This window comes from Kitasatospora sp. NPDC048715 (assembly GCF_043198905.1).
Taxonomy (GTDB): domain Bacteria; phylum Actinomycetota; class Actinomycetes; order Streptomycetales; family Streptomycetaceae; genus Kitasatospora; species Kitasatospora lactacystinica.
The window spans coordinates 114,088-229,430 of sequence record NZ_JBICVH010000006.1 but is presented as its reverse complement, the minus strand read 5'-3'; the positions used below and the strand labels follow the sequence as shown (position 1 = coordinate 229,430).

Below are 115,343 nucleotides of genomic sequence, written 5' to 3'. Positions count from 1 at the left end.
TCCGGTGTGACGTATCCCGCGATCCGCTCCTCCGTCGCGGCCAGGAGCAGTTCGGCCAGCGCCGAGGCCAGCCGCTTGTACTGGCCGGTCTCGGCCTCGCCGACGGCCTGGTACTCCAGTACGGCCAGCACCAGCGCCGCCAGCGACGCCGCCGATTCGGCCTCCTCCGGCAGGAGCCGGTACGGGTCGAGCCGGTCCAGCGGGGTGGTCACGTCGGCCAGTGTGCTGTACCAGGACCGGTCGTTGGCCGGCCACGCGTCCTTGGCCAGGAGGTCGAGCAGTACTCGGACCAGCAGCAGCCTCGGAACGAGCGGCAGATCCGCCCGCGCCCGCCGGAGCCGTGCGGCCATCTTCCGTCGGCTGGCCCGGAGGGCTTCCTCGGCGTCCTCGATCGATTCGTCCGCTGGGGGCTGCTCCTCGGTCTCGACGTCGTCGCTCTCCAGGCCGGCTTCCTCCTCCGGGGTGAACACCTCGAACCAGGAGCGCCCGCCCGGGTCGGCCTCCGGCGCGTCCGGCTCGGGCGACGCGTCCAGGGGCCCGTCGGCGGCCTGCCGTCCGAGGGCGAAGAGGGTCAGCGGGAGTCCGAGCTCCGGTTCGCCCGAACCCGGGCCGGCGGAGACCGGTGCCCCCGAGCGGGTCGGGGAGCCGCCGCCGGTGGAGGGTTCGGACCGGGCGTCGAGCAGACTGTCGAGAAGTTCTTCCAGCAGCGCGTGGTGACGGAAGAGGTTCCCGGGCTGGGGCGGCGCGGGTTCGCGCTTCTCGGCCGCCGGCCGTTGGACGGTCTGCGCGACGTCCGTCACGGGGACGCGGTCCGGGCTGCCGAGGATGCCCACCCGGCTGCCCGGCTCGGCGTCCACCGGGAAGCGGTGCTCCGTGGCTCCGGCCGGCACAGTGCCAAGGGCTGTCCATTCCTCGGGTGGCCGGCTGTAGTGGGAGAGCCGCAGCTCGACACCCCGCTCGGCGGGCCGGGCCAGCCAGACGCGCAGGCCGCCCTGGTCGCGGACTGCGCCCAGGAGCCTGGGCAGGCGGGCGGGCGGTGCGTCGTCGGCTGCCCGCCGCGGCGGGGCGAGGTGCACGACGGCGTCCGGGGCGACCGGCTCTCCCGGGGGTGCGAGCGATCGGTCGGCCGGTGCGATCACGCCGATCTCGCAGTTGCCTCCGTCCGGCACCGCGCGCAGCAGGGCGGCGGCGGAGAGGTTCGGGCTGCCCGTGAGCGCCCAGCGCTGCCCGTCGACGGCCCACTCGATCAGCTTCCCGTGCCGGTACCGGCCGTCGAACGGGCTCTTGCGGGCCTCGCGCCGCAGCTCGCCTCCGTGCTGCCGCAGGAGCGCGCTCACCGCCGGTCCGTCCAGCTCGGTGCCGTGTTCCTGGTAGCAGACCGTCAGCCGGCGCGGCTTCAGGCGAGCGACGAGCCGAGCCAGTGCGGTGGCCCCGGGGTCGTGGAACGGAGCCGAGACGGTCAGTTCCGCCACCGGCCCCTCCGGCAGCTGCTCGATGATCGGCCGGTGCAGCGAGGAGACGAACCGGGCCTCCTGCTCGACCACCGGGGCGGCCGCGACGCGCTGGTCCAGCAGGTCGGCCGTGCGGTTCAGAGCGGTGGCGAGGGGCGGCATCATCGCGACCCGGCTGCACGGGAGTTCGCGCAGCCAGGCGGCCAGGTCTGAGAAGAGCGCGGGGGTGCCCTGGGCGGTCGAGCGCAGCACCGTCCACAGCTCGTGGTTGGTGCACCAGCCCGCCACAGTCGTGTTGCCCGAGCCGATCGCGACGGTGGCCCGCTCGGGCCCGGCCACGACGAAGAGCTTCGGGTGGAAGGCGGCCGGGGCGGCTGCGGGCCCGGCGAGGTAGTCGCGGCCGGGCAGGCGCGCCGAGCGCGGGTCGAGCACCAGGTGGTCGGCGTCCCCGAGGACCGTCACGCGGGCCCCGGCGGCCCTGGCCGGGCCGAGCGCGAACTTCTCCAGCAGCTGCAGGTCGACGGTGTAGCTGAGCAGCAGCAGCTCACTCGCCTGGCAGTCGCGATGGTCCTCCTCCTCGTGTATGAGCTCCAGCGGCGAGGCGATGGACGTGTCGGCGGTGGACGTGTCGTCAGGCACAGAGTTCCCGCCCGAGCTCGGTGACGCGCCAGCTCTTCGCGTCGACGGTCAGAACGCCGCAGCCGGCCAGCACGTAGGCCAGGCGGTTGAGGCGCAGGATCACCCGTGAAGTCCCCTCGGGGCCCCGGGTGAAGAGGAAGGAGTCGCGCTGCTGGAGCTTGGTGGGCAGCCTGAGCCGCCCGTCGGGCGCGGGCCGGGACTTGGCCAGCGCGACCCGGGCGGAGCGGCGCAGCAGGATGACGGCGAGTTCGCGGGCGCACTCGGCGAGCGGGAGGCTGCGGCGGTCCGTCAGGTAGGCGGCGAACCAGCGCGGGTGGAGCTCCTGGCCGTGCTCGTTCGGCGGTCCATTGTACGCCCGGGCGGTGTCCCCGGTGAGCTCCTCGGCCCAGCGCGCACCCTGGGCAAGCACCGCGAACTCCTCCTCCGGCCGGATCTCGCTCCCGGTGGAGCCGAAGCGGGCGGTGCCGGAGTTCGGTGTGGCACCGATTCCCGGGGTCGGCAGCGCATCCCAGAACTCGCCGACCGTGCCCGGCGGCATGGCCCGCGCGAACCGGTCGGCCCACTCCGCCTGGTGGACGCCCTCCGCGGCCTGCCCGACCAGCCAGGACCAGAGCCTGCGCCAGGCCGTCACCGAGTAGTTCCGCAGCGCCAGCCCGCGCCAGTCGGCCGCGCAGACGTACCCGGCCAGCTCGCCGCCCTCGCTCATCCGGGGATCGAGGGCCAGGAACTCACCCACTGCCTCCTCCACTGGACGCGCCGACGGGTGACCGTCCAGGACCCGCGTGAGCAGCCGGACGGTCTCCCGCCGCCGGGAGGCGACCTCGTCCGAGCCGTCCTCGGGCGCCCGGCACAGCAGCTCCGCCAGCCACCGCCCGTCCGGCTGCGCGCCGCCCCGGCAGACACAGAGCTGCTCCACGTAGGGCTCGACGTCGGCCATCCGCAGCTCCTCTCCCCGGGCCAGATCCAGCACCGGTTCGAGGCCTTCCCGGACGGGGCTGCGGTCCAGCCGCGGCCCGGGCGCGGGGCGGCCCGCGGAGCCACGGACGGCCGTCAGGATGCCGAGTTCACGCTCGGAGGTCTGGTACGGCGGCAGGAAGCCCCATTTGCTGCGGGTGTAGCCGCCTTCGGCGGGTCGGACGGCCGCCGCGAACTCCACCGCCGAGGCGGTGAAGAGCCCACGCAGCCGGCCCTCGCCATGAGCCTGCGGGAGGCCGTACAGGCCGTGGTCCTCCCCGTGAAGGTGGGAGGCGGCGGCGAGCACCACCTCGCAGCGGCGCAGCAGCTCCTGCGTTTCGGTGTTGCCCAGCGCTCGTTCCTCGGCCTCGGTGGCGACGAGGGCGTGCAGCGCGTAGTAGCGGGCGTGCGGGGTCACCGTGGTCACCCCGGGAACCAGGCGGGCGACTTGCCGCAGCACGTACCGCTCCACCGCCAGGGGGTACTTCCCGTCGATGAGCCGCAACCCGCTCACCGACCAGGCCGCGCCGACCCGATACGCCTGCTCCTGCACCGCCACCTCCCTGACACGGCAACCTTCGCCGCGTGTTGCTGTGTGATCCTATGTCCGGGCTGTCCGACGGTTAACGGCCGGGCCGGAGGACTGTGCTCCACTTCCCAACTGATGTGGCCTGCGCCCTGGCCTTCGCCCTTGCCACAGCGGCCAAGGGCCGGAATCCCGCGATGATCGCACTCTTCACGGCCAGCCTGCTCATGACGGCTTCTCGCGACAAGCACCGTTGCAGCGAGCGATGGCCCAGCGCCGACGGCGCGGGGTGACTTCCTTCGTCAGATGCTTCGGCTGCTGATTTGTGCGGCGACGAGTTCGCTCAGGGGGCGCAGAGACTCGGGAACCAGCCGCGGCAGCAACGGGATCGCCTGGGTCCAACAGCCGTCGGCGAGCAGCTCCTGGAGAAGGCCCTGGGCTGCCGCCCTGTCTGTGTCCGTGCGGCCGTGACGGCCTCCCCCAGCGTGAGCGAGCGTGAGGCAGAGCTGAGCAGTGCCGTCCCGGGGCTCCTCGACGGGCAGGACTGCGGGCGCCTCGGCCAGGACGTGGGCGGCAGCAGCCAGCGCAACGGCACGCGCCGTCGGTGTCGGTGCTGCATTCGCGATGCGCAGGGCATCGGCGGCACCGCCGTCCAGGGCGCTGAGCAGGGCGAGTTCGGCGTGGGGAGCCCGTTCGGGGCGTAGGGAGCGCAGCCATTCGTCCAGTTCACCTGCGGCGCGTCCCGGTGCGGGTGCATAGTCGAGTCGCCGCAGCAGGGCCAGGAGCACCGTCTCCTCCCGGTCCCAGGTCTGTCGAGGCCCGTTCACGAACTTCGAGGCGAGCCGGATCGCTTCGCTGAGCTCCGGATCCGGTCGCGTCGGATCGGGGACTGCGAGCAGCAGTTCTGCCAGCGCCGGAAGTTGGCCGACCGGGCGGCCGGCGCCGATGCGCCGTCGTACCAGCTGGATCGCTGGCCCGATCAGTTCAGCGGCCCGTTCCGGATCGTGCCGTGCCACGCCGACGGCGACGAGAACCAGCGCGCGTCGAGCCCGCCTGCCCCGCACCGAAGAGGAAGCCTTGGCGTCCGCCGACTCCTCCATCCGGGCCACCAACAGTGCCGCTTCCGCGTCCCCTGCATGGGCCAGGGCCTGTGCGACGACTCCTCGAACGGCGAAGTGCGGAGTGCGAGGGGTCAGCCGGGCGGCCTCGTGGGCGTACGCAACCGCCTCGGTCGAGCGACCGCCGAGAGAGCATCCCATGGACAGCGCGGCAAGATGACGAGCGCGGTCGCCCGGCTCCGTCGAGAAGCTGATCAGCTGTTCGGCCTGTCCGAACTCACCGGCCGTACCGAGCGCCCGGACCAATTCCTCGGTCGAGCGGGCGCTCAGAACGATCGGAGTGTCGGGGAGCGAGGAGCGGACAGCGGCCTCCACCTGCTCGCGCCCGAGCTCGACGTTGCCGTCGTGCACCAGCTGTTCCGCGTACTGGAGCCGGGTGACCGGACCGATGAGGGGTTCGTGGTTCCCGAGCGCCGGGTTTCGGCCCGGGAGGGTGGACGGCGGGGGTTCTTCGTTCGCTTGGGCACGAGGCCGTGCACTTCGGGTCGGGGGAGTCTGCGCGAGGTTCCGCTTGGTCTCCCGCTCATCCTTCAAAGCCTTCGCGCTCGCTTCCACCTTCGCCCGGTGGACCCGTCGTTCCTCCTTCTTCGCCGCGAGGTGGGCGGCGTGCTCTGCTGCCACCTGTTCGTCGACTGTTGAGAGAAAGGCCTCCGCCCGCTCCAGTTGGTCGTCGCCTAGAACGCCGGTGCGAACCCCCTGGCCAAGGGCGGTCACCAGCAGCTTGGCGTCCAGGTGAGGTGTGAGGCCGGTGCCGGCCGCGGTCTCGGCGCGGACCATACGGTCCATCGTGCCGGAGAACTCGCGTCCCCGGTGGGCCCGCTCGGCTGGAGAGTCCAGCCTGACCAGGGCAGTGTGCAGTCGGTCCCGCGCGGTCTTGAGCACGTCCCAGGCCTTCGACCGGCGGCCCATGGTCGCCAAGGCCTGGGCCGCGATTGCGAGAACGTCCACCACGATCAGCCCGTCGGACAGGTCGATGGCCTCACAGAGCTCTTCGATGCGGTTCAGGTTCGCGACGTTGCGTGAGCTGGAGGCGCGGGCGATGGTCGCCCAGATGTCCACAGCCATGGCCTGGGCCCGAGGGTTGGCCTCGCTCAGCTCCTCCGCGTGCTCTTCCAGGGCTTCCACGAAGCGTTCGCAGCCGCCTGCGGAGAGGAGGACCGATCCGTCGGCGAGCGCGTCCATGTCGGCCGCGTCGCTGAGCACCACGGCTCGGAACAGCGTCTTTGCCTCATCCCTCCTGCCGATCGTGTCCAACGCGCGCGCTGCCTCGGCCACTTCCGCACAGGCGTCCTCGAAGAAGCCACCGGCCCGCGGAGTGAACCGGCCCGCCCGGACCATGCAGTCGGCTGCCTCTCGCGCGATCGCCGTGGCATCGGGGTGCCAGGCGCGTGCCGCTTCGACGGCGACTTCGGCCAGCCGGGCGGCCCGCACCACGAGTTCCGGCTCCGAGCGGGCCACACTGCAGGCGCGGGCGACGTCCCCCAACCGTACGAGGAGCACCGGAGCCCGAGGCGGGACCGGTCCGACCCGGCGCTGCACGAGGTCCAGCGCCGCGGCCAGCCGGACGGCGGTCCCGGCCCCCTGCTGTTCAGGGTCCGATACCTCGACCGCCTCGAGCTCGGATTTGAGACGACGTAGTTGGTCGAGCATGACCTGAGGGCCCAGCGCGTCCTCCACCCGCAGCAATCGCAGCGGGTCGAGCAGGAACCGTCCGCGCTCACCGACCGTGTCCAGAATCTGCGGATACTCGGTCAGCAGATACGTCGGAGAGCCCTCGGGCCAGCCGGCCTCACGCCAGCGCTCCGCCCACGCGTGCAGCCGACGAGTGCAGCGCTCTACGGTGGCCTGGTCCCACTCCCGCCGGATGGCGTGCGGCATGTCGGGGTGGCTCAGCAGGTGGGCCCCGGCCGATTCCTCGTTCGAGACGATGCAGCGCTGCTCCCTGCTGTGCAGCAGGCCGGTCACGTCCTCGACGGAGGCCCCGGTCAGCTCCGCAAGGTCGGCCGCGCGCAAGCCGCTCCCGTCGTCCGTGATGGCGAGCAGGTCGGTGACGGCCCGGCCCAGGTCGGTTGTACGCAGCCGCTCCAGGTCCGCGAAGCCTGCCTGCTCGACATCCTCCGACCAGTCGCCGGCGGTGAGCGGGCGAAGGCACTCGCGCCAGCGCAGCGGATGCCCTTCGGGGACGTCGGCGGGCAGCGGCCAGCTCCGCCGACTGGAAACGATGACACGGACGTTCGCAGGGGGAATGGCCGGGAGAAGTGCGGCGATGCTCGACACCCCGGTTCCACCAGTTGCCCCAGCCGTAGGCCAGGCGCGGTCTTCGTCCAAGCCGTCGACCACAAGGAGGAGCTGCCGCTTCTGCTTTCGACTATGACTCGCGGCCTTGGTGAGCAGGCGCGTGAACTCCGCCTCGTCGGACTGTTTCCTCCGGGGCGCGGGCACCTGGAGCTGTCGGCGCAGGGCGGCGAGGAATCCGGTACGGGTGTTCCTCCCGTGCTCCTCGGACAGGACGCAGATCAGGAGGTCGACATCCTTCGGCGGCTGCCTCGCGTAGTCGGCGAGCAGCGCTGTCTTTCCCACGGGAAGCTGCGCGTGCCACCACAGATACGAGGCCGCCTGCGGACTCCGATCGCGGACGAAGGCGTCCATAGCGGCGCGCTCGCGCTTCCTGCCGCGCTTCTCCGAGTCGGCTCTCCACTCGTGCCGGCCCCTGGCAGTCTCCCCTTGGGCAGCACGGAGAGCCGCTTCCCACTCGTCGCGCGGCTGGAGGTGCGGGCCGGGACGGTCCTGCAGGTGCTCGATCAGGCTCCAGAACAAGTCTGTCGCGTGAGGAGCGGCCTCACCGCGGCACCAGCGTCGGAGGACCGACTCCTGCAACGCGCCGTCCGGGACGAGTTGCGCGGCGGCCCGCCTACTGATGCCGCGGGTCTCGATCAACTCCTGCAGCATCGCACCGAGGCGCCTACGTGCCGCCCCGGGCGCCGTACTACTGACCATTTCTGCTCCCGCGCTGGTGAATAAAGGGCCCCTGACCAGCGGAAACCCCGTCCGGACGTGGAGGCGCACCGGCACGCCGTCAGAAGCTCGGCCCATCGACCGCGGGCCACAGACGGCCCCCGACAGAAGGATCTCCCCATGAGCGTGCTTTCCATGCTGACCCAGGACGCAACCGCGGCCGCCGTGCTGGCCGCCGCAGCCGGCCTGCTGTACGGGGTCGTCCTCGCGATCGTGGCCCTCGCCTCGGTCCTGGCCCGGACCCCGGACCGCCGCCGTGATGCCCGGTCCACTCTGGTCATTCTCGCCAGGCGCCGCCAGACCAGGTGAGCGGGCGCCCGGAGCGCGCGGAGGGGCGCCCGCTGCCCACTGCGCGCGCCCGGCGCGGTGCCGAGTGCCATTTCCTCTGCATCTGTGGGGGCTGTCCGGTGCCCCGTCGTCCCGGACCGGGATGGCGGGGCAATCCGGTCGATCGAGCCACACGATCCGATCCCGGGTGTTAGCGTCGGGCTCTGCAAGGGAGTGACAACTCCCTTGCCAGAAAACGGCGATCATATGAAGTGATGGGCAGAGACTTGCCGCCAACGCACCCTTCGGCCCCGGTCGAGCAGTGCCTCAGCTGGGATCCGCGGCGAGAGCCGTGCATTCCCTCCGTGACGCCCGAAGGTGCCAGGGTTGCGCTCTCCTTGTGTGAACTCCTCGATCGAGCAGATTATTTGACGACGATCGACTGTCCGACGCCAGGCGAGACTGTTGCTGTCATCGAGTTCGTCATGGCCATCTGCTTCGCTTCCGGTGCGTGTCCGAACACGCCCGAGGAGTGGCGGGAGTGGATCCGTGACGAACGCAGCCTCCGCTCCGCGGCCGAGTGGCTGGTTGCTGAGCCGGACCAGCACTGGGACCTGTTCCACCCCGATACGCCTCTCGGTCAGAACTCCCTTCTGGCCTCCTCCTTCGAAGAGAGCGGCACGGGGACAGCACAGTTGGTCATCGAGCGGGCCGGTGACTACAACCAGTTCTTCGACCACCACCACCTCGAGGACGGCGAGCCGCTGCCGGCAGCGGACGCGTTCCGGGCCATGCTCGCCCAGCACGTGTACGGCACGTACGGCAGGGCGAGGATCACCGGCCGGATCCTCGGGCCTACCGTCACCAACTTGTCCACCGGGCGGTTGCAGGGACGGATCCGGGTCGTCCCCCTCGGCCGTACGTTCGGCGAGACCCTGCGGCTCAACCTCTATCCGCCAGAAGGAGAACCGGGCCGGCTCAACACCTCCTGGACCAGTGGTTCCGTCAACCGCCGGAACTTCGCCGTGCGGGCCCGCCCCCGAGTGCCGGAGAGCCCCGCCGACCTGCACAGCGCCCTCGGCCGCTCCGTCCTGCTGCGACCGAAGCGCGATGCGGACGGTGGGATCGTCGTCGACCGCGTGCTGATCGGAGCCGGCGAGGTCCTCGAACTCGAACCGGGAAAGCACATGCAGGACGCCGTGTTCAGCCGGACCAGCGGGGGAGAGCTCAAGCCCCTGTGGCCGTCGCCCACGCGTGCCCTCTGGCAGGAAGCACACGCCCTGTACAGCGCGGTGAAGGACGCGCAGCCCGGCCTGTACGCACGACTGCGCTCGCTGCCGCGCAAGCGGGACTCCCAGGGCGCGCCCTACCACCTGTGGGCTGTCGGCCTCGTCTCCAACAAGACGCTGCCGGTCTCCTGGACGGACGGCTACTTCCCCTACGCCCCGGCGATGGAGGCGCAGCTCTACCGCGCGTCCCGGCGGGGCTCACGCATCGCCGAGTACCTGGCGTGGAGTCTCAAACGGGCGGCGATCCTCGCCTCGGAGAAGGTCCACTCGGCAGCGCGGCCGGCCGACGAAGCCCGGCACATGTCCCGGTTCGACGCGCGGTGGATGTTCTGGCCCGAGGCTGCCAAGCCCTTCGATCAGCTGCTGGAGGCAGTGATCGACGAGGGGTACGACAACCCGGGAGACCCGGTCGCGGCCCTGCTCCTGGAGTACACGCGGACCCTCACCGACGTGGCCCGCACCCACCTCGTCTACCGCCTCGACACCCTCCCGCCCAACGAGCGGGGCTTCCAGGCCAGGGCCGCCGCCCTGAAGCGTTTCGAGGACGACATCAGCCATCCGACGAAGGCCCCGGCCGAACTCCGGGGGGAGACCGCCCATGACTGAGGACAGTCCCCGAGACGGGTACCCCGTCGAGGACGCTTTCCCGCACGACAGCACCGCACTGGTGGCCTGGCTCACCACCCTGGTGCGCAACCGCGAGTACGGCACTCTGGCCAACCTGCGCCGTGCCAGGGGCCGGACGAACGCGCACATCCGGGCCGGCTGGTACGGCGGTGAGAACCACCGCGACCTGTTCGAGCGGATGGCCTTCCTCTTCGCGCTCTACCACCAGGGCCGTTCGACGCCCGCCTACGGCTACGGAAGTCTCGGTGCGGCGGCGGCGCGCATCGGTGACAGCGTGGGGCGGGGACCGGGCGACCCGGGCGCGCAGCGGCTCGTGGACCGGGTGGTCGTCAGCCGGAGGGTGCCGTGGCGGCACCTGCAGCACACGATCGTCCGGCTGCGGTCCTGCGACCAGCTCCCACCGTCCTGGACGCAGCTCACCGATGACCTGATCCTCTGGAACGACCGCCAGGCGCGCATCGCCTACCGGTGGTCGGTCGACTTCCACGCTCCGGTCCACCGGGGCCGGACGGCCGACGGCACGCGGCAGAGCTGGTAGACCCGGCAGGACCGGCAGAACCGGCAGAACCAGTAGGCCGAGCACGACACGTACACGATCCCGACCGACCATAAGGACACGACCGCGTGACCGCAGACTCCCAAAGCCCGTTCCTCTCGCTCCACCTCCTGGAGACGCTCGTCGCCGTCCTCCCGGTCAGGGACGAGAACGGTCAGCCCAAGTCCCTCGTGTACGGCGGGTTCGAACGGCACATGATCACCAGCCAGGCCCGGCGGCGCGCGGAGCGGGTCTACGCCCGCAACCGCGCCAACGCCGGCATCGGCGCCCTCAAGGGCCGGAGCATGGGCACCCGGACAAGGGAGTGGGCACTGCTCACGGCGGCCGAACTGTCCTCCGAGCACGGCTGGGAGAAGGAGGAGGCCCTGATCACGGCCCGCGCCGTGATCGAGGCGAGCGGCCTGAAGTTCGGCGACCCGGCCAAGAAGACGGTGGCCAACCTGACCAAGGTGCTGATCTTCGCGCCCGCCGACGCGGGCACCAGGATCGCCCGGCACATCGCCGAGAGCGCCGACGAGCTCCGGCCGTGGCGCGACAGCTACCTCGCCGGCCAGCAGAAGACCGCGAAGAAACCCCGCCGCGGAGCGGCGAAGAACGGCGAGGAGCAGGAGAACGACGACGCGCAGGCAGCCACGGAGTCCGGCAGCACGAGCCTCCCCCCGCTCCCCAAGAGCACGCGCAACGCCGTCCTGCTCGCCATCGCGCCCCGTGACGCCGTGGACATCGCCCTCTACGGGCGCTTCCTCGCCGAAATCGCCGACTCGCCCAACGTCGACGGGGCGGTGCAGACCAGCCATGCCTTCACCGTGCACGCCGCGGAGCAGATCGAGGACTTCTACGCGGCGGCCGACGACGCGAAGCTCGACCGCAAGCGCAACGCCCTCAGCTTCCTCGACACGGCGGACGACGCGGGCGCGGGCATGACCGGTTACCAGTCGCTGATCTCCGGGACCTTCTACCGGCACGCCGTCCTGGACCGCCGACAGCTCCGCGCCAACCTCCGGCAGGCCGGAATGGACGCGGAGGAGGCAGAGGAAGCGGCGACCGCCGCCGAGGCGGAATTCGTCAACGCCTTCGTCGAGGCCGTCCCGGAGGCGAAGAAGAACTCCACCGCCTCCACCGGCTCGCTGCCGGCACTCGTGCTCGCCTTCGAGGGCGAGCGCCCGTACAACTACGCCGCCGCCTTCCAGAACCCGGTGGACGAGAACCCCGAGAGCAGCGGCGGCGAGGGCCCGGCCGGCCAGGCGGCCGTCCGCCGTCTGATGCGGCACCACCTCTTCGTCAGCAAGCGCCGCGACGACCTGCGGTCCGCGCGCGTCCTCACCTACGCCCCGGAGATCGAGGACCTCCTGGAGACGGTCGACCTCGCCGGGGCCGTGGATGTCGTGGACTCCATCCAGGACCTCACGCCGTGACCGACGCCCCTGCGACGACCGCTCCCACCGTGACGACCGGTTCCACCACGACCACTGATGCACCGCAGCACGTTCTGCTCATCAGGTTGGCCGGGCCGCTGCAGTCCTGGGGCATCAAAGGCCGGTTCGCACAGCGCGACACCCACACCCGGCCCACCAAGTCCGGAGTCATCGGCCTCTGTGCGGCAGCCCTCGGCCTCGACCGGGAGGATCCGCTCGACGAACTCGCGTCCGTACTCTTCGGCGTCCGCGCCGACCGCCCCGGAACGCCCATGCGGGACTACCACACCGTCGGGGGCGGAAAGTATCCCGTCCGCCCCCGCGACCTCGTGACCGACCACCGCCGGGCCGCGGCCGTCGAGGTGCTCGGGGAGCAGAGGGAGGGTACGACCGCATCCTTCGGCAGCCACGCGCTGGCATCCTGGTACGGCGCGCCGAAGCGGATCGCGGCGGACCCCGGATCCGGGGCGCTGGTCGCAGGTGACGTGAGCCGCCACGCCATGATCACCGAGCGTTGGTACCTGTCCGACGCGGCCTTCCTCGTCGGCCTCCAGCACTCCGACCGGGCACTGCTCGAACGCATCGCCCACGCACTGGAGCACCCGAAGCACCTGCTCTGGCTGGGCCGCAAATCCTGCCCACCCTCGGGCGACCTCTTCGTCGGCCTCGCCCCGGGCACCCTCTCGGAGGTCTTCGAAACCCGGGCGTTGCTCCCGGCAGCCGACGACGGGCAAGACCCGCCGAACGCCGCCCGGACCCGGTGGGCCTGGATCGAGAGCCCGCACCCGCTGCCGGGCGTCGGGCCGGTCCGCGACCAGCCCGAACGGTTCCTGGCGAGCGGCCCCGTCCACCGGCAGCGCTGGGAGTCCCGGCACCGCATCACCATCGCCCCGCACGCCACCGAATGGGACATCATCCCGTGAACACCCCCCGCACCACCGAGCCCGTCCCCGCCAGCGCGGCAGCCAGATTCGTCGCCACGCACACCCTGATCACCCTGGACGCCAGGCACCCCTTCACCGCCAAGTCGCTGATCGACGCCCAGGACATGCACCGGATCGTCATGAGCGGATTCCGCGGCTGGGTCGACGACGGAAGCCGGGACGCCCGCGCCCAGATGAAGGTGCTCTCCAGCTGGACCGTCGACCTGAGCACCGCCCGACTCTCCCTGGTCGTCCAGTCCGCCGTCCCCGGAGACTGGAGCGGCCTGCCCCGGGCGGCGCTGGTCGAACCGCCGCACAGCCTGGTGGTGGACCGAACCTTCCGCACCGGGGAGCGGCTCGACTTCCGCACGGTCGTCAACCCGGTCAGCAGCCGGCCGTCCGGGTCTCCCGCACCCGGACGCGGCAGTGGAAGGGGCGTGCGAGTGCCGCACACCCGCCCGGAACACGTGAAGGCCTGGTTCGCCCGCCGCCTCCAGCCGGCCGGCGAACCCGCGGTGGCCCCGGACGGCGTCGTCCGGCTCGGCGTCGACTCGGACATAGAACGACTCGCCCTCCGCATCCTGCCGAAGGTCTCCAGCCACGGCCCCCACCGGGGCCTGCTCATCAGCCGGGCCGAGATCCGCGGCACCCTGACCGTCACGGACCCACAAGCACTCACGGCCGCCCTCACCCACGGCTTCGGCCATGCCCGCGCCTACAGCTGCGGCCTGATCCTGGTCCGATGACTGCCTGGTGGTGCTCACCGTCCGGTCGGACCCGGCGCCGGAGCAACCAGTTGTCATGACGGCCGGTCGATCCGAGGGGCGACCGGCCGATCTCCATATGGCCAACTGAGGTCGACGCTGCTCACCATGGGCTCGAGAGCATCCGGATCGTCGAGCGCGAACGGACCAGGCCCAGGACATCTGCGAGCCGCTCAAGCGATGGAATCGCGTCACCCCCTGAGATCGTGGCTGAGGGGATTGTTCCATGGGCCGCCAGCATCTCCGCAGGACAGCATTCTGAAACGATCAGTTAATACTGCAACCGCATCTGGGGTCGCGCCGGTGCCTCCGAGTGCCGAATCCGTCCGATACCAGCCCCCGGGAGACCTCGTGCGGGCGACCCGGGCCGGCCTACCGTGGCGGGGTGAGCGACGAGACGAACGGGTGCACCGGGCGAGTCCTGGTCCTGGTGCTGCCCGAGGTGAACCTGCTGGACCTCGGTGGTCCTGTGCAGGTGTTCGACGCCGCGGCGCATTTCGGCGGCGGCTACCGGCTGGAGTACGTCGGCGAGGCAGACGGTCTGCGGTCCGCCCAGGGCCTGCGGCTGGCCGGTCTGGCACCGCTGCCGACGACCCGGCCGACGGCCGGCGATCTGGTGCTCGTACCGGGGCCCCGGTTGACCGGATCCGACCGGCTGGTCGAGCCCGCCGTGGTGCGCTGGGTCCGCGAGGCCCACGACGCGGGTGCCCGGGTGGCGTCGGTGTGCAGCGGTGCCGCCGTCCTGGGGGAAGCGGGACTGCTGGACGGCAGGGCGTGCACGACCCACTGGTCGCTCACCTCGGCGATGCGCGAGCGGTACCCGCGGGCCCGGGTCCGCGAGGCCGCGCTCTACGTGCACGACGGGCGGATCAGCACCAGTGCGGGGATCTCGTCGGGGATCGACCTCGCGCTGTCCCTGGTCGAGCGGGACCGCGGCCCGGAACTGGCCGCGCGGGTCGCCCGCGAACTGGTGCTGTACCTGCGGCGGGACGGGGACGCGACGCAGATCAGTCCGTTCCTGCTGCACCGCGACCACGTCCAGCCCGCGGTGCACCGGGTGCAGGACCACCTGGCCCAGCACCTGGACGCCGCCTTCACCCTGCGGGAACTCGCCGGCCTCGCCGGGCTGTCCCCGCGCGGTCTGACGCGGGCCTTCACCGCGGTCACCGGCATCACCCCGTTCGCCTACCAGCGGCAACTGCGGCTGGAGCGGGCCCGCTCCCTGCTGTCCGGTACCGATCTGACGGTGGAGGCGGTCGCGGCCCGCTGCGGCTTCCGCGACGCGCGGCAGCTGCGCCGGGTGGTCGCCGACGCCTTCGGAGCCCCTCCCTCGCGGCTGCGCGCACCGCTGCGGCCGACCGCCTGACGGACCCGGCCCCTGCGTGAGGGCCGTCGCCCTCCCTCCCCCGGCCTCTTCCGCTTTCGCGTTTCCACGGGTTTCCCCGTTTCCATGAAGTCGTTTCCACGAGGGCCGGCGGCACCACGCTGCCGATCGGTGCCCGGATTGTCGAGGTATGTGTTGTCCGAAGTGAGTTCCGAGGTGGGTTCTGGTTCCGAGGCGCGCAAGGGGCACCGGGCCCTGCGCCGTATCGGCTGGGTACTGCTGGCCACGGCGCTGTCTGCGGCGTCCTTCGCGGGGATCGCCTTCGCGGGGGTGAGCGCGTCGATGGCCGACAGCTTCGCCGCCGCCCCCCGCGGATCCGGTGCCAGGGCGTGGCCGGCCGCCCGGCCGGTGCCACCCGGCCGGATCACGGTGGCGGTCGCGGTCGGCAACGCGGGCTCGGTGGCCACCGACGTGCTCGCGCCCTACCAGGTGTTCGCCGAGTCGCGGGAGATGTTCGTCTACACGGTGGCCGCCGAACGCCGTGTCAGCCCGCTGTCCGGCGGCGCCCATTTGCTGCCCGACCACACGCTGGCCGAGGTGGCGGACGGCACCCTGCCGGAACCCGACGTGGTGGTCGTGCCCGCGGTGACCGACCCCACCGGCGCGGGCGAGGAGGGCCTGCGCCGGTGGATCGTCGAACGCCACCGCAAGGGCGCCCGGATCCTCGGGGTGTGCGCGGGCTCCGAGCTGCTGGCCGCCTCCGGCCTGCTCGACGGCCGCGACGCCACGTCGTTCTGGTCCAACATCGGCTCCCTGGAACGCAGTTATCCGAAGGTCGACTGGAAGCGCGGGCAGCGCTACGTCGAGGACGGGCGGGTGACCACCACCGCGGGCGTCACCTCCGGCACCGTGGGCGCCCTGCGGGTGGTCGAGGAGCTGGCCGGCGAGACGGAAGCGACCCGTATCGGCACCGGGCTGTCCTACCCCGGCTGGACTCCGGACGGACCGACCGCGATACCGGCCAACCACCTCACCCTCGGCGACCTGCCGTACGCCCTCAACGCCGCGTTCCCGTGGCTGCGACCCACCACGGCCATCGGCCTGGTCGACGGGGTCGAGGAGATCGACGCGGCCGCGGCCGTCGAAGGGTACGGCGGAGTCTCCTTCGCCACCCGGACGGTAGTGATCGGCGCCGGCGAAACCGTCACCACCCGCCACGGTCTGGTCCTCGTCACCCGGCCGGCGACGGGGGACGCCCACGGCGCGGACCGCTTCGTGGTGCCCGGCGTCAGGGACGCCTCCGGCCTCGGCACCGTGCTGAGCGGCTGGGCCCGCCGCAACGGGCTCACCGCCGAACTGCCCGGCGGGGGAAGGCGGTCCGGGGAGTTCGGCTTCGATCCCGTCCTGCGGGACCTCGCCGAGCACAGCGACCGCCGTACGGCGCTGGCCACCGCGAAGTTCTCCGAGTACCCCTCGGCCCATCTGGAACTGACGGGCGCGCCCTGGCCCTGGCGGTCCACCCTGCTGGCCGCGGCGACGGTCGTCCTGAGCGTGGGAGTGGGGCTAGCACCGACGGCGACACGCCGGGCGATGCGACGGCGACGCCTCCCACGGCGTCCGGCGGTGTAGTCCCCGGACGCCGTGAGCACGCTGGCGCGCAGCGGTGCTGCGGGAAAGGGGCGTGGTTCCGGTTCTCGTCGGGAGGCGCACTCCGCCGGGCGGTTCCGGGGTTGGTGGGCGTCCGGGGCCCGCCCGTGACACCTTGCCGATCACGGAAGCCCGGGCCTGCCTCGGGACGCTGGTGCGGCGTGCCTCCCACGCCCGCGAGCGCATCACCATCACCGACCATGGCCAGCCCGCCGCGGTCCTCATCAACCCCCAGGAGCTGGCCGACCTGGAGGACGCCCTCGCCCTGGCCCAGTACCGGGCCCGGCAGGCGGCCGGCACGGCCACGGCCATCCCGCACGAGCAGGTCCGCGCCCAGCTCGGCATGGGGCCCGCCGCTTGAGCTGCACGATCATCTGGGACGAGCCGGCCCATCAACGCGGCCGCCCGCTTCCTCAAGGACGACCCCGAAGGCCTGCGGCAGGTCATGGACGCCGTGGACCTGCTCGCCGACTCCCCCCGCCCGCCGGGCACCGCGGAGTACGGCTCGCCCGACCTGCGGCGGATGCACGTCGGCCTCTACCGCGTCATGTACGAGATCACCGAGGCCGCCGTCACCATCGTTGTGATCCACCTCGGCCGCACCGGCTGACCGACCGCGCGGGCCCAGGCCGGGCCCGTCGAATCCCCGACGGGCCCGGCCTTCGCCGTCGCGGAACGGTCGGCGGCGGATTGGAGAACCCTCCGTCCCGGACACCTCGTCGCCGAGGTGCGCGCCCTCCTGCAGGCCTGCGACCGCTCGGCAAGGCGAGCGCAGGGACGGTCCTGGAGTTCGGGGCCCAGGGGTAGCGGGCGTCACCGGTGACATCCAAGGGGGTGGCGTCACCAGTGACGCCACCCCCTTGGATGTCAGCCGGGTGTCGGTGGTTGGTGTGGGGAGCCCGGCTGGGGCTGGTCTGGTGCGCGGCTCAGGTGTTCAGGTGGGGCGCTGGTCGATGATGATGCGGAGTCGGGGCCGGTCGGGTTCGGGGGTTTCGGTGGTAGCGGTGACCGGCTGGGTTTTGCGGACCTCGTGGGCGATGGCGGTGTAATAGGCCAGGGCCAGGGCGCGGTCTTCGATACGGGCCAGGTCGCTGCCGGCGAGCCAGTAGGCGCTGTAGAGGGCCTTGATGACGGCCATGAGGCTGGGGCCGGGCAGCAGGACGACGACCATGTCGGTCTTCTCCTGGGTGATGCCGGCGGGGAACTGGAAGTGCGGGCTGGCGGCCGCGGCGCGGGAGCCGATGAACTGCCAGGCGTGGGGGTGGCAGACCAGTTCGGCGGAGCCCACGCACGCCGCGCTGGTCAGGGTGTGGAAGAGGTCGGCCTCCAGGCGGCTTGTGCCGATCAGGGTGTCCGGCGCAGGCGCCGTGGTGGAGGCCGGGCGGGCGGTGGTTGCCTCGGTAGCGGGCAGCAGGTCGCCGACGGCCGCGGTGAGTTCGGCGACCATACCGGCCTCGGACGTGGGGCCGACCGGCTCGTTGCTCGGCTCGTCGGCGATCTGGTCGGGCACGGTGGTCTCCTTCATGGGCAAGGTCGGCTGGACGGTGCGGTCGGTGAAGGTCGGCTGGACGGTGCGGTCGGTGGAGGCCGGCTGGCCGGCCGCAGTGACGGCCTGCCCGACGGTGGCGGTCGCGGCCGGCTCCTGGCCGTTCCAGGCACTGTCGCGTCCGGGCAACGGGCCAGGGCCGGCGGGAACGGCGGGTGTACTGCTCCCGTGGAAGAACGGCGGCGGATCCGGGTCCCGGCCGGGGTCGGCGGCCCGCTGCGCCGACCGCCCGGCGCGGGCGTCGTCCAGTTGCCGGCGCAGGTCCCGAATCTCCTGGCGGGCCTCGAGCAGCTCCTTGCGGTCGCGGCCCACAACGCGGCGCAGCTCGTCGCGGACGTCCTGCAGCTCCCCGGTGACGGCGGCTGTGAGCTCGGTGCGCAGTGCGGTGTGGTCGGCGCGCAGGGCCGCGTTGTCGGTGCGCAGCTCCTTGAGGCCTTCGCGCAGGATCTGCCCGACTTCGGTCCGTAGGAGCTCGACCTGCCGGGTGGTGCCCATCATCTGCCTCCCCGTTACCTTTTTCGTGACCCCGCAACGGGGTTCCCGGCCTCCGGTCCCGGCATGACTTGCCTCCCCAGTCGATCATGATCGAAAAGGTGGTGTCACCGGGCATCGGAGGCATCGGTAGACCGCTGATTAGGGGCACGAGCGCCGATCCCGTCCAGGGCAAGGCATGCTCTTCGTAACGTGGATGCCGGCACGCTGATGCCGCAGGTGAGGCCGGGGAGGGCGCGACATGGAGAGTGCACGTGATCGACACGGGTGACATCGATGTCTACCTGGGCATGGACGTGGGCAAGGGCGAGCACCATGCCACCGCCCTGACCCCGGCGGGCAAGCGGGTCTTCGACAAACGGTTGCCCAACACCGAGCCGAAGCTGCGTGAGGTGTTCAGCAAATTGCAGGCCAAGCACGGCACCGTGCTGGTGGTGGTCGACCAGCCCGCCTCGATCGGTGCCCTGCCGCTGGCGGTGGCCCGTGACACGGGCTGCCGTGTCGCCTACCTGCCGGGCCTGACGATGCGAAGGATCGCCGACCTCTACCCGGGCGAGGCCAAGACCGACGCCCGCGACGCCGCGATCATCACAGACGCCGCGCGAACGATGCCGCACACCCTGCGCGACCTGGCACCATCCGATGAGACCGTCGCCGAGCTGGAGATGATCGTCGGCTTCGACGACGACCTGGCTGGCGAGTCCACCAGGATCAAGAACCGGTTGCGCGGCCTGCTCACCCAGATCCACCCCTCGCTGGAGCGAGTCCTCGGTCCCAGACTGGACCATCCCGCCGTCCTGACGCTACTCGAACGCCAAGGCTCCCCAAAGCAGTTGAGGAAGGCCGGCAGGCGCCGGCTGGTGACCCTGCTGCGGCCCAAGGCTCCGCGGCTGGCCGAGCGTCTGGTCGAGGACATCTTCGAAGCCCTCGACGAGCAGAGCGTCACCGTTCCCGGCACAGAAGCCGCTTCACTGATCGTTCCCAGCCTCGCCGGCTCACTCAGCTCCGTGCTCGACCAGCGCAGACTCCTCGCCACCCGCATCGAGGAACTGCTGGAGGCCCACCCTCTTTCCCCGGTCCTGACCTCCATGCCCGGCATCGGGGTCAGGACCGCGGCCCGCATCCTTATCGACGTCGGCGACGCCACCAGCTTCCCCACCGCAGGCCACCTCGCCGCCTACGCCGGCCTGGCGCCGGTGACCAGGAGCTCCGGTTCCTCCATACGGGGCGAGCATGCCTCGCGCCGCGGCAACAAGCGGCTCAAACGCGCCTTTTACCTCGCCGCGTTCGCGTCGTTGTCCCAGCCCGAGTCACGCACCTACTACGACAAGAAGCGACGGCAGGGCAAGCACCACGTCGCCGCCCTCGTCTGCCTGGCGCGTAGACGCATCGACGTGCTCTTCGCCATGCTCCGAGACGGCACCTTCTACGAGCCCCAGGCCGCCATCGCCGCTTGACGAAAACCATAGGGGCACCTTTTCGATGTGGCACGGCGCTGACCGTGCCGGGTCAAGAGTGGCGGCCGGCCGACGGGGTGGTGGGTGCTCGGGCGAAGGTGACCCGATCCAAGGCATCACTGTCCGGAACCAGATCGTCACACTGTTCGACGGGTGTGACGGAGCGCCATGGTTTTGCGGGTGATCGTTCAGAACTCCCTGGTCAGCGCGGTGGCGGTGAACCGCAGTTTGCGAGGGCGGAGCACGAGACCTTGCGAGGGTCCGCCTCCCCGCACGCCGGGGAGGCGGGCCCTCTTTGCATGCCCCGGACCAAGGAGGGGCCGATGCCGGTGCAGGTCCGGGCGCAGATCAACCAGTCGGAGGCGACACGGCGCCCTACCGGGCATCTGGGCGGCCTCCCACACCCGAACCGGTCCCCGGCCAGCGCACCGTCCGCGTCAGCCGGACCGCGCGCCGGCGCCGTTCTACCCCTCGAAGCGGTGCAGCCGCTCAGCCGCCTCCCGTACGGCCTCGCTCGCCGACCCGGCCTCGCGGCGGGCCGCGCCGACGGCGGCCCCGGCCGTGCGCACCCGCTCGCCGGCCCGCGCGAGCGCACCCTGCGCGTTCGTCGCGCTCTCGCGCCCGGGCGAGCGCGGCCCCGGCCCGATCGGCCTCACCCTCAGCCCGCTCCCGGGCCGCCTCGGCGTCGTGCAGTTCCCGCTCGGCCTCGGCGGCCTCGACTTGGGGGCTGTGGCCGACACCGTCGAGGACGGCGGCGGCCATCCGCGGGTGGTGGTCGAGCAGGGCGAGCTGATCGCGCCAGCCGACCAGGGCGTCCTGACGGGCGGTGACCAGCAGATGGTGGCCGCGGTGCTGCGGAGCCCGGTGCTCGGGCCGGTGCGGCAGCAGGAAGTCGGCTTCGAGCTCGGCGGCGGCCGCCCGGTCGTGCGCCTCCCAGCCCGGCCGGACGCACCGCGCGAAGAGCTCCCGACTCGCCTCCGTGCGACGGGCCATGACGTACCGGAACAGCTCGCGACGGCGACCGGGGCCCCGCCGGTACCAGCAGCGCCGAGCCCAGCACCTGTTCCCACCCGGTGGTCGACGGTGCGGCCGTGGGTCAGGACGATCGGGGTGCCGTCATCGAAGGCGGTGTGGTGGGGGTCGGCCGACCGGCTCCCGATGCGCGGGCTTCGGGGGGCACCGGCCGCACCGGGGCTCCCGGAAGCTCCTGGACCGGCCGCGCCGAAGGCGGGCTACCGTCCCGCGCCCAGGGCCGCGACGAAGCGGCCCAGCCGGGAGGTGACCTGCCGTAGGGCGTCGATCGAGCCCACGGGGTCGTCGGGCAGTTCGAGGCCGTGGTCGGCGGCGGGCAGTTCGAGGACCTCGTGGCCGGTCGCGTCGGCGGTCGGGCGGCTCCACAGCCTGTCGGCGGCGCCGCCGACGAGCAGGGTCGGCGCCCCGGTGCGGTGGAGGGCGCGGACCACGTGGTCGACGGTCAGGACCGGGGTCAGCCAGGCCGCCGGGAGGCCCCGGTCGGCGGCGACGGAGGCGGCGAAGGAGCCGAGGGACTTGCCGACGACCAGGCGGCAGGCGCCGTGCTCGGCGTCGACGGCCCGGACCGCCTGCCGCTCGACCCAGGCGATCCGCTCCTCCGGCTCGAACTCGCGGAACCCGTCGGGAAGTTGCCACCACAGTTCCTGGACGGTCCAACCGTGCCGGAGGAGCACCGCGCGGGCGAAGTGGAGGAGGGGCCTGGCGGGTGTGTACCCGACTCCGGGAAGGACGAGCGCGACGCGGTCGGGGGCGCCCGCGAAGCGGGTGGGGGCGGCGAGCGCAGAGGGGTCCGGCATGGGCGCAGACTACGGGGTCAACCGGTGTGACGCGCTGTCAACCCCGACCATCGTCAGGGGCTCCGCTTGACTTTCGGGTCGGGTGGAAAGGGCTCTTCGGCTTCTACCGTCCGGACCATGACGTACACGGACAGGAATGCGGGGAAGACCGGCACGACGAGGGCCGCGGCCAGGCCCAGGCCCAGGCCCGTCCTCGCCGCGGCCATGCTCGGCGCGGGGGCCGGGGTGGTGGCGTGGCTGGCGCCGGAGCGCAGTGGCGGGGCGGGGCCGGCTCGGGCGTCGGCCGGGTGGTCGGCCGACGGCTACCGGCGGACGGTGGAGGCCGTCGGCGACGCCCCGCACGCGGTGGCCTCGCTGCCGGGGCCGGCCACCGAGATCGGGCTGCTGGTACTGGGGCTGCTGCTGGCGTTCTGCTGGTGGACGGCCCGAACCAGGCGGGCCACCGGGGCGGTCGCGGGGGTGGCGCTGGTCGGGCTCGGCACGGTGCTGGCCTACGGGGCGAGCGAAATGCTGAAGGTGCTGCTCGACGAGGAGCGGCCCTGCCGGGCGCTGGCCGGGTTGCCCGGCAGGGCGGTCGCCGACTGTCCGCCACCGGGGGACTGGTCGTTCCCCAGCAACCACGCCACCCTGGCGGTCGCGCTGGCGACGGGGCTGGTCCTGCTGCGCCCGCGCTGGGCGCTGCTGGTCATACCCGTCGGCGGTGCCACGGCCGCCCTGCGGGTGGCGGCCGGGGTGCACTACCCGCACGACGTGCTCGCCGGTGCCGCGCTCGGCGCCGCGGTCACGGCGGCCGCGGTCCTCGCCCTGCGGCCGGCGGCCACCACCGCGGTGACGGCCCTGACCGGGGTGCCGGTCCTCGGGCTGCTGTTGTCGGCACCGTCGACGCCATCGGTGCCCCCGGTGCCGTCGGCGCCGGACCGGGCCGCGGCACCGGGCACGGCGGGCTCAGTCCCGCGGGCCGCCCGCGCAGGTCGCGCCGAGGGTCAGCCCGGCCTCGTGGGCGAGGACGGCGGCGGCCGCCCGGTTGGCCACCCCCAGCCTCGCCAGGATGGAGCTCACATGGGCCTTCACGGTGCCTTCCACCACCCCCAGCCGACGGGCGATCCGACCGTTGGACAGCCCGGCGGCGATCAGCGTCAGCACGTCCCGTTCCCGGGTGGTCAGGGCGGCCACCTGTTCCCGGGCACCGGCACGCCGGTCGGCGGGGTGGCCGGCCCCGGTGGCGGCCAGGTGGGCGACCACCCGGGCGGCCACCTTGGGTGAGAGGTAGGCCGCTCCTGCCGCCACCGCGTGCACCCCGGCGAGCAGTTCCTCGGGCTCGCCGGACTTGATCAGGAATCCGTTCGCACCGCCGCTGAGCGCGCGCAGGATGTAGTCGTCCTCACCGAAGGTGGTCAGCATGAGCACTCCGGAGGCCAGGCCGTTCCGACGGATCTCGGCAGCTGCCGTGATGCCGTCCGTCCCGGGCATCCGGATGTCCAGCACGGCGACGTCAGGCCGGTGGCGTCGGACCAGTTCGACGGCCTCCCGGCCGTCCCCGGTCTCGGCGACGATCTCGATGCCCGGGTCGGTGGTGAGCACGGCGCGCAGTCCCGCGCGGATCATGGGCTCGTCGTCGGCGAGCAGCACCCGGATCGGTGCGGTGGTCATCGGCGGCTCCTGTCGGTCGCTCGGTACGGAGGTGGTGCGGGGAAGGACGTCGTGGGGGAGGTCAGGAGACGAGCACATCACGCGAGACCAGCCGGGAGTCCCGGAAGCAGATCCGGTAGGCGTCTCCGGCCCGGTCCACGAACAGCTGGGCGGTGATGGCGTAGTACGTGCACGAGACCCCCTCTCCCGTTGGCGCTGCCGGCGTCGACGGCCCGCTCGGCGGGCGGTACGGCAGCCGGTGGCCCGGCAGCAGCCGCTCGACCGAGGCCTGGTCCTGCCCCACCTGGAGGGAGGCGAAGACCCCCGGGTCCAGCACCGACAGGCTGACCACGTAGAGCGTCCATACTCGCAGCGCCACGGTGAGCAGCACGGCCGTCGTCAGCGGGACGAGCACCACGGCGGCCAGCGTCCGGCCCACCCTGCGCCGTGCCTGCCGCAGTTCGCGGACCGGTGACGGCGGAGCGGGGGGCAGCGGCGGGACGGGCCCGGCGGCATTGCGCGGCAGGTCGGCCACGATCTCGAACCCGCCGTCCGCGCGGGCCCCGTGGGCAAGGGTGCCGCCCGCGAGCCGGACCCGCTCGGCGAGCCCGACCAGGCCGTGCCCGCCGATGGGCGGCGCTGCGGGAACCGCTGCGGGAGCCGCTGCGGGAGCCGCGACAGGGGTTCCGGAGAACGCTCCGGTGGGCGTTGCGGTGGGCGTTGCGCCGAGCGGGGTTGACGCGGGTTGCGGCGACGCCGCTCGGCGGGCGGCGGGCGCGGGTGCGGGTGCGGGCGTGGGTCCGGGCACTGTCGCAGGCGCGGGGCCGTTGGCCACCCGTACGCGGACGCCGTCGTCCGAGTACGCCACCTCCACGGTGACGGACGCTCGCGGTGCGTGCTTGGCGGCGTTGGTCATGGCCTCCTGCACCACTCGGTACGCGGCGTGCTCGGTGGCGCGCGGGATCCCTTCCGTCTCCCCGCTGATCTCCGAGCGGACGTCCAGTCCGGCGGCGGCCGCCTCGGCGACGAGCTGCGGGATGTCCGAGTCGGCCGGCCCGTGGGCCGCGGAAGTGCCTCCCTCTCCCCCGTCTCCGTCGCGCAGGATGCCGATCACTTCGCCGAGTCGGTCGACGGCGGCGGCCGCACCCGCCCGGATCTCCTGGACGGCCTCCCGGTGGGGCGGGGCCAGGCCGGGGGCGAGCTTGAGGGCCCCGGCGCGCAGCGCGATCAGGCTGAGGTCGTGCCCGAGGGCGTCGTGCATGTCCTGGGCGATCCGGGCCCGTTCGCGCAACCTGGCCTGCTCCGCGACGAGTTGCCGCTCGCGCTCCAGCCGCTCGGCCCGCTCCCACCCGGCGCGCACGAGCTCCTGCGACTGCCGCCAGAACCGGCCCAGCAGCCACGGGCCCATCCCGGTGCTCACGGCGAGCGCGACGAACCGCAGGCCCAGAACGATCCAGGAGGGCACCGAGCCGACCACCAGCACCCCGGCCGCCACCAGGACGGCGAACACCACCGCCGCCGGCCGTACCCGCTCCATCCGCAGCCCGGCCAGGAAGGAGACCCCGATCGCGGGCAGCGCCCACCAGAGGCTCGTGACACCCAGCCCGATACACACCGCCGCCACCACGGGCAGCGCCGCCCCACTCATCCGCATGCCCACGACCCTACAAAAGCCGTTGCCGCAGCGGATCTGTCGAAAGTCATGCCCGAGTCGCCTCGGGCCCGACCTGGGTCGGCCTGGCCTCGGGCGACTTAGAACTCCTAACGAAATGATCTTCGAGGTGGCTGGATCGTTCTGGAAGTGATGATCCGGGGGTGTGGGGTGGCTCGGCCGAAGCCGTGGCATGTTGACGACGAATTGTGGGCGGTGATCGAACCGCTGCTGCCCAAGGTTGAGCGGCGCGTGCGGCATCCAGGACGGAAGCGGCATCCGGACCGACTGGTGTTCCAGGGCATCCTGTTCGTCCTGCACACCGGGATCAGCTGGGAACATCTCCCGCAGGAACTCGGCTTCGGGTCGGGCATGACCTGCTGGCGCCGCCTGGCCGAGTGGACGGAGGCCGGCCGTCTGGCCCCGGCTCCACGAGGTCCTCCTGGCCAAGCTCCGCAGCGCGAACGCCCTCGACTTCTCCTGGGCGGCGGTGGACGGCTCTCACAACCGGGCGTCAAAGGGGGATCCAAGACGGGACGAAGTCCTGTCGACCGGGGCAGGACGGGCAGCAAGCACCACCTGATCACCGATGCCACCGGCATCCCGCTCGCCGTCACCCTGACCGGCGGCAACCGCAATGACGTCACCCAGCTCATTCCACTGCTTCAGGCAGTGCCGTCCGTTCGCGGCAAGCGCGGCCGGCCCCGGCGCGCCGGCCCGACGCCGTGCTCGGTGACCGCGGCTATGACCACGACAGGTACCGCCGCCTGGTCTGGAACCTCGGCGTGAAGCCGCTCATCGCCCGCCGGGGCATCGAGCACGGCTCCGGACTCGGCACTCAACGGTGGGTCGTGGAACGCGCCTTCGCCCACCTGTACTGGTTCCGACGCCTGCGTATCCGCGGGGAGATCCGCGATGACATCCACGAGGCCTTCCTGGCCCTGGGATGCGCACTCATCTGCTGGCGCCGGCTCTCACGGCCGGTCCGGGACTCCCCTGCTCAGTAGCCATTCCCTGACGCTCGGGGAGCTGTCCAGGAGCTGACTGACCTGCATACCCTCGGCCCGTGAGGTCACTCTCGCCAGAGGGGCGAAGCCACCAGGCAGGACGTCCAGCAGGCTCATCACGCGGTCTCCCGAGCGAAGCGTGATGAGCAGTTCGCACCGAATCTGACGCGGGATGCCGGGGCGATGCGGCAGGCTGTTCCACAGGGCCGGCCACAGATAGTGGGTTCCATTGGACGCCGCATTCGCCTGCACCCATACCGGGTCCAACCGCTGGTTGAGACCGAGCTCGCATGCCCGCTCCTCCAGCCTGATCAGCGAGGTCGTATCGAGGACCTTCAACTCCCGGGGCACCGGCTCATCCGAGTTCATCGCCCCATGCTGCCCGATAGCACCCCAGCGACTGGAACCGACTCATCGAAGATCATTTCGTTAGGAGTTCTAACAGCACTTCTGCCGACATCACACAGCCCGGGAAGCCGCTTGATCAGCCTTCGGACTCGTGACGAGCCCGCTGCCACACTTCCTCAAAGTCACCAGGGCCGATCTCCATGGACACATACTGCGGATCACGAAGGTCGAACGGCGGGTTGAACGGCCAATCCTCAATGCCCGTCTTGACCGAACCACCGTCCGGGCGGATCTCAACCTGCCGCAACCGCCGTCCGTCCGGCCCGAGTTCCATCAGGAAGACCTCTCCTTCCTCGCCTTCAGGCCAACGCAGGCATACACGGTCCCGTCCCGCCAGGACACCGAATCCCGGCTGACCACGCTGGGCATCCCGCTGAGCGCGGAGGCTGGACAGCGGATTCGAGTCCGGATCGTCAAGACGGACCTCCTTCAAACCCCACGTCTCGGCACGTCTCACGGCATCCGGGTCCGCGATCACCTCAACCTCGGCGCAGGCACTGACGATCTCCTCGGCCGAGCCCGCCCACACCCACCACCACAGACCGCCCATCCCATAGTCATGAAGGACCAGATAGCGGGTCTTCCCGACCTCATCCTGTTGGCTCACAACCCATGAGCCTACGTCGCCCTGGGGCCCAGCCCAGATTCCCCACGACGGTCCCGCCATCACTCGGCTCGCAGCCCACCCTGGATTCCGCAGAAGCCAGATGCACTGAGAATCCCGCGCCGAGCGTTCTCACTCGACCTGGCAACCTTGCAGCTCAGTGCAAGATCCACAGACAAGCTCAACGCGACAGGACATCGCTGTCCACAGCAGGTAGTTTGCGGAGGACAGAGAGAAGAGTTCACATGGACTCCCGGATCGCCCGCATCCGACGCAAGCTCGCCAAGGTGCCCTATGCCGCGCTGCGAAGCTACTCCTTCGGCGAAGAGAAGCACGGGTTCCGCCTCGAACCCCCGTTGCCGGACGCGAAGGTCGCCGAGTTCGAGGCCGACCGCCACATCGAACTGCCCGACCCCTACCGCAGCTTCCTGACCACGCTGGGCGGGGGCGGCGCATCGCCTTTCTACGGCCTGCTGCGGTTGCAGTCATGTCGGCTGTTCACGATGGACCCCCACGGCGAGCCCGGCCGCCCTCGGGGGTTCACGTTCGCCGGCGGCCCGTCTCGCCGAAGTGACCTGTTCCTGCACATCATCGAGGCGGGGTGCTCCGACCTGGTGCTTCTCGGCATCACGGGTCCCCTGGCGGGCCGCGTCGTCACCGGAAACGCCGACGGCTTCTGGGGCCCCAACGTCTCGTCGGCCACAGACTTCCTGGCCTGGTACGAACGCTGGCTCGACCACATGCTAGCTGGGCGCGACAACCGCGACCTGGAACTGACCTCATCCGCCCTGCGAGCGCCGGTTGACCGCATCGAGAGGCAGCACCGCGATCGCGAGGATCTGTCACGACTCTGAGAATCCGAAGCCGCGTCATCCGGTTGAGAATGGGGACGAAGCCGCAGGTCGCATGGTTGCCCGTATCACACGGACGCCGAGACCCTCCACCCCCGCGAGCGCGAGCCCGATAGGTCCCGTACGACGGTCCAGCCGCCCTTGCCGGGGTCATCCTCGTACGGGCGGGGCCGATCCTGCTGCCAGGGCGGCATCGTCGACAGTGGGGTCACCCCCGCGCTCGCGGGGAGGACATGCCGTGGTCGTCCTGCTTCACCGGGACCTCCGGCTGACCCCCGCGGGCGCGGGGAGGACCCGCCTTGTTCGCCGATGATGACGCCCTCCGACGGCTGCCGCTGCGGGCGCGGGGAGAACGGACTGCGCCGTCCTGCCGAACAAGTACCGGCTGGCTGACCCCCGCGGCGCGGGGAGGACTGTAGGTTCCAGCATCACTTGTCATGCCGGGTGAGCTTGACCTGGGGCATCGGGCGGGTGTCCGGGTGACTTGTCATTGATTCTGTCCGGACGACTTGTCGTCTACTTCAGATCGTCGGTCCAGGACCTCTCCCCAGACGTCGCCCCCTTCGGCCCACGTCCAGAGCCACTTCCGCAGCGACTCGGCCGCATAGGACAGCCCGTCGTGAGGATCCTCGCCCCACTCGGGAACCCAGCGGTCGCAGTCGTAGAGCAGCACCGGGTTGTCAACGGCAAGCAACGAGACGTGCCAGTACATCGAGCAGCCGCCTGCCGTCAGCTCGAACCACGACTCTGGCACCCCCTCTGATCGGTTGCGTTCGCGAGCACGTGCTGCGGACGGCCAGTCGCGCAGATAGCCGGGTGGCCGGTTCCCGTCACGCAGCGAGACGAGCCCGCAATCAGGCCCAAAGCCGCCGTCTGCGACCTCGGTGTAGACACGGCGGAGCAACTCGGGCAGCCGAAGCCCCAACCTGCGCTCAACGTCCTCAACCTGCGCCATGGTGACCGGAGCAAATAGTGGACCGCGCGGAGCATCCGCGTAATAGGCGGCCACCACCTCGATCGACGATTCGAACGCAATCGTCCCGTCGCTGCAGGACCCGCGTCGGCCGTCCCGGGACTGGTCCAACCAGTGCGCACCGTAGTTCTCTGCTATCCACGCGGTCGGGACATAAGCCTCATCGAAGCGCTGGCCCGGGTCCCAGGCACGTGCTCGCAGCTTCTCGATCAACGCGTCGTCGTTCGCCGCCTCGCCAGCAGGTCCCGGGCGCCGCCCGGGATGTGGCGGCGTAGAGACATCATGCGAAGCAGCGGTCACGCACCGGGAGCATAGCCGCGGGGCAACGGTGGGTATCCGGACGAGTTGTCGCCAGCGACAAGCTGATGACAACTCGTCCGGAATGTGACAGGTCAAATTGGAAACTACAAGGACGCGTAGCTGGTGATCTGCCACGACCGGCCGGACGGCTGACCCCCCGCGGGCGCGGGGAGAACCGCGCGCCAGTACGCGATGCGTCGCCCGATCGCGGCTGACCCCCGCGGGTGCGGGGAGGACCGCAGCAAGCTCACCATGTTGTCGACGTAGTTCGGCTGACCCCCTGCGGGCACGGGGAGGACCCAGCTGCGCCGGGAGAGGAGGAGAGGAGAGTCGGCTGACCCCCGCGCATGCGGGGAGGACCGGGATCGGTGGCGGGTCGTCCTGGCTCAGGACGGCTGACCCCCGCGCCCGCGGGGAGAACCAGCCCGAGGTCCCGCAGCAGCACCCGGTACACGGCTGACTCCCGCGCCCGCGGGGAGAACTCGGGGACGGCCATCACGTGATCAAGGAGCGTCGGCTGACCCCCGCGCCCGCGGGGAGGACCTCCGGACACGGCGGCGTGCTTGCGCAGGTCTCGGCTGACCCCCGCGTTCGCGGGGAGGACGCTGCCCCGATGTGGTCCTGGCGTTCGCGGACCGGCTGACCCCTGCGGGCGTGGGGAGGACCCCCTCTGACTTGGGGCGGACGGAAATTTTCCCGGCTGACCCCCGCGGGCGCGGGAGGACGACCGGGGACAGAGCCCTCCGTGGCCGTGGGTCGGCTGACCCCCGCGCTCGCGGGGAGGACGCGATCGGACGAGAGCCCGGAACGGGCTCCGGCGGCTGACCCCCGCGGGCGCGCGGAGGACCATCAGGCCTCGCCACCGCCGTCGAGCGCGGCCGGCTGACCCCCGCGGGCGCGGGGAAGACCTGCTCGGCGGCGAGCCGGCGGTGGTCGGCTGCGGCTGACCCCCGCGCTCGCGGGGAGAACTGCAGTGCGGAGACCTCTGCCGGGGTGGGCATCGGCTGACCCCCGCACCTGCGGGGAGGACGCCAACGTCGCCTCATCCCGCTTCTCCGGCGACGGCTGACCCCCGCGCTCGCGGGGAAGACGAAAGGGCGGATGCAATTGCGTCGAACGCGGGCGGCTGACCCCCGCGCTCGCGGGGAAGACCCGTCGTACCAGCTGGTGCTCGCCGACAGAGGCGGCTGACCCCCGCGCTCGCGGGGAAGACCCTTCGCGACCTGCACTGTTCTGACGACTTTGCCGTTTATTGACCAGCTTGCCGAGGGACACGATGTGGGCTGTCCTGTTGAGGTGTCAAGGAGCAGCGCCCATCGTGGCAGACGGCCACGACACCGTGTTCTGCGGTCACCGCTGAAGGCCCGGGTGGTGCTTGGGCCTGCGTGGGCGAGGACGGGGCCGGGGGAGGAGCCACCCCCGGGGACCTCAGCACCGCACGACGGCCGGCGCCGACGATCATCGCCACCAACCGGTACGACGGCTGACCCCCGCAAGCGCGGGGAGAACCCCGGCGTCACCGTCAGCCAGGACCGGTGCGCCGGCTGACCCCCGCGCTCGTGGGGAGAACGTCGCGGCCCAGTCCAGGTGCAGCAGCAAGACCGGCTGACCCCCGCGCTCGCGGGGAGGACCTTCTCGGGCTCGGTCGCCAGTCGGCTAGTGACGGCTGACCCCCGCGGGGAGGACCCCTCGCGACCTGCACCGTTCTGACGGCTTTGCCATTTCTAGACCAGACTGCCGAGGAGCACGAGCCGGGCTAGCCTGTTGAGGTGTCAAGGAGCAGCGCCCCATCGCGGCAGACGGCCGGGAAGTCCCCTTCTGGTCAGGCCAGGCCCGCGTTCGGACCCGGCCTGTTGACTACGGCCACCGGAGCGCCTCGTCAGGAGTGTGGACGCGGTTGGTGATCAGGTTGCCGCCGCGGAGTCTGTGGTGGAGGTCGAAGCCGGTGTCGAGTATCGCCAGGACGTCGAGGTGGCGATCGGGGGGCACGGTGGCGACGACCTGGCCGTCGACTTGGATGCCGATGCTCGCGCTGCCGCTGCTGGGTCGCACCAGGGTGGCAGGTGCATCGCCGATCGGCAGGAGGGCGCGGATCTGAACGGCGACGGTGGTGCCAGCCACCAGGTCGTTGACGAGGTTGGAGGGGGTGCGGACGTAGTCGAGGAGGTCGTCGATCTCGTAGGTCGTCGCGCCGTAGGACACGGCCCAGCCGTCGACGTCCTGGGAGGTGAGCCAGCTGCGGAGGTCCGCGGGGTGGATTCCGTGTGTGGCGGCGTCGCTGCCGATGGCATGGGCGAGCCGGCGGGAGGTGATGCCGGAGGTGAGCAGGGTCAGTGCCTGCTCGGTGTCGACGCCGTGCCGCAGGTGCCAGGCCGTCTGGGGGTTGAGCAGCGGCGTTCCCAGTTCGTGCCAGTCGGCTTCGTTCACCAGGTTGATCAGAGCTCCGAGAGTCCAGGACAGGACGTGCTCGAAAGTGCTGCTGATGCAGCGGACAGCCTGTTCCAGGGCCCACTCGGCCGGAATGCTGGGCATCCAGGCGCGGGCGAGGCGGGGGATGCTCTCCCCGGTCACCCAGCTGCGCACCGCCTCGGTGACGGAGACCTCGACGGGTGATCCCGCGCGCTCGCGGGTGGTGAAGTGCCAGGCCCGGGCGGCTTCTGGAAGGTCGAGGAGCTGCCCGAAGACGTCGTGCTCGGCCAGGAAGTCCAGGGTCCTCTCCAGTGACCACTCCGGGGTCGCGGTGAGCCAGGCGGTCGCCGGGTCGGCGGGCGGTTCCTGCGCGTGCTGCTCCGCCAGGGCGCGGGAGAGGCCGCGGGCCAGGCGGTCGAGCAGCCGCGCGGAGTGCAGGCTCGTTCCCGTGGTGGTCCAGCGTCGGGTGCTGTCGGCGTCGGTACGGTCGTACACCTCGACGACCTTCATGGCGAGGACGTGCCAGCGCGCCGCGACAGCCACGCCGCCATCTTGGTCCATGGCCAGCAGGCGCCACACCGGGGCCAGCCGGCCCTGTTCTCCCGACAGGGCCGGGGTCGCGGCCTCGGCCTCAAGCAGGAACCACACGAACGCGGCGAAGTCCGCGGTGATGCTGTCGGCCAGGGCGAAGACGGCGTCCGCGTCGTCGCGCAACCGCTCCTCGGCGGCCGCCAGGTCGGCGAGCGCCTCCTCGGTGAGCAGGGCGGAGGCAACGGTGAGCTGGTCCGTGTCGGGGGTGAGGGTGTCGAAGTCGGCGGAGCTCGGGGGGTAGGGGCGGGTCAGCAGGATCCAGCCCTCGCTCTCCCGTCCGGCCCGCCCGGCGCGCCCGACGGCGTTGAGGAGTTCAGCTGCGAGCAGTTGGCGCTGGCCCTCGTAGTGGCGCTGGTCGCCGTCCACTCCGCTGTGGATGATGACGGTGCGCACGGGGAGGTTGACGCCGTCGGTGAGAGTGCTGGTGCTGGCGATAGCCAGCAGCTCGTTCTCGCGCAGGGCACTCTCGACGGCCTGGAGCACATCGTCGGGAAGGTCGCCGTGGTGGTAGGCGACGCCGTTGCGGGTGCAGCGAACCAGCGGGTGCTCGGCGCCCAGGGTGTCGGCGAGGTACTCGGTGAGCGCGGCGGCCTCGGGGCGGTCGTCCAGGTGCTCGGCGATGGCCAGGGCGGTGTCGCGGGCGGCCCGCTTGGTGTCGACGACCATGAGGACGCTGCCGGCCTTCGTGAGGGCGGCGGCCCCGGCGGCGAACACCCTGTAGTTCGCGATCCCGCCAGACAGCTTGGTCCGGGCGTTCCACTCCCACGAGTTGGCGGCGGCAAACGTGCGCTCCCCGAGCCGGCCGGTGATGAGGTGTGCGACCTCGGATCCGGCGGTGGGCCGCAGGTCCAGGCGCATCGCCACCGGCACGGTGGCCTTGGTCGTCGAGGGCCGCTTCTTGCTGGCGCGCCGGGGCGCGAGTTCGGCCTGCTCCTTGAGCAGCGACGGGTAGATCAGGCCGTGGAGGCGACGCGGTCCGCGCCAGGTGTCGGTGAAGACCACCTCCTGCGCCGGCCGGTCGGGCTCCAGCCACGATGCCAGCTGGGCCCGGTTGCCGACGGCTGCGGACAGCAGCACCAGCCGCACCTCGTACGTGCTCGCGGCCAGGAAGGCCAGCAGGCTCTCCAGGACGAAGCCGCGTCGGCCCTGCGCGAGGTGGTGCGCCTCGTCGACGACGATGAGCCCGACGTCGTCCAACGCCGCCTCGGGGTTGTTGCGGATCATGTGCATGAGCCGCTCCGGAGTCACGATCTCCACGTCGCCGGTCAACGGCCCGCGAACGAAGTCGATCCGGTCGACGGGGAAGTCCGGCCGCTCGGCCGCCAGCCGGTATCCCAGCCCGCGCAACCGCCCCCGCAGCGCCGCCCGCATCTCCCGCCCCAGGCTGCGCATCGGCGAGACGTACAGCACCCGCCCTTCCCGCTGCGCCAGGTGCGAGCAGATCACCAGTTGCGCCATCAGCGTCTTGCCCGCGCTGGTGGGCACGCTGATCAGGCTGCGTGTGGTCGAGGGGTCGACCGGGTTGCCGCGCTCCAGCCGCAGCAGCTCACGCTGCGGCGGCCACAGGGTCAGCACCGGCGGGCTGGACAGAGCGAAGGTCCGTGCCACCGCGCCCGGCGTGCCGGCCGGCAGCAGCCGGTAGAGGCTGCTGTCCGCGAGCTCCCCGCTCAGCTCCAGCAGGTGGGCGGCCACCCACGGCGCCAGACGGTCGCCTTGCCCCACCCGCTGTTCGACGACCGAGACCAGGAGCTCGTGGGCGGCGCGCAGATCCTCGGCCTCCCCGAGGACCAGGTGCAGCTGCAGGTGGTGGACCGCTTCGACGATCGCCTCCGCCGGACCGAACATCGTGCCCGCCAGCGACGTACGGTCTCCTCCCAGCAGCGCCCCGAGTTCGGCGAACTGGCGCCGCCACGTCCGCAGCGCGCCGACCAGAGCAGGTCGGTCCAGACCGAGGAAGGCGACACCGGCCTCCACCGCGAGCGTCCCGATGTGAGCGGGAAGGCCAGCCTCGGTGTCCACCAGGTGGGCGACGCGGCGGTAGACGGCGGTCGCGTTCGGGTCCTGCTCGCAGCGCCGGTAGCCCGCTTGGGCGGCGAAGGCGATCTGCAGCCGGTCCGCGGGCGAGCGGCGTTCGTCCGCGAGCGCCAGGTCGAGCACGTGCGCGCTGACCGCAAACGCGTGCCGGATCCGGGCCCGGTCGAAGCCTGGAGCCTCGGGGTTCAGGGCGGCCAGCCCGTGCAGCAGCCACGCCGTGCCAAGCGTCTCGTCCGCCACCTCGTACTCGGTGCGGAACGCCGCGATCTCCAGGTCGGTGATGGTCTCCAGCAGGGCTTCCGGACTCGGTAGGACACCGTCGGGCCGGTACACACCGAGCGCCGCCGCCAACGCCTCCGAATTCAGAGTGCGCTCCACACGTACCCCCTCACAGCCTGGGCGAAGTCGTCAAGGTCGTCGACCGCCACCACCAGACCCTGCATCGCCCCGGGATGGGTGTGGGTGGGGAAGTGCTTGTGCGCGAGCTGGAACGCCCTCCCCTGCGGGATGTTCACGGCGTTCGTCGCCACGCTCACCCCACCGCCGCTCGACGGATGCGCATACACCCAGTGCCCCACCAGCCCGCTCACGAACTCTCCGATGTCGGGGTCGAGGAGCCTCCCGCCCCACGACATCTGCGCGAGATAGCGCGGACCGTGCTCGGTCAGCTGCTTCCACGCCCCCGTGATCGTCGGGGTCAGATTCGGCTTCGCGCCGGTGTACTTCTTCATCTCCCACAGGCGAAAGACCAGCTCCGGCCCGCCCTCTGCGACCCGGTGGATGATCAGCCCGTCGCCACCGCTGTCGCGCACCTCCATCCCCGGCGCTGACAAGAACTCCACGCTGCGCCCGGCCGGCGGCGGGAGGTCCCGCGTCGTCAGGTACCAGAGCCACTCACCCACGTAGCCGGGCAGGCCGTGGCCCTCGCCGCTGATCGCCGAGGGGGTGCCGAACACGTTGAAGGCGAAGGCGTACACCAGGGTCCAGTCGGTGCCGGTCAGCTTGGTGCCGGCGAGGGTGGCCTCCCGCCAGAGGCTGTAGACCTGGTGCTCAACTCCGGTGCGGGAGGCCATGATCTCGTCGGCGACGATCCAGGCAGCGGCCGCGCGTTCCTCCTCCGACAGCCCTACGGCGCGGGCCAGGCTCCACGGGCACTTCTGCTCGGCTCCGCAGTCCTGCTGCTGAACGAGGTCAGCCAGCCGGCCACCGGCCGATCCGGCGTGGAGCAGGGCCTCCGCTGCGGGTATCGACGTCATCGCCGACCGCCCGCCACTGGCGGGGGACAGCTCGCCCGGGCGCCCGACCCCGCCCTCGGGGCCCACTCAACATTCACCGCGACACCCTATCCCGGACACACCACACGGCTTGCTGCCCCGCTCAGTCTCACGGCCGCGGCGCCGCAGCGAGCGCCTTGCAGGCCCTGGCCACGCTGGACGCGGTGGCGCCGGGACTGGACTGGCTGGAGATCAAGGAGCGCGCCGCGGGCGCGATCAAGTTCACCGGCCCGGAGGCGCAGGAGGAGCCGCGCAACCTGCGCCGGATCAAGGCCGAGGTGGGGCGGCGCTGGAGCGCCGTGCCGCTGATCGACATGCTCAAGGAGGCGATCCTGCGCACCGGCTGCTTGAAGGCGATCACCTCGGTGGCCGGGTCGCGGACGCTGCCAGAGGAGGTGTTGGCCGAGCGGCTGATGCTGGCGATCCACGCCTACGGCACCAACACCGGCATCAAGTCGGTGGCCGGCGGCGAGCACGGGCACACCGAGGAGGAGATCCGCTACACCCGGCGCCGCTACCTCACCCTGGAGTCGACCTGCCAAATCGCGGTGGAGATCGCCAACGCCACGTTCGCCGCTCGCGAGAGCGAGCTGTGAGGTGCCGGCTCGACCGCGGTCGCTTCGGACTCCACGCACTTCCGCTCCTGGGACCAGAACCTGTTCACCGAGTGGTGGCACTCGCGCTACGGCGGCCGGGGCGTGCTGGTGTACTGGCACGTCGAGCGCGGCGCGGTGGTGGTCCACTCCCAGATCCTTCGTGCGTCCGCGTCGGAGGTCGCGGTGATGGTCGAGGGCGCGATCCGGCACGGCACCAAGATGAGCGTGGAGGGCAACTACGTCGATTCGCATGGCCAGTCGGAGATCGGGTTCGCGGTGACCAGGTTGCTGAACGTGGACCTGCTGCCGCGCATCAAGCAGATCAACCGGGTGCGCATGACGACGACCCACAGGCCCGGCTGACCCCCGCACTCGCGGGGAAGACGACCTGCAGACCAACGCCCGGTCGTCGCAGATCGGCTGACCCCCGCGCTCGCGGGGAAGACGCCAACGCGGCCAACACCCGAAGCTCAACTGCCGGCTGACCCCCGCGCTCGCGGGGAGGACGGCCCGGTACGCTGACGCATAGCCAGATGTCCCGGCTGACCCCCGCGGGCGCGGGGAGGACACCCGGGTCTGCCAGGTCCTGCGCCACAGCGACGGCTGACCCCCGCGGGCGCGGGGAAAACGGCCTGGCCATCGGCATGGCCATCCCCGTCCACGGCTGACCCCTGCGGGCGCGGGGAGAACTCGAAGATGAAGGCGTAGTGGAGGTCTGCCGGCGGCTGACCCCCGCGCTCGCGGGGAGGACAGACTTGGTACCGGTCTCGATCAGGAAGCGGAAGGTCAGCCAGTCAGCGAGGGCCGCGCAGATCGGGGGGCGGTGAAGGTCTTGTCCCACTTGGTGAACGGGGCGTTGGAGACGACCCGGTGGCCTTGCATTCCTCTCGCTCGCCCGGCTGACCCCCGCGCTCGCGGGGAGGACGACGACCAGTGCCGCGACGAACTCGCCACCGCCGGCTGACCCGCGCGCGTGCGGGGAGGACTTTGCGCGGCGGCTGGCGGCGCAAGCCTGCTCCGGCTGACCCCCGCGCGTGCGGGGAGGACGGCACCACCGTCTCCGCAGCGACCGCCAAGGCCGGCTGACCCCCGCGCGTGCGGGGAGGACCTTCGCGACCTGCACCGTTCTGAGGGCTTTGCCATTTCTTGACTAGCCTGCCGAGGAGCAGGAGGCGGGCCGGCCTGTTGAGGTATCAAGGAGCAGCGCCCATCGTGGCAGACGGCCACGACACCGCGCTGCGCGGCCATTTGAGCCATCCCCGCGGGCGCGGGGAAGACGACCGCGATAAGGCCAGCGACTGGAACAGCCGCGGCTGACCCCCGCGGGCGCGGGGAAGACCTCATTGACCAACTCGCCTCCGTCCAGCAAGGCTGCTGACCCCCGCGCTCGCGGGGAGGACCCTGGCCGGCGGGGTCACGGGCGCGCTGGTCGGCGGCTGACCCCCGCGCTCGCGGCGAGGACCGACTACGGCACCCGAAGACCTGCTGCACCGCACGACAGCCGGCCCCGAAGACGAACCGATCCCCCGCAGGCGCGGGGGAGAACGACGACCGCTCCGAGCTGGAAGGCACCCAGATCGGCTGACCCCCGCAGGCGCGGGGAGAACGACTCGCTGACGGGCCTCGTCCAGGGCCGTGTCGGCTGACCCCCGCGCTCGCGGGGAGAACGACGAAGCGGAGCTGCAGTTCGGTGAGGCGGCCGGCTGACCCCCGCGACCGCGGGGAGAACGTGAGGCTCGACAGGCTCGACGCCCACACCACCGGCTGACCCCCGCGACCGCGGGGAGAACGGCCTCATCTCGATCATCATGTCGGCGACGGCTCAATGTGGGGTCTGGCCCAGGTTGTGTGGCTCGGTGACGGAGCGTCAGGCGAGAAGGACCCGCTTGCGTAGGAGCTGAAAGCTGGCGCGTCCGAACATTTGTCGTTTGAGCATCTTGATCCGGTTGACGGCGCCTTCGACGTGGCCGGAGTTCCACTGGGTGGTCAGTCCGGCTTCGACGGCGTCGTAGTCGCTGTTCAGGCCGTTGGCGAAGGTGCTGATCCCGCGCAGGCCGGAGGTCATCGCCTCGGTGATCCACTCGGGCAGCCGGTGGCCTTCGAGCAGGGTGAGCATCTCGGCGAAGGATCGGACCAGGCCGGCGGTGGTCTCCAGTTCGGGGCAGTGGGCCAGCAGGGTCTTGCGCTGCAGTTCTTCGTCCGGGGTGAGGCCGGAGGGATGACGGGTCAGCCAGCTGACCGCCGCGCGGACGGTGGGCGGCGCGGGAGGCGGGGGCGGACAGTCCGGTCTCTTCCGGCCCTTCTTCCAGACGGCCAGGAGGGTGTGCCCGCCCCGGTATCCGCGTTCGCGTATCTCGGTCAGGAGTGCGAGGCCGGTGATCCTTCCGGCCGTCTCCTCCCAGCGCCGCTCCAGGTAGGGCTTGTACGGGTCGAGGATGCTCGCGCGCGGCCGCGGCGGCCCCTTCATCATGTTCTGCCACCGCTTGGCGCCTGCGTACCGGTGGACCGTGTTCCGGCTCCAGCCCAGGTGGCGGGCGACCGCGCGCTCGCTCAGGCCCTGGTCGAGGAGACCGTGGACCAGAGCGTGGTGGAGCCTGCGGCGCTCGGCCATCTTGCCGGCAGGCTCCACCGGCACGGCCGCCGTCTCCGGTGCGGGATCGCCGGGCAGCGAGGTCTCCCACCGCGGCTCGGGCTCCGGAGCGATGGCGGGCAGCGAGTGCAGGCAGCGGCGGTGGTCGACCACGGTCTTCTCGACCGCGCTGACCAGGTTCGCCCACAGGTGATACCGGTCAGCAACCTGTCTGGCCTGCGGCGCGGCGGTCGAAGCGGCGTCCGCGTAGGCGCTGGCCCGGTCACGGCACAGAACCTCGATCTGCGGATGTCCGGCCAGCCAGGGGACGAGCGCGGCCGCGTCTCGGTCCGGGAGCAGGTCCAGCACCCGGTGCGTGGCCGCGTTCGTGACCACGGTGCCGTACACGTGGCCGCGGCGCAGTGCGAAGTCGTCGACGCCGACCGCGACCGGGGCGCCGACGGCCGGGTCGGGCAGGTCCATCACACGCCGGAGCAGGGTGCTGCGGCTCGCCCGGATGCCCAGCAACGCGGCCATCCGCGAACCGGCCCGGCCCGCAAGGGCGAGCCCCAGGCCGGCCGCTGAGGCACGCTGCCGCTCGGTGACCTGACCGTTGCGGCGCGTCAGACCCTGTGCCTGCTCGACGAAGGTCCGCCGCGGACAGGACGCCTGCCGGCAGACGAACCGGCGCACGCGCAACGCCAGAACCACGGGCCGGCCACAGCTCGGCAGATCCGACGGATACCGCAGGTAGGAGCCGTGCACCCGCTCCGACCACACCCCGCAGGACGGGCACACGGCACCCGGCGCGGCGAGCCGGGCCTCGACCCGCACCACCGGACCCGACGCCTCGGCACGGACGACCTCCACCTGCGGCAACGACGGAAACAGCAACTCTCCAAGCCACGACCATGATTGCGACACGACCGCCGACGGTCAGCCATCCGAGCCACGACACCAACGAGATCCGGACGATCTCCCGACTCCGCCAACCCCGAGAATCCATCACCCAGCGTCACCGGTCACAGAACCTGGGCCAGACCCTCAATGTGAGGCCAGGTTCGGCGGTTCAGTTGTGGGCCATCCGTAGTCTCGTCGGATGTGTCAGTCGTTGCTGCTGGTGGCGGTGCGGCCGAGTTCGCGGCCGCGCATGCGGTAGGACTCGCCTTTGAGGGAGTGGACCTCGGCGTGGTGGACGAGCCGGTCGATCATCGCGGCGGCGACGGTCTCGTCGCCGAAGGTCTCTCCCCAGCGGCCGAAGGGCTTGTTCGAGGTGACGATGACGCTGGCCCTCTCGTAGCGGTTCGAGATCAGCTGGAAGAACAGGTTCGCTGCCTCGGACTCGAAGGGGATATACCCCACCTCGTCGATCACGATCAGCGGGTAACGGCCGAGTCTGACCAACTCGTCCTGCAGTCGTCCGCTGTGGTGGGCGGCGGCGAGGCGGTCGACCCACTGGGCGGCGGTGGCGAACGCGACCCGGTGCCCGGCCTGGCAGGCCCTGACGGCGAGGCCGGTTGCGATGTGCGTCTTGCCGGTGCCCGGCGGCCCGAGGAAGACCGCGTTCTCCTTCGCCGCGATGAAGTCCAGGGTTCCCAGGTGGGCGAGCTGCTGGCGGGTCATGCCGCGCAGGTGGGCGAGGTCGAGTTCCTCGATGGTCTTGATCGCGGGGAAGCGCGCCTGCCGGATGCGTTGCTCACCGCCGTGGCTGTCGCGGGCGGAGACCTCCCGCTGCAGGCAGGCGACGAGGTATTCGAGGTGGCTCCAGGACTCGGTCCGGGCGCGCTCGGCGAGCCGTTCGGCGGCGTCCAGCAGTGCGGGTGCCTTCATCGCGCGGGCGAGGAAGGCCAGGTCGGCTGTGGTCTGCCGGGTGGTGCGGGCCGTCGGCTTGCTGGTGGTGGGCATCAGGTGTCCTCCTTTCCGGCGCCGCCCTCGATGAGGGTGAACATGCGGTCGTAGGTGCCGAGCTCGCGCTGTTCGACCTGGACGCCCAGGTCGTCCGGGGCCAGGCCGGCCAGGCCTCGGGCCCGGGTGTGTGCGGCCCGCCGGCGGATCGCCTGGCCGCGCAGGGCCTCGGCCGCGGCGGCGTGCTCGGGATCGGTGATGGTCTGGTGGCGGGCCCAGCAGCGGCTGTGGTGGGCGACTGTCTCGCCCGCGCGGGTGGTGGCGACGATCTCCTCGGTGTCCGCGCGGACGGTGATCTGCTGGCCGATCGCGCGGGGGTGGACGGAGTAGTCGCAGGTGTCGACGCGGATGTAGTGGTCGCGGCCCAGGCGGGTGTGCAGGGGCCACCAGTTCGGTGGGGCGACCGGCGGCAGGGCGAGCATCGCTTGCCTGTCGGCCTCCCAGCGCTCGAGGGGACGGCAGCCGATCACGCGGTGGTGTCTGCGGTTGGCGATCTGCAGCCAGGCGGTCAGCTGGAAGTTGAAGTCGCCTGGCCCGGCGAAGGTGCGGCCGGGCAGGAAGCTCGTCTCCAGATAGCCGTTCGCCCGTTCCACCAGGCCTTTCGCTTCCGGATCGCGAGGCCGACACAGATGGATCCGGATCGCGAGCAGGCCGGCGAACGCCGCGAACTCGGATGTCAGCTTCCCCTGCCCGACCCCGCTCTCGTTGTCCCAGACCAGCATCTTCGGGACAGCGCCCCAGCCGGTCAGCAGCCGCCAATGTCCGTCGATCAGGTCGGCGGTCGTGCGGGACGGCAGCATCCGGGCCGTGATCATCCGCGAGTAGCCCGACACCATGACCAGCACCGGGGGTCGGCCCGTCTGCCCGTAGCCCAGCGGGATGTCCACCGGCGGGAACCACAGATCACACTGGGCGAGCTCACCGGGCGAGTAGACCGTGCGCGAAACCGGGTCGACAGGAAAATAGGCGGGCCGCAACTCGCGCACCCGTTCCTTGAGGATGGTCAAACCGCGTTCCCACCCGATCCGCTCGGCGATCACCGTGGCCGGCATGGTCGGATTCTGCTTCAACAGCTCGCGGATGGCAGGCTCGACCTGATCCACCGCCGAGCCCTTCAGCGGACGCTGGTAGACCGGCGGCCGGTCCGAGGCAAGGGCCCGCAGCACGGTGCCCCTGGAGATCCCCAAGTGCCGGGCCACCGCACGGGCCGACAGGCCCTCGGCCCGGTGCAGCCGGCGGATCTCAGCCCAGTCCTCCACGCCGATCACCTCTCTTCCTCCCGACTCCCGTACCAGTGAAGTCAGGATGCTCAAGAGATCACGCGGTGGCCCGCTTTTGATGCGCCGCCCGTGGCCCTAATTTCACCCGTCGGCGACAATCATCACCATCCACGGCGGCGGCTGACCCCCGCGCCCGCGGGGAGAACAAGTTCGGGTGCCGTTCCCTCCCCCGACGCACGGCTGACCCCCGCACCCGCGGGGAGAACGTCAGCCACTCCGGCAGCGTGGTCACAACCTTCGGCTGACCCCCACGCCCGCGGGGAGAACACCAGCACCGAGGAGACCGACTACCCGGACAACGGCTGACCCCCGCGCCCGCGGGGAGAACGTCCCCCTGCGGGGCGGCGGCGACAAAGGCCGCGGCTGACCCCCGCGCCCGCGGGGAGAACCTCGGTGCTAGGTGTGCTGCCTGCGCGCAGACCGGCTGACCCCCGCGCCCGCGGGGAGAACGCGACTCCGGAGAGACACCGAAGTGTTCGCCACGGCTGACCCCCGCGCCCGCGGGGAGAACGATGATCGCGGAGCCGATGTAGTCGGTGGTCGCGGCTGACCCCCGCGCCCGCGGGGAGAACGATGAGGCCCAGGCCGAGGAGGCCGACGACGCCGGCTGACCCCCGCGCCCGCGGGGAGAACCAAGGTACCCAGGGACCAAGGGGGCAAGAGCCCGGCTGACCCCCGCGCCCGCGGGGAGAACTGGCGGATCTCTCCGAGGCCCGAGCCACCACGCGGCTGACCCCCGCGCCCGCGGGGAGAACTCCCGGACTGGTCCCCGACCGCCGTGAGTCGACGGCTGACCCCCGCGCCCGCGGGGAGAACCCCGAAGGTCCGGGTTGATCAAGCCCGGCGACCGGCTGACCCCCGCGCCCGCGGGGAGAACTAGTCGACCTGACCGTTGCTCTTGATGATCGGCGGCTGACCCCCGCGCCCGCGGGGAGAACCGCAGCCAGCGCCTCGGTATCGCTGAAGCCGGCGGCTGACCCCCGCGCCCGCGGGGAGAACGATCCCGTCCGCGTCGCCGCCCGGCTGGGTGCCGGCTGACCCCCGCGCCCGCGGGGAGAACACCATGGTCGCCGCCACCATGCCCACCGCCCTCGGCTGACCCCCGCGCCCGCGGGGAGAACTTCGCAGTGGCGGTCGCCTTCGACGGCAGCTGCGGCTGACCCCCGCGCCCGCGGGGAGAACCCTTCGCGACCTGCACTGTTCTGACGGCTTTGCCGTTTCTTGACCAGCCTGTCGAGGCGCGAGCCGGGCCGGCCTGTTGAGGTATCAAGGAGCAGCGTCCATCGTGGCAGAGGGCCACGACATCGTGCTCCGCGGTCACCGCTGAAGGCCTGGGCGGTGCTTGAGCCTGCGTGGGCGAGGACGGAGCCGGGGGAGGAGCCACGCCCGGAGACCTCAGCACCGCGCGACGGCCGGCGCCGAAGACGAACCGATGCCCCGCAGGCGCGGGCGGGCCCCGAACCGGTAGCCACCGGCGGCTAGCGTGAGCAACTGGCGCCCGTGCTCGAGGGAGGACTACCTCTTCACCATCGCCACCAACCGGTACGACGGCTGACCCCCGCAGGCGCGGGGAGGACGTGGCGCCTAGGCCGTGTTTTGGAAGGTCATCCGTCCTGATGTCAGGCTCATCGGATGGGGCGGGGCGATCTGTCGGATGACCAGTGGGCTGTGCTGGAGCCGTTGTTGCCGGTTGCCGGCGTGGGGCGTCCGGCGAGGTCGCGCCGCAGGCTGGTCGACGGGGTTCGGTGGCGAGTGCGGACTGGCGCTCCGTGGCGGGACGTTCCGCCGGAGTACGGTCCCTGGCAGACGATCTACGGGTTGTTCCGCCGCTGGCAACGACAAGGTGTCTGGCAGCGGATCCTGACTGCTCTGCAGGCGAGGGCCGATGCGGCAGGGCTGATCGTCTGGGAGGTGAACGTCGACTCGACGGTCTGCCGGGCCCACCAGCACGCCGCCGGAGCCCGGCGCGACTGGGCCAGTCAGAAGGAGCCGCCGGGTGGCGTGGGCGAGGAGCCCGCGGATCACGGACTGGGTCGTTCGCGGGGCGGCTTCACCACCAAGATCCATCTGGCGTGCGAGCAACTCCAAAGACCGATGTCCCTGCTCGTCACAGCTGGTCAGCGCGGCGACTCGCCGCAGTTCGAGGCGGTGCTCGAAGCGATCCGGGTGCCCCGGAGCGGCCCGGGGCGACCGCGTACCCGTCCGCTTCGGGTGCGCGGCGACAAGGCGTATTCGTCCAGGGTCAACCGGGCTTACCTGCGCAGACGCGGCATCCGGTGCACCATTCCGGAACCGGCCGACCAGATCCGCAACCGCAAGCGGCGGGGCGCCGGCGGTGGCCGTCCGCCCGTCTTCGACCGCGAGGACTACAAGGCCCGCCATGCCGTCGAGTGCGGCATCAGCCGGCTGAAGCAGAACCGGGCGGTGGGTGAGGTCGACTCGGGGCGCCCTGCTGGTGTCTCCACCAGTGGGTTTCCCCGAGCCGCCTCCCGAACCCGGCGTGCCCGTCTCCGGGCACCGGGCTCTCCACAAGCCCCGTTCGGTGTCATTCAGATACTCATACCGCAGTGGGCCACGGGCTCGGGATGATCGTTCCCCGGTATCGGTATCGGGTCGTGCTTACCTTCGCCGGATTGAACAGTTCTCCCTCCTCCGTGGTGGGCCACCAGCCGCCGTCGCAGAAGCGGCGGCGGAGCTGCTTCCATGTGATCCCGGGGTGCTTGCGCCGTATCCATCGAACTACCCGCATCCACGTGTAGTGGCCGAGGTAGCAGAAGGCGACGTTCGAAACCCCTGGACGGAAGTACGCGCACCAGCCCCGCAGCACCTGGTTCAGCCGGTGCAGCAGGGCCGTCAGCGGCAGGCCGACGTTCTGTCGACCGGTCAGTTCCTTCACCTTGGCCGTCACGGAGTGCAATGACTTCCGCGCCGGGTAGGTGTAGATGTACTGCCGGTCCGTGCCCCGCTTCCGGTGGCGCTGGATGCGCCATCCGAGGAAGTCGAAGCCCTCGTCGATATGTGTGATCCTCGTCTTCTCGACCGATAGGCGAAGACCCATCGGTTTCAGCACCTCTGCGACGTCCCCTCGCAGTTCCTCGGCGTGCTCACGGCTGCCCGAGACGAGTACGAGGAAGTCGTCCGCATACCGGACCAGCCGGTAGTTGGGCAGTCCTCGCCGCCGTCTGCGGCGCCGTTCCTCGGAGGTAGCGCCTGCTCCTCCGGGGGCCTGGGCGATGTGCTCGTCCAGGACCGAGAGTGCGATGTTGGCCAGCAGGGGCGAGAGGATCCCGCCTTGCGGGGTGCCGGTGCGGGTGTCGGTGAGGGCTCCGTCCCGGGAGAGGATCCCGGACTTGAGGAACGCCTTCACCAAGGCCAGGATCCGCTTGTCCCCGATCCGGTCCCGGACCCGGTCCATCAGGGCCGTGTGCGAGATCTCGTCGAAGCACGCCGTGATGTCGCCCTCCACCACCCACTCGTAGGAGTGACTGGTGAGGTAGCGGGTCTCGGCGACAGCGTCCTGAGCCCGGCGGTTCGGGCGGAATCCGTACGAGTACGGAAGGAAGTCCGCTTCGAACACCGGCTCCAGCACCAGTTTCAAGGATGCTTGGACCACCCGGTCCGCCACGGTCGGAATACCGAGACGACGGAGTTTGCCGTTCGCCTTCGGGATCATCCGCTCGCGTACTGGAACCGGTCGGAAGCTGCCGTCTCTCAGCTGAGATCGCAGCCCGTCGAGGAAGACCTCGACTCCCTGCCCGGCCTCGACGGAACGGGCGGTCCTCCGGTCCACTCCGGCCGTGCGGGCACCCTTGTTCCCCCGGACCCGATTCCACGCCATCAGGAGGAAGGCGGGGTCGGTCACGAGGTTGAACAGATCGTCGAACCTGCGATGAGGATCATCGTTTGCCCAACGGTGCAGCTTGGTCTGGATCTTCAGTACCCGCAGCTCCGCCCCGAACAGGGCAGACTCCAGTTCGTCGGTATTCACCGGCGACAACCTCCTGACATTCCAGCGTCCTCACTGCCGACTTGCTGGCCCCCTTCCCCATGTGGCCGGCTCTCCCGGCCTCCGAGTACTACGGAGCCTCCGCCCTGCCCGACGGCCATCAGCCGGCGATGGGCCTGCCCTCGGCCGGACTGGAGGCCCGGTGCGGAGGGCGACCGCGGACAGTTCCCACGTTCACCACGGAGTCGATCGACGGGTGAGGTGCCCAGCTCTACCCCGGCAGCATCGCCATACCTACGCCGCAGACATTCGGCGTGGCCTCCCCACCGATAGGTAGATTCGGCTTCGGAGTCGACCACCAGCCCACCGGCAGTCGTGCACTGCATCCGGCCCAGATCCGCCAGGTTGGAGCCGGTGTCGAAATTACGGGGCGTCAAGCACTGGTTCCTCGCGTACACCTTCCCGTCTCGCTAGCCGGACCCGAACCGTCTGGCAGTGCCAGTCCGTCCCGACGTCGTCAGGGCTGCTTACCGTCCGCCTCGGCATCCCCCGAGACGAACTGCCCCCAGCTTCAGCCGGGTTGCTGCGACAACCCGGCGGTGAAGGTCTCTCACCTCACTCGACTTCATGGCGCCTCGTGGCGCACCCACCCGGTTCGACAAACTCGCCGTCCGCTTCGAGGCGGCCGTCCTCGTCGCCGCGATCAACCAGTGGCTGTGAGATCCGACGTGTCGGGCTCGCGTGCCATGCTGGCCGCGAGCCCGGAGCGGGGCGTCGCACGAGGGGAGAGACCGGTGGCCGCTGACTACTACTGCGCCGACAGCGAGAACGGCGACCACATCGACGACCCGTCCGAAGACGCCATCTTCATGCTGGTCGACGACCTCAACGACATCGACAACACGTTCGTCGTCATCCAGCCCGACGAGGACGACCCCGTCTGGTACGTCTCGGTCACCGTCCTCGACGAGGGCGGGTACGAGATCGTCCGCCGCGACGCGAGCCGCCGCGAACACGACGTGATCACCGAGACCAACATCGGCACGATCGCGCGCGACCTCATCCTCTGGCTGGCCGCCCGAAGCTTCCCAGGACGGCCAACCAGATGCACCTTCGGCGCCTTCTAAAACACGGCCTAGGCGCTCCCCGTCCCGACAGTGCGGCTGCCCCCCGCGCTCGCGGGGAGGACCCAGAAGGGCGGCGTGGGCAAGACGACCACGGCCGGCTGACCCCCGCGGACGCGGGGAGGACGTGAGCGCGACGGACTGCCGCTCGACCGGGTCCGGCTGACCCCCTCGCTCGCGGGGAGGACACCTCCGGCGGCTCGCTCGCTGCGGCAACGTACGGCTGACCCCCGCAGGCGCAGGGAGGGCCTGATCGACGACTGCGACCGGCTGGTCGACTACGGCTGGCCTCTGCGGGCGCGGGGAGAACGGCAGAGTCCTTACCGCCGGCGAGGCGTACGCCCGGCCCGGCCACCACAAGAGGGGAACCAAACCAAGAAGGACCGCTGCGGGACAGCTGAACGCAATGCTCAGAGCACCGGATCAGGTGTCTCCGCAAGAACGCCGACGCCGCGCACTCGCATCGCCGCCGTCAGCGCGAGCGGACTGACGCCCAGGGCCGAAGCGATCTCGGGGGCCATGTCGAACGCCCGCCACTTCCACTCCTCCTCGGCCTCATCGTTGCGCGCGCTCCCGTCCCAGGCGGGTGGCAGGCCCATCCGCTCCCGCTCGGCCTGTTCCCGCACAAGCGGTTCCCCCAGTGTGAGGAGCCTGTCGTCGACCTCGCCGGTCTCGCAGTACCGCCGCACCACGACCCCGTGCTCCGCGATCAGCCATGCCGAGCCGTCGTTCTGTGTACCGAAGTAGTACGCCTGCGCCGCTCCGTAGCGGGAGCTGAGATCGACGCACAGACGCAGGACCTCGTCGCTCCTGTCGCTGTTGCACGGATCGCACCACGGGCCGATCACCAGGGTCCAGCCCTCAATCTCAGGACTCACGTACACCCGGGCCAGTCCATCCGGATTGTCCTCCGCCTCGCCGTGGCCGTCCTCGTCGATGACCAGCTCCGCCTCGGCGAACGTCACAGGCACTGGCCGGGCGAGGCCCAGGGCCTCAATGACTCCCACCTGATCCCCGGTCCGTACAGCAATCCAGTAGAGCCAGCACGTCGACAACGGCCTTGGCTGGTCGTCCCTCGCAATCCTCACGACCACAGCCTGCCACCCCGGGACCGCCCGTTCGAAGCCGGATGCCAACCGACAAGCCGGGCGTCGAACCGGGCCACCGATCCGGCTAACCCCCGCGCTCGCGGCGAGGACAGGCTCATCCGCCGCACCGCCGCACCGCCGCACCGCCGCACCGCCGCACCGCCGCACCGCCGGCCGCTGGGGCGGCTGACCCTCGCGGGCGCGGGGAGGACGCCGACCGTCGAGTTCGGGGCGAGTGGTTCGACGGCTGACCCCCGCGCTCGCGGGGAGGACGCGATCTGCTGCTGCCACGACCACAGGGACAGCGGCTGACCCCCGCGCATGCGGGGAGGAGACGCGGTTTGGCTGGACCTCGGTCTTCCGGAGCGGCTGACCCCCGCGCGTGCGGGGAGGACCCGTGAAGCCTGGGCGCTGAAGCTTCGATGGCCGGCTGACCCCCGCGGGCGCGGGGAGGAGGCCGTGCCGGAGCCGCCCAGCACCTGCAGCGCCGGCTGACCCCCACGCTCGTGGGGAGGAGCCACTGGACCTCCTGATCCTGGTCGAGCTGGGCGGCTGACCCCCACGCATGCGGGGAGGACGGCTGCTCGTCCGATTCCGGCTGCAGCTCCATCGGCTGACCCCCGCGGACGCGGGGAGAACCGGGACGCCTTCTGGTAGGCCGTGCAGGAGACCGGCTGCCCCCACGCTCGCGGGGAGAACAAGAAGGTGGGGCTGGTGGGTCGGCTCAGCGTCGTGCGGAGAACGGCATGGCGTCGGCCCATTCCCAGAATGCTCGGCCTTCCGTCACCTCGTGCTCCATGAACTCGAACAGTCGGGAGGCGTCCGTATTCGGCGGGATGTCGACGGCGACGTGACGGTCACCGCTCCATTCGCTCAACAGTCCCGCTGTACTGATCTCGCTCTTGATGCGATCGACTGCCTGGGCCAGTTGTGCCGGGGCCAGGCCTGGGATGAAGAGCAGTCGCAGAACACGGTGCCAGGAGAGGGTGGCCACCTCGGCGACCTCGTCATCGTCCGAGAGGACGACTCGGTCGCCGAGGGCCAGCCCGTAGGTGCGAAACGGGATGCAGGCGATCGAGAAGGTCCCGTCGTTGAGCGGCTTCAGCCACAACTGCTCCTTCTGCCCGTCCAGCCCGAAGGGGGCCAGGTCGGCGTGGGCGATGTAGTTGCTTTGAGCGCGCCCCACCGGGTCGTCGTGGACGATGAACTCGATCACATGCTCTCCTGGCTGATGTCGCTGCGGTGACATGATGCCGCGTCGGCTCGGTCGTGCTGCCAGCGGGGCGTCGGAGTGGCTGCTCAGGGCTGTCTTCAGGTCTGTTCTGCAGCATCAGAGCCGGCGGTTGCGTTGGTGTAGCGGAGGCTGGCCCTGGCACTGAGGGCGAAGACGTGGGCGAGGTGTAGGGGGGCGGCTCCGGTGGCGGCGGCTTCTTCGAGGATGCGGTCCTGCCGAAGCCGGTCGAGGCTGACGGGGGAGCCGTTTGACAAGGGGGTCGAGCCAGAAGGTGCCGACTGCTGTCGTGGTGGTGGCCGTGTTGCGGCTGACCAGGAGGTGGGGGTTGGTGCTGTTGGGCCAGCGGCTGTCCCCCGCGCTCGCGGGGAAGACCGGGCCAGCTCCGCCCAGCTCAGGCCGCGCGCTGGCTGGCCCCCGCGGGCGCGGGGAAAACGGCCTGGCCATCGGCATGGCCATCCCCGTCCACGGCTGACCCCTGCGGGTGCGGGGAGAACTCGAAGATGAAGGCGTAGTGGAGGTCTGCCGGCGGCTGACCCCCGCGCTCGCGGGGAGAACCGCCGCGTCGAGGAACACGGCGACTGGTACCACGGCTGACCCCCGCGCCCGCGGGGAGAACTCACCCTGACCCAGCCACGGCGTGATGACCACCGGCTGACCCCCGCGCCCGCGGGGAGGACGGGGTGCGGCAGGTCATCCACACGGACCACGGCGGTTGACCCCCGCGCTCGCGGGGAGGACAGGCCGACTGCTGCGGCGGTGACCGCAACGGTCGGCTGACCCCCGCGCGTGCGGGGAGGACAGCAGGTCGCGGTCCATCTTCTCGGCGATGGCCGGCTGACCCCCGCGCGTGCGGGGAGGACTGCCGTTGCCGGACCGGCTGACCCCCGCGGGCGCAGGGAGGACTTCACCATTGGAGTCATCGCCATGGCCCGATCCCGTTGACCCCCGCGCCTGCGGGGAGGACGTGCCGGACTCCGCGTCGTAGCTGTCGAGCGCCGGCTGACCCCTGCGGGTGCGGGTGCGGGGTGGGTGTGGTGAGTCGCGCTGCCCGGGTCTTTTGTGCCGGCTGGTTCCTGTGGTGGTCGGGCCGCTTCTGTTGGTGGAGCGGTGTTGGCCGGGTTCAGTGGTACCAGGTGCGGATGGCGGTGGCTGTCTCGCGGATGTCGGCCTGGTCGTCGCGGATGCGGGTGGCGAGTTCGACGGCCTGTTTGGGCTCGGCGGTGACGATGACTCCGGAGGCGGCGAGGTAGGAGGCGGCGACGACAGCAGCGAAGTGCTCGTTGGCGAACTCCAGGGCGGGGACGCGGATGAGTTGGTGCATGAGCGCGGCCGCCCTCTGGTGCACGCCCCCGTACACCGGCACGTCCATCACCTCGTCGACGTGACGGGCCACCGCCGCCGCGATGGTGCCGTAGTCGGTGACGTCCGGATCGGCCCGCAGGAACCGGTGGGCGACATCCAGCAGCCACCCCCGGTCAACGCACAGGATCACGCCGCGTCCGCCGTTCCCGATCGCCGCGAGACGATGCCCTGCGGGTAAGGACCGAACTCCGCCTCGAACGCCGGCCCCCACGCCTGCGAGAAGTGCGCGGCGGCGGTCAGGAATCGTTCGCGCCGCTCGTCCGCTTCCTCCGTCAGGAGCTTGCGCGCGTAGTCCGGCAGGCTCATTCCCACTGCCTCCGCCCGCTGTTCCAGTGCTGCGTGGGTCGTCTCGTCCAAGCGGACGTTCAACTGCTTCATGAAACCAGCGTAGCGTCGCGTACATCACGCTACAACGGTTGCGTTCCCGGCTGCCAACCGCACCGCGGTGGGCGAATGCCTCGACCTGGCCCTCGTCGAGGCCGCCGACCGACTCCCAGACGCCGTGCAGCCACCACAGGGCCGGCTGACCCCCGCGCTCGCGGGGAGAACTGCTGCTGCACGGTGGTGTTCTCCTTCGTCGTCGGCTGACCCCCGCGCCTGCGGGGAGGACGTGCTGACCCACTCCGTGCGGGCAGCCCAGGACGGCTGACCCCCGCGGGCGCGGGGAGGACGTGCCCGCGACGGTCGTCCCGATCGACTCGAACGGCTGACCCCCGCGCTCGCGGGGAGGACCCCGATCAGCTTCGTGTACGCAGGCGGAATCGCGGCTGACCCCCGCGCTCGCGGGGAGGACACGACGCCGACGGCCGTCTCGGAGTCGAGCGCCAGCTGCCCCCCCGTTACCGTCTTCGTGGCTCCGCAATGGGGCTACCGGCCTTCGGGTCCGGCATGACTTCCCCCCTTGCTGTTCATGATCCGGGGGGTGGTGTCACCGGACCCGAAGGCATCGACGGACCGCTGATGAGGGGCTTGAGCACCGGCTTCACCCGAGCCGGAAGAGCTCTCCGTAACGTGGATGTGGCAGCTCGGTGCCCAGGCAAGGCCGGACGAAAGCGTGATGGAGGGGCCTGCACGTGATCGACACCGGCGACATCGACGTCTTCCTCGGCCTGGACGTCGGCAAGGGCGAACACCACGCCACCGCCGTCACCCCGGCCGGGAAGAAGGCGTTCGACAAGCGTCTGCCCAACACCGAGCCCAAGCTCCGCGAGTTGTTTGCCAAGCTGCAGGCCAAGCACGGGACGGTGCTGGTCGTGGTCGACCAGCCCGCCTCGATCGGGGCCCTGCCGCTGGCAGTCGCGCGGGCCATGGGCTGCCCGGTCGCCTACCTGCCGGGGCTGACGATGCGGCGGATCGCCGACCTCTACCCGGGCGAGGCGAAGACCGACGCGAAAGACGCGTTCATCATCGCGGATGCGGCCCGGGCGATGCCGCACACGCTGCGGGCCATCGACGGCAAGGACGAGACGATCGCCGAGCTGGAGATGATCGTCGGCTTCGACGACGACCTGGCCGGCGAGGCGACCAGGGTCGCGAACCGGCTGCACGGCCTGCTGACCCAGATCCATCCGTCCCTGGAACGGGTTCTGGGGCCGCGGTTGCAGCACCCGGCCGTCCTGGCCCTGCTGGAGCGGTTCGGCTCACCGGCTCAGATACGCAAGGCGGGCCACCGACGGCTGGTCACGCTGCTGCGGCCGAAGGCACCGAGGATGGCCGAGCGGCTGGTCGAGGACATCTTCGCCGCGCTGGACGAGCAGACCGTCGTCGTTGTGGGGACCGAGGCGGCCGCGCTGATCGTCCCGAGCCTGGCCGGATCCCTGGCTGCCGTCCTCGACCAGCGCAAGCTGCTGGCCGGGCGAATCGAGGAACTCCTGGAGGACCACCCTCTTTCGAAGGTCCTGACCTCGATGCCGGGAGTCGGCGTCAGGACCGGAGCCCGGATCCTGATCGAGGTCGGCGACGGCAGCACGTTCCCGACCGCCGGCCACCTCGCCGCCTACGCCGGCCTCGCCCCGGCGACCCGGAGCTCGGGGTCCTCCATCCGCGGCGAACAGCCCTCCAGGAGAGGAAACAAGCAGCTCAAACGGGCCTTCTTCCTCTCCGCGTTCGCGGCCCTGAGCGACCCGGCATCGCGGGCCTACTACGACAAGAAGATCGCCCAGGGCAAGCACCACACCCAGGCCCTGCTCTGTCTCGCCCGGCGCCGGGCCGACGTCCTCTTCGCCATGCTCCGCGACGGAACCTTCTACGAACCCCGGCCCGCCGCAGCCGGCTGATCCTCAGCGGCCTCACCACACACGGGACAGTCCCACTCGTCGACCGAGTCCATCACGACCGGATGACCACAGAAGTCGCACGGCCGCACGCTCTCGCCCGCCGACTCCCGAACAGGCACGTCACCACTCATGACAGCCACACTGCCACCCGACCACCTTGACCAAAGACATAGGGGCACCCCCCCGCGCTCGCGGGGAGGACGACCTCGTCGTCCCCGGTACCACGGTCGAGATCTTCGAGGACCCCGACGACTCCCAGCACCAAGGGTTCGTTCAGCTCCAGCACAACGGCAAGCGCTGGCGCCTCTTCTTCTACGCAGGGGAGGAGGAGTGGTTCCTCGACGACTACCCGCAGGACCCCCCCACCACGGTGATGCTGGGACGGTTCCCCCTGCTGGCCTCCCACCCCGCGAAGCTAGCCGAAGCGACCCGCGCCGTTCTGGTTGGGCTGGCGCCGTAGCCGCTCCTGCCTCACCCGCTGCCACAACAACAGCCACGGCGGCCAGCCTTTGCGCGGGGGTTGCCTCTCCGGCTGTTCCGGGGCAGTGGCTGCCCGTATTCACCGGGTCGGCGTACGCTGGCCGCCAGGCAAAGTTCTGGAGGGGTGATGTCCGCGCAGCCGCACGACTTCCCACTGGGGCCGATTGATCGGCGCCGTACGGTCGGTGCCGTCCGCCAGGCCCTGCCCGCCGAACTGCGGCCGGTTTTCCAGCTGGCCCTGGACACGGCCGATCCCGCGGACCTGTTCTCCCTTGTCGGACTGTGGGCGGCGGTCGCGCAGACCGCGGCTGACCCCGTTGCGGCCGAAGCCGCCGAGGCGGTGCGCGCCGGCGAAGCCGTGGTGCACGACCTGGCCGACGTCTTCCCGGCGCTGGCGGCCTGGTGAGCCGGTCACGCCGCTACCGGGTGGTCCTGACCGACACGGCCCGTGAGCAGCTGCGCGGGCTCGACGGCGCCGAGCGGCTGGCCGGGATCCCCTCCGGTGCGCTCGACCGGGAAGCTCTGCGGGCCCTGTTGGCGGAGACGTCGGTCGGGGACCTGCTCGCCGGGCTGGACGACCTGGCGACCGATCCCTACGGCGTGCCGAGCCTCGCTCGCACGCACGCCGCCGAGGACGACCGTGTCGCGCTACTCGGCGTCCTCGCCGTCACCTACATGGTGAGCCCGGACACGGAGCCGCCGGTCATCACCGTGACCGGTCTGCGGACGCCGAAGGGGTACTGAGTTGAGTTGGGCGGGCGGTGGCCGGAGATTCTTGATCACTCTCACGTTGTTCAGGAACACCATGGACCACTGCTCACCTGGCGGCCGAGGCCCCGGTACGCGGAGTGGCGGCAGGACAGGCTAGTTTGCTCGGGTGAGTCTCCTCGATGATGTGGCCGAGCGCGACGGCTGGCGATGCTGGGTGTGCGACGAACCGGTCGACCCCGACAAGTCGGTGAACGACCCCAGGGGCGCCAGCGTTGACAGCCGGACCTCCGACCGGAAGGCCAAGGTCGCCGAGCGGCTCGCGCACCGCGGGTGCAACACCCGCAAAGGCGCGGTCAAGGTGGTCATCGCCTGGCCGGACCACCTGTACGTGGCCGAACCCGCACCGCTGATCACCGTTGCCGCGAGACTGGGGCGCAAGGGGGGCCGCGAGGTGGTGGGCCGTTGCCCGACCAGGCAGGACGCCCAAGAAACGGCGGACTGGCTAGTCGACCGGTTCTCCCGACTGGCACCGGAACTGCCGGTGACCGCCAACATCGAGACGGGCGGCGGCCAGTTCCTCGTCATCCTGGCCACCGGCCGCCGCTGACCGGGGACCACCAGCACACACTCAAGACTGTTCAGGGAGATGCTGCGTTTCGGCACGCCCTACCAGTTACTGCGCGGGGCCCTGGCGGGCCCGGCGAATTCTGGTGTGCTGGTCGACGCCGCGCCCGCGGGGAGAACGCCGGGTTGAGCACCGCGCCGAGATCGCCCGCCGGCTGACCCCCGCGCATGCGGGGAAGACTCGACAGCCACAGCCCGGAAGATCCGGCGGATCTCAGGCTCGAACAGCTCGTCCAATCCGTCCGTCGCGGAGAGCCCAGAGCCGTCATCCGGCCGGCGGGTTCTCCTGGTGTCGGAAGTGTCACCCATCGAATCGCCGCCAATCCAGGTCGAGCTGGCCGAGCGGCCGCAGCGCGCTGCGGTGATGGGCGCCGATCCAGACCTCGATCTCGTCATCGTTCTCCCACCTCGGCGTGACGAGGGCGACGATGCCGGGCCCGACGAGGAAGTCCGTCGGAGCGACCGGGGCCATGAACGGACACAGCGGCACGCGGCGTAGGCAACTCTCCAACATGGGCAGCAACCGCTTGGGGAAGCCATCGGGGAATGCCTTGTAGGGGGCGGTCATCGCGGCCTCGTACAGGGAGAACTGCAGGAGGAACCCACTCAGGGGCTCCTGCTCGGGAACGGGATTGTCCGCCTCGTCAATCCACACCGTCGGGTCCGTGTCTGTAGCGTCGACTTCCCACGGAATCGACCAGTCCCACCCACCCTGGTTCTCAACACCGAAGACGAGATAGCCCGCGGAGCTGTCGGGTTGCACCTGGTCGACCGGCTTGATCCGATTCTGGCCCCCGAGCATGGCTGGGCGATGCTCGGCGAGGCGGTAGAAGCCGGCCAGCGCCGAAGGGACGGAACGAGGTATCTCGCCAGTCGGACGTGGTTGGGCTTCCGGGTGCCAACCCGTGACGAAGAGCTGCAGGGCCCTGCCCGGATCCGTGCCCACGTGGTCGAGCCAGCCGAGACCGGGCAGGGCGGGCGGGCTTGCAGACGGCCGAACCACGGCAAGCAACTCGCGGTTCAACGGCGGATCGATCCGTAGGTGGCAGCTGTAGAGCTCGTTGTCGGCCCACTTGCTCTGCGAATGCTGGACAGGGCCGATGTAGACACAGCGCTCGTCCACCCGGACGAACAGGTGTACCGACCGATCCCGATCTGGCGCTGTGCCTGTGAACGGGGCTCGCCTGGTAAGCCGGGATGCGGCCACCGTAGGCGTCGGACCTTGCAGGCGGAACTCCTGGTCATTCCACACACCGCCGATTGTCGGATCGTCCACAGCCTCCGAGATGATCACCGTCGCCGCCGTCCCGACCACGACCGAGGCCCTCCCGACGGCGAACGCTTGGTACTCCGCTCCCGCGAGGTCGAGCGCCACACTCACATCGACCATGTCCGAACGCGTCAGCGGCATCCGCGGAGTGTATCCGGGAAGCGATCTTCGGAGCCCTCCGATCTCCCCTGGCCAGCAGTACTCGTGAACAGTCCACGCGTGGTGCCACCTGCGGAGCGACGAGCGCGTGTTCGCCTCTCCCGCGTCCACGGGTGTCTCAGCGCCGGGTGAAATCTGGTTCTGGTGGGGGTCACGCTGACCGGTTCCCAGCTGTCGGCGACGGCTGAATTCATTTCACCCGTCGACGACAGACACGGCGCCGACCAGCGGCAGCTCGGTGATCAGCGGCTGACCCCCGCGCATGCGGGGAGGACTCGACGCGGACGTCCGCCCAGCTCTTGGCGCGCGGCTGACCCCCGCGCCTGCGGGGAGGACGGGCGGATCCAGGTCCTGGGCCAGACCCCGAACGGCTGACCCCCGCGCCCTGCGGGGAGGACGTCTTCCCGATCAGCTTGTACCGGGCGGCCACCGGCTGACCCCCGCGCTCGCGGGGAGGACGAATTCCCGGCCCGTGGGCGAGAGCTGAACGCCGGCTGACCCCCGCGCTCGCGGGGAGGACTGGGTGGTGGAGGGCCCGGGCGGCCGGTCTGCGGCTGACCCCCGCGCTCGCGGGGAGGACAGAGATCCTGCACGCCGACCGGTTCGTCCTGCTCGACCAACAGCAGGTCGCTGTCTCCCTGGTCCGCCGCGCGGTGAAGAAGGCACGCGAAGCGGACAGCAAAGAAGTTCTCATCGTCACCGGCGGCCCGGGCTCCGGCAAAGCGTCATCGCCCTGCATCTGATGCGCCACCTCGCCCACGACCGCCACACCGTGGTCCACGCCACTGGATCCAAGTCCTTCACCCGCACCCTCCATCACGCTGTCGGCACCGACAACCCCCGCGTCCGCAAGCTCTTCGGCTACTTCATGAACTTCGCCGACGCCCCCAAGAACGGGCTGGACGCGCTGATCTGCGACGAGACCCACCGCATCCGCGCCCATTCCGTCCGCCACCGCGGCGTACGCCAGATCGACGAACTCCTCGACGCCGCCCGCGTCCCCGTCTTCCTCCTGGACGACCACCAAGTCGTACGCCCCGGCGAGATGGGCAGCCGCAACGCGATTGACCAGGCTGCTGCCGCCCGAGGCCTGCACCCACGCCACATCGACCTCAACGGCCAGTTCCGCAATGGCGGCAGCCGCGCCTATGAACAGTGGGTCCTGGGCCTGCTGCAGCTCACCAACGAGCCCGCGACCGAGTGGACCGACGAGCGGACCTTCCACGTCCGAGTGGTCGACTCTCCCCAGCAGATGGAGGACCTCCTGCAGGCCAAGGAGGCACAGCACCTCACCGCCCGAATCACGGCCGGCTTCTGCTGGCAATGGAGCGACCCGCGCCGGGGCCGTCTGGTCGACGACATTACGATCGGCTCCTGGAGCAAGCCGTGGAACCTGCGCGGTGAGTCCCGCCTCGACGGCGTCCCCCCATCCTGGCTGTGGGCCACCGACCCCGACGGCTTCGGCCAGGTCGGCTGCATCTACACCGCCCAGGGCTTCGAGTACGACTGGAACGGTGTCATCCTCGGAGACGACCTCGTCTGGCGTCAGGACCGCTGGGTCCCCAACCCTCGCGCCAACAGGGACCCCGCGCTCCGCAGTACCGCGCCCGACACCTTCCTCCGCCTGGTTCGCAACACCTACAAGGTCCTCCTCACTCGTGGCATGTCCGGAACCCTCCTGTACTCCACCGACCCCGAAACCCAAGCGCGACTGCGCCAACTGGTTCCGGCTGACCCCCACGCTCGCGGGGAGGCCGACTACTACCCGCCGGTCCACCAGGACCCGTACGGCTGACCCCCGCCTGCGTGGGAAGGACTACGTGCTCGCCGACGTCTCGCCCTTGGGCGCCGGCTGACCCCCGCGCTCGCGGGGAAGACCCCGGCTCCGAGCCCCCGATCTCCGGTTCGCCCGGCTGACCCCCGCAGGCGCGGGGAGGACCGGGGTGTTGGTCACCAGGCACCGCCAACGGTCGGCTGACCCCCGCGGGCGCGGGGAGGACCTCGTACATGTACCTGTCGTGCTGGGCCTCGGCTTCCTACGGGAAGTGGTGTGGTCCCAGGTCGTCTGCTCGGAGGGTGTAGTGCTTCTCGCCGCGTGGAAGTGCCTGATCAAGTCGGCAGACTGAAGCGGGTACCGCAGACAGTAACTATGGTGTCGCCGTAGTTCAGGCCGTTGGGATCATCGGGCCGGTTCGAGAACCAGATCAGTCCCGATGGATCATGGGAGATCATGCGTCGATCGGCAAGGATTGCGGCGGCGGCTTCACCATCAGTGTGGTGGTACAGGATCAGATCCACGGTCCTCCTCCAGGCCATCGGTCCCCACAGTGTCGTAGGCGGGCGCCCCCGACCGGCCGCCACAGATTCCCGTCCTTCCTGCAAGGCGGGGTCCCTGTCAACGCACCGCGGCGGCACTACAAGCCCATGGTGCCGTGCTACCCGCCGGACCTGCGACGCCACACCTGGTACAGCCGTAGAACGTCGACAGGCCACGGTGCGCGAAAAGCTCGGCCGCCGCCCGGCACCGGGTGGCCTGCCCGCTCCAGAACCTGAGGCAGGAGCGGGTGCGGCTGCGCCGCAGCAGTGGTGAGGAGCCCGGCGAGCAGCGGCTCATCGGGCGGGGGTCCCGGTCTACGAGCGCCAGAAGAGGGGGGTGGTGCCGGGCGGCTGACCCCCGCGGGCGCGGGGAGGACGATCGAGGCTCAGACCGTCAACTACATATCAGCGGCTGACCCCCGCGGGCGCGGGGAGGACGCAATCAGGACCGGGTGGGGCGCTCCCCCGGCTGACCCCCGCGCGTGCGGGGAGGACGGCCCGGGCGGGCCCGCGGCGGCCCAGTGCGGCGGCTGACCCCCGCGCGTGCGGGGAGGACGGTGCCGAGGGTGGGGTCGGCCTCGGTCACGGCGGCTGACCCTCGCGCATGCGGGGAGGACCGCCGCGGAATCCGTTTTTCCGTTTCCCAGTTCGGCTGACCCCCGCGCGGGCGGGGAGGACGCGACGACCGGATCGCCGCCCAGCGCCGACTCCGGCTGACCCCCGCACGGGCGGGGAGGACCAGGGCGGCGCCACCCACGGATACCAGGACCGCGGCTGACCCCCGCGCGGGCGGGGAGGACAGAGCCCCGATCAGGCCTGAGCTGGCGGAGGGCGGCTGACCCCCGCGCGGGCGGGGAGGACGGCCGCATCCCCGGGCAGACCACCGTCTACGACGGCTGACCCCCGCGCGGGCGGGGAGGACAGCCGAGGTCAGAGGCTCGGAAGCGTTGTGCGCGGCTGACCCCCGCGCGGGCGGGGAGGACAGCTGAGGTCAGAGGCTCGGAAGCGTTGCGCGCGGCTGACCCCCGCGCGGGCGGGGAGGACGCCGCCGGAAGCGCTGGACGACCTCCGGCGAACGGCTGACCCCCGCGCGGGCGGGGAGGACGGCAGCGGACGGCCCTGCGCCCGCCGCAGCCGCGGCTGACCCCCGCGCGGGCGGGGAGGACAACACCGGAGGCAACACCGTGGGACTCTTCGACGGCTGACCCCCGCGCGGGCGGGGAGGACGCGTCCGTCAGCGCCTCCGCCGCCTTCCGCAGCGGCTGACCCCCGCGCGGGCGGGGAGGACCCTTCGCGAACTGCACCGCTCTGACGGCTTTGCTATTTCTTGACCAGCCTGCCGAGGAGCATCGAGCCGGGCTGGCCTGTTGAGGTGTCAAGGAGCAGCGCCCATCGTGGCAGACGGCCACGACACCGCGCTCCGTGGCCATTTCCGAAGGCCCGGAGGGCGCTTGAGCCCGCGTGGGCGGGCTGCGGCTGACCCCGCGGGCGCGGGCGCTCATGAGCTTCGTCGGCTGGCACGGCTGCCCCCCGCGCTCGCGGGGAGGACATGCGCAGGTCCCGTGCGACCGTCCGGTCCATCGGTTGATCACTGCGTGCCGGGGAGGACTTCACTCGGCGCACCCGACCGTCCGTCTGCGGCTTCGCGGGTGCCGTTCAGTCTGTATACCGGGCGGCATCGTGGGTGTCGAGGTAGGCGAGGGTTGCGTCCAGGGGCACGTACCAGGCCCGGTCGGTACGTACGGCTGGCAGGTCGCCGGAGTGGACCAGTCGGTACACCGTCAGCTTGGACACTCGCAGCAGGGTGGCGGCTTCGGCGATGTCCAGGAACCTGATGTCTTCCGCCGGCGGGGATGTCACCGGGGGGGTGACGGTGGGCCGGGCCGGGGTGCTCATCCAGGCGACCAGCTTGTCCAGTTCCTGCTGGACGAAGGCCTCGCTGGGCTGGGGGACGGCGTTGTGTTCGACCTGGCGGAAGAGCTCCGGGAGGTCGTCGGTGTGGTCGGTGGTGTGCCGGAACATGGTCATGAGGCCTTCCTCTTGTTCGTGGTGGTCTCCGGCCGGAGTTCGCCGACTTCGCGTTCCAGGCGCAGGCGGGCCCTGTGGAGCTGCACCCGGACGGTGGCCGGCGAGATGCCGAGGCTGGCGGCGATCTCGGCAGGGTCCAGGCCTTGGTGCCAGGTCAGGACCGCAACCGTGCGTTGGGCCGTGGGCATGGCCTGGATCGCCGCCCAGCAGCGGTCGAGCGCGGCGCGGGCCACGGTGACGGTGGCCGGGTCGTGCGGGGCGGTGGTGTAGAACTCGCACACGTCGACGCGCAGCTTGTCGAAGGTCGTGTCTCGGCGGATGTTGTCGACGTGCTTGTGGTGGCACACCGTCTTGAGCCACGCGACCTGGCCGTCCAGCGGGCGGGTGCCGACTTCGTCCCATGTGAGCGCGGCCTGGTGGAAGGCGTGCTGGACGAGGTCGGGCGCGTCGGATCGGTCGGCCAGCATGGTGGCGAAGCGCAGGATGTCGCGGTACGTCGCCCGGTACAGGGCGGTGACGGCGTCGGCGACATGCGCCGGGATCCGCCGGTTCTCCGTCTCGGTCATACGGCCCCCTGCTGCTCGTTCGCGTCTGGTGTTTCCCCGGCCGGTCGGGTACCGACCTGGACCCGCATACCGGGTCCGCCCATCCCGCTCTCCTGTTCCACGACGGTGCCCAGCGGCGACCGCTCGACCAGTGCGACCAGGGTGCGTCGGCGCTGCCACTCGGCCAGCAGTCGCACGGTCACCCCCAGGGCCCCGAGCAGGGCCAGCACGATCCATGGCGGCTGAGTGCCCAGCGCCACCAACGGCACCACCGGGGTCCAGCCGAGCAGTTGCGTTACCTGACGCTTCATGCCCAGTAGTCGAACGACAACGCCAAACCGTTTACATCTGCGCGAAAAAATGTTATGTACTCTCAGGTAGCAGCGTCTTCCCACCCCCAGTCACAGCGACGGCCAGCCCCAACGGAGGGCGCGGGCCGCCGCATGGTCCGATACCTACGCCTTGGCGCTCTGTCCGCGTCCAACCCCCGCGGGTGCGAGGAGAACCGCCAGCCACCGCGCGAGCGTCGCCGGCTGACCCCCGCGGGCGCGGGGAGCCGCTGGCATGACCTGCGCACGGATTGGTCTCCACGAAGACGGCGACCCGGAGTTTCTTGACGTGCTGCTGCAGGAACTCGCCCACAGATAAGCCCGGCAACAGCCCCACAGCCCGGTACTCCTGCAGCTTCGGGAGTACCGGGCCTATATGTGCGCCGGCCCACAGCCGCCAGCATCAGGACACCCGAGGAGGACCGGAGCGGCCAAGAGCAACGAGGCTGTCCCGAGGCGCAGGCCGCTTCCTGGGGACGGGCTCTCGATACGCTTGGCCTCCCCGGACCAGGAGTCGACATGATCGAGTTCGAGTCGTACTGCGAGGCTCTGCGCCAACGGGTTGAAGAGGCGCGCGCTGATCCGTCGTCGGACAGCCCGTTCGACCTGGCTGCAATCATCCGGATCCTCGACCTCTACGCGGCGGCGTCGACCCGCGCCGAGATGGAGAACAACCTGCTGAGCGGCTGGGCGGTCAACTTCGACATCGACTTCCCGATGCCGAGCGAGAGCGGCATACGAACCCTGCTCCCCGGTCTCCGCGCAGCCATCCTCCACCTGTACAACGGGTTCGCCACCGATGAGGAGCCGCCCGCGCGGCACCTGTATGGCGTGCCGAACGACTGATCCTCAGCCCACCACGTCTTTCCTGCTCATTGTCCGGACAGCGGACAGATTCAAAGCCCCCTCATTACATCCGTCATCAACCGCAGCTGCACCATCGGCTGACCCCCGCGCGTGCGGGGAGGACGCCCGGGTCACACGGATCAGGAAGTCGCCGGACGGCGGACCCCCGCGCTGGCGGGGAGGACCCCGAGGACCTGCGCACGGTGGTCCACCTCCGGGGCTGACCCCCGCGGGCGCGGGGAGGACGGGATGCGGACCGCCGGCGAGGAGGGCGAGGCCGGCTGACCCCCGCGCGTGCGGGGAGGACGCGCGGATCCGCGCAGGGTCGCCGCCGCCCTCCGGCTGACCCCCGCGCGTGCGGGGAGGACGATCGGCTGACCCGGGCCCGGTGGTCCATCGGACGGACCACCGGCTCCACGAGCGTCGATCCGGGGCCGGAGGTGTCCGGCCCCGGATAGCAGAAAGGGCAGACCGTATGGTCTGTCCCAGTTGATGCTGGCCGGAGGACCGGCCAGGTGCTACTTGCGGCGCGCCCGGCGAAGGGCGAGGCCCCCGACGACCAGGGCCACGACCAGGGCCACGCCGCCGCTGATCCCGCACACCGCCGGAGCCAGGCCGACCCACGCGGTCGCCCCCATCACGCCCCCTCCGAAGACCAGGCCGACCATGAAGTTCACGCCCACCGCGATCGCGGTGTTGATCGGCGAACCCTCGGCGGTCCTCGCGGTGACCTCGAAGGAACCGTTGAACGGGTCCATCGCCACCCCGAACGTCTCCATCGCGGGGTCGGTCCGCAGGGAGAACGGCTCGTTCGACAGGTCGGTGACCTTCAGCTCCGCCCGCGGCTGCTGCTTGTGCTTGTTGCGCTGCGCCATGTGTTCCGCCATTCGACCTCGTTCCTCGCGACCGGCTCCCGGCCGCGTTCCGCTACCCGTCCACCTACCGGTTGCGGTATCCCAGGGGGGAGTCTATCAGTCGAACGCAAGCACTCATCAGGTCGATGTGCGGTCGAACCGCATACGGTAACTGTAAAGTCTGCTTGACAACCTACCTTTTTCACCTGTCTAATCTCTGCATAGAACCTGTCTGGTGGATGCTTCTGACACACAGAGGATCACCGCGCAGCGCTTCGTCATGCTGCTGCAGCGGCAGGCGAAGCAAAGACGAGAGGGACCTGGACGCCCCGGGGGAAGAGGGGGCTGCCAGACACGAAGGAAGAGGCATGCCCATCGCCACGGGCATGCAGCAAGGAAAAGGCATGCCCATCGCCACTGGGCATGCGTAGCGCAGGCCCCGCCACCGGGCAGCGGTGTACGGGTCTGCCTGACAGGGAGAGGTAGTCATGCCCAAGAGCGCTGGAATGAGTGTCGACGGTGGACGTCCAGCCGGCGGGCGGGGCGCGAGCCCCACGGAGCGCGTGACCGTCAACCTGACCGCACGGGCCTCCAAGGCCCTAGAAGAACTCGTCGAGCTGACCGGCGATAGCAAAACCGACAGCATCAACCGAGCGCTGTCCGTCTACGCCTACATTGAGCGGATCACCCGCAACGGCGGAGCCGTCTTGGTGCGCGAGGGGATCAACGCGGAGCCCAGGCAACTGGTGATCTTCTGAGAGGCCCCGTCTACTGCCACTGACCCGCGCCCGCCCCGAACCGACATGATCGTCCCGCTACCCAGGTATCCCAACGCCAGCAGGACATCATCGCCATTCCGGAGCCGCGAGTTCACGTTGCGACATCCGCCCATCCCGCATTTTGCAACGGAGCACCACCCCCGCGATCGTCCTGCGGTTCCCCGTCCCACGGGAAACCGCGGGGCGATCGGTCGTTTCCGGCTCCGGACGGCCCGGTGGGCTGAACGGCTTTCGGCTGACCCCCGCGCGTGCGGGGAGCACGCTGACCTCCAGGCCTACTACAGCAACCGCGCCGACTGCCCCCGCACTCGCGGGGAGGACCCGGGCGGCGCCGTCCAGGCCGCCGTCGGCTGACCCCCGCGCGTGCGGGGAGGACTCGGCCGTGCCGATGCCCAATTCTTTGGACGCTGGCTGACCCCTGCGGGCGCGGGGAGGACGACACCACCCGCGTGAACTCGCGCCGCTTCTCCGGCTGACCCCCGCGCGTGCGGGGAGGACTCGCACCGGCCGCGGCCGCCAGACGCCGGACCGGCTGACCCCCGCGCGTGCGGGGAGGTCTGTACTCCTCGGCCGTTCTGCGGGCCGGGCCCTGTTCGCCGAACGGTGTCGCCGGTCTCAATGATGCGTTGGGCAAAGGGGTGGTGTGAACGCAGCCCCGCCTTGCGTCGACGGGTCAGGGGGTGGCTTGTCAACCTGTGGTCTGCGGGCAGAGGGCGGGATTCTACCGGGTAGGCCGGGGCGGGTGTGCGGTTTCGGGGTAGTCAGCCTAGCCAGAGGCTGGGGCAAGGGCTGTTGTCGGTATCGGGTGATAGTCCACAGAGCATGGTTCTCGACGAGGGCGCAGGACAGTCACCGGACCCGCGGTTGTGGGGCAAGGAGAGCGGGCTGCCGGCCGAGTATCCGGTGATCTGTCACCTGCTGGACACGGCGGCGGTCGCGGTGGCGTTGTGGGATGCGGTGCTGCACCCGCAGGTCCAGAAGCGGCTGGCCGAGGCCCTGGGTGTCGAGGTGGACGAGGCCCGGAGGATGGTGGGGTTCTGGGCCGGTCTTCACGACGTCGGGAAGATCACCCCCGGGTTCCAGGTGCAGGTGCCCGGCGCGTTCGGCCGGCTCGCCGACGAGGACCGGTACGCCGCCGGGACCGACGGCGCGGGCGGGGTGGGGGAGCGGCTGCGGCATGAGGTGGCGACGCACTGGGCGCTGGTGGAGTTCTTCGAGGAGTGCGGCTACCCCCCGGTGGGCCGGCTGGTGAGGAAGTCCGCGGCCCACCAGATCGCGCAGCTGCTCGGGGGACACCATGGCTGCTACGGGTCGGTGCTGGAGGCGCGGAAGCTGGCCGATCCGTCCGGGTACCAGCCCGGGCTCGGGGCGGGGCCGGGCTGGCGGGAGCAGCGGTTGGTGCACGCCCGTGTGGTGCGGCGGGTGACGGGGGCGTGTGGGGTTCCGGTGGGGGTGTTGCCGGGGTGGGCGGCGGTGGTGGTGACGGGTCTGGTGGTGGTGGCGGACTGGTTGGCGAGTCAGGTGGAGGTGATCGTCGGTCGGATCCCGTCGCTGGGGTGGGTGGCGGACGAGGAGGCGTTGGGGGCGCATTACCGGGTGGTGGTGGGGGCGGCGCCGGGGTGGGTGCGGGAGGCGGGTTTTGGGCGGGCGGTGTTTCCGGCGAGGTCGTTCGCGGAGCAGTTCCCGGGTTTTCGTGAGGCGAATCCGCTGCAGAAGAGCATTTCGGAGGATCTTCCGGGTCTGCTGTGGGGGCGGGAAGGGGTGGGGGGTTCGGGGTTGGTGCTGGTGACGGCGCCGACGGGGGACGGGAAGACGGAGGCGGCGTTGCACGCGGCGTCGGTGCTGGCGCGCGGGTCGGGGGCGTCGGGGTTGTTCGTGGGGTTGCCGACGATGGCGACGGCGGATGCGATGTTCGGTCGGGTCGGGGAGTTCGCCGACGCGAATGTGGTGGGTGAGCGGGCGCTGGTGCTGTTGCACAGCATGGCGTGGCTGGGCGTTGAGCGTGAGCACGGTGGCGGGGGGCCGGTGCTGGCCGACCGGGAGGCCGGGCGGTGGTTGCGGACGGGGCGGCGGGGGATCCTCGCGCCGTTGGGGGCGGGGACGGTCGACCAGGTGCTGGCCGGGGTGCTGCCGCTGCGGTACAACGTGCTGCGGTTGTTCGGCCTGTCGGGCAAGGTGCTGGTCGTCGACGAGGCGCACGCGTACGGGCCGTGGATGCACAGCCTGCTGGTGCGGCTTCTGGAGTGGCTGGGCGCGTTCGGCGCGCCGGTGGTGCTGCTGTCGGCGACGCTGACGGGCCGGGCGGCGTCGTCGCTGGTGAACGCCTACCGCCGGGGTGCGGGTTTCCTGGAGCCGGCGATGGTGGAGCCGTGCTACCCGGGGTGGCTGTTCGTGGACGCGGGCTCGGGGGAGGTGGCTGTGCCGCGGAAGGTCGGCAGCGGCCGGGAGCGGACGCTGCGGGTGGAGCGGCACCCGGTGCGGTGGGACGTGCGGGAGGATCCGGGGAAGCCGCCACCGGCCGGGGGTCGGCGGGCGGTGTTGCGGGAGCTGTTGGCGCCGGTGGTCGACGGCGGCGGGTGCGTGCTGGTGTGCTGCACGACGGTTGCCGAGGCGCAGGCGACGTACCGGGATCTGTGTGAGGCGCTGCCCGGGCTGGCGGCGCGTGAGGGGGGCTTGCGTCTGCTGCATTCGCGGTTTCCGGCGTTCGAGCGGCAGCGGATCACCACCGAGTGCGAGGCGGCCTACGGCAAGCCGAAGCGGGACCCGGAGGGCGGCGTGGTGCGGCCGGGTTCGGTGCTGGTCGCCACCCAGATCGTCGAGCAGTCCCTGGATCTGGACTTCGACCTGGTGGTGTCGGACCTGGCGCCGCTGGCGCAGTTGCTGCAGCGGGCGGGGCGGGGCAAGCGCCACGGCCGGAAGGTGCGGCCGGTGTGGAGCGGGGCGGTGGACGAGCCGCGGCTGGTGGTGCTGGAACCGCTCGGCGACGACGGTGCGGTGTGTGTGCCGCGTAGTTGGGGGACGGTGTACGACGCGTCGCTGCTGCGGCGCACCAGTGTGCTGATGGCGGAGCCGGGCAACGAGGCGATCGCGGTTCCGGGTGATGTGCAGCGCCTGGTGGACGCCGTGTACGCGGACGATTTCGGTGAGGGCCTGGAGGAAGCTGCGCGGCGTGAGCTGGCGCGGATGGATGCCGAGCGGGTGGCCTCGGCCGTGGCCGAGGGGCAGCTGGCCGAGTGGACGACGGTGTGTGCGCCGTTCGACGTGCGAGGCGACCTGTCCGTGCTCAGCGAGCGCCCGGTGGCCGAGGAACTGCTGACGACGCGCCTGGGCGCGGACAGCGGCCGTGCGGTGTGCGTCTACGTGCGGGCCGGCGGGGAGCCGGCGCTCGACGCCGACGGCAGGATCCCGCTGCCGGGCAACGGCGGCGGGATGCTGCGGCGTGAGGACGTCGAGCGGATCGTGCGGCACACAGTGCCGGTTCCCGGCCGGTGGCTGAATGGAAGGGGTGCCGAGCACGAGGTGCCGCGCTCATGGGGAAAGCGGCCGGTGCTGGCCGACCTGGTGCTGCTGCCGATGCGCCTGGACGGGCAGGGCCGGTGGCGGTGCCGGCTGGGAGAGAGGGAACTGGAGATATCGGAGGTGGGACTTTCCGAGATCTAGCCACCTCGTGTACGTACGTGTCGCTAGGTTGGGTGCACCGGATCCCCGGGGCCGTCGAACGGCCCGTCGGGGCAGGGGTGTTGCCCGATTCCGCCCGCCGTGGGCCGCCGGCCCGCGGCGCCGCCTGGGCGCGGCCGCCGCGTCGTCCTGTCCGTATCCGCCTCACCGGAGGCCTCTTTTGCCGTCCGCACCACCCGTTGGCTCCGCGCCACCACTCCTGCCAGCCCCGTCGGCACCAACCGGATCACCGGTCCCGCCGCGGCCCGTGTACAACCTGTTCGACGAGCCGTGGATCCCCGTCCGCTGGCGCGACGACGTGCCCACCGGCGACAACGAACCACCACGCCCTGGGGCGGTGGGTCTTCGCCTGCTGCTGCTCCACGCCCACGAGATCGAGCAGATCGCCGTGGCTCTCCCGCCGGCGCTGTCGGCGCTGTACCGCATCCTGTACGCGATCACCGCCCGCCTGACGGGCCTGGACGCGGCCTTGCCCCGCCCCGGCGACACCCGGGCCGAAGGCGAGGACTGGTCGGAGCGGCGGATCGCGCTCGCCGACGACGGGCGCTTCGACCCGGACGATGTCGAGAAGTTCGCGGCGGCGTGGCGGCACCGGTTCGACCTGTTCGACTCGCAGCGCCCGTTCCTGCAGGACCCCCGGCTCGCCGAGCAGTGCGACCCGCACAACACCGCCGGGGTGGACAAGCTGGTCACCACCCGCCCGTCGGGCAACAACCACGCCTGGTTCCGGCACGTCGACAGCACCGCGCCCGACCTGCCCTCCAGCGCGGAGGCCGTCCTTCACCTGCTGGTCTGGCACTACTACGGGCCGTCCGGCCGCTGCTCGAGCCGTACCGTCAACGGCACCAGCACGGCCAACAGCAAGGCCGGGCCGCTGCGCAGCACGCTGTCCTACCACCCGGAGGGCGAGTCGCTGTTCGTCACGCTGCTCGCGGGCCTTCCCGAACCCGGGGCCGCGGATCGCCGGGAGGAGGATCTGTGCCCGTGGGAGTGGGCGCAGCTTCCGGACCCGGGTGGTGTGCCGCCGGTCCTGGCGGGGCGGTGTTCGGAGCTGACGGCCCGTTCCCAGCACGCGGTGCTGCTGGTTCCCGACGGTGGTGGGCAGCGGGTGCGGGACGCGTTCATCACCTGGTCCTCTCTCCACAAGATCCCCCGGGACGGGGACCCCTACCTGATCTGGCAGACCAGCAAGGAGGGCAACGCCTACCCCCGCCCGGCCGACTCGGGGCGCGCCCTGTGGCGGGACCTGGACGCGCTGCTGCTCAAGGAGCCGGCCGGCGTCGCCCGGCCGCGCCGGCCCCGGGTGTTCTTCACCGCGGTCGAGGTCTCGGAGTACCTGCGGGTGCGGGCGCTGGGCTTCGAGCAGGACGGCCAGGCCAAGGACGTGCAGTTCGTGGACGCCACCACCCCGCCCGTCGTCGAGTTCGCCGAGGAGCGGGACGGGTCGCTCGCCGTCGAGGTCGGCCGGCTGCGGGCGCTGGGGGAGCGGTACGGCGTGCGGCTGGAACGGGCGGTGAAGAAGGCCTGGGCTGCGTTCACCGACGCCTCCAAGGTCCGCGACTGCGCGTGGGCGGCGGACGCCGCGGCCCGGTACTGGCCGGCCGCCGAGGAGGAGTTCTGGAGACGCCTGGGGGCCCGCGACTTCGAGGGTGCCGCCGCCGCGTTCCGCAGCGTCGCCGAACAGGCCTACGACACCGTCACCTACAAGGCTCTCGGTACCGCGCGCGGCGCCAAGGCCTGCACCACCGCCCGCCTCGAGCTGTACGGCGGGCCCGCCAGGAAGGCGGCCAAAGCCCCCGGCGGACAACGAAAGACCAGCGAGCGCTCCAGCAGGAGCACGGAGGACCAGTGACCGACACCACGACGATCCCCGCCCCCACCCCGCCGACGGAACCACCCACCGCCTCGAACCGCGCCGCCGTGCCCCCGCCCGGCCGCGCCCGCGCCTTCACCGCCTGGATCGACCGGCGCAGCCACGACGACCCCGGCGTCCGGTCGGCACTGCGCCGCGGGGTCGGCAAGCCGGTGGACAAGGCTCCGTTCATGCACCGCTACGTCGCGGCGTGGCTGAGCGAGGAACAGTTGCGCGACCGGGACGTGGAGCGCGCGCACTACACGGTGGCGGCACTGATCGCCGCACAGCGCCGCGACCAGTACGCGGCCGCCGCGGGCGGCACCGGACCCGCCGAGGCGGCCGGGAACGGCGAGACCGGTGCCGACAGCAAAGACGGCGAGGCCGACGGGGCCGGCGGGGGCAGTCCGCAGACAGACACGGCGGTCCGGCCGGGCCGCAGTCTGGGCCGGTCGCTGGCCGACGGCGTCGCCGCCGGGCTGCGCGAGGCGTCGGTGGAGACCAAGCTCAACCTGCTGACCCGCCAGAGCGTGGAGGGGCTGCACCGGCACCTGCCCGCCGCGGTGCGCCAACTGCGCGAGCGCGGCGTCGACGTGGACTGGGCGCAACTGCTGGTGGACCTGTGCCGGTGGCGACGGCATTCGGGCGCGGTGAAGCGGCGGTGGCTGCAGGACTACTACCGGGCGGTGCAGGCCGGTGAGGAACGGGCCGCGCGCGAGGCGGACAAGCGCGACAGCGAGACCACCGGCGCCGGCACGGACGCCGTGGGGGAGGCGAACGACCGGACCTGACCCCCTCGGGCGACGAGTGACGCCCGCCTCCCCGCTGCCACACCGAATTCCCACCACAGTCCAGGAGAAGAACAGTGCCCTCCCGTTCCGACGCCGCGTCCGCGCGTTTCCTCGACCTGCACGTCATCCAGGCCGTGCCGTTCGCCAACCTCAACCGCGACGACAACAACTCCGTCAAGACGCTGCGCTACGGCGACACCGACCGTACCCGAGTCAGCAGCCAGTCCTGGAAGCGCGCCATCCGCGAGTACTTCCAGGACGGCTTCGGAGAGCGGGCGCTGCGCACCCGCCGCATCGGCGCGCGCGTCACGCGCCTGCTGCAGGACGAGCACGGCTGGCCCGAGGACCTCGCGCAGCGCGCCGGCCAGCACACCGCGGCGGGCAGCAGCATCAAGTTCGAGACGTCCAAGGACACCCCGGTCGTGACCACCAACGCGATGGTCTACGTGCCCGAGAGCGCGGTCGCCGAACTCGCCGCACTCGCCGTCGAACACCGCGACGCGCTCGCCGCCGCCAAGAACATCAAGAAGAGCAGCGACAAGAGCGTGCTGCCCAAGGACCGCATCGACGCGATCCTGCGCACCCGCAACGGCGTGATCAACCTTTTCGGCCGGATGCTCGCCGAAGTCGACGACGCCGGCGTCGACGGCGCGGTCCAGGTCGCCCACGCCCTCACCACCCACGGCACCGACGTCGAACTCGACTACTTCTCCGCCGTCGACGACGTCACCTCCGCCTGGGGCGACACCACCGGCAGCGCCCACATGGGCACCGCCGAGTTCAGCGCCGGCGTCTTCTACCGCTACGCCACCGTCGACCTCGCCGACCTCGCCCGCAACCTCGGCGGCGACCCGGCCGCCGCCCGAGAGCTCGCGGGCGGCTTCGCCGAGGCGTTCCTGCTCTCCCTGCCCCGCGCGAAGAAGACCGCCACCGCCCCCCACACCATTCCCGACCTCGCCCACGTCGCCGTGCGCGCCGACCGCCCGCTGTCCTACGCCGCCGCGTTCGAGCAGCCCGTCCGCTCGCACGCCGACGGCGGCTACGCCCTCCCCTCCCGCGCCGCACTCGCCCGCTACGCCACGGCGGCGGACCGGCTGCTCGGCGGCCGCGGCCGGGTCTTCGCCGGCTGGGCGAGCCTGGAGGACAAGGACCTGACCGGGCTGGGCAAGCACGTCGAGTCCTTCCCCGCTCTCATCGACGCCGCCCTGGACGCGGTGTACGCGCGCGAGACGGTCGACGCGTGAACGCGTACCTGCCCGCCCCCCGCCCGGCCCCCGGCGGGCGGGGGCTGCTGCTGCACCTGGCCGGGCCGTTGCAGTCCTGGGGCGAGCGGAGCCAGTTCAACGAGCGCGACACCGCACCGTTCCCGACCCGCTCGGGTGTCATCGGCCTGCTCGCCGCCGCGCTTGGCCGCGAGCGCGGCGCGGACATCACCGACCTGGTCGGGCTGTCGCTGACCGTGCGCGTCGACCGGCCCGGCGTCCTGCTGCGCGACCTGCACACCGTCGGTGGCGGCCTGCCGCCCGGCGCGACGGTCACCACCGCTGACGGCAAGAAGCGGCCCGGAGCATCGTCCACGCTCCTGTCGCACCGCCACTACCTCGCCGACGCGGCGTTCACCGCGGCGATCACCGGCGACCCGGCCGTGCTCGCCACGTGCGCCGACGCCCTCGACGCGCCGAGGTGGCCGCCGTTCCTCGGCCGCCGTTCCTGCCCGCCCGAGGGCCCGCTGCTGCTCGGACTGTTCGACGACGCCACCCGGCACCTGATCGGCCTGCCGATCGCCCGCCGCCGACCCGCGAGCGCCGCGAACGTCGATGTCGTCTTCCACGGCGACCGCCCGCTCACCACCCTCAGCCACGGCGGCGACCCCGGTGAGGACGGGGCGCATCCGGCGGGCCAGGTGACCGACGAGCCGTCCACCTTCCACCCGCGCCACCGCGCCTACCGCGCCCGCCCCCGCTACCAGCGCACCCTCACCCTGCCCGCCGACCGGTGCGCCGGCCTCGGCACCGCCTACCTCACCGCCCTCAGCGACCACCTCGACCGTGCCGCCGACCGGCGCCGCCCCGAAAGCACCCGTCCATGAACCTGTGGCTGACCCGCATCGCCCCCGACCAGCGCAGCCGGGAAGCGCGCCGCGACGGCACCAACGCCGTCGATCTCCACCACCGCCTCATGGCGCTCTTCCCCGACCGCGCCGTGGAAACCGCCGCCCGGCAGAATCTCGGTGTCCTGTTCCGCACCGAACCGGCGGCCGACGGCGGCCACCAGATCCTCCTGCAGAGCAGCGTGCAGCCCGACCTGACACGGCTTCCCCCCGGCTACGGCCGTGGCGCCACCAAGTCCCTCGCCCCGCTCCTGGCCGCCATGCGCGAGGGACTCGCGGTGCGCTACCGCATCGCCGCCAACCCCATCCGCAAACCCGGACGCACCACCCGCGAGCTCTACAACCTGAGCGCCGTCGTCCCACTGCGCGGAGCCGCAGCCGACGACTGGTGGACCCGCCAGGCCGACGGCGCAGGCCTGCAACTCACAGCCCTGCGCTCCGAGCCCCTCGACGCCGCCCGCGGCACCCGCCGCAGCGACCAGCACCACATCAAACACGACCGCGTCCTCTTCGAGGGCATCGCCCGCATCACCGACCCCGAACTCCTACGCACCCGCCTGACCGCCGGAATCGGCAAGGGCAAGGCCTACGGCTGCGGCCTGCTCAGCCTCGCCCCCCACCGGGACGACCAGTGACCGCCCGCCAGCCCGACCCCAACGGCGCCCGCCGCAAACTGGCCGCACCCACCGTCGCGATGCTGCCCCGCATCGCCGACTCGCTGTCCTTCCTCTATCTCGACATCGTCCGCATCGTCCAGGACGACACCGGAGTATGCGCCGAGGTCACCAGCCCCCAGCGAGGCACTGAAACCGTCTACCTTCCGACCGCCGCACTCAGCTGTGTCCTCCTTGGCCCCGGCACCTCCATCACCGCCCGTGCCCTGAGCACCCTGGCCCGCCACGGCACCACCGTCGTCGCCACCGGGTCCGGCGGCGTGCGCTGCTACGCCGCCACCGTCCCCGACTCCCTCAGCACCATCTGGCTCGAACGCCAAGCCCGAGCCTGGGCCGACGGCACCACACGTCTGACTGTCGCCACCGCCATGTACGAACAACGCTTCGGACGCGGCACCGCCCCTCCCGGCAGCAGTCTCAACAAACTTCGCGGCCTCGAAGGCCAACGCATCAAGGCCCACTACCGCCTGCTCGCCCAGCAGTACCGAATCGGCCGCTTCCGCCGAAACTACGACCCCAACTCCTGGGACACCCAGGACCCCGTCAACCTCGCCCTCTCATCCGCCAACACCTGCCTCTACGGCATCGTCCACGCCGCGCTCCTCGCACTCGGCTGCTCACCGGCGCTCGGTTTCGTCCACAGTGGCAACCAGCAGGCTTTCGTCTACGACATCGCGGACCTCTACAAGGCCGAGCTCACCATCCCGCTCGCCTTCTCCCTCCACGCGTCTCCTCACCCGGAGGCCGAGGCCCGCCGCAGGTTCCGGGACGGACTGCGGCTCTTCCGACTGCTGCCACGGATCGTCACGGACATCCAGAGGCTGCTCGCGCCGGACCAGGACATCGAAACCCCGGACCCGGACGAGCAGCTCGTGGACCTGTGGGATCCGGTTGGCGGAGCGCTGCCCGGCGGTGTCAACTACGCCAACGGTGGGGACCTGTGAGTCGACTGCCAGACGTCGCACCCCCGAGGCGAGGTGCGGCATGGCCTCAATGATCGTCATCTCCGTCACAGCCGTACCCGATCACGTACGCGGTGCGCTGACCCGCTGGCTTCTGGAGGTCACGCCATACCTGTATATCGGAACGGTCTCCGCCAGGGTCCGACAGGAACTATGGAGCGCTGTCAGCAACTGCATCGGCACCGGAGCCGCAGCTCTGGCCTACCCAGAGGCCAACGAGCAGGGCTTCGTCCTGACGACTGCAGGAGAGCAGAGACGACACGCGTTCGACTTCGATGGCCTTACCTTGATCGCCGCCACAGCATTGAAAGATAGTCAAGGAATGGCAAAGTCGTAGGAATGGCGCAGGTCGCGAAGGGTGCTCCCCGCGCAGGCGGGGGTCAGCCGGCCGCGCCGATGCCGAGCCGGCCCTTCTTCACGTGCTCCCCGCGCAGGCGGGGGTCAGCCGCCGGGCCGCGTGCGTCCCGGGCCGCGAAAACCGTGCTCCCCGCGCAGGCGGGGGTCAGCCGAACGGATGACCCGATGGGCGCACTGACCACCTGTGCTCCCCGCGCAGGCGGGGGTCAGCCGAACGGATGACCCGATGGGCGCACTGACCACCTGTGCTCCCCGCGCAGGCGGGGGTCAGCCGATGTGGGCGGACGACGTGCCAGCCTGTCAGGCGGGCCTACCCGCCGACGTGCTGGGGTGATTCGACCGGCTGATGGTGCCGTGCTACTCGCCGGACCTGTGACGCCACACCTGGTACAGGCGCAGGACGTCGACAGCCCACGGCACGCGGAAGTCCTCGCCGTCCGCGGGCGCCGTGCGGCCTGCCCGCTCCAGGACCCGGGGCAGGAGTGGGTGCGGCTGCCCGGTGACCGTGGTGAGAAGCCCGGCGAGCAACGGCTCGTCGGGCGGGGTGTCCCTGTCGACGAGTGCCAGGAGGTCGGGCAGCTCGGCGTGGTCGAGGTGGGGAAGGGCGACTCCCGAATTGCGCAGCCGGGAGAGTGTGGTCGTGCTCCGGTTTCTGGCCTGCTGTTGGAGATGGCTCCGTACGGTGCGAGCAAGGGTGTGCAGGCGATCGTGGCTGTCCCGGGCCGGGGTGGGTGGGGCGGTGGTGTTCGACGTCGTCGGTCCTTCGGCCAGCGTGTGCTTCAGTTCGGCCAGGCGTCTGGTCCAGGTGCGCACGGCCTGCGCCTCGTAGCCCGGCAGAGTGCCGGCGGTTTCGGTGAGGCGGGTGAGTTCGGCGACGATCGCGCCGAGGTGTTCGGCGTCGAGGTCGTAGCCGTTTGTGGTCAGGTCGGTGAGTCGGGCGCGCAGCGCTGTCAGGGCTTCTCGCCGTTCACGTGCTCGGGGTGTCTGCGGCTCGAGCCAGGTCCGCTGCGGTGCGGTCTCGGGTCGTGGCGCACGCTTCTGGGTGGGGCGTTCGTTCGGTTCGTTGTCGTTGCCCAGGGCCTTCGTCGCGGTCTGGCCGTCGGCTGCGGGGGGTTTGGGCGGTGGTTGTGGGAAGTCGTCGCCCGGGTTGGCGGGTTCGGGCTGTGAGGCAGGCGGTTGGTCGGGGGTGTCCGGGTCGGTGAAGGCGGATGGGGGAGGGGCTTCCAGGAGTACGGCAGTGGGTGTCTCGATGGCGGGCTGGGCAAGTTCTGCCAAGCGGGCGCGGGCTGCGTGAAGGGTGTTGCGCTCACCCAGGTCCCGGGTCTTGGGCGTCAACTGCATCACTTTGTGCAGGGATGCGGACAGCTGCTGCGGTGTGCCTGTCCGGGTGAGCCGCTTGAGTTCGGAGAAGGCGGCCTTCTGTCGGTCGGCGGGGTCCACGCTGCGTAGCCAGGCCTTGGCGTCCGTTACGGCGGTGCGCAGGGCTGTGCGGGTGGCGCCCTCGGCTTGCAGGCACAGCTGGAAGGCGCGGTCGGTCAGTTCCTCCGCCTGTCCGGCGTTGCGCTGGCGGCATGCCTTGCGCAGGGCTTTGATGAGTTCGCGAGCCTCGGGTTCGAGTGCTGGTTCCTCTGGGCGGCGTCCGGTCTTGGCTGTCGGTTTTCTGTTCCGATGCCGGGCGAGGGTCGGTGTGATGAGCCCGTCGCGGGTCAGCGAGCAGTCGGCGAGGTCGAACCACTCCATGGGGCCAGCCGCTGTGCCGACCTGGGTTCCTACCTTGACGAGCCGCTCGGTGCCCGCCGCTTCACACCTGATTCGGTGAACGAAGCCCTGTTTGTGGAGTTGCGCGCCGGCAGGGTGATCCTCGGTCAGCAGGGTGCGCATCGGCGGTGTCTCGTCGGCGGGTCGGTCGTGCGTCCGGGCTGCGGAGGGCAGGTGGATCCACCAGCCGGCGCCGGTGGTCGGTTCGCTGAGCACGATCGTGCCGGTGCCGCCGGCCGGGACCTGTGCGGCGATGTCGACGCCGCGTCGGGCGAGCCAGCGGGCCATGCCCTGCTTGATGTAGAGGTGGTCGGCGCTGGAGACGCCCGTCGATGCGCGGCGGCACACCGTGGGCAGGCATCCGGGTTCCGGGTAGTGCGCGAAGTGACAGGCTCTGTCGATGTAGAGCTTGGTGGTGAGCTGTTTGCCGCAGCCCCCGAGCAGGACACCGCACCGGAAGGTGTCACCGTGGTGGGCGCGTCGGAAGGCGTCGACCTCGATCGCTTCCAGCGGTAGGGCGACGGGGGTGTCGCTGTGCTCGTCGCCGATCACGGCAGTCTGGATGCGCCGCCGGTCCCAACCTTGCTCCGCCAACATGTCTCCGTCCGGTCGCGGGTCATGCTTCCACCCCGTGGCCGTCGTGTCAGGCGATTCGGGTGGTGCGGTGGACAGCGGCCGCGGTACAGGATGCCGCGGACCGGCGCGACTTCCTGACCAGCACCACCGGTGAGCAGCGCGAGCACGACCACGGCGAGGCCATCGACCTCCCCATGGCCCAGGCCACCGCCCGCCAGGCCTGCAACCAGGGGCCTTCCATCAAGATCTCTCGCCGTCGTTACGGCCATTCGCGCGGCTGCCGCCTGCCACGCGCCACCGGATCTGCCAGGCCGAGGAGAGCGCGAAAGCACCACGATGAAGGAGCGGATTGCCCGGCCGCCGAACGTCACGGCCTGCACGCCGAGGTCGAGGCACGCGCGACCGACGGGTGGATCCGCACCGACGTCCTCGTCACCGGCGACGACGGCCGGCGGATCGGCTGGGAGGCCCAGTACTCACCGATCACCACCCACACCGTCCGCCGCCGCTCCCGCGCGACCGCCGAGCACGGGATCGTCCCGCTGTGGGTGACCGACACCGACCGCTCCGCCGTATTCGAGCGGGCGCCGTCCTGTCAGGCAGATCGCTCGCCACCGTAGTAGCCATGGCGCACCCGGAACCTCATGGGGCCGGTGCCGTCTGCCTGGATGTGCGCAATCAGCATCGACCGCAGCGGCTCGGGCAGGTCCTTGCCGTGTGCGGTGGTCCACTCGAATGAGCTGAAGAGCTGGGCCGCGCCGTCGAACTGGCCCGGGCTCGGCGTGCCGGTGGCAAGCGCCGCGACGATGAGGTCGGGGTCCTCGGCGAGCAGCAGCTGCTGGACTGCCAGGTCATACCACTTCAGGCCCCCGGTGGACTCCCTGGCGGGAACCCCGGCCCATGCCAGCAGGGCACGGATCCGCTCGATCCCGTCGGAATAGCCGTCGTGGACGAGCATGGCGAGCTGTGCCTCGGCGTCGCGAAGCCGATCTGACCAGGCTTCCAGGTCCCGCCCCGGCGGGTTGGAGACCGCCATGGCCGCGTGGTGCAGCCCGGCGGGCGCGGCCTGGAGCCAACGCAGTCGGCGCCGGTCCTCCTCGGCCTCTCGCACGGCCAGCTCTGCCTGAACATCTCGCGGCCCGGTCAGGCCTCGTTCCGCCAGCCACTCGGTGAGTGCTGGACCGTCCTGAAGGTCGCATCGCAGTCACCGATTCCTCGAAGACGGGATTGGTGGTGCAGCGTCCAACAGGCGATCGGCTTGCCCTCGACGTCGTGCACTGTGATCCTGGGCCAGCCGTTGCACAGGCATCGGTCGCCGGTACCGCCGTCCACAATGGACAGCACTCGGGCCAGCTCTGCAATCTCAGCACCGGTCACCACGATCCGCGCCACGCCGGTGGAGTCCGCCTCGTCGGGAGATCCTTCGGCGATCACGACGCGCCCGGCACGGTTCAGCACGTCGCGGAGGCGCGCTGTTGTCGGTGCGCCCTCATCCATGCCTGTCGTTCCCTCGTAGATCACGTCCGCGAGGATATCGGCGCCGGTCCGGTGGCAGCCTGCTGCTCGCTGCACGAGCGTCTGGACACCACCACACCGCGGCCGACTCGTCTTCCTCGTTTTCGCCGCCCTCGCCGAGTTCATCCGCGAGCTCATCGTCTCCGGCACCGGCGATGGGCAGGCGATGGCCTCCCTCGCCTCCCCCATCGGCGGCCAGCAGTGGACCCCGGCCAGCGATGTCTTCGCCCGGGTGCGCGCCGCCGGCGGCGACCGGTGACCGACCAGCCCGAACAGCCGGCGCCGCTGCACGTCTTCCTCTCCGATGCCGCCGAACACCTCCCCGCGCTCCCTCTTCCGCCACGGCCGCCGGGTGGTGGATGCGGGCCGAGCACAGAACGACCGGTGCGCGGCACCCTCGGAGGTGCCGCACCCCGGTCGTTCGGCAGCCCCGCCGCCCTACAGGGCGGCGGCGAGGGCGTCGGCGGTGCGCAGGGTGACGGCGGCCAGCTGGAGGGTGGGGTTGGAGGTGCCACCGGTGGGGAACACGGCGGAGCCGACGACCCAGACGCCCGGGTGGTCGTGGGACTGACCGGACGGTTCGACCACGGAGTCCGCCGCGGCGGTCCCCATCCGCATGGTGCCCATCAGGTGGCCGGAGCCTTTGTACGTCCCGGCCGGGGCGGCGGGGGCGATCTCCGTGGCGCCGACGGTGCCTTCGAGGTACTGCCAGATCCGGTGGGCGACGCTGTGGCCGTAGGTGAGCGCGGCCTTGGAGTAGGCGTCGACCCGGTAGGCGATCTTCGGGCGGGGCAGGCCGAGGACGTCGAGCTTGTCGGAGAGCGTGACCCGGTTGTCCGGGTCGGGCAGCTGCTCCGTGGAGTAGCTGAACCGCAGCATCCGGGTGACGCGGTGGTTGACGGCCTCCTGGAGCTTCGCGCCGGTCAGCAGGATCTTCCGGGCGGCCTTGTCCCACATGAGGGCGTCGAGCGCGGCCTCCGGTGACTGGGTACGGCCCCAGCCGTCGTTGCCGATCGTCATCCGGAAGCCCCCGGTGTCCTTGCGGAACAGGCCGTCCCGGAAGTTCTCGATGCCGAGCGTGCTCTGCGGACCGCGGAACGGGAAGACCGGCTCGGCGAGCAGGCCCACCACCTCGTCGGTGGGGTGGTCCATCAGGTTGCGGCCGACCTGGTCGCTGGTGTTCCGCAGGCCCGAGATCAGCCAGAGCCTGGGGATCTCGACCGCGTTGAGGGCCAGCACCAGCTGCCGGGTGGTGACGCTCTGCTCGGCGAGGTCGGCGGTGGTCCAGTCCTTGAACACGACGGTGGAGGAGCCGTCCTGCTGGGGCACCACCTTGGTCACCACGCACGCGGGTTTGAGGTCGACGCCGAGCGCGACCGCCTTGCCGACGTGGTGCCCGGCGTCGTACTTGGCCCCGGACGGGCAGATCGGCAGGCAGCTGGAGTTGCCCTGGCAGGAGCTGCGCCCCTGGTACTCCCGGGAGTTGCGGGCCTGCGGGGTCGTGATCGGGACCACGTCGACGTTGTCGATCGGCGGCATGCCGGCCAGCGCCTCGCGGACGACCAGGTCCCCGTAGCTCGGGGCGATGGCCGGCATCGGGAAGTCGGTGCTGCGCCGGGTCAGGGACGCCCACTCGGCGTCGTCGCCCGAGACGCCCAACTCCTGTTCGGCCCGGACGAGGTAGGGCTCCAACTCGTCGTAGTCGAAGGGCCAGTCCGCTCCGCGACCGTAGACGGTGTTCAGCCGGAAGTCGTTGGCGAGCCAGCGGGGGGTGTTGCCGCGCCAGGCCCAGGTGCTGCCGCCGGTCATGCGCTGGAAGCCGCTCTTGAACAGGTCGGTGGTTCCGCTCTGGTCGTAGTACTGGTTCATCACGACCGGATTGCCGACACCGTCCTGGGAGGGGGCGAAGCCGTCCTTGTTGTTCGGCAGATCGGCGTACGGCGTCGGGACGCCCTTGCCGGGGGAGAGCTGGTAGGCCTCGACGAACGCGGCGCGCTGCGTCTCGTCGAGGCCGTTGTTCCCGGCGTCCAGGATCAGGACGCGGGGCGCCGGGTTTTCGCGGCCTTCACGGTGCAGGCGGTGAGCGCCCCGGCGACGCCGGCGCCCACCACGACCAGGTCGAAATCGAAGTCCATGGGGTCGGTTCCTCGCTCGCTCAGGGGTGCTGGGTCCAGTGGCCGTACCCGCTGGGCTGGGGCGGCTGCGGTGCGGCGGAGCCCGGGTGGGCCTCGATCACGCTCCAGATCAGGCCGGAGCGCCACTGCGCGGAGGTGCCGGGGGGATCCGGCGTCTCGTCCGGGTGGGGGAACAGCCCGGTGTACCAGACCGTGATCACGGCGCGCGGTGAGCGCGAGCGCGGCGTCGGCGTCCAGGGCGTCCTGGAGGGCCTTGCCCGGGTCCGGCGCGCCCGTCGCGGTGGTCCAGGCGGTGAGCACGCGGGGGAGATCGGCGGGGTAGGCGGCGAGGACGCGTTGCTGGAAGGCGTCGGAGAGCCGGGCGTCGAGCGGGGCCGTACCGGTGAGGTGCTCGGAGAGGCCGCGGAAGTCGGCAGTGGGTGGCCTGGTGGGCGTCCTCCCGTTCACTTCTCGAGGAAGACGATGTCCTCGATGGCGGGGCGCAGCTTGACGGTGTTGCCGATGACGTCGACGACGTGCTGCAGGCCCTTGGTCGTGAACCTCGGGTCGGAGAAGAAGTACTCGTCGTCCTTGCCGGCCAGGAAGGCGGGGAAGGCGTCGAGGGAGGGGCCGAAGAGCCGCAGGTAGTCGGCCAGGCTGCGGAACAGCTTCGGCAGGATGACCAGTTGGTCGGTGAGGCTGCCCAGGTCCTCGATCACGGCGCCGGTGTGGGTGACGTCGTTGGCCCAGACGCTGTCGGGCGCCTTCGTGGCCCGTGCCTGTCGGGCGGTGGCGGCCATGTCGACGCGCAGTTCCTCCGGCAGGTTCGAGAAGAACGTCGGGTAGACCAGGCCACGGGACAGCAGTTCGTGGTTGGCGGTCTGGTGCACCATCGGGACGGTGACCATGACCGACGTTCCGCTCGCGGTGTCCGGGTCCGGCGTGCCCCTGCCGACGAACGCGACGCAGCGGCCGAATTTGTCGGCGCCGCTGGCGAGGATGTACCCGGATACGGTCTCCGGGGTGGCGGAGGTGACCTTCTCGTCCCCTCCCCGCTGGACGTCGGTGAAGCCCAGCCAGGCCAGCAGGACATTCCGGGCGGCGTGGGCGCCCAGGTCGAGCGGCTGGTGGGCGAACTCGGGGCCGACGCCCTGGTAGTGCGTCTCCAGGGCGTCGATCCCGTCCAGCCGCAAGCTGGCGCCGCCGTCCCTCACCTTGACCCCGCCGGGGACCTTGGACCAGAGGGTGGGGTCGTCGGGGAGGAAGCGGATGGTGTCGCCGTCCGGTTCGAAGCCCTTGATCAGGTAGCTGCCCTTGATGAGGATCATCGGCATGATGTCGCCTTCCGTAGTCGAGTTGCGACCCATTGTGAGGTGATTCGTCGGCAAACCACGGAAGTGTCCCGTCGGCGAGTTGGCAGGCGGGCGGCGCGCCCGAACCGGACCCGCTGCCGGTAGTCCCGCCCGTGCCGTCCACCGACCGGTGGACGGCAGGTTCGACCGGCCGGGCGTGACGGGCGCCGCCCCTGGCCGACCCGCCCCTGGCCGACCCGCTCCCGCCGTGGGCGGTCGTTCCGGAGAGCCGGCCGAAGTCGGCGGCCGAGGAATCGGTGCTGCCCGGCGGGCGAGGGGCTTTCGGGCAGAGTTCGCTGCCCTTTGGGGCACGGCCGTCCTTGCGGGGCGAGCCGGGTGGGATCCTGGGCCGTGAGTGTGCGGTGGCCACCGTGGCGACCCGGCCACGTCGTCGCCACCCGGGGTCAGGAGCGGCAGTGCGAGCACAGGAACGCGACGACCAACGGGCCGGACTGCAGGCGGCGCAGCGTACGGCTGCGCCCAGGCGGCCGGCGGCGGAGATTCCGGCGACCGGGCGGAGCCTGCTCGCGCTCCAGGGCTCGGTCGGGAACGCCGCCGTCGTGCAGATGATGCGCCGGGGCGGGGTGCTGCACGCCGGGCACCTCGCACAGGGGGATTCGGCACGGTTCGCGGTGCAGCGCTCCACCGTGTTCGAGGTTCTGCGGACCGGCGGTCGGCCGCTCGACGGTGCGACCCGCACCGAGATGGAGAACCGCTTCGGCGCCGACTTCTCCGACGTCCGGATCCATGACGACAGCGCCGCCAAGGCCTCCGCCGCCGAGGTCGGCGCCAGTGCCTACACCAGTGGCCACCATGTGGTGCTCGGTGACGGTGGCGGCGACAAGCACACCCTGGCCCACGAGTTGACGCACGTCATCCAGCAGCGCCGGGGTCCGGTCGCGGGCACGGACAACGGCGCGGGTCTGCGGGTGTCCGACCCCTCCGACCGCTTCGAACGCGAAGCCGAGGCCAACGCCCGGCGGGTGATGGCGGGGAGCGGGACGGCCACGGTGGCGCCGGCCTCGGCGGTGCCGGCCCCCGAACGGGGGAGCCGGCCCTCGGAGGCCCTGCCGATCGCCCGTCTGATGAGCGTGGAGGCCTTCAAACAGCGGAGCGCTGTGAAGAAGAGCATCCGTCCCAGTGCGCTGAAGAAGCTGGACGCGGCGCTGGAGCGGTTCCACGCGATTCCGGAACAGCAGTTCTCCGCCCGCTCGCAGCAACTGGAGACGATCGTCCAACTCTGCCTCAAGGCCCAGGGGGAGCTGAAGGACGGCCCGCGCAAGGACGCGACCTTCGATCTCATGAACGAGGCGGCCACCGAGAAGAACGGGATGGCCCTGGACGTCGCCGTCGAGACCGCCATGCGCCAGGCCCGGCAGGAGCAGCCCATCTACGACTGCCTGGAGCGCTACCAGCGGCGCGACGACGAGTCCGGCGGGTTCGTCCACCTCATGGAGGCGAACGACCTGCTCGCGAGGCACGCGGCGACGCCGGACGGCAAGGACCTCGGAGTTCTCAGCGCACTGGTCCAGGACCTCATGAGCCGGGCGGTCCACGCGCTGACCCCGGAGCAGAAGGCCTACCTCGTCCGCCGGGACCTGGCGCGGATCGAGGCGCTGCGCGACACGCTGACGGACGGCACCCTGAAGCGGATCCTGACCGAGGTGCTGACCGGCACGGACCAGGTCAACTTCGAGGCCGGTGGCGCGGGTGCCAAGCTCGGCGGGCCGGCGGGGCAGGCCTACACGGTCAAGCACGGGCTCACCCAGCCGGACGGGACCGTCGAGCGCACGGGGTCGCTGGTCCACGAGCTCACGCACGTCGCCACGCACCGGACGTACGGGAACTCGGCGGTCATGCTGATGCTCCCGCTGAGCATGAGCGAGGCGGAGGCCATCGCCCTGGCCAAGCACCGGACGGCCCGGATCGGCGAACTCGAAGCACTGCTCGCCCGGGAGAGCGCCACCATCGCGGAATCGCACACCGCGCTGATCAGGAACAAGCTGAACTACGCCAAGGGCGACAAGCTCTCGACGTACGTCGCCAACTTCAGGGCCAAACTGACGGCCGACGGCGACTACGAGCGGCTCTCGCAGCTGGCGAGCCGGATCCCGGAGGGCAGCAGCACGCTCGTCGAGTACGACACGGTGCTCAACCAGCTGCTGGTGATGATGCACGAGTGGGGCACGGGGCCGGAGTCGGCGTTCCGCAAGCGGGTGGAGGCGCTGGCCCAGGAGCGGTACGCGCACCGGCAGGCCGGTTCCACCGAGCCCGCCCCGGCCGCGACCGTCTGACCCGTCCGTCCGGCTCGACACCGTCACGTCCGTGCGGATCCGATGACTCCCCGGACGCCGATCGGTGCCGGGCCTCCGTCCGGGCGGCCCCCGTCGAAGAGCGGTCCCCCGGTGGGGCCTGTCCAGCCAACGGCTCTGTCCTGTAATCGGGACAGAGCCGATTACGGGACAGAGCCCAGGCAACGGTGTAACGCGTGTGATGTGCATTATCGGCGGCCGCCGAAAGCGATGTCGAAGGCTTGGAGTGCGGGCTTCCATCGCATGGTCCAGCGCTTGCGGCCTTGCCCGGTGGGGTCGAGGAGAGCGACGGTGCCCGCTCGGTCCTCTACTGCCAGGTCGCCAACCAGGGACAGCTCTACACAGCGGCCGCGCCCCGCGCGGACTTCCTCGCCGGGCACGCCCGCGCCGGCGGGCGGCTGAGCAGCGCCGCGCTGGGAATCCTGGAGGGGATCCTCAGCGCCAGGACCCCAGGGTCCACGGTCCTCGTCGGCGGCAGAGCGGTCGACACCGCCGCGTACTGCCGCGCCCGGATTCTGGACGCCGTCCCCGACATCCTGCGCACTGCCGAACCGGCCGACCTCGACCGGTTCGACGCCGTCTGCTTCCTCGTCCCCCAACTTGCCGACTGCGCACCTCAGATCCTCGACTTCCTGCACCGCCACGCCACCCACCCCACCCCGACGTCCGCAAGGTGGTCGTCGAAGCGTTGGAAGAAGCCGAAGAAGTCGTACGCGACGGCCACAACCCCTGACCACCTGTCGTACCGTCGGCGGCGCGGCGCGGTGTCGGTTCCTGCCGTCGGCCGGTCTCGGGTGCTTGTCGTGCGCTGAGGGCGCAGCCCTGTCGTTGAACCAAATGATGGGCCGTGCCCGGCGGGGCCGTCCCCGTGTTCCCCCGGGCGTCGCCTCGTCGGGCCGGCATGGACGAAACTGGGCATCGGCCCGCCGGTTCAGGTGCGGAAGTGCCGGGCGTAGGTGCGCCGGGTGATGGGCGATCCGGGCGCGAGGTCGGGCAGCGGGTCGGCGCCGCCCCACAGGGCGGCCAGGTCCTCGCCCAGCCGGCGGGCCTCGGCGGGCCAGTCGTCGCGGAGGTCGAGCGCGGGGCGGCGGGCACCGGGGTGCTCGCCGCCCGCAGGGCCAGCTCGGCCACGCGCGGCCAGCCCGCTGGGCGTGCTCCAGGACGGCGGTGCGCTGGGCGGGCGCGTGGTTCCACTCGGCGGTGGCCGGCCTCACGGCGTCGAAGTCCCCGGCCAGCAGCAGCGCGAGCAGTGCGGCCAGGACGTCCGGGTCGGCGAGGACCGGCACCGGCAGAGGCTCGGTGTCCTCCTCGTCCCACAGCGGGTAGCTCTGTTCGGCGACTGGTCTGGCTGCGCACCGGCGCAGCGGTGGCCACCTGCCGAGCGGGCACCATGACCCCGAGGAGCGGTCGGCGAGCAAGCTCCTTCGCCGCCACGACACCGTCGCACTCGCGCCGCTTCGGGCGGGCATCCCTCGCCCCGTACCCGGCGGTCCGGCGCTGTCCCGTGCCGTCCGTTGCTTCACGGGCTCACCATTCCCGGGACGATTCATCGAAGGTGTCGGGTTCGGTGATCCAGCCGGCGTTGAGGACGAGTCGTGAGGTGCGGTGGACGGCGAGGAAGCCGAACGGCCGGTCGAATCGGGCGCTGATTATGCGGGCGCGATAGCGGTACCGCGGCGGTAGCCCCGCGCCCGCCATGCTCAGGGCAGTGACGCTCGCGGAACGGAAGCCGCGGGCGCCGAACGTGGCAGTCACCGTCTGTGCGGCGGTCTCGACCGCCAACGGCTCGGCGCTGATGCCGGGGAAGTGACCTCGGGTTCCGTCCGTCGCCGTTCGGAGGCCGAACAGCTCAGGGTCCTCGAGCAGATCGTGGCGGGCGGTGACGGTGAAGGGCACGGTTTCCACCACCAGCTTCGATTCACCGTCGAGGCTGGAAACACGATCGACCGTCAGCCCGGGGCCCGGGGCGCCGTAGGGGAGTGATTCCGGTGATCTGCGGAAGAGAACGAGCGGGCCCGATCACGCGGTTGGCGTGGGGGGTCAGGCTTCTCACGGCGGCGTCGACAGAGGCTGGCCGGTCGACGTGGAGGAACGGGTCCCTGTTTCGCGACCTAGACCGGTACTGCGCCACTCGGTGAACCCAAGGCCCGAGCCTTTCGTGAGCCGTTCCGACGTCCGGGGCGAGGACGATCGGGCCCACCAGCGAGTACAGCGCGGCGGCTTCCGCAGCGGTCTCCGGGCCGTTCTGGAGTTTGGGCCCGAGGCGGCCGAGCGTCACGCGGCGGTGCTGGTAGTCGACCATAGAGGAGATAGTGGCGGCCGGGAGACTGTCGACTTCGGCGTCGGTCACGGTGAACCTGGCCATCGCGATGAGGTACTTCACGCCGGAGAACCACTCGGCGCTGGACACGGTCTGTCCGAGCAGTGTCATCGGCTGGTTGTTGGCAGCGCTGAGCATCAGCTCCTGCACGGCCAGGACCGTGTCGTCGGTCAGCCCGGTGACTGGGAGTTCGGCGACGGGATGCTGGCACAGGACCGACTGCGGGCCCCCGGCGCCGCGGGCGCGGTTCCCGCAGAGCCGTGGGTCGAGGACTCCATGGTTGGTCAGGAGGCCGCGCGGGATCTGCTGGTTGCCGCGCCGGAAGCGGATGTTGCACGACGGGCAGATGTCCAGGAGAAGGCAGCGATGCCGGGGGCACACGGCTGCTGACTCCAGACGCCACCACAGCGGCCACACGGTGTTCTCCGCGAGGCAGCGCGGGCAGCACCGCGAGGCGTACAGCTGGACCCACTGAGTGCTCCAGACCGTCCTCGGGGAAACCTCGCTCTCCTGCGTTACCGCGCTCATGTCGAGCAGGGTTCCGTCGTAGCGGGAGAGGTGCATGGCGTCGAGGACGGTGCCCGGAAGACCAGTAGACATCGCCAGTGCGGCGCGGCTGCGGTCGGTGAGGAGGACGCCGAAGAACGCCGGCCTGGTCATCGACGAAGCCCGTCTCATCTCCAACCCCATCGCGCGCGCGAGCTGCCCTGGGCCTATCCCCCAGAACGAAGGCAAGCCTTCCTATCCAGGATGGGAACGCTTCGCCAGGATGCGGCTCAATGACGACTGGGAGCCTCCTGACCCGAGACGGCTCTGCGATCTCTGGGGCTGACCGTAAAGGAGGGAAGCCGATTGGCGGAGTCGCCCCGTTCATATCTCACCCCTTCGATATCTTCCGAGCATGATATTGAATGGATGTTCCCATGTGTCATGTTCTTGGCGGTGCAAGAGAAATGGTTCACCGCGAATTCCGATGTTGGGTGCGAGATGATGCCCGAGCTGGACGATGGAAAAGAACATCGGGTGATTCAACGCTCCCGAGACGTAGCCTAGTCTCATGTTCCAGGAAAGCGTTGCCGAGTATCCGGACAGTCGGAACTCTCGCCAAGGGGTGGCGGTGGTTGTCAGCACGCGCTCAGGCCGGGTCCTAGTACAGCGGCCCGGGTCATCGTCGGCACGGCGGTGGTCGGTGCTGGCGACAGAGATGACCTATCCCGAGCGGGACACATTCCACACGGCGAATCGGCTGATCGACACCGGATGGCTTCACGGGATTGCCGTTGGAGACCTACGTGAGGTAGCTGGGATTCGGGGCTCCCGGGCGTCATCTCTTCGACCACGGTCTTCGCGGGAACCTGGAACCCAGCAGACACGCGGCTGCGGAGGGTTTCTGGCGAGGCCGTGTTCGTAGACCCCGAAGAACTCGATGATCTGGCTATCCCCGCAGGCCGTTCTCGTGCTGGCCACCTACTTCAAGAGCCTGAGCGCCAGGGACCCGACCAAGAGCCTGGCCTACCTGCTTCGACGGCCTCCGGAGTGGTGCCGTTGGCGGTCCGAGGAGGTGGCCGGTGAGCGGGGCGGGGCGCCGGTGGAGATGCCGCAGTACCCGATAAGGGAGATCCTCAACCTGCTGTTCTGCACGATCAAGGAGATCGAGCGGCCCTACCTGGTGTGACCGTGCCGACGCTGGCGGGGGCAGCGTCGGCACGGCCGCTGGCGGGGCTGTCAGACCAGGCCGAGGGCGAGGTGGGGGTAGCCGGCGTGGATGCGGTCGCCGAGCTTGATGTCGAGACCGGCGATGAAGGACTCGATCTTGGCCGTGGCCTCCTCGATGCTCTCGGCGTCGCCCTTGTACTCGAACTCGATGAAGTCGCCGAGGTCGCCCAGGTTGTCGAAGGCGACGGCGATTCCGTCGACCGACCACTCCTCGCGGGTCTTGTCGACCGTGGTGAGCTCGGTGAAGTCGAGGGAGTCCAGGATGTGCTGGGCGGCCGTCGCGTCGGAGACGGTGGTCTCGTACTCGTCGCAGTGGGTCTTGATCTTCTCCTCCAGCGGGTGCCACCGCTTGAAGTTCAGGGAGGCGCCACCGTCGTCCTCGATGCGGACCCGCAGCCACTCGGAGATCACGTCTCCGGCGAGGAAGTCCTTGTGGGGGGCGTTGTAGTAGTGGTCGACCTGACGGGTCGGCTGGCCGGCTTTTCCGCCCCGGGCAGCGAGCTGGTCCCTCAACTCCTGGGGGTCGCTGAGGAGCTTGAACTTCTGCTCGACCTCGGTGTACTTCACGGGTTCTTCTCCTGGGTGTCGGTCAGTGAGGTGATGGTCTCGCGGACGGAGGCCATGACGGTCTGGATCTGGTCGATCTCGTCGGCGGTGAGCGGTTCGCCCACCGCGGCGACGTTGGCGCTGATCTGCTGGGTGGTGCGGAAGCCGAGGAGTACGGCGGCGTCCTCGGAGCGCTGGAGGGCGTACTGGAGGGCCACGCGGGTCACGTCGGCCCGGGTGTAACCGAAGGTCTCCCCGAGGCGCCCGAGGCCGTGCTGGACGGCCCTGACGGCGGCCTGGCTGAACTTCGGGTCGTCGCGGCGGTGGTCGTCCGGAGGGAAGGTACGCGGCAGCTCGGCGCTGTGGGCACCGATCAGCAGCCCCTGTCCGAGTGCCTGCTTGATGAGGACACCGACGCCGCACTCGCCGGCCAGGTCGAAGATGTCGGTGTCCATGGGGTCGTACAGGGGGCTGAGCATGTTGTAGCGGACGGTCAGCACGTCGGGCTGGACGACGGCGAACCGCAGCATGAACGCGGACGCCTCCACGCAGCGCGGGTGGGTGACGTCCTCGGCCCACGCCTGGCAGAACTCGTGCGGGGCCCGCATGCCGACTGCTCCGATCCGGCCTTCGTCGCGCAGTTCCCGCAGCGTCCTCGCGGCTTCGGCGAGGTAGCGATGGTCGGCGCCGAAGTCGGAGCTGTGGAGGAAGTACAGGTCGAGGTAGTCGGTGCCGAGGTTGTCCAGGGTGGCGTCGAACTGCCGGAGGATCTGGCTTCGCTCGTACGGGTGGGCGGCGTCGCCTCGGATGTAGCCCACCTTGCTGGAGATGGTGAGCCGGTCGCGGTTGGACGTCTTCAGAAGCCTGCCGACCAAGCGCTCGGACCGGCCGTGGCCGTAGGCGTCCGCGGTGTCGTAGAGGGTGATGCCGAGGTCATGGGCACGGACGAGGGCGTTGTACGCCTCGTCCTCGTCCACGCCGGTCCAGCCGATGGGGACGCCGTCGTTGGCGGCGAGACCGCCGATGGTCCAGCATCCGGCGCCGATCGCCGAGATGTGGCCGAGGCCGGGGACGTTGCGCTTCTCCATGGTGGTCTCCTCAGGTTCCGCAGGGATCGGACGCGTTGATGGACCGCCACTCGGTGCTCTGGTCCCAGCGCAGGTACTCCTTGGCGAGGATGTCGGCGAAGTCCTTGGGGATGTTGCGCAGGACGTGCTCGATGCCGCCGGCCATCTTCTTGGAGAGGTCCCGGATCGCCTGGTCCAGCTCGGTACGCAGGCGGGTGTCGAGGGCGGCCTCCGCACCCGCTGTACCGAGCGCCAGCGGGGTCTGCTCGATCGCGTCGATCATGCGGCCGAAGACCTGGTAGGCGGCGTACTTGAGGACGATCCTGGCGGCCCGGACGATGCTGCGGGGCTCGCCGTCGAGCATCTTCTCCAGGGACTTGAAGGTGTAGTCCAGGGCGAAGTTCCGGTCGACCCAGAGCTGGGCCCACTGGCTGGCGACGCCGATGCGCCAGTCGGCGAACCGGGAGTCGACCCGGCCCATGGACGGCCGAACCTCGCCGGTTAGCCCGGCGGCCTGAGCCCGCTTGGTGTAAGCGGCGCCGATCAGGCACTCCATGCTGACGAGCATGTAGGAGATCCCGCTGTGCAGGGGCCTGCCGGAGGAGGCCCAGGCCACCCACTCAGGGTCCTGGACGCCTTCGACGATCTCCTGGACCGGCAGGCCGGGCATCGGCCGCAGGAGGAGGTCGGTGCGGCCCTGGTAGGCGTAGGTGGCTTTCAGCTCCTCGAACGTCATGAGCTGGTCGAAGCTGATGTAGGTGAACCTGGTGGGGACGCCGAGCGCCGACAGGGTGCGGATGGCGACGGCGTTCTGCTCGCCGATGGTCTCCTTGTTGAACCGCTCCAGGATCGAGTCGACCCCGGACTCGACGCCGAACAGGCAGCGGCGAAGGCCCTGCTGCACGAGGCGGCGCCACATGTCGGCGCGCTCGCGGTGCCAGGCGGAGTCCCGGTCGAGGCGGACGACCTGGTCGATGCGGCAGCTGGTCTCCCACGCGAAGCCCGCGTGGTGGAGGGTGGAGGCCATGCTCAGTGCGCGGGGCACCGCCCCTTCGTCGCGGCCGATGAATTCCTCGTCCACCATGTAGAGGGTCCGGGAGACGTGCGGGTACTGGTTGAAGACGTGGCTCATCTCCTCCAGCAGCCACGGGAAGGCTTCCGGGTGGCCGCCGTACCAGGTCCCCTTGTGGCCGCGGGGGCAGAACGAGCAGTAGTTCGTGCAGCCGCGCGAGCCCTCGGCCTGGGCGACGCCTTTGTGCTCGAAGGTGGCCGGCAGCAGGTCCAGCTCGGGGAAGATGTCGTCCTGCGAGCTGCTGACCGGCTTGGCGGTGCGGCGCCGTCCGATGGTCAGGGTGCCCTCGCCGCGTGCGGCCCCGTTGTAGCCGATGCCGTCGACCTGGTCCAGCCGGATGTCGCCGTGCCAGTGGGCGAGGAGGCCCTTGATCGTGGGCTCGCCCGCCCCTCGGGCGATCAGGAGCTTGGGGTAGCGCTCCAGGAGAAGGGCTTCGTTGCGGGCGGTGAGGCTGCCCCCGGCGACCACCATCGGCGGGGATTCAAGGGAGTAGGCGGCGTCCAGCAGCTCGATCATGAGGTCGTGCTGGCCGAAGGTCGCGCTGATCCCGAGGATGTCGGGCCGGTTCTCGGCCACCGCCATGGTGAGGCCGGTCAGCGTGGTGCCGAGCTGCATGTCGAGGAGGGAGACCTCTCCGGTGAGCGTGGACCGGGCGGCCCTGGCCACGTCGCTGATGCCGAGCGGGAAGCGGGGCAGCGGGAAGTACTCGGGGTGGTAGAGCGCGGCGAGCAGGACGTCCGGCTTGGTGAACCGGTAGACCGCGGCGTCGTCCAGGTCGGCCAGGGAGAGCCAGGAGTCCGGCGTGTCGATCTCGATGTGGCCGGTGAGCCACGCCGGCCAGTGGCGGGTGTCGTGGCTCTCGCCCGAGAGGTCGGCGACGACCCAGCGGCCGTCCTGCTGTTCGACCAGCACGAGCCGCCTGTCGAGGGTGCCGGCCACGAGGACGCGGCCGGTGTGGTCGCCGAGGTGTTCGGTGAGGTGGTTGCGGAGCTTGACCGGGTTCACGAGAAGCCGCTCGGTCTCGGCTGCGGCGACAGCCGGGGCCCCGGGCACGGCGAGCCGCAGGGCTTCGCGCAGGCGGCCGGTCTGCGGTCGTGTCGTCCGTTCGACGTGGGTGGTCACTGGTGCCTCTCTCCGGAATCGGCGGGATGAGGGTCACGGAGGCGTGACGGGTCGGCCCGGCACGGGGGACGGTCCGTACGGGCTGGGGCGGAAGGTGGGGGTGTCAGGCGGCCGAGAGGTTCCGCGCCTGGAGGATCGGGCGGACTTTGTTGACCAAGACGATCTGCCGCAGCAGGTTGCGGCGGGCCTGCTCGCGGGTCAGCGGCTGGAGGGCGACCTCGGCCCAGACCCACTTCGGCGCCTCGGTAGCCTGGACGCCGTGCCGGTTCGCCAGCGCGGCGATGAGCCACAGTCCGCGCCCGGACTGGTCGTCGGTCGCCGCGTGGCGGGCGGTCGGCAGGGTCAGGCTGTCGTCCTGGACGCCGACCATCACCGTCCGGGACCTGGTGTTCAGGTGGATGGTGAGGAGGATGGTGTCCGAGTTGGTGTGCTCGACGGCGTTCGTAACCAACTCGGAGGTGATGAGGTTCAGGTTGTCGTGAGCCTCTTCGCCTACGGTCGTCCAGCCCTGGAGTACGCCGTTGACCAGGTCCCTGCTCTTGGGGACGGACTCGTTGACGCGGGGCAGGGCGAACTGGCGAAATCGCACGCTCATGACGCAGCACCTCAGGTAGGGATCGGTGGCATGGCCGCGTTTAGACCTGGGAAGAGCCACCCAGCCAGGGTTTTCAGCCCCCGACGGCTGACTGACAGTCAACGCCTCGTCGCTGTCCGCGAATAGCTGCCAGTCCGTACGCCACTTGTGAGCCAGATGTAGGCCAGCTTGTAGTCCAGGGAAGGGGCGCCGTGTCGGGAGATGACTCCACCGGCGAGTTGATCAAAAGGGCGCGGATCGCAAGGGGCTGGTCTCAGGAGCGTCTTGCCGTTGAACTGGGAAAGATCGAGGGGAGGGGGGAGAAGGGTCCGGGGCGCGGGCAGGTCTACCGGTGGGAGAAGCAGGGCCGGGCGCCGAAGTACTGGTGGCCCTACATCTGCGAGGTGCTGGGCTTATCTGATGATGCGTCCGTGACGCAAGCTGACGTGCCCGAGGACGGCACGGGCGATACCGTGGCCTCAGTCCTCGCGCTGGGAAGGAGCGAAGTGATTCGCCGGGAATTCATGGCTGCCTCCAGCGGCTATGCGCTCGCGGCCCTTGGCCTGCCCGATCTCGACAGCATCACCCGCAGGGTGACGGCCAGTTCCGGGGCGACGGTCCGGGTCGGCCAGGGCGAAGTCCTCGCTGTCCGCCAGATGGTCAAGTCGCTCGGGGACGCCGCAGCGGAACTCGGCGGCGGTCACGCCCGGCACCTCGCGGTCCACTACCTTGTGGAGAATGTCGCCCCCTGGCTGGACGGGGCATGGTCGGAAGACACTGGACGGAAGCTCTTCGCCGGAACAGCCCAGCTGACCCACCTCATCGGGTGGATGGCCCAGGACGAGGGCAACCACGGCGTCGCCCAGAAGTACTACGCGCACTCGTACCGGCTGGCCGCGGAGGCCGGCGACGCCGAACTCGCCGCCACCGCGCTTCGTGGCCTCGCGGTGCAGGCCATCGACCTCGGCTATAGGGCCGCCGCCGTGCAGATAGCGGAGGAGTGCGTCGACCAGGCAAAGCGCCTGGACGACCCAAAGGCGCTCTCCTACTACGAGACCACCCTCGCCGACGCCGCAGCACAGGACGGCGACCGTGCCACGGCCACCACGTACCTCGCCGCATCCCAGCGACACATCGAACGGTCGTCACCGAAACCCGGCGACTCCTGGGCGAGCCATTTCAGCATCGGCCGCTGGGCCCACCACTCCGGCATGATCCTCGCCCGACTCGGCGACTACGACGCAGCTCAGGAACACCTCCAGGTCGCCCTCGACGTCCACGGACTCGACCGGCGCCGAAGCCACGCCATCGTCCTCGCAGATCTCGGCACCGTCCAGGTCCGCCAGGAGAACTACGAAGCCGCCTTCTCGACGTGGGGGAACTTCCTCGCGCTGGCCGAAGGCGTCCGGTCGGTGAAGGTGGACGACGCCGTGACCGACATGCGCGCCCGCCTTGCACGCATTCGGAGCATTCCTGGGGCGTCAGAGTTGCATGAGCGCGCCGCGAATTTCCTCGGTGCCCGCACGGCCTAGCGAGACGGTCGGCGGCGTCCGGCCGGCCGTGCTCGGCGGCCCGTCGCGCGATGTCCGCGCGGCGGGCCGGGTCGGTCAGCAGCGGGCCGATCGCGGCATGGAGGGTGTCCGGAGTGGCCCGGTCGAGCAGGGCGACCGCCGCACCGGCCTCCGCCAGGTGGCGGGCGTTGTGCTCCTGCTCGTTCCCGGCCGACGTCGCCAGTGGGATGAACACCGCGGCCCGCCCGAGCGCGGTCAGCTCGGCCAGCGTTCCCGCGTCGCTGCGGGAGACGACCACGTCCGCAAGGGCGAGGACGTCCGGCAGCTCTGGGCCGACGAAGCCGGTCACCAGGTACCGGGAGCGCAACTGTTCCGGCAGCGCCGCCGTCCGTTCCCGAAGCCGTTCCTCGTGGCTGGGCCCGCACTGGTGGACCACGTTGGCGTGGCCGAGCAGCCACGGCAGGATCCCGTCCACCAACTCGTTGATCTGCTGGGAGCCCTGCGCGCCGCCGGTGACGTACACGGTCGGCAGGGAGCGGTCGAAGCCCCACAGCCCGAGTGTCTGGATCGCTTCGTCGCCCTGGCCGGTCAGCACCTCCGGGCGGACCGGGTTGCCGGTCACCACGGCGGTGGCGTGGGCGGACTCGGGCAGGAACTGGAGTGTCGACTCGGAGGAGACCGCGACCCGGGTCGCCATCCGGGCCAGGGCCCGGTTGCCCAGGCCGAGGCGGACGGTCTGCTCGTGGACCACCAGCGGCCGGTGACACATCCGGGCGGCCATCCCGACCGGCACCGCGACGTAGCCGCCGGTGCCGAGCACCACGTCCGGGCCGAACTTGGCGACCGCGGAGCGGGCCTGCGCGACGCCCAGGGGCACGTGGCTCATGTCCTTGACGTTGGCCGGCGAGACCAGCTTGAGCGGGTTGGCGGAGTGCTGTAGGCGATTGACGGCGGGCGCCAGGCGTCGGGGCCCTTGTCGACCTTAGCCCTGTTCGAAGCCGCGGAGACCGCGAGCAACTGGGAGTGCTTCAAGTCGTTGGCGAAGGCGCGGCGCTTGTCCGTGGTCCAGGTGTCGGCGCCGAGTGGCAGGAGCCCTCCACGAAGCGGCGAGCGGATACCAGGTGGTCGATGTCGAGGGCCTTGGCGTCGGTGAACACCTTGTCGTCGTAGACGCTCACCCAGCCGCCGGCCACCGCCCGGCACTGGTCGTCCTGAACGACGTCCCGGCCGTCGCGCTGCAGGACGACCTCACGGGTGTCGCAGGTGCCGTACTGCTTGATCCAGTGCGGGAACTTCTCGCGCGAGTACCCGTCCATGGAGTGCGGGGCCTCGACGGCGAGTTCGTCGAGCTCGGCTCGGGCTTGGTCGGCCGGAGGCGGTTCGGGCAGCTGCCGGTGCTGGGCGGTGGCTGCGGAGGTGGCCGGCGGTATTGCGCCTGCCGCTGCTGGCGCGCCTGTGGAGGCCAGGACGAGGGCGAGCGCGGCAGAAGTGGTGGCGCCGCGACGCCACCAGGCAGAGGTGATCATGAGGCTGGGGCTACCGGCCGGGGACAGCCGACCGTCGTACCGTCACCCGGTGGTCGGCGCGCCGCCGCTCATGTCGACGTGGGCGGGCCGGGCGGCACCCCGGGCCTGGAGGTAGGCGGTCCAGTCGGTCGCGGCCCGGGAGTGCCATCGCGTGAGGGTGCTGAGGTCGAGGCCGAGCATGGGGGGCGAGGACGGCCGGGGGCATGTCCTGCGCGAGCTGCACGAGAGCGGCGGCCCGGGCGGCTGGGGATGCCGGGGGCGGTGGGGCGTCGCACGAGTGCGCCGCCGGGGTCGGTGAGAAGCGCGGACGGCAGCGGACCGTCCGGTGCGGTGGTCAGGCGTCGGCCGGGTCGCGTTGGGTGTCCTGCTTTTCGCCGCTCGCCGGGGCTGCTGCGGGGGAGGGGAAGGTGAGCTCTGCCATGCGGGCGGAGATGTCCTTCCGCCCCTTCAACGCGGCCTGTACGTCGCGCTTGGGAATCCCGGCGGTCTCCGCGAGCTCCTCGATGTCGCCGTCGAAGAGCGGTACGGCCTTCTCCAGTTCCCTCGCGAGCTCTCCCTGGGCCAGCTCGACCCGCTCCTTGGCCCGGTCGATCGCGGTGAGGGCGGAGGTCTGGCGGGTCTGTCGCTGCCGGAGGTCTTCGCGTTCCAGCTCCTGGCGCCGCTTCAGGGCCGCGCGCCGGTCGATCATCTGCTCGTTCCTGTGTGAGGTCATGGCGCGATCCTGGCGTCCCACCGTGCCCGAGTACAGCACCTTCGGGTGAGCCGCCCCGCGTTGTCGCCCGGCAGAAGGAATACGCGTTCCGGAGTTGCCCGATCACGAGCGGATCGGAAGGCGACGGAGAGACGACCAGGACGGGAGAGAGGTGATCGAGGAAGAGCAGCGGACACGGACGAGATGCCGAAGCGAGAGCGAACGGGCAACTAGCCTGATCAAGAACAGCACACCTCTTGCTATCCCCGTCGCTCCCGAAGGAGTGCGCCAGGTGCCCTGCTCCGTCGGCCGCCGGACCGGCCGGTACGTCACCGGTGCCCCGACGGGTCGCGACAGGCCCGGGGCCGGCCGGTGATCACCCTTCACCCGATCAGCGCGGGCAGCGGCATCGACTACCTGCTCTCCACCGTCGCCGGCGACGACGTGAGGACCGGTGCGCGGTCGCTGGCGGCCCACTGGGAGGGAGGCGGGGACACCCCGGGCGTGTGGCTCGGGGCGCAGGCGGCCGAGCTCGGCATCGCCGGCCGGCGGGTCACCCAGGAGGCCGCCGACGCCCTGTTCAAGGACGCCCTGAGCCCGGTCGACGGCAGCCCGCTCGGCCGGCGCTGGAGCCGTTACCCGAGCGCCGAGGAGCTGTACGAGAGGTACGCCGCCGCCGAGCCGCAGGCCACCGGGGAGCGGCTGCTCCAGTTGCGGGCGAAGGCGGAGAAGGAGGGCAACCGGACCGCCCGCTGCGGGTGGGAGATGGTGTTCTCCCCGGTGAAGAGCTTCAGCGTGCTGTGGGGGTGCGCCGACGACGAGGAGCGGGCCCGGCTGGAGGCCGTCGAGGGGCGCGCCTTCCGGCGGGTCTTCGAACGTGTCGAGCGCGAGGCCTGCATCACCCGGACCGGCCCGACGCCCGCCTCCCAGGTGCAGGTCCGTGCCAGGGGTTTCATCGCCTGCGTGTTCGTCCACCGCAGCAGCCGGGCGGGCGATCCGGCGTATCACCGGCACCTGGCGATCAGCAGCAAGGTGCGGGCGGAGGACGGTCGCTGGCTGGCCCTGGACGCGCGCCAGCTGCACCGGATCGCGGTCGCCCTCTCGGAGGCGTACACCGCGGAGCTGGAGCGCGAGATGCACGCCGAGTTCGGCATTCGCGCCGGGGTGCGCCAGGACAGCATCCGGCCCGCGAAGCGACCGGTGCGCGAGTTCCTCGGGGTGCCCCTGGGCGCGGTGCGCGGGTTCTCCCAGCGCCGCGAGGCCACCGAGCGGGCCCTGGCCCGGATGATCGCGCAGTTCACGGTCCGGGAGGGCCGCGCGCCCGAGCGCGCCGAGCAGTACAAGCTGGCCCAGGCCGCCACGCTCGAGTCCCGTCCGGCGAAGACCGCGACCACCGTCGACGGCGAGCGCCGGCAGTGGCGCCGCCGCGCCAAGGCGTACGGCATCAGGCGTCCCGACAGGCTGCTGCGGGCCGCCGCCCGTAGCTGCGCCGCCCACTCCGCGCCGGGCCCCGACCAGATGGTCGTTCCGAGGGCGATCGACGCGGTGCTCGCCGAGCTGGAGAGCCATCGCGCGACCTGGACGCGCGCCAACGTCGAGGCCGAGGCGTGCCGCCGGCTCACCGCGGTCGGCGCCCACCTGCGCGAGGACTATCACCGGCTCCTCGCCCGGGTCGTCGACGGCGTCCTCAGTCCCGTCCGGTGCGAGCTGCTGACTCCGCCCGACGCGGTGCCCCTGCCCGCCCGGTACGCCCGCTGCGACGACCGTCCGTCGCTGTTCGCCGAGATCGGCTCCCGGGTGTGGACCTCCCACGGCATCCGGGCCGCCGAGCGGATCCTCGTCGAGGCGTCCACGACCCCCGTGCCGGTGCACCGCCTGACGGCCGAGCAGGTCGACCGGGTCCTCGCGGCCGGGGAGAGCGGGCGGGGCTTCGCGCCCTCCGACGAGCAGCGCGAGGCGGTGCGCCGGATCTTCGGAGCGGACACCCGGGCCACGTGGGTGGTCGGCCCCGCCGGTACCGGCAAGACCACGATCATGCGCCTGGTGCGGGAGGTCGCGCAGGCCCATCGGATCCCCGTCATCGGGCTGGCCGGCGGCCAGGTCCAGGCCGACCTGCTCGCCGCCGAGGCGGGCATCCGGGCGGAGAACATCGCCAGGTGGCGGACCATGTCCGAGCGCTACGGGCGGGGCCTGCGTCACTGGACGCTGCAGCCCGGCACGATCGTCATCGTCGACGAGTCCGGCCAGGCCTCCACCCCCGATCTCGCCGCGCTGCTCGGCCAGGTCCGGCAGGCCGGCGGGCGGCTGCTGCCGATCGGCGACCCGCGCCAGCTCGGCTCGCCCGGAGCGGGCGGCGCGCTCGCCGACATCGAGGAGACCGTCCCCGACGCCGTCGTCCGCCTCACCGAGGTCCGCCGTTTCCGCGACCCGGGCGGCACGGTCCGCCAGTGGGAGGTCGACGCGGCCCGCCGGCTGTCCATCGGCGACGCCGCCGCCGCCTTCGACGCGTACGACCTGCGCGGGCGCATCCACTGCGGCCCGGCCGCCCCGGTCATGCGCCGGCTCTTCGAGGACTGGCGGCGGGACGTCGAGGACGGCCTGACCTCCGTCATGATCGCCGCCACCGGCGCCGCCGTCGCCGAGCTGTCCCGCCTCGCCCGCGAGGACCGCATCGCCCGCGGCCTGGTGGACGACCGGCGCACGGCCGACCTCGGCGCCCGCGGGCGCGCCGGCGCCGGCGACATCGTGGTCACCCGGGTGAACGACCGCCGCCTCGCCACCGCCGACCGGCGCCAGTGGGTCCGCAACGGCGACACCTGGACGGTCGAGGCCGTCGGCGCCGACCGCTCCCTGACCGTGCGCCACCAGCGGACCCGCCGCACCGTCACCCTGCCCCCGGCCTACGTCGCCGACGCCGTCGACCTCGGCTACGCGATCACCTCCGCACGCTGCCAGGGCGTCACCGTCGACGTCGGCCGCGCCCTGCTCGACACCGGCTGGAACCGCAACGGCGTCTACCCGGCCCTCACCCGCGGCCGCTACGGCAACCACGCCTACCTGATCACCCAGGAGCCCCCCGACGGGGACAGCGGCGAACCCGGCCACCCGCGCACCGCCCGCGAGATCTGGCACGCCGTCGTCGAGCGCGACGGCACCCGGCTCTCCGCGAGCGCCACCGCCCGCCGCCAGGAGGAGCAGGCCCAGTCCCTCGCGACCTCCACCAGCCGCCTCGTCCACGTCCTCGACGAACTCAACGCCGAGGCCGCGCAGCGGGCGATCGCCGCACTGCTCGGCGGCCGCGCCGCCTCCCGCCTGGCCGCCGCCGAGGCCTGGCCCGCCCTGCGCGCCCGCTGCGCGCGCCTGGCCGACGACGGCCACGACACCGACCGGCTCCTGCGCGCCGCCTGGGCGGACGAGCGGGGCAACGAGACCGACCACCGCACGGGCCGGCCGCTGCGCGACCTGGCCGCCATCGTGGTCGCCCGCCTCGACACCCTGGTCGAACACCGCGGTGAGCGCTTCCGCCTGCCCGAGGGCGCGCCCCGCCCCGCGACCGCCCCGACCTACTGGGCCCCGCCCTGCGCCCTGCCCGGCGCCGCGCTGCTGGAGGCGATGGGCCTGGTGCTGCCCCACGCCGACCCCGGCGACCGGCGCGTCACCCTCGCCCACGACCTCGCCGCGCACGCCACCGTCCGGGCGGAACGCCTCGCCGCCCGCGCCCGCGCGAACGCCCACACCGGGACCGGCTGGGCGGCCGCCTACGGGCCCGAACCCGCCGACGCCGACCGGGCCCGACCGTGGGCCGACCGGATCGCGGCCGCAGCTGCCTGGCGCGACCTGGCCGGCTTCCGCGCCACCCGGGCCACCGGTGACGCCCCCGCCGCCGCGCGCACCGAGCAGCGCGGCCTGTGGCGCGCCGCCCAGCTCCTGCCCGACGAGCGGCAGCACGCCGCCGAACTCGCCGCCACCGGCCCCACCTGGCTCGACGTGCTCGGCCCCGCACCAGCCCCGGCCCACCCCCACCGCGCGCTCTGGGACAGGGCGGCGGCGCTCGTCGCCGCCTACCGCGACCTGTGGGACCACGGACACGAGACGCGGGCGCTCGGCGACCGTCCCGAGGAGCCGATCCAGGCCGCTGACCACGACCTCGCCCAGCAGGCGATCACCGCCTGGCGCAACCGTCCGGCCCCGACCGTCGCCGACGAGGAGCAACGACGGCGGGCCGTCTCACGCGGACGGGCCGCCCGCGTCGAAGCGGCCGAGGCCGCCGACGCGCTGGCCGCCGTCCACGCGGCCCGGCGCCTGGCCGCCCGCGCCCGGCAACGGGCCGACGACGACCAGGTCCGCGCCGACGCCGCCCGCCGGACGGCCACCACCGACGACCAGCGCGCCCGCGCGGCCGCCCTGCAGACCCGGGCGGACACGCACACCGTCCTGGCCGGCCGGGCCGCCGACGCGCTCGCCGCCGCCGAACGGCGACTGGCCCGCACCGCCCCCAACGGCCTGCGGGCCAGGGCCGACGCCGCCCGCGGCCGGGCCGCCGAACGGCTTGGTGTCGGGCAGTCGGCCGACTGTCCCGACGGGCGGCGCCCTGTCCGGGCCGGCGTTCCCGCCTGGCGGGAACGCCCGTTCGGCGGCTGGTCGGACGCCGAACTCGACACGGCCCTGCGCAGCGCCCTCGACCACGCCGCGCGCCTGGACCGGGCCGTGGCCGACGCCGAGGACCGTGCCGCCCGCGCCGAGGCACGGATGCTCGCCGGCGGCCGCATCGACCAGCAGGTCCGGGCGCTCGTCGACCGCGTCACCGGCCACGGCCGACTGCTCGCGGCCGACGCCGCACTCGCCGACCTGGCCCGCCGCCGGGCCCGCCTGGCCGCCGAACTCGCCGCCGCCCACCCGTCCGGCCGTCCCGCGCTCCGGGACGGCGAGCGCGAAGACCTCGTCGAGCTGCAGCGCACCCGTCAGGCGGAGTTCGAGGCCCTGCTCCAGGCCGAGCACCACCACCGGATCGTCCGCGCCCAGGCGCTCGCCGACATCGGCGACCTCGCCGACGTCGACGCCGCACTCGAACTGTGGGCACGGATCGGCGGCCGCGCCGAGGCCTACCGCGACCACCTGCGCCGGATCGCGGACCAGGACGCCCGGCACCACCACCGCACCGCCCGCGAGTACCGCGACCGGGCCGGCCGCCTTCGCCTGCGGGTCGACGCCCTGCGCGACGAACAGCGGGCGCGTACGGCGATGCCGATCGACGAGCGCGGACGCGAGGTGGCCGAACGCCTGCCCGCCGTCCGGCGGCGCCGGGCCGAGAAGCGGGAGACCGTCGTGCGCCGGCAGGCCGGGCCGGGTGGTCCGGTGCACCGGTGCCGCGAACGCCTGCCCCACGACGGTGTCCCGCCCTCCTACCGGCCGTAGCGGTGCTTCCGGCCGGGGGAGGTGACCGGCCGGGACCTGCAGGTCCGCGTCCGCACCGAGCAGCAGACACCCGATCGGAAGGCCCGCTACGCGGTCCGCTCCGGTAGCGAGGGCATCATCGACGAGTTCGCCCACGGACACGGCATGCGCCGCTGGCGCTACCGAGGCCGGCCGAAAGCCCACCCGCAGCACGTACGCACAGCCATCGCCGTGCACATCGAACGGCCCAGCGGCCGGCCAGGCGGTGGCGAAGCCCCGTCACCGGGACCGCCGACCGCCTTCCGGACCTTCCTGGACGAGAACGGCGTACCCCGGCCGAAGTCCTGGCGGACCCTTGGTACTTGAGCCCGATCAACCAAGATCCTCGACAGGGTCGAACCAGGAGGGCTCACGCCTTCGGGACGGCTCACGCGTTCCACAGCTCGGCGAGCAGCGCCTGCACGAGGGGGTTCGAGCTCGTGGGATGCGCGCAGAAGTAGTTCGTGAACTGCACCGCGATGTTCTTCGCCTCCGTGCGGATCGCCGGGGGTCGTAACGCGCGTACTTGTAGACCCACATGACGTAGAGCGTCGCGCGAGCGAAGCCGCTGCCGGGTTCGAAGGTCGCGTCCATGCCGGGCGGCTCATGAGTATGGTCATCGACCACAGCACCATCTGCTCATGCACGGCGGGGCAGCGAATCGGTCTCGTCCTCGCGTGATCGCCAACGAAAGAGCAACCGATGCAACCGATTGTCCTATTCGACCTGGACGGCCTTCTGATCGACTCCGAGCCGATCTGGGACGCGGCAAAGCGTGAAGTGTTCGGTCCGCTTGGCCTGCACCTCACAACGGAGATGCAGGCGGCGACGCGCGGGCTGCGGCAAAGGGACATGGTGGCCTACTGGTTCGATCGGGCCACCATTCAAGCCGACCCCGACGACGTCGAGCAGCAGATCGTGGCCGCCGTGTGCCGTGGGCTGGAGGCAGTGGCGCTGAAACCCGGCGCCGAACACGCCGTCGCGGCGTGCGCGCGTGCATCGAGGGCGATGGCCGTCGTGTCATCTTCGCCGGAGTCGGTGATTCGGCATGCGCTCGCGAGCACCGGCCTTGACCGATCTTTCGATGCCGTGTTTTCGGCCGAAGACGACGAACACGGCAAACCCCACCCGGGCGCCTATCTCCGCGCGGCCGCCGCCCTCGGCGCGTCACCCGACGAATGCATTGTGATCGAGGACTCGCTCAACGGCGTCCTCGCCGGCGTGTCAGCCCGGATGACGGTCGTCGCCGTTCCCGAGGCCGCTGATCGCTGCGATCCTCGCTTTGCGATTGCCACGCTGGTACTGGAGTCCCTCAAGGATCTCGACACCTCTGTATTCGGCGCGTATGTGTCCGGGGGGAGCCGGGACGCCACGTGGGCATCGCGTGCTGCGGATCCTCGACCGTTCCGCGAACCAGATCGTGCAGTATGACGCCCTCGATCGTGGGTCCGGGCCTTCACGGGTGAAGGCCCGGACCCACCCCGGGACGGTTCACGCTCGCCGCCGGGCCAGCCGGCGGCTCATGAGTATCGTCATCGACCACAGCACCATCTGCTCATGCACGGCGGGCAGCGTGCGTTCCACCACCCAGCGTCCGGGCAGCACCACGAACCCCGAGGCGTCGTCGCTGCGCTTGACGATTCTCCAGAGCGAGCCCCAGTTGCTGCTTCGTCCAGCCGACCAGGCGACCCGCGTGGCCGCCGTTGGCCCACACCAGGACGATCCTGCGATAGCGGGCCCGGACACGTTCCAGCAGCGGCGTCCCGGTCCGTCACGTTCGCCGCGGTGACCATCACGGCCAGCAGCAGCCCCAGGCAGTCGACCACGATGTGCCGCTTGCGCCCCGGCACCGGCAGCCGACTTCCATCCCTGCATGCGGCACTGGTGGACCAGGTCCTGCAGCCAGTGCATGGACCAGTAGCCGTATTCACGGCGCTGCGAGCGTGCGAGCAGGCACCGCTGGAACTCTGCTCTCAGCAGTGGCGACAGGCCGCGCAAGCTCAGCTGACCAGGACGGAAAGCGGCTCTGGCGTTCTCGCACCAGGCCCGGAAGGCCGCTTCGTCGTCGTAGGCGAGCGGCACCGTCTTGCCTCGATCCGATCGGACGTGCCATCGCTTGATGGCGGGCCTGGCACCGCCGGGTCTGCCCGCCGATGTGTAGCGCAGGGCGTGACTGAAGCACAGGCCCAGCGGGTTGTGAGCCCACAGGTGGCAGACGGACGCGGCGCACCGGCCGAAGCTGTGGAACGGCTTCTCCAGCGCGCACCACACACCGAAGTCCGGGCTGTCGGCCGTGGCTTCGTTCACGTGAAGTAGCAGCGATTGGGCAGCACTTTGGGCAGCAGCTGGCGATCTTGAGTGCTGTGAATGTTCACCAGAGATGACGCCATCCCCCGGCGATGGGGATCGCCGGAGCACTCGCCAGTGCGCAGAAGCACAACTGGTCAACGTGCAGAGTGAGCCGGGGTCCTGATGGCTGCCCTTCGCTGTTCGAGATGATGGGGCTGTGAATCTCCGTTACTTCAATCAGACCGGCTGGATCGCGATCTTCAACGGAACCGAGACTGAGATCGGTCGCATGGTGCGTGTGGAGGGCTGGGACCAGGCCACCAGGGCGGCGCTGGTGGTCGACCGGCAGCGAGGAGCCCTTCGTCCGGTGACGGACTATGAGGACTTCTCCCATCTGGAGCCGGCCGACCAGGTCGTCGCCGCGGTGCCCGGCGGAGGATGGCGGGCTCACTGGACGGACCAGGGTCCCGGCGGAACCGCGCTGACCGAGCAGGTCCTCGCGTGGCTGATCACGTCGAACGGGCGGGCAACGGCTATCACGGTCGACGCGTACGGCCATGTCGAGGACGCCGACAGCGCAGACACCTTCATCCCACCGGGTGAGGAGCTTGGGCCGCCGAAGGGGCGGTGACGGTCCTCCGCCCGGAAGGTGGAGGACCGTCACCGCTGATGAGGATCCGCGACAACGGGCCCGGGATCGCTTCGGTTACTCCCGGTACCAGTCGTCTCCGCCGACGCGCAGCGAACGCCCGAGGTAGTCACGCAGGTTGTTGGCCACCCACCTACGGCTGTCGCTCTCGTGTTCCCAGACGAACACGTCCGGGCGCTGCGGCTTCTGCACGAAGGCGAACTGATCACCGCCCCCGTTGTCGCCGAAGAACATGAGGGCGTCGAAGGGCATGTAGAGCTGGGCGAAGGTCTCATCGGACCAGAAGCGGAGGTTCTGCTCGACGATCTGATCGATGGTCCAGACCGTGTCCACGTGAGCGTGGCCGAGCACCCCGTTGCTCTCCAGCAGCAGTTGTTCGAGGTCCGTTGGCAGAGCTCGCCCGAGCCGCCTCTCGGCCTCGACGATGTCGGACGCCGTGACCGGCTCCCGAAGCCCTGCATCAGGAAAGACTTCCTGCACCGACTGTCTCCACATGGCCGCGAGCTTAGCCAACGGCGACGTCGTTCCTGGTGGACAACCACAGCGCCCAAGATCACCAACTGCTGCCCATTCCGCTGACCAATCGCTGCTTCTTCAGGTGAACGAAGCCAACGGCCGGACCGGAAGACCGGAATCACCGACGGATCCGGGGCTGGGACACGAGCGAGCCGGGGGTCACAGGACCGGGGGACGCCCCGCCCGGGTCAGGCGCCACACCGTGGCCCACGAGATCGGCCGGCGCTCGCCGTGCCCGCCGCGCAGCCCCTCCCGCAGCCCGGCGAACCAGGTGCGCAACGCGGCGCGGTCGCGCCGCATGCGGATCGCCGTGATGACGATCCAGGACGTGATGTAGACCGGGACGAGCGGTACGGGCAGGCGACGGTAGGCGACCCAGGCCCGGTTGCGGGCGACCAGGCGCAGGTAGAGGGCGTGGCGGGCGGGGTTGCTGGCGGGGTGGTGGACGATGATCTCCGGGGCGTAGAAGCCGGTGCGGCCCTGGTCCCAGATCCTCATCGCGAGGTCGAAGCCCTCGTGGTACAGGAAGAAGCGGCCCGGCCAGTGCCCGGGCACGCTCGAAGTCCGCCCGGCGGATCAGCACGATGCCCTCGGCCATCGCGGTGACGGTGCCGGGCCGGCTCGGATCGCCGGCCCGCAGCCGGGGCACCCAGCGGCGCACGGTGACGCCGGTGTCGGGGTCGGCGATGCGCGGCTGGACATAGGCGGCCTCGGGGTGGCGGCGGGCCTGCTCGACGAGCCGGGCCAGGACATCGCGCTCGGGCAGGATGGCGTCGTTGTCGAAGAAGAAGAGGAACTCCGCCTCGTCGGGCCCGGCGAGGCTGTCGGCTCCGACGTTGCGGCCCTCGGGGATCCCGAGGTTCTCCGGCACGGTGACGACGGTGACGCCGTCAGGCACGTAGTCCGGTTCGCAGCCGTTGCCGACGATGACCGCGCGCAGGTCGACCCCCTCCTGGGCGAGGAGCGAGGCCATCGCCCGCGGGAACTCCTCGGGGCGATCGTTCATGGTGAGGACCACCGCGTCGACGGTGGGCTTCGGGCTGCTGGTCATACGTCTCCGGGGCATGGACGGCGGATCGGATGCGATGCTCGATCAGATCACACAGGTCGGTGGCCGCCTGCGCGGCGGTCCGGTGGGTGCCGTTGGGAACGACGGGCCGGCCGTGCCGGGAGGCGAGGCGGCGCAGGCGGGTGGCGATGTGGCTCGGTGAACTCGCCGTACTCCTGCGCGTCCCGGGTCAGGACCTCGCGCGGCCGAGCACCGCGTCCGGGCAGCCCGCGGCCACGGCCGGGGCGACCTGGGCGTGGACGATGGAGTGGTACTGCGATGCTGCTGCCAGGCTCAGGTGCTCCCAGCCGGCTTCGGTGGCAGTCGGCGAGCGGATGAGCTGATTGACGGCGCGCACCGGGGCGGCGTGCGCCCGGTCTCCGGTCGGCCGGGCGTGATCGAGGCGGCGGACGGGGTGCCCCGCGCTGCGCAGCACGGCAACCGGCTGTTCGGTGATGGCGCTCCTGCCGCTCCCGTCGGCGCCTTCGAGGACGGTGAGCAGGCCGGGCTGGTCGGGCTGGTCGGCCACGCTGCTCCTTCTTCGCGTCCTCGCGAGGCCCCACCCCAAGGCGCTGACCGCTCTCACGAAGCACTGCCGGCCGTCAGCGGCTGTGCGGAGAGCCGGACCGACGGAGCCACTGAAGAAGTGCCATCGCCCGGGGCGGGAAGTCGGCCCCGTCGGCTCCCCGCCCCGGGCGATGGGTGGCGGCTTTCGGTCCGCCGTGCCTGTCTACGGAAGGACGGCCCAGCGCTGGGTCTTGTTCGTGCTCCTCGCCTGCTGGACGGTCGCATTGGTGCTCGTGGTGCTGAGGGCGAGGCCGGTCGCCTGACAGGTGAAGGTCAGGGTGCCGCTGTCGTTCTGGGTGACCGTCCACTTCTGCTTCGGGTCCGCGGGGTCGAACGTCTGGGCGGCGACCTCGTTGTACTGCCCGAAGGACGTGAGGGCCCGCGGGGTGGGACAGCCGTCGGAGATCCGCACCGTGCCGTCCGCGTTGGCGTCCAGCTTCCAGCGCTGCTCGGGGACGGACGTGTCGTAGGCGGTCATGTCGGTCCGGGAGCTGGAGCCCACCCAGCACGGGTCCACCCGCCTCAGCGCGAGGTTGTTGCCGTTGGTGAGGCCGTGGTACTTGCCGTCGCCGACGACCGTCACAGCGTAGTGAATGGTGTGTCGGGCCGGTTGGTCGAGTGCCGTGCCCGTGGTGGCGAGCGGCGGGTTGGCGGCGGGCCGGACGTTCCTGTAGTACTCGGCGAAGCTGGCCGGGCTGTTCCCGGTCAACGCCTTGATGGTGCCCGCCCAGCCGCCGTCGACCTGCCGCCAGAGGTCGAGCAGCGAGCCGGTCACGTTTCCGGACACCTGGTCCCCGGTGTCCCAGCCGCCACCGTAGACGTAGGCGCTGCTGCTCCCGTCCGCCCAGACGTACCGGTTGTCGCCGAGCAGGTAGGCGGCGGTGGCGCTGGCGAAGCCCTCGACCCACGCGCAGGGGCGGGAGCTGGCCGCCCAGGCGAAGTTCGGGTTGCTGCAGATGCTGTTGGGCGGCATGGCGCCGTTGTAGAGACGCTCCATCAGGAAGTGGCCGCCCTCGTGCAGGACGACGTGCTCGGCGTCGGGGTCGGCGTCGGGGAGGTAGACCGTCTTGTCGAGGTACAGCGGCCCGTCGGTCGAACCGGGGTACCACTTGACGGTGAGCTCGGTGCAGGCCGAGTTGTTCGGCTCGTGCGTGCTCCAGCACAGGCTGACCGGGTTGATGCGGTTCCACCACAGCAGGTTGAGGGTGTCGAAGGCGTGCCAGGCCCGCGAGGTCTGGGCCGAGGGCTTCAGGACACCGAGGGAGGTGCTCGCGGAGACGTTCTCCCGGACCGGCGAGTCCAGGCTGTACGTGGTGCCGTTGGCGTCCGCGGTCCTCCACAGCCGGGAGCTCTCGGCGTCGAACCGCACCCACATGCTGCTCATGGTCGTCGTGGTGGTGGGGGTGTAGCAGAGGTTGTAGGAGCCGTCGAGGTACGAGGTGTAGTCGTAGGTCACGTTGACGTTGAGCCGGCGCGCGGGGTCGGTGGGCTTCTCGCGGCCCCACAGCTGGATGTTGGCGTTGCGGACGGGCCTGGTCCGGGTGGGCTTGGACGGGCCCTCCTCGGCCGACTGGTAGTCGAAGAGGAGCTGGCCGCTCAGACAGATCGGGTTCGCGGCGGCGGCCACGGCGGGGGGCGCCACGAGCGGGACGGCTGCCACGGCGGCGAGGAGTGCGGTGCCGAGCGTGGCGATGCGGGTCAGGCGCGTGCGCAGGGGTATGGCCATCGCGGTCCTTTCATGGGGCTTCGTCGGTGTCCGGTGCGAACTCCCGGCGTACACGGCGACGGCGGCGGGCGGGGCGTGGACAAGCGGACCGACGCCGTCGTGCGTAGGTGATCGTTCCGGTTAGCATGTCCATGATCGGCGTGCGGTCCGGCTCGCGGAAGGAGCGCGCGGGAGCATGCGCCAGGCGCACGGCCACAGCCGTCCCATCGTGTCGCTCGGGCAACCAGTTCTTGCTCTGTGCGGGCCGGGCCCTCGGGCACGTATTCGGGCATCATCAATGTGCACGATTCACCTTCGCGGCGGGTCATCCGGTAGACCGTGGTGCGCGACGCGAGCGCAATTGACGGATGCGGAGCGGGTGTTGATCGAGCCGTACGTGCCGATCGGCGAGTACGGCCCGTACCCGGAGCGGCTGCGGCAGCAGTTCGAGGGCGTGATTCGGCGATTCCGGACGGACGGACGGGCGGGCAGTGGCGGGAGATGCCTGCGCAAACGCCGTATCAAGGCGGTCATCCCGGAGAAGAGGGGCCAGAGCGCCAACCGGAAGAAGAAGGGCCGCCAGGGCGGCCGGCCTGTCAGCCACGACGTCGAGTTCTGCACAGAGCGCAACACCGTCGAGCGCCTGATGTGCGCCACGAGGCGCCTTGCTGCGTCCCCGGCTCAGTCGGGAGGAATTGGAGGGACATTCCTGGGCCTGATGGCTCACCTGGATCCGAAAGGTGATGGGGACCAGAGCATGCCGGACAATCAGTGACCGGGCTCGGTTGCCAGGGACGGTGCCGAGGTGGTGGCCGGGCGGCACAGCGCCAGGTCGGGATGCTCCTTCGGCATGTCGTCGGTCGTCGCACAGAGTGCTGTCGCGAGGGTGTCCACGTCGGTCGTCGCAAAACGATCTTGGATACCCTCGTTCTCGTCTCCGCAGGCACCCCTTGGACCACGCCACCAGGAGGAACCAGTGTCACACCCGCAACTGCTCACCCCCGCGGAGAGGCTCGCCGACGCGAAGAAGCTGTTGAGCCTCCCGCGTATCGTCGTGATCTGCGGCTCCACCCGCTTCATGACCGAGATGAACGAGGCCGATCTGCGGGAAACCAAAGCCGGCAGGATTGTCGTCAAACCGGCCTGTGACATGAAGTCGCCGCACGAACTCTGGTCCGATCCTGTCGAGGCCGAGGCGCTGAAGGTTCGACTCGACGATCTGCACCGGGCGAAGATCCGGCTCGCTGATGAGGTGCTCGTAGTCGGCGACTACATCGGAGACAGCACCCGAGCCGAAATCGCCTACGCCCGGTCGCTGGGCAAGCCCGTGCGGTTCACGCACCCCGAAGTCGACCCTGACGCCTGACCGCCCGCTGCCACCTCGACAACCAGGGCCGGCAGCCCGCCGCCTGACCGTCTCGCGGTGGCTTCGGCCGCCGCCCACCCCACCGCAGGCATCCCTTGGGCAGGCGTGCCTTGGCCGCGCTCTCGTGGTAGAACGCGTCGGTGGTCCAGGCCGGCAAGGGACAAGTGCACGAGAAGGACAGAGACAGAAGGGCGACTCAGGAGGGGGACGGCTCGATCTCCCCCGCAAAGACGATGACCTGGTCGATGAGGCTCCGCCGCAGATGGACGACGTCCGTTCCCGCAAGGCGGGGGCCTCCGTCCGGCGTGGTGAAGACCCACTGGTACCGGGCCCACTCGTCAGGCATGTCCACCGCCGAGCAGCGCGCCATCGTGCCGGTCCCCGCCGGGTGGCGCCGGATGTCCAGCACGAACTGCTCGACCGCCGCGATTCCTTCGCTGCGGCCCAACGGCCCCCAGAAGACCACGTCCGAGGTCAGGGCCTGGGAGAGCAGGGCAGTCACATAGCTGTCGTCCGAGGCGTTGAACGCGGAGATGAACGTGTCGATCGCGGAGCGTGCCGTCTCTTCCTGCATGTCCCAGTAATACCAGCCGTTGCGCGTGCGCTCGTCCCGTTCGCCGCCTTCCGATCACGGTGGACCGTCCCGGTCACAGCACTTGCTGATCGTCTCGGAATGACTTTCGAGGGCACCGGAGGCAGATGATGCTGCAGGCGAGGTCGAGTAGTCCTTGGTGGAGGTCGGCGCGTCGCTCGTAGCGGGTGCGGAGGCGCTTGAACTGGTGGAGCCAGTGTGATCGAGCGCACCGTGGCCCGGCTGAACGGATTCCGCCGACTCCACCGCCGCTACGAGGTCAAGGTCGACCACTTCGCCGCCTTCGCCGGCATCGCCGCAGCCGTCATCTGCTACCGCCGACACTCCAAATAAGATGTCTTCCAAGTTGATGTTCCTTGCAGGCCGATTGTGCCGGTGACCGTACGCAGCATGGGGGTTGGGATGGGCGCCGGAGTCGGAGGCAGGGAGAGCTGGTTGCTGGAGCCGCTGGTGGGGGTGGGGCCGCTGCGATTCGGGATGTCTCCCGAACAGGTGAACGTGGCGCTGGGCGAGGACGCTCCGGACGGCGTCCTCAGCGGCGGTCTGCGGTCGTGGAACCGGTACCGCCAGCACGGAGTGAGCGCGATCTTCGGACCGCGGGAGCAACTGGTGGCCGTGGGGATCAATGCGAATCGCGGGCCGCTGGTGCTGTTGGAGGGTGTGGTGCTGGTCGGCCGGGCGCCTTCCGAGGTGCGCGCGGACATCAGCCACCTGGCGCTGCGGCGCGGGGTGACGCAAGTGCCGAACGCCGAAGGGGAGCAGGACGTGCCGGCGTGGGGTGTCTCGGTGGGTGCGGTCCAGCAGTGGCTGCCGGATGCCGAGGGCTTCCAGCAGCGGCAGGATGCCATGATCACCGACCTGCTGGTGACCGCGCCCGGCCTGGCCGAGGACCCGTACGGCGACGTGAACGTGGCCAGTTGGCGCAGCAACTCCCGGCGCCCCGACCCCGAACCGGGGCCATGGACGGTACGGCCCGAGCGGGACCGGCCGCAGTGGGGGTGTGTGCCGCTGGAGCGGGTGGGGCCGCTTCGGTTCGAGATGACGCCGGAGCAGGTGTCGGCTGCCCTGGGCGGGGAGACGGCATCCTCGCACCGCACCTACCATCCCTTCCCCGCAGGCACCCCCTGGGCGGCCCAGGGCGACCCTGCGGAGGAGCGGCTGACCGAGGAACGGTTCGAGGCCGCCGGCGTCCGCGCGCACTACCGGGGGTGGGAGCAAGGCCGCGGCCCGCTCCTTGCCGCGGTCACCGCCCTTGGGCGATCCGGCCCCCAGGTCCTCCTCGACGGCATCCCGCTCGTCGGCCGGCCGGTCACCGCCGTCGAAGCCGACATCGGCAGGTACCTCACGGACAACGACCTCGGCCTGCGGTTTCCCGTCAGCGGGGACACGGAGATATACAGCCTCGGCGTGTGGGTGCGTGCCGCCCGTGTCGGTGACGCCGCCATCAGCGAGGCCCGGCTCGGGGCAGAGCAGTGGTACGAGGAGTGATCTGGCCTCCCTTGCTGATGGCCCTGGGAACGGCTCGAACCACGGCACGCTACGGCAGCCGCGTCCCAAGCGGCAGGGGCCGCGCACGCATCACTCTTGTCGAAGCGCTCGAAGCGCGGCATACAGCAAGACGTCTCGCTCGGCCCCTGCCAGAGCTGATCCAACTCCCAGCCCTCAACACCTATTAGGCCTGCAGCAACGGCCCGTGCCGCGCCTACCTGCGCAGGCGCGGCATCCGGCACACGATCCCGGAGAAGGCGGACAGTCAGGCCGCCCGCCTGCGCAAAGGCTCACGCGGCGGGTGCCCACCGGCCTTCGACGAGAAGCGGTAGCAAGAAGCGCAACACCGTCGAACGGGCCGTCAACAAGCCCAAGCACACCCGAGCGGTCGCAAACCGATACGACAAGCGCGGATACGTCCACCTCGGCACCGTCACCGCAGCCGCTCTCGTCATCCGGCTCCGCACATGATCGCCCGGACAGCTCCGCCCGGTACTCCGGTGAGAGTCCTCCATTGGGCCCCGCTCACCAGGTCACCGGCAGTGACCGCATCCCGTAGATGAACGACTCGGTACGGAACTCGCGCTCGCCGGCCGGCCGCAGCCCCGGCAGCCGGCGGAACAGCGTCTCCAGGGCGATCTGGAGTTCGGCGCGGGCCAGCGGCTGGCCCAGGCACTGGTGCACGCCGAAGCCGAACGCCAGGTGCCGCCGGGCGTCCCGGTACAGGTCCAGCTCGTCCGTCGCCCGATGGCCGGCGCCGCCGAACACCGCCTCGTCCCGGTTGGCGGTGGAGAGCATCGCCATCACGCCCTCCCCGGCCCGGACGGTGACGCCGCCCAGCTCCACGTCCTCCAGCGCCACCCGGGGCAGGCCGGTGTGCACGATGGTCAGCAGCCGCAACAGCTCCTCCACCGCGCCCGGCAGGGTGGCCGGGTCGGCCAGGCCGGGGATCTGCTCGGGGTGCTCCAGCAGCAGCGCGGTCGACAGCGCGATCATGTTCGCGGTCGTCTCGTGCCCGGCGACCAGCAGCAGCACGCCCATGGCGGCCGCGTCGTCCGGGGTCAGGTCGTCCCGCGCCGCGAGTCGGCTGAGGACGTCGTCCTCCGGCTGTGCGCGCTTGCGGGCCGTCAGGTCGCGCAGGTAGTCCAGGACCTCCTCCTGGGCCTCCCGGAGCTGCTCCACGGTGCTCTCCTGGTTGAGCATCGTGCGGCTCAGGCGCTGGAAGCGGTCGTGGTCCTCGTACGGCACGCCGAGCAGCAGGCAGATCACCAGCGACGGCACCGGCAGCGCGAAGTCGGTGACCAGGTCGGCCGTGGTCCGGCCCGCGGTCATCCGGTCCAGTGCCTCGTCCACGATCCGCTGGATCTCCGGGCGCAGCGCCTCCACCCGCTTGACCAGGAATTCCCCGGTGAGCATGCGGCGCTGGCGGGCGTGCTCGGGGTCGTCGAGCCGCAGGAAGTCCGGATTGTCGGTGATCAGCTCGCGAGCGCCGGCGACCAGCAGCGGGAAGGCCGGGTGGCGTATGTCGGCACTGAACCGGCGGTCGGACAGCACGGTGCGGACCTCGGCGATGCCGGTGACCAGCCAGCAGAGGTCGCCGTCGGGCAGCTCGGCCCTGGTCACCGGCCCGGTGGCGGCGGCCTCGGAGTACGCGGGCGGCGGGCCGAACGGGCAGCCGCCGGAGTGCCGGGCCGGCAGCGGGAGGACGGGGGTGGTGGGTGCGGTGGTCAAGGCGGGGGTCTCCTCACGTCGCGGGTGTTCTCGTGGGGTTCGGGGCCCGGGAAGGTTCCCGGCGGCCTGCGGGGCCGGCGGCGGGGTCCGTCAGGCCCCGGTCCGCGCGGGCTCGTCCCCGGTGACGGTGATCGCCCGGCCCGGGCAGAGCTCGGAGGCGAGCCTGACGTCGTCGAACTGCTCGGGCAGCAGGACGGTCTGACGGAGTCTCACGAGACTGTCCCGGTCGTCCTGGTCGAAGACCGCGGGGGCGTTCATCACGCACATGCCGGAGCTGCAGCAACGGTCCCGGTCGACGCTCACCTGCATGTCGGGCACCTTTCGCCAGGGCGGCGCCGGCTGCCCGGCGGCCGCCTCTCGTTGTCACGGTCAAACTAGCCGTCACCGGTCCGTTTACGGACGGGTACGGTGGCCGGACCGAGAACGGCTGATTCGGCCCCTGCGTGTGAACCCTCATTGCGGCACGATGCGTTTCAACCCGCGGTACTTCGCCGGACGGGTCGGCGGACCCGGCCGCGCGGACGGCCTCACAAGCCTTCGGCGGTGGCCAACTCCCGTACGGAGGACACCGTGTCGGCCTCGGCGGCGCTCCTGTCCGGCCGGTAGCGCACCACCCGGGCGAACCGCAGGGCCGGCCCGGCGGGGTAGCGGGGGCTGCGCTGGAGCCCGTCGAAGGCGACCTCGACGACCAGTTCCGGCCGGACCAGCACCGTCCGGGCGTCCCGCCCGGTCTCCCGGGCGAGCGTCCGGTCGGTCAGCCCCTTGAAGGTCTTGCCGAGCATCGCCCACGGGCCGAGCCCCGGCTCGCCGGCCGCCCGGCTGCCCGGGCGGCCGGGCGGTCGGCGAGGCCCTCGGACGGTCCCGAGGCGGTCTCACCACCAAGACATCTCATGTCGCTGGCGGTCAACTCGGGGGTGGCGGCGTCCGTTCGGGCGTGCCTGGAGTCGAGGCCCAGCGCGTCGGCGCCGTGGAACGCCTGGAGGGCGGCCGGGTAGTACTCGCGCAGGTGGGAGCGGAGTCTGCTGACCATCTGGGTCTTCTCCCAGACCGCGTCCTGGTGGGCACGGGCCAGGACCGCGACGGCCTGGACGAGTTCGCTGTTGGTGGGCAGTGGCCGGTGGGTGGCCATGTCGGTGCGGAGGATGTTGGCCAGGACGCGGGCGTCGGCGGCGTCCGACTTGGCCGGGGCGACGCTGCTGCGGTCGCGGTAGTGCGCGGCGGCCAGCGGGTTGATCGCGCAGACGTTGCGCCCGGTGGCCCGCAGGGCGGCGACCAGCAGGCCGCGCGGGGTCTCGATCGCCACTGGTATGGGCTCCTCGGGACTGTCGCCGTGGCGGGCCAGCCTGCTCCAGCAGGGCGGTACGCTCCGGGCCGCGGTGCTGGTGGACAAGCCGGATCAGCTCCAGGAAGGAGCGCTCGGCCTCGCCGAGGGCGACGTGCCCTGCCGCAAGGGTTCGGCGAGCCGCAGCGCCGCCGCCCGGTGCGCCGGCGTCGCCGGTGTGCCGGCCCCGGAGGGCAGCGTGATGCCGGCGGTGGCGGCCAGTCGGCCCGCGTGGACGGCGGCGGCCAGGGCGAGGGCGTCCAGGGAAGCGAGGTCGCCGGGCCGGAAGCGGTCGCAGGCGCGAGCGGCTTCGGCGAGAGCCCTCGCCCTCTCCGCGACGTGGTGGAAGGCCCGGGCTGCCACGGCGGGGCCGCCAGGGAGATCGACCGGGGGAAGGCTCCTCCAGGACGCCCTCAACGCGGCCACCCGGGGGTGCCGGGAGCCGTGCAGGTGGCCGCCCATCTCGGTCGCCGTCCACGCGCTGAGCGCGTCCGCGACCAGCATGGAGCCGCCGCTCGCGCCCTGCCCGGTCGCGTACGGGGCGTGCCGGA

Annotated in this window: 94 protein-coding genes, 9 pseudogenes and 4 CRISPR repeat arrays (2 of these 107 only partly in view); of the genes and pseudogenes, 47 read left to right on the top strand and 56 right to left on the bottom strand. The window is 71.2% G+C overall.

The window, feature by feature from the left end:
* The 3 genes from ACGFSC_RS14240 to ACGFSC_RS14230 form a co-directional block, all read right to left on the bottom strand.
* Positions 1 to 2,090, bottom strand: partial view of a hypothetical protein gene (locus ACGFSC_RS14240; protein ID WP_359896707.1) — the 5' portion only. Its footprint begins 541 nt before the window's first position; 2,090 of the gene's 2,631 nt are visible here — the first part of the coding sequence; its start codon is at positions 2,088 to 2,090; its stop codon lies off the left edge, out of view.
* Positions 2,083 to 3,597, bottom strand: a complete 1,515-nt coding sequence (locus tag ACGFSC_RS14235) for a hypothetical protein (RefSeq protein WP_359896706.1) — start codon at positions 3,595 to 3,597, stop codon at positions 2,083 to 2,085. The genes ACGFSC_RS14240 and ACGFSC_RS14235 overlap by 8 nt, the downstream gene beginning before the upstream one ends.
* 275 nt (positions 3,598 to 3,872) lie before the next feature.
* Complete coding sequence (locus tag ACGFSC_RS14230; RefSeq protein WP_359896704.1) at positions 3,873 to 7,637, bottom strand: hypothetical protein; 3,765 nt, start codon at positions 7,635 to 7,637, stop codon at positions 3,873 to 3,875.
* Between the two features lie 186 nt (positions 7,638 to 7,823).
* On the opposite strand from ACGFSC_RS14230, the gene ACGFSC_RS14225 reads away from it, so the two are divergent.
* The 10 genes and pseudogenes from ACGFSC_RS14225 to ACGFSC_RS14180 all read left to right on the top strand — a co-directional run bounded on the left by ACGFSC_RS14225 (position 7,824) and on the right by ACGFSC_RS14180 (position 17,125).
* Positions 7,824 to 8,012, top strand: coding sequence for a hypothetical protein (locus ACGFSC_RS14225; protein ID WP_359896702.1), 189 nt, complete (start codon positions 7,824 to 7,826; stop codon positions 8,010 to 8,012).
* A gap of 233 nt (positions 8,013 to 8,245) precedes the next feature.
* Complete coding sequence (locus ACGFSC_RS14220; protein ID WP_359896701.1) at positions 8,246 to 9,865, top strand: type I-E CRISPR-associated protein Cse1/CasA; 1,620 nt, start codon at positions 8,246 to 8,248, stop codon at positions 9,863 to 9,865.
* Positions 9,858 to 10,424: a type I-E CRISPR-associated protein Cse2/CasB gene (gene casB / locus ACGFSC_RS14215; RefSeq protein ID WP_359896699.1), complete on the top strand. Its 567-nt coding sequence runs from the start codon at positions 9,858 to 9,860 to the stop codon at positions 10,422 to 10,424. The genes ACGFSC_RS14220 and casB (ACGFSC_RS14215) overlap by 8 nt, the downstream gene beginning before the upstream one ends.
* A gap of 86 nt (positions 10,425 to 10,510) precedes the next feature.
* Entirely contained in the window at positions 10,511 to 11,857 is a 1,347-nt protein-coding gene (locus ACGFSC_RS14210; protein WP_359896697.1) for a type I-E CRISPR-associated protein Cas7/Cse4/CasC, read from the top strand.
* Positions 11,854 to 12,780, top strand: coding sequence for a type I-E CRISPR-associated protein Cas5/CasD (gene cas5e / locus ACGFSC_RS14205; RefSeq protein WP_359896695.1), 927 nt, complete (start codon positions 11,854 to 11,856; stop codon positions 12,778 to 12,780). The genes ACGFSC_RS14210 and cas5e (ACGFSC_RS14205) overlap by 4 nt, the downstream gene beginning before the upstream one ends.
* Positions 12,777 to 13,526 (top strand): type I-E CRISPR-associated protein Cas6/Cse3/CasE, encoded by a 750-nt coding sequence (locus tag ACGFSC_RS14200; protein WP_359896693.1) that lies wholly within the window; start codon positions 12,777 to 12,779, stop codon positions 13,524 to 13,526. Before cas5e (ACGFSC_RS14205) ends, ACGFSC_RS14200 begins: the two co-directional genes overlap by 4 nt.
* A 403-nt stretch (positions 13,527 to 13,929) precedes the next feature.
* A complete protein-coding gene (locus ACGFSC_RS14195) occupies positions 13,930 to 14,910 on the top strand; it encodes a DJ-1/PfpI family protein (protein ID WP_359896692.1) in 981 nt (326 codons plus the stop codon).
* A gap of 174 nt (positions 14,911 to 15,084) precedes the next feature.
* Positions 15,085 to 16,497: a DJ-1/PfpI family protein gene (locus tag ACGFSC_RS14190; protein ID WP_359896690.1), complete on the top strand. Its 1,413-nt coding sequence runs from the start codon at positions 15,085 to 15,087 to the stop codon at positions 16,495 to 16,497.
* Between the two features lie 133 nt (positions 16,498 to 16,630).
* Positions 16,631 to 16,876, top strand: a complete 246-nt coding sequence (locus ACGFSC_RS14185) for a type II toxin-antitoxin system Phd/YefM family antitoxin (protein ID WP_359896688.1) — start codon at positions 16,631 to 16,633, stop codon at positions 16,874 to 16,876.
* A pseudogene (locus tag ACGFSC_RS14180) lies at positions 16,873 to 17,125 on the top strand (type II toxin-antitoxin system RelE/ParE family toxin). The gene ACGFSC_RS14185 and the pseudogene ACGFSC_RS14180 overlap by 4 nt, the downstream one beginning before the upstream one ends.
* A gap of 324 nt (positions 17,126 to 17,449) precedes the next feature.
* Here ACGFSC_RS14180 and ACGFSC_RS14175 read toward each other — a convergent pair.
* On the bottom strand, positions 17,450 to 18,559 hold the full coding sequence (locus ACGFSC_RS14175; RefSeq protein ID WP_359896686.1) for a hypothetical protein: 1,110 nt from the start codon (positions 18,557 to 18,559) through the stop codon (positions 17,450 to 17,452).
* 284 nt (positions 18,560 to 18,843) lie between these two features.
* Between ACGFSC_RS14175 and ACGFSC_RS14170 the strand changes: the two genes are divergently transcribed.
* On the top strand, positions 18,844 to 20,010 hold the full coding sequence (locus ACGFSC_RS14170; protein ID WP_359896838.1) for an IS110 family transposase: 1,167 nt from the start codon (positions 18,844 to 18,846) through the stop codon (positions 20,008 to 20,010).
* 489 nt (positions 20,011 to 20,499) lie between these two features.
* Here the strand turns inward: ACGFSC_RS14170 and ACGFSC_RS14165 are convergent, their stop codons facing one another.
* The 3 genes from ACGFSC_RS14165 to ACGFSC_RS14155 all read right to left on the bottom strand — a co-directional run bounded on the left by ACGFSC_RS14165 (position 20,500) and on the right by ACGFSC_RS14155 (position 22,321).
* Complete coding sequence (locus tag ACGFSC_RS14165; protein WP_359896684.1) at positions 20,500 to 21,003, bottom strand: hypothetical protein; 504 nt, start codon at positions 21,001 to 21,003, stop codon at positions 20,500 to 20,502.
* Between the two features lie 239 nt (positions 21,004 to 21,242).
* Positions 21,243 to 21,839 (bottom strand): alpha/beta hydrolase, encoded by a 597-nt coding sequence (locus ACGFSC_RS14160; RefSeq protein ID WP_359896682.1) that lies wholly within the window; start codon positions 21,837 to 21,839, stop codon positions 21,243 to 21,245.
* Between the two features lie 302 nt (positions 21,840 to 22,141).
* Positions 22,142 to 22,321 carry a hypothetical protein gene (locus ACGFSC_RS14155; protein WP_359896845.1) on the bottom strand — a complete coding sequence of 60 codons (180 nt, stop codon included), beginning with the start codon at positions 22,319 to 22,321 and terminating at the stop codon, positions 22,142 to 22,144.
* A 25-nt stretch (positions 22,322 to 22,346) separates the two neighbouring features.
* Between ACGFSC_RS14155 and ACGFSC_RS14150 the strand changes: the two are divergent.
* Positions 22,347 to 22,580 (top strand): annotated as a pseudogene (locus ACGFSC_RS14150) (phosphatase PAP2 family protein); the annotation flags it as partial.
* Between the two features lie 204 nt (positions 22,581 to 22,784).
* On the opposite strand, the gene ACGFSC_RS14145 reads toward ACGFSC_RS14150, so the two are convergent.
* Together ACGFSC_RS14145 and ACGFSC_RS14140 are read right to left on the bottom strand one after the other, a co-directional pair.
* Complete coding sequence (locus ACGFSC_RS14145; protein ID WP_359896681.1) at positions 22,785 to 23,489, bottom strand: response regulator transcription factor; 705 nt, start codon at positions 23,487 to 23,489, stop codon at positions 22,785 to 22,787.
* Positions 23,490 to 23,550: 61 nt separating this feature from the next.
* Positions 23,551 to 25,122, bottom strand: coding sequence for a histidine kinase (locus tag ACGFSC_RS14140; RefSeq protein ID WP_359896680.1), 1,572 nt, complete (start codon positions 25,120 to 25,122; stop codon positions 23,551 to 23,553).
* 150 nt (positions 25,123 to 25,272) lie between these two features.
* Here ACGFSC_RS14140 and ACGFSC_RS14135 point away from each other — a divergent pair, with 150 nt between their 5' ends.
* Together ACGFSC_RS14135 and ACGFSC_RS14130 are read left to right on the top strand one after the other, a co-directional pair.
* Positions 25,273 to 25,908, top strand: a complete 636-nt coding sequence (locus tag ACGFSC_RS14135; RefSeq protein ID WP_392863421.1) for an IS5 family transposase — start codon at positions 25,273 to 25,275, stop codon at positions 25,906 to 25,908.
* Positions 25,845 to 26,126, top strand: coding sequence for a hypothetical protein (locus tag ACGFSC_RS14130; RefSeq protein WP_359896678.1), 282 nt, complete (start codon positions 25,845 to 25,847; stop codon positions 26,124 to 26,126). Before ACGFSC_RS14135 ends, ACGFSC_RS14130 begins: the two co-directional genes overlap by 64 nt.
* On the opposite strand, the gene ACGFSC_RS14125 is transcribed toward ACGFSC_RS14130, so the two are convergent.
* The gene (locus ACGFSC_RS14125; RefSeq protein ID WP_359896676.1) at positions 26,094 to 26,495 is read right to left on the bottom strand and encodes a hypothetical protein; all 402 of its coding nucleotides are present in this window, start codon (positions 26,493 to 26,495) and stop codon (positions 26,094 to 26,096) included. The genes ACGFSC_RS14130 and ACGFSC_RS14125 overlap by 33 nt on opposite strands.
* A gap of 115 nt (positions 26,496 to 26,610) precedes the next feature.
* Positions 26,611 to 27,141: a hypothetical protein gene (locus ACGFSC_RS14120; RefSeq protein ID WP_359896674.1), complete on the bottom strand. Its 531-nt coding sequence runs from the start codon at positions 27,139 to 27,141 to the stop codon at positions 26,611 to 26,613.
* Positions 27,142 to 27,383: 242 nt separating this feature from the next.
* On the opposite strand from ACGFSC_RS14120, the gene ACGFSC_RS14115 reads away from it, so the two are divergent.
* Complete coding sequence (locus ACGFSC_RS14115) at positions 27,384 to 27,992, top strand: SMI1/KNR4 family protein (protein ID WP_359896673.1); 609 nt, start codon at positions 27,384 to 27,386, stop codon at positions 27,990 to 27,992.
* A gap of 484 nt (positions 27,993 to 28,476) precedes the next feature.
* On the opposite strand, the gene ACGFSC_RS14110 is transcribed toward ACGFSC_RS14115, so the two are convergent.
* From ACGFSC_RS14110 to ACGFSC_RS14100, 3 genes are all read right to left on the bottom strand, one after another.
* Positions 28,477 to 29,262: an SMI1/KNR4 family protein gene (locus tag ACGFSC_RS14110; RefSeq protein ID WP_359896671.1), complete on the bottom strand. Its 786-nt coding sequence runs from the start codon at positions 29,260 to 29,262 to the stop codon at positions 28,477 to 28,479.
* 1,857 nt (positions 29,263 to 31,119) lie between these two features.
* The gene (locus ACGFSC_RS14105; RefSeq protein WP_359896669.1) at positions 31,120 to 34,674 is read right to left on the bottom strand and encodes a DEAD/DEAH box helicase; all 3,555 of its coding nucleotides are present in this window, start codon (positions 34,672 to 34,674) and stop codon (positions 31,120 to 31,122) included.
* Entirely contained in the window at positions 34,659 to 35,552 is an 894-nt protein-coding gene (locus tag ACGFSC_RS14100) for a hypothetical protein (protein WP_359896667.1), read from the bottom strand. Before ACGFSC_RS14100 ends, ACGFSC_RS14105 begins: the two co-directional genes overlap by 16 nt.
* Before the next feature lie 332 nt (positions 35,553 to 35,884).
* Between ACGFSC_RS14100 and ACGFSC_RS14095 the strand changes: the two are divergent.
* Positions 35,885 to 36,529 (top strand): annotated as a pseudogene (locus ACGFSC_RS14095) (Tn3 family transposase).
* Positions 36,530 to 38,033: 1,504 nt separating this feature from the next.
* Here the strand turns inward: ACGFSC_RS14095 and ACGFSC_RS14090 are convergent.
* The 3 genes from ACGFSC_RS14090 to istA all read right to left on the bottom strand — a co-directional run bounded on the left by ACGFSC_RS14090 (position 38,034) and on the right by istA (position 41,908).
* Positions 38,034 to 39,605 (bottom strand): ISL3 family transposase, encoded by a 1,572-nt coding sequence (locus ACGFSC_RS14090; RefSeq protein WP_359896665.1) that lies wholly within the window; start codon positions 39,603 to 39,605, stop codon positions 38,034 to 38,036.
* 234 nt (positions 39,606 to 39,839) lie between these two features.
* Positions 39,840 to 40,640 carry an IS21-like element helper ATPase IstB gene (gene istB, locus ACGFSC_RS14085; protein WP_359896663.1) on the bottom strand — a complete coding sequence of 267 codons (801 nt, stop codon included), beginning with the start codon at positions 40,638 to 40,640 and terminating at the stop codon, positions 39,840 to 39,842.
* Positions 40,640 to 41,908: an IS21 family transposase gene (gene istA / locus ACGFSC_RS14080; protein ID WP_392863276.1), complete on the bottom strand. Its 1,269-nt coding sequence runs from the start codon at positions 41,906 to 41,908 to the stop codon at positions 40,640 to 40,642. Before istA ends, istB begins: the two co-directional genes overlap by 1 nt.
* A gap of 129 nt (positions 41,909 to 42,037) precedes the next feature.
* Positions 42,038 to 43,102: direct repeats of the CRISPR family, unit length 29 nt; unit sequence CGGCTGACCCCCGCGCCCGCGGGGAGAAC.
* Positions 43,103 to 43,552: 450 nt separating this feature from the next.
* On the opposite strand from istA, the gene ACGFSC_RS14075 reads away from it, so the two are divergent.
* Positions 43,553 to 44,509, top strand: coding sequence for an IS5 family transposase (locus tag ACGFSC_RS14075; RefSeq protein ID WP_359896660.1), 957 nt, complete (start codon positions 43,553 to 43,555; stop codon positions 44,507 to 44,509).
* Here the strand turns inward: ACGFSC_RS14075 and ltrA are convergent.
* Positions 44,478 to 45,908: a group II intron reverse transcriptase/maturase gene (ltrA, locus tag ACGFSC_RS14070; protein ID WP_359896658.1), complete on the bottom strand. Its 1,431-nt coding sequence runs from the start codon at positions 45,906 to 45,908 to the stop codon at positions 44,478 to 44,480. The two genes, ACGFSC_RS14075 and ltrA, sit on opposite strands and share 32 nt — an antisense overlap.
* Before the next feature lie 704 nt (positions 45,909 to 46,612).
* Here ltrA and ACGFSC_RS14065 point away from each other — a divergent pair.
* Positions 46,613 to 46,993, top strand: a complete 381-nt coding sequence (locus tag ACGFSC_RS14065) for a hypothetical protein (RefSeq protein ID WP_359896835.1) — start codon at positions 46,613 to 46,615, stop codon at positions 46,991 to 46,993.
* A 407-nt stretch (positions 46,994 to 47,400) separates the two neighbouring features.
* Here ACGFSC_RS14065 and ACGFSC_RS14060 read toward each other — a convergent pair whose 3' ends face one another.
* The 4 genes from ACGFSC_RS14060 to ACGFSC_RS14045 all read right to left on the bottom strand — a co-directional run bounded on the left by ACGFSC_RS14060 (position 47,401) and on the right by ACGFSC_RS14045 (position 51,052).
* Positions 47,401 to 47,997, bottom strand: coding sequence for a hypothetical protein (locus ACGFSC_RS14060; protein ID WP_359896656.1), 597 nt, complete (start codon positions 47,995 to 47,997; stop codon positions 47,401 to 47,403).
* An 805-nt stretch (positions 47,998 to 48,802) separates the two neighbouring features.
* Positions 48,803 to 49,294, bottom strand: a complete 492-nt coding sequence (locus tag ACGFSC_RS14055) for a DUF4265 domain-containing protein (protein WP_359896654.1) — start codon at positions 49,292 to 49,294, stop codon at positions 48,803 to 48,805.
* A gap of 1,138 nt (positions 49,295 to 50,432) precedes the next feature.
* The gene (locus ACGFSC_RS14050) at positions 50,433 to 50,804 is read right to left on the bottom strand and encodes a fic family toxin-antitoxin system, toxin component (protein WP_359896652.1); all 372 of its coding nucleotides are present in this window, start codon (positions 50,802 to 50,804) and stop codon (positions 50,433 to 50,435) included.
* Positions 50,801 to 51,052, bottom strand: a complete 252-nt coding sequence (locus tag ACGFSC_RS14045; RefSeq protein WP_359896650.1) for a plasmid mobilization protein — start codon at positions 51,050 to 51,052, stop codon at positions 50,801 to 50,803. The genes ACGFSC_RS14050 and ACGFSC_RS14045 overlap by 4 nt, the downstream gene beginning before the upstream one ends.
* A 695-nt stretch (positions 51,053 to 51,747) precedes the next feature.
* Here ACGFSC_RS14045 and ACGFSC_RS14040 point away from each other — a divergent pair.
* From ACGFSC_RS14040 to ACGFSC_RS14020, 5 genes are all read left to right on the top strand, one after another.
* Positions 51,748 to 52,950, top strand: a complete 1,203-nt coding sequence (locus tag ACGFSC_RS14040) for an IS110 family transposase (protein WP_392863271.1) — start codon at positions 51,748 to 51,750, stop codon at positions 52,948 to 52,950.
* 157 nt (positions 52,951 to 53,107) lie between these two features.
* Positions 53,108 to 53,410: a hypothetical protein gene (locus ACGFSC_RS14035; RefSeq protein ID WP_359896649.1), complete on the top strand. Its 303-nt coding sequence runs from the start codon at positions 53,108 to 53,110 to the stop codon at positions 53,408 to 53,410.
* A gap of 147 nt (positions 53,411 to 53,557) precedes the next feature.
* Positions 53,558 to 53,836, top strand: a complete 279-nt coding sequence (locus ACGFSC_RS14030; RefSeq protein ID WP_359896648.1) for a hypothetical protein — start codon at positions 53,558 to 53,560, stop codon at positions 53,834 to 53,836.
* Complete coding sequence (locus tag ACGFSC_RS14025) at positions 53,833 to 54,174, top strand: hypothetical protein (RefSeq protein ID WP_359896647.1); 342 nt, start codon at positions 53,833 to 53,835, stop codon at positions 54,172 to 54,174. The genes ACGFSC_RS14030 and ACGFSC_RS14025 overlap by 4 nt, the downstream gene beginning before the upstream one ends.
* Before the next feature lie 133 nt (positions 54,175 to 54,307).
* Complete coding sequence (locus tag ACGFSC_RS14020; protein WP_359896646.1) at positions 54,308 to 54,748, top strand: hypothetical protein; 441 nt, start codon at positions 54,308 to 54,310, stop codon at positions 54,746 to 54,748.
* A gap of 318 nt (positions 54,749 to 55,066) precedes the next feature.
* On the opposite strand, the gene ACGFSC_RS14015 is transcribed toward ACGFSC_RS14020, so the two are convergent.
* A complete protein-coding gene (locus ACGFSC_RS14015) occupies positions 55,067 to 56,176 on the bottom strand; it encodes a hypothetical protein (RefSeq protein ID WP_359896644.1) in 1,110 nt (369 codons plus the stop codon).
* A 264-nt stretch (positions 56,177 to 56,440) separates the two neighbouring features.
* A CRISPR array of direct repeats spans positions 56,441 to 56,774; the repeat unit is 16 nt; unit sequence CGGCTGACCCCCGCGC.
* Between the two features lie 162 nt (positions 56,775 to 56,936).
* On the opposite strand from ACGFSC_RS14015, the gene ACGFSC_RS14010 reads away from it, so the two are divergent.
* Positions 56,937 to 57,989: a DUF2075 domain-containing protein gene (locus tag ACGFSC_RS14010; protein WP_359896642.1), complete on the top strand. Its 1,053-nt coding sequence runs from the start codon at positions 56,937 to 56,939 to the stop codon at positions 57,987 to 57,989.
* A gap of 314 nt (positions 57,990 to 58,303) precedes the next feature.
* On the opposite strand, the gene ACGFSC_RS14005 is transcribed toward ACGFSC_RS14010, so the two are convergent.
* The 4 genes from ACGFSC_RS14005 to ACGFSC_RS13990 form a co-directional block, all read right to left on the bottom strand.
* Positions 58,304 to 58,492 (bottom strand): hypothetical protein, encoded by a 189-nt coding sequence (locus ACGFSC_RS14005; protein WP_359896640.1) that lies wholly within the window; start codon positions 58,490 to 58,492, stop codon positions 58,304 to 58,306.
* A 365-nt stretch (positions 58,493 to 58,857) separates the two neighbouring features.
* Positions 58,858 to 59,798: a CRISPR direct-repeat array (repeat unit 29 nt; unit sequence CGGCTGACCCCCGCGCGGGCGGGGAGGAC).
* A gap of 368 nt (positions 59,799 to 60,166) precedes the next feature.
* Positions 60,167 to 60,406, bottom strand: a complete 240-nt coding sequence (locus tag ACGFSC_RS14000) for a helix-turn-helix domain-containing protein (RefSeq protein WP_392863418.1) — start codon at positions 60,404 to 60,406, stop codon at positions 60,167 to 60,169.
* 128 nt (positions 60,407 to 60,534) lie between these two features.
* Positions 60,535 to 61,104 carry a sigma-70 family RNA polymerase sigma factor gene (locus tag ACGFSC_RS13995; RefSeq protein ID WP_359896639.1) on the bottom strand — a complete coding sequence of 190 codons (570 nt, stop codon included), beginning with the start codon at positions 61,102 to 61,104 and terminating at the stop codon, positions 60,535 to 60,537.
* Positions 61,101 to 61,394: a hypothetical protein gene (locus ACGFSC_RS13990; RefSeq protein ID WP_359896638.1), complete on the bottom strand. Its 294-nt coding sequence runs from the start codon at positions 61,392 to 61,394 to the stop codon at positions 61,101 to 61,103. Before ACGFSC_RS13990 ends, ACGFSC_RS13995 begins: the two co-directional genes overlap by 4 nt.
* Positions 61,395 to 61,931: 537 nt before the next feature.
* Here ACGFSC_RS13990 and ACGFSC_RS13985 point away from each other — a divergent pair.
* Entirely contained in the window at positions 61,932 to 62,258 is a 327-nt protein-coding gene (locus ACGFSC_RS13985) for a hypothetical protein (RefSeq protein ID WP_359896636.1), read from the top strand.
* 518 nt (positions 62,259 to 62,776) lie between these two features.
* On the opposite strand, the gene ACGFSC_RS13980 is transcribed toward ACGFSC_RS13985, so the two are convergent.
* Entirely contained in the window at positions 62,777 to 63,145 is a 369-nt protein-coding gene (locus tag ACGFSC_RS13980) for a hypothetical protein (RefSeq protein WP_359896634.1), read from the bottom strand.
* Positions 63,146 to 63,675: 530 nt separating this feature from the next.
* Here ACGFSC_RS13980 and ACGFSC_RS13975 point away from each other — a divergent pair.
* From ACGFSC_RS13975 to cas2e, 9 genes are all read left to right on the top strand, one after another.
* Complete coding sequence (locus tag ACGFSC_RS13975; protein WP_359896633.1) at positions 63,676 to 63,870, top strand: hypothetical protein; 195 nt, start codon at positions 63,676 to 63,678, stop codon at positions 63,868 to 63,870.
* A gap of 843 nt (positions 63,871 to 64,713) precedes the next feature.
* A complete protein-coding gene (gene cas3 / locus ACGFSC_RS13970) occupies positions 64,714 to 67,551 on the top strand; it encodes a CRISPR-associated helicase Cas3' (RefSeq protein WP_359896631.1) in 2,838 nt (945 codons plus the stop codon).
* 265 nt (positions 67,552 to 67,816) lie between these two features.
* Complete coding sequence (gene casA, locus ACGFSC_RS13965; RefSeq protein ID WP_359896630.1) at positions 67,817 to 69,421, top strand: type I-E CRISPR-associated protein Cse1/CasA; 1,605 nt, start codon at positions 67,817 to 67,819, stop codon at positions 69,419 to 69,421.
* Entirely contained in the window at positions 69,418 to 70,212 is a 795-nt protein-coding gene (casB, locus tag ACGFSC_RS13960) for a type I-E CRISPR-associated protein Cse2/CasB (RefSeq protein ID WP_359896629.1), read from the top strand. The genes casA and casB (ACGFSC_RS13960) overlap by 4 nt, the downstream gene beginning before the upstream one ends.
* A 74-nt stretch (positions 70,213 to 70,286) precedes the next feature.
* Complete coding sequence (gene cas7e / locus ACGFSC_RS13955) at positions 70,287 to 71,456, top strand: type I-E CRISPR-associated protein Cas7/Cse4/CasC (RefSeq protein ID WP_359896627.1); 1,170 nt, start codon at positions 70,287 to 70,289, stop codon at positions 71,454 to 71,456.
* Positions 71,453 to 72,301, top strand: coding sequence for a type I-E CRISPR-associated protein Cas5/CasD (gene cas5e, locus ACGFSC_RS13950; RefSeq protein WP_359896626.1), 849 nt, complete (start codon positions 71,453 to 71,455; stop codon positions 72,299 to 72,301). The genes cas7e and cas5e (ACGFSC_RS13950) overlap by 4 nt, the downstream gene beginning before the upstream one ends.
* A complete protein-coding gene (gene cas6e / locus ACGFSC_RS13945; protein WP_359896624.1) occupies positions 72,298 to 72,957 on the top strand; it encodes a type I-E CRISPR-associated protein Cas6/Cse3/CasE in 660 nt (219 codons plus the stop codon). Before cas5e (ACGFSC_RS13950) ends, cas6e begins: the two co-directional genes overlap by 4 nt.
* Before the next feature lie 59 nt (positions 72,958 to 73,016).
* Positions 73,017 to 73,940 (top strand): type I-E CRISPR-associated endonuclease Cas1e, encoded by a 924-nt coding sequence (gene cas1e / locus ACGFSC_RS13940; RefSeq protein WP_359896830.1) that lies wholly within the window; start codon positions 73,017 to 73,019, stop codon positions 73,938 to 73,940.
* A 40-nt stretch (positions 73,941 to 73,980) separates the two neighbouring features.
* Complete coding sequence (gene cas2e, locus ACGFSC_RS13935; protein WP_359896623.1) at positions 73,981 to 74,295, top strand: type I-E CRISPR-associated endoribonuclease Cas2e; 315 nt, start codon at positions 73,981 to 73,983, stop codon at positions 74,293 to 74,295.
* A 21-nt stretch (positions 74,296 to 74,316) separates the two neighbouring features.
* A CRISPR array of direct repeats spans positions 74,317 to 74,589; the repeat unit is 29 nt; unit sequence GTGCTCCCCGCGCAGGCGGGGGTCAGCCG.
* Between the two features lie 83 nt (positions 74,590 to 74,672).
* Here the strand turns inward: cas2e and ACGFSC_RS13930 are convergent.
* Positions 74,673 to 76,625: a hypothetical protein gene (locus ACGFSC_RS13930; protein ID WP_359896622.1), complete on the bottom strand. Its 1,953-nt coding sequence runs from the start codon at positions 76,623 to 76,625 to the stop codon at positions 74,673 to 74,675.
* Between the two features lie 218 nt (positions 76,626 to 76,843).
* On the opposite strand from ACGFSC_RS13930, the gene ACGFSC_RS13925 reads away from it, so the two are divergent.
* Positions 76,844 to 77,269, top strand: coding sequence for a hypothetical protein (locus tag ACGFSC_RS13925; RefSeq protein ID WP_392863258.1), 426 nt, complete (start codon positions 76,844 to 76,846; stop codon positions 77,267 to 77,269).
* Here the strand turns inward: ACGFSC_RS13925 and ACGFSC_RS13920 are convergent.
* From ACGFSC_RS13920 to ACGFSC_RS13900, 5 genes are all read right to left on the bottom strand, one after another.
* On the bottom strand, positions 77,245 to 77,760 hold the full coding sequence (locus ACGFSC_RS13920; RefSeq protein ID WP_359896620.1) for a hypothetical protein: 516 nt from the start codon (positions 77,758 to 77,760) through the stop codon (positions 77,245 to 77,247). The two genes, ACGFSC_RS13925 and ACGFSC_RS13920, sit on opposite strands and share 25 nt — an antisense overlap.
* A gap of 32 nt (positions 77,761 to 77,792) precedes the next feature.
* Complete coding sequence (locus tag ACGFSC_RS13915) at positions 77,793 to 78,482, bottom strand: hypothetical protein (RefSeq protein WP_392863255.1); 690 nt, start codon at positions 78,480 to 78,482, stop codon at positions 77,793 to 77,795.
* 120 nt (positions 78,483 to 78,602) lie between these two features.
* A complete protein-coding gene (locus ACGFSC_RS13910) occupies positions 78,603 to 80,033 on the bottom strand; it encodes a GMC family oxidoreductase (RefSeq protein WP_359896829.1) in 1,431 nt (476 codons plus the stop codon).
* Between the two features lie 286 nt (positions 80,034 to 80,319).
* A complete protein-coding gene (locus ACGFSC_RS13905; protein ID WP_359896617.1) occupies positions 80,320 to 80,499 on the bottom strand; it encodes a hypothetical protein in 180 nt (59 codons plus the stop codon).
* A 243-nt stretch (positions 80,500 to 80,742) separates the two neighbouring features.
* Positions 80,743 to 81,612, bottom strand: a complete 870-nt coding sequence (locus tag ACGFSC_RS13900; protein WP_359896615.1) for a nuclease — start codon at positions 81,610 to 81,612, stop codon at positions 80,743 to 80,745.
* 587 nt (positions 81,613 to 82,199) lie between these two features.
* Here ACGFSC_RS13900 and ACGFSC_RS13895 point away from each other — a divergent pair.
* Both ACGFSC_RS13895 and ACGFSC_RS13890 read left to right on the top strand, forming a co-directional pair.
* On the top strand, positions 82,200 to 83,924 hold the full coding sequence (locus tag ACGFSC_RS13895) for a DUF4157 domain-containing protein (protein ID WP_392863415.1): 1,725 nt from the start codon (positions 82,200 to 82,202) through the stop codon (positions 83,922 to 83,924).
* Positions 83,925 to 84,205: 281 nt separating this feature from the next.
* Positions 84,206 to 84,754, top strand: coding sequence for a hypothetical protein (locus ACGFSC_RS13890; RefSeq protein WP_359896843.1), 549 nt, complete (start codon positions 84,206 to 84,208; stop codon positions 84,752 to 84,754).
* Between the two features lie 715 nt (positions 84,755 to 85,469).
* Here ACGFSC_RS13890 and ACGFSC_RS13885 read toward each other — a convergent pair.
* Entirely contained in the window at positions 85,470 to 85,850 is a 381-nt protein-coding gene (locus ACGFSC_RS13885) for a hypothetical protein (protein WP_359896613.1), read from the bottom strand.
* Positions 85,851 to 85,860: 10 nt separating this feature from the next.
* Positions 85,861 to 86,997, bottom strand: coding sequence for a TniQ family protein (locus ACGFSC_RS13880; RefSeq protein WP_359896611.1), 1,137 nt, complete (start codon positions 86,995 to 86,997; stop codon positions 85,861 to 85,863).
* A gap of 691 nt (positions 86,998 to 87,688) precedes the next feature.
* On the opposite strand from ACGFSC_RS13880, the gene ACGFSC_RS13875 reads away from it, so the two are divergent.
* Entirely contained in the window at positions 87,689 to 87,937 is a 249-nt protein-coding gene (locus tag ACGFSC_RS13875; RefSeq protein WP_359896610.1) for a hypothetical protein, read from the top strand.
* 50 nt (positions 87,938 to 87,987) lie between these two features.
* Here ACGFSC_RS13875 and cyaB read toward each other — a convergent pair whose 3' ends face one another.
* The 4 genes from cyaB to ACGFSC_RS13855 all read right to left on the bottom strand — a co-directional run bounded on the left by cyaB (position 87,988) and on the right by ACGFSC_RS13855 (position 92,380).
* Positions 87,988 to 88,545, bottom strand: coding sequence for a class IV adenylate cyclase (cyaB, locus tag ACGFSC_RS13870; protein WP_359896608.1), 558 nt, complete (start codon positions 88,543 to 88,545; stop codon positions 87,988 to 87,990).
* The gene (locus ACGFSC_RS13865) at positions 88,542 to 89,612 is read right to left on the bottom strand and encodes an aldo/keto reductase (RefSeq protein ID WP_359896606.1); all 1,071 of its coding nucleotides are present in this window, start codon (positions 89,610 to 89,612) and stop codon (positions 88,542 to 88,544) included. Before ACGFSC_RS13865 ends, cyaB begins: the two co-directional genes overlap by 4 nt.
* Before the next feature lie 10 nt (positions 89,613 to 89,622).
* Entirely contained in the window at positions 89,623 to 91,785 is a 2,163-nt protein-coding gene (locus ACGFSC_RS13860; protein WP_359896605.1) for a radical SAM protein, read from the bottom strand.
* Positions 91,786 to 91,888: 103 nt separating this feature from the next.
* Entirely contained in the window at positions 91,889 to 92,380 is a 492-nt protein-coding gene (locus tag ACGFSC_RS13855; protein WP_359896602.1) for an ATP-binding protein, read from the bottom strand.
* A gap of 191 nt (positions 92,381 to 92,571) precedes the next feature.
* On the opposite strand from ACGFSC_RS13855, the gene ACGFSC_RS13850 reads away from it, so the two are divergent.
* The gene (locus ACGFSC_RS13850; protein ID WP_359896600.1) at positions 92,572 to 93,891 is read left to right on the top strand and encodes a helix-turn-helix transcriptional regulator; all 1,320 of its coding nucleotides are present in this window, start codon (positions 92,572 to 92,574) and stop codon (positions 93,889 to 93,891) included.
* A 1-nt stretch (position 93,892) separates the two neighbouring features.
* Here the strand turns inward: ACGFSC_RS13850 and ACGFSC_RS13845 are convergent.
* From ACGFSC_RS13845 to ACGFSC_RS13830, 4 genes and pseudogenes are all read right to left on the bottom strand, one after another.
* A pseudogene (locus tag ACGFSC_RS13845) lies at positions 93,893 to 94,801 on the bottom strand (glycosyltransferase); the annotation flags it as partial.
* Between the two features lie 97 nt (positions 94,802 to 94,898).
* On the bottom strand, positions 94,899 to 95,396 hold the full coding sequence (locus tag ACGFSC_RS13840) for a hypothetical protein (protein ID WP_359896598.1): 498 nt from the start codon (positions 95,394 to 95,396) through the stop codon (positions 94,899 to 94,901).
* Between the two features lie 42 nt (positions 95,397 to 95,438).
* Positions 95,439 to 95,576 carry a hypothetical protein gene (locus ACGFSC_RS13835; protein ID WP_359896597.1) on the bottom strand — a complete coding sequence of 46 codons (138 nt, stop codon included), beginning with the start codon at positions 95,574 to 95,576 and terminating at the stop codon, positions 95,439 to 95,441.
* A gap of 154 nt (positions 95,577 to 95,730) precedes the next feature.
* On the bottom strand, positions 95,731 to 96,108 hold the full coding sequence (locus tag ACGFSC_RS13830) for a hypothetical protein (RefSeq protein ID WP_359896595.1): 378 nt from the start codon (positions 96,106 to 96,108) through the stop codon (positions 95,731 to 95,733).
* A gap of 351 nt (positions 96,109 to 96,459) precedes the next feature.
* Here ACGFSC_RS13830 and mobF point away from each other — a divergent pair, with 351 nt between their 5' ends.
* The gene (gene mobF / locus ACGFSC_RS13825) at positions 96,460 to 101,502 is read left to right on the top strand and encodes a MobF family relaxase (RefSeq protein WP_359896593.1); all 5,043 of its coding nucleotides are present in this window, start codon (positions 96,460 to 96,462) and stop codon (positions 101,500 to 101,502) included.
* A 21-nt stretch (positions 101,503 to 101,523) separates the two neighbouring features.
* Entirely contained in the window at positions 101,524 to 101,847 is a 324-nt protein-coding gene (locus ACGFSC_RS13820; RefSeq protein ID WP_359896591.1) for a transposase, read from the top strand.
* A 61-nt stretch (positions 101,848 to 101,908) separates the two neighbouring features.
* Here the strand turns inward: ACGFSC_RS13820 and ACGFSC_RS13815 are convergent, their stop codons facing one another.
* Positions 101,909 to 102,058 (bottom strand): hypothetical protein, encoded by a 150-nt coding sequence (locus tag ACGFSC_RS13815; protein WP_359896589.1) that lies wholly within the window; start codon positions 102,056 to 102,058, stop codon positions 101,909 to 101,911.
* 164 nt (positions 102,059 to 102,222) lie between these two features.
* Between ACGFSC_RS13815 and ACGFSC_RS13810 the strand changes: the two genes are divergently transcribed.
* Positions 102,223 to 102,951, top strand: a complete 729-nt coding sequence (locus tag ACGFSC_RS13810) for an HAD-IA family hydrolase (protein ID WP_359896588.1) — start codon at positions 102,223 to 102,225, stop codon at positions 102,949 to 102,951.
* Positions 102,952 to 103,268: 317 nt separating this feature from the next.
* On the opposite strand, the pseudogene ACGFSC_RS13805 reads toward ACGFSC_RS13810, so the two are convergent.
* Positions 103,269 to 103,370 (bottom strand): annotated as a pseudogene (locus ACGFSC_RS13805) (transposase); the annotation flags it as partial.
* A gap of 656 nt (positions 103,371 to 104,026) precedes the next feature.
* On the opposite strand from ACGFSC_RS13805, the gene ACGFSC_RS13800 reads away from it, so the two are divergent.
* The gene (locus ACGFSC_RS13800) at positions 104,027 to 104,440 is read left to right on the top strand and encodes a hypothetical protein (RefSeq protein WP_359896586.1); all 414 of its coding nucleotides are present in this window, start codon (positions 104,027 to 104,029) and stop codon (positions 104,438 to 104,440) included.
* A 75-nt stretch (positions 104,441 to 104,515) separates the two neighbouring features.
* Here ACGFSC_RS13800 and ACGFSC_RS13795 read toward each other — a convergent pair whose 3' ends face one another.
* The 4 genes and pseudogenes from ACGFSC_RS13795 to ACGFSC_RS13780 all read right to left on the bottom strand — a co-directional run bounded on the left by ACGFSC_RS13795 (position 104,516) and on the right by ACGFSC_RS13780 (position 108,315).
* Complete coding sequence (locus tag ACGFSC_RS13795; RefSeq protein WP_359896584.1) at positions 104,516 to 104,938, bottom strand: SMI1/KNR4 family protein; 423 nt, start codon at positions 104,936 to 104,938, stop codon at positions 104,516 to 104,518.
* Positions 104,939 to 105,133: 195 nt separating this feature from the next.
* A pseudogene (locus ACGFSC_RS13790) lies at positions 105,134 to 106,025 on the bottom strand (glycosyltransferase family 2 protein).
* Between the two features lie 187 nt (positions 106,026 to 106,212).
* Entirely contained in the window at positions 106,213 to 106,551 is a 339-nt protein-coding gene (locus ACGFSC_RS13785; RefSeq protein WP_359896583.1) for a hypothetical protein, read from the bottom strand.
* 201 nt (positions 106,552 to 106,752) lie between these two features.
* Positions 106,753 to 108,315, bottom strand: coding sequence for a hypothetical protein (locus tag ACGFSC_RS13780; RefSeq protein WP_359896580.1), 1,563 nt, complete (start codon positions 108,313 to 108,315; stop codon positions 106,753 to 106,755).
* A 484-nt stretch (positions 108,316 to 108,799) separates the two neighbouring features.
* Here ACGFSC_RS13780 and ACGFSC_RS13775 point away from each other — a divergent pair.
* Positions 108,800 to 108,943, top strand: a pseudogene (locus tag ACGFSC_RS13775) (IS5/IS1182 family transposase); the annotation flags it as partial.
* Between the two features lie 327 nt (positions 108,944 to 109,270).
* The gene (locus ACGFSC_RS13770) at positions 109,271 to 109,660 is read left to right on the top strand and encodes a hypothetical protein (protein ID WP_359896579.1); all 390 of its coding nucleotides are present in this window, start codon (positions 109,271 to 109,273) and stop codon (positions 109,658 to 109,660) included.
* Between the two features lie 196 nt (positions 109,661 to 109,856).
* Here ACGFSC_RS13770 and ACGFSC_RS13765 read toward each other — a convergent pair whose 3' ends face one another.
* Positions 109,857 to 110,234 (bottom strand): nuclear transport factor 2 family protein, encoded by a 378-nt coding sequence (locus ACGFSC_RS13765; RefSeq protein WP_359896578.1) that lies wholly within the window; start codon positions 110,232 to 110,234, stop codon positions 109,857 to 109,859.
* 216 nt (positions 110,235 to 110,450) lie between these two features.
* Between ACGFSC_RS13765 and ACGFSC_RS13760 the strand changes: the two genes are divergently transcribed.
* Complete coding sequence (locus ACGFSC_RS13760) at positions 110,451 to 110,585, top strand: hypothetical protein (protein ID WP_392863242.1); 135 nt, start codon at positions 110,451 to 110,453, stop codon at positions 110,583 to 110,585.
* 102 nt (positions 110,586 to 110,687) lie between these two features.
* Positions 110,688 to 111,740, top strand: coding sequence for a hypothetical protein (locus tag ACGFSC_RS13755; protein ID WP_359896577.1), 1,053 nt, complete (start codon positions 110,688 to 110,690; stop codon positions 111,738 to 111,740).
* A 525-nt stretch (positions 111,741 to 112,265) separates the two neighbouring features.
* On the opposite strand, the gene ACGFSC_RS13750 is transcribed toward ACGFSC_RS13755, so the two are convergent.
* From ACGFSC_RS13750 to ACGFSC_RS13730, 5 genes and pseudogenes are all read right to left on the bottom strand, one after another.
* Entirely contained in the window at positions 112,266 to 113,471 is a 1,206-nt protein-coding gene (locus tag ACGFSC_RS13750) for a cytochrome P450 (RefSeq protein WP_359896575.1), read from the bottom strand.
* A 90-nt stretch (positions 113,472 to 113,561) separates the two neighbouring features.
* Positions 113,562 to 113,780 (bottom strand): ferredoxin, encoded by a 219-nt coding sequence (locus ACGFSC_RS13745; RefSeq protein WP_359896573.1) that lies wholly within the window; start codon positions 113,778 to 113,780, stop codon positions 113,562 to 113,564.
* A 218-nt stretch (positions 113,781 to 113,998) separates the two neighbouring features.
* Positions 113,999 to 114,295, bottom strand: a pseudogene (locus ACGFSC_RS13740) (ATP-dependent DNA ligase); the annotation flags it as partial.
* 62 nt (positions 114,296 to 114,357) lie between these two features.
* Positions 114,358 to 114,813, bottom strand: a pseudogene (locus ACGFSC_RS13735) (transposase); the annotation flags it as partial.
* Positions 114,814 to 114,867: 54 nt separating this feature from the next.
* Positions 114,868 to 115,343, bottom strand: partial view of a hypothetical protein gene (locus tag ACGFSC_RS13730; RefSeq protein ID WP_359896571.1) — the 3' portion only. Its footprint extends 1,513 nt past the window's final position; the window shows 476 of its 1,989 coding nt (coding positions 1,514-1,989); its start codon lies off the right edge, out of view; its stop codon occupies positions 114,868 to 114,870.

Bases quoted from the DNA above. Each gene is read 5' to 3' on its own strand.
- ACGFSC_RS14030 (WP_359896648.1), top strand. From the start codon at position 53,558: ATGTCCGCGCAGCCGCACGACTTCCCACTGGGGCCGATTGATCGGCGC.
- ACGFSC_RS14225 (WP_359896702.1), top strand. From the start codon at position 7,824: ATGAGCGTGCTTTCCATGCTGACCCAGGACGCAACCGCGGCCGCCGTG.
- ACGFSC_RS14015 (WP_359896644.1), bottom strand. From the start codon at position 56,176: ATGCCGCTGACGCGTTCGGACATGGTCGATGTGAGTGTGGCGCTCGAC.
- ACGFSC_RS13840 (WP_359896598.1), bottom strand. From the start codon at position 95,396: ATGATCACCTCTGCCTGGTGGCGTCGCGGCGCCACCACTTCTGCCGCG.
- cas3 (WP_359896631.1), top strand. From the start codon at position 64,714: ATGGTTCTCGACGAGGGCGCAGGACAGTCACCGGACCCGCGGTTGTGG.
- ACGFSC_RS14175 (WP_359896686.1), bottom strand. From the start codon at position 18,559: ATGATGGGCACCACCCGGCAGGTCGAGCTCCTACGGACCGAAGTCGGG.
- ACGFSC_RS14115 (WP_359896673.1), top strand. From the start codon at position 27,384: ATGGACTCCCGGATCGCCCGCATCCGACGCAAGCTCGCCAAGGTGCCC.
- ACGFSC_RS13830 (WP_359896595.1), bottom strand. From the start codon at position 96,108: ATGACCTCACACAGGAACGAGCAGATGATCGACCGGCGCGCGGCCCTG.
- ACGFSC_RS13810 (WP_359896588.1), top strand. From the start codon at position 102,223: ATGCAACCGATTGTCCTATTCGACCTGGACGGCCTTCTGATCGACTCC.
- ACGFSC_RS13765 (WP_359896578.1), bottom strand. From the start codon at position 110,234: ATGCAGGAAGAGACGGCACGCTCCGCGATCGACACGTTCATCTCCGCG.
- ACGFSC_RS13910 (WP_359896829.1), bottom strand. From the start codon at position 80,033: ATGAACCAGTACTACGACCAGAGCGGAACCACCGACCTGTTCAAGAGC.
- ACGFSC_RS14100 (WP_359896667.1), bottom strand. From the start codon at position 35,552: ATGACGTCGATACCCGCAGCGGAGGCCCTGCTCCACGCCGGATCGGCC.
- ACGFSC_RS14135 (WP_392863421.1), top strand. From the start codon at position 25,273: ATGATCCGGGGGTGTGGGGTGGCTCGGCCGAAGCCGTGGCATGTTGAC.
- ACGFSC_RS13855 (WP_359896602.1), bottom strand. From the start codon at position 92,380: ATGAGCGTGCGATTTCGCCAGTTCGCCCTGCCCCGCGTCAACGAGTCC.
- ACGFSC_RS13990 (WP_359896638.1), bottom strand. From the start codon at position 61,394: ATGAAGCGTCAGGTAACGCAACTGCTCGGCTGGACCCCGGTGGTGCCG.
- ACGFSC_RS13925 (WP_392863258.1), top strand. From the start codon at position 76,844: ATGGCCCAGGCCACCGCCCGCCAGGCCTGCAACCAGGGGCCTTCCATC.
- cas1e (WP_359896830.1), top strand. From the start codon at position 73,017: ATGCTGCCCCGCATCGCCGACTCGCTGTCCTTCCTCTATCTCGACATC.
- ACGFSC_RS13900 (WP_359896615.1), bottom strand. From the start codon at position 81,612: ATGCCGATGATCCTCATCAAGGGCAGCTACCTGATCAAGGGCTTCGAA.
- cas6e (WP_359896624.1), top strand. From the start codon at position 72,298: ATGAACCTGTGGCTGACCCGCATCGCCCCCGACCAGCGCAGCCGGGAA.
- casB (WP_359896699.1), top strand. From the start codon at position 9,858: ATGACTGAGGACAGTCCCCGAGACGGGTACCCCGTCGAGGACGCTTTC.
- ACGFSC_RS13780 (WP_359896580.1), bottom strand. From the start codon at position 108,315: ATGGCCATACCCCTGCGCACGCGCCTGACCCGCATCGCCACGCTCGGC.
- ACGFSC_RS14010 (WP_359896642.1), top strand. From the start codon at position 56,937: ATGCGCCACCTCGCCCACGACCGCCACACCGTGGTCCACGCCACTGGA.
- ACGFSC_RS14125 (WP_359896676.1), bottom strand. From the start codon at position 26,495: ATGAACTCGGATGAGCCGGTGCCCCGGGAGTTGAAGGTCCTCGATACG.
- ACGFSC_RS14160 (WP_359896682.1), bottom strand. From the start codon at position 21,839: ATGCCGGACCCCTCTGCGCTCGCCGCCCCCACCCGCTTCGCGGGCGCC.
- ACGFSC_RS14045 (WP_359896650.1), bottom strand. From the start codon at position 51,052: ATGAAGCAGTTGAACGTCCGCTTGGACGAGACGACCCACGCAGCACTG.
- ACGFSC_RS13875 (WP_359896610.1), top strand. From the start codon at position 87,689: ATGATCTGGCTATCCCCGCAGGCCGTTCTCGTGCTGGCCACCTACTTC.
- ACGFSC_RS13895 (WP_392863415.1), top strand. From the start codon at position 82,200: ATGCGCCGGGGCGGGGTGCTGCACGCCGGGCACCTCGCACAGGGGGAT.
- ACGFSC_RS14165 (WP_359896684.1), bottom strand. From the start codon at position 21,003: ATGGCCCGTCGCACGGAGGCGAGTCGGGAGCTCTTCGCGCGGTGCGTC.
- ACGFSC_RS13985 (WP_359896636.1), top strand. From the start codon at position 61,932: ATGATCGAGTTCGAGTCGTACTGCGAGGCTCTGCGCCAACGGGTTGAA.
- ACGFSC_RS14145 (WP_359896681.1), bottom strand. From the start codon at position 23,489: ATGACCACCGCACCGATCCGGGTGCTGCTCGCCGACGACGAGCCCATG.
- ACGFSC_RS13865 (WP_359896606.1), bottom strand. From the start codon at position 89,612: ATGGAGAAGCGCAACGTCCCCGGCCTCGGCCACATCTCGGCGATCGGC.
- ACGFSC_RS14065 (WP_359896835.1), top strand. From the start codon at position 46,613: ATGCTGGCCGCGAGCCCGGAGCGGGGCGTCGCACGAGGGGAGAGACCG.
- ACGFSC_RS14170 (WP_359896838.1), top strand. From the start codon at position 18,844: ATGGACGTGGGCAAGGGCGAGCACCATGCCACCGCCCTGACCCCGGCG.
- cas2e (WP_359896623.1), top strand. From the start codon at position 73,981: ATGGCCTCAATGATCGTCATCTCCGTCACAGCCGTACCCGATCACGTA.
- ACGFSC_RS14220 (WP_359896701.1), top strand. From the start codon at position 8,246: ATGGGCAGAGACTTGCCGCCAACGCACCCTTCGGCCCCGGTCGAGCAG.
- ACGFSC_RS14230 (WP_359896704.1), bottom strand. From the start codon at position 7,637: ATGCTGCAGGAGTTGATCGAGACCCGCGGCATCAGTAGGCGGGCCGCC.
- ACGFSC_RS14075 (WP_359896660.1), top strand. From the start codon at position 43,553: ATGGGGCGGGGCGATCTGTCGGATGACCAGTGGGCTGTGCTGGAGCCG.
- istB (WP_359896663.1), bottom strand. From the start codon at position 40,640: ATGCCCACCACCAGCAAGCCGACGGCCCGCACCACCCGGCAGACCACA.
- ACGFSC_RS13995 (WP_359896639.1), bottom strand. From the start codon at position 61,104: ATGACCGAGACGGAGAACCGGCGGATCCCGGCGCATGTCGCCGACGCC.
- ACGFSC_RS13835 (WP_359896597.1), bottom strand. From the start codon at position 95,576: ATGCTCGGCCTCGACCTCAGCACCCTCACGCGATGGCACTCCCGGGCC.
- ACGFSC_RS13745 (WP_359896573.1), bottom strand. From the start codon at position 113,780: ATGCAGGTGAGCGTCGACCGGGACCGTTGCTGCAGCTCCGGCATGTGC.
- ACGFSC_RS13980 (WP_359896634.1), bottom strand. From the start codon at position 63,145: ATGGCGGAACACATGGCGCAGCGCAACAAGCACAAGCAGCAGCCGCGG.
- ACGFSC_RS14000 (WP_392863418.1), bottom strand. From the start codon at position 60,406: ATGAGCACCCCGGCCCGGCCCACCGTCACCCCCCCGGTGACATCCCCG.
- ACGFSC_RS14140 (WP_359896680.1), bottom strand. From the start codon at position 25,122: ATGCGGATGAGTGGGGCGGCGCTGCCCGTGGTGGCGGCGGTGTGTATC.